General features: G+C 38.5%; 109 protein-coding genes, 3 pseudogenes, 3 riboswitches and 2 other annotated features (1 of these 117 running past the window's edge). Of the genes and pseudogenes, 82 read left to right on the top strand and 30 right to left on the bottom strand.

Features of this window, described 5'->3' with window-relative positions; all coding sequences use genetic code 11:
• The first annotated feature begins 387 nt into the window (after nucleotides 1–387).
• From guaC to J7E81_RS09270, 5 genes are all read left to right on the top strand, one after another.
• Nucleotides 388–1,371, top strand: coding sequence for a GMP reductase (guaC, locus tag J7E81_RS09250; RefSeq protein WP_215041871.1), 984 nt, complete (start codon nucleotides 388–390; stop codon nucleotides 1,369–1,371).
• Nucleotides 1,372–1,598: 227 nt separating this feature from the next.
• Nucleotides 1,599–1,838, top strand: a complete 240-nt coding sequence (locus J7E81_RS09255; protein ID WP_215041872.1) for a hypothetical protein — start codon at nucleotides 1,599–1,601, stop codon at nucleotides 1,836–1,838.
• 57 nt (nucleotides 1,839–1,895) lie between these two features.
• Nucleotides 1,896–4,064 carry a transglycosylase domain-containing protein gene (locus J7E81_RS09260; RefSeq protein WP_215041873.1) on the top strand — a complete coding sequence of 723 codons (2,169 nt, stop codon included), beginning with the start codon at nucleotides 1,896–1,898 and terminating at the stop codon, nucleotides 4,062–4,064.
• 121 nt (nucleotides 4,065–4,185) lie between these two features.
• Nucleotides 4,186–4,459: a binding site (T-box leader), on the top strand.
• A gap of 61 nt (nucleotides 4,460–4,520) precedes the next feature.
• Nucleotides 4,521–6,155, top strand: a complete 1,635-nt coding sequence (gene metG / locus J7E81_RS09265; protein WP_215041874.1) for a methionine--tRNA ligase — start codon at nucleotides 4,521–4,523, stop codon at nucleotides 6,153–6,155.
• Between the two features lie 236 nt (nucleotides 6,156–6,391).
• Nucleotides 6,392–6,619: a hypothetical protein gene (locus J7E81_RS09270; protein WP_215041875.1), complete on the top strand. Its 228-nt coding sequence runs from the start codon at nucleotides 6,392–6,394 to the stop codon at nucleotides 6,617–6,619.
• Between the two features lie 205 nt (nucleotides 6,620–6,824).
• On the opposite strand, the gene J7E81_RS09275 is transcribed toward J7E81_RS09270, so the two are convergent.
• Together J7E81_RS09275 and J7E81_RS09280 are read right to left on the bottom strand one after the other, a co-directional pair.
• Complete coding sequence (locus J7E81_RS09275) at nucleotides 6,825–7,085, bottom strand: HPr family phosphocarrier protein (RefSeq protein WP_215041876.1); 261 nt, start codon at nucleotides 7,083–7,085, stop codon at nucleotides 6,825–6,827.
• 147 nt (nucleotides 7,086–7,232) lie between these two features.
• Nucleotides 7,233–7,913 (bottom strand): TerC family protein, encoded by a 681-nt coding sequence (locus tag J7E81_RS09280; RefSeq protein WP_215041877.1) that lies wholly within the window; start codon nucleotides 7,911–7,913, stop codon nucleotides 7,233–7,235.
• A 369-nt stretch (nucleotides 7,914–8,282) separates the two neighbouring features.
• Between J7E81_RS09280 and J7E81_RS09285 the strand changes: the two genes are divergently transcribed.
• Both J7E81_RS09285 and J7E81_RS09290 read left to right on the top strand, forming a co-directional pair.
• Entirely contained in the window at nucleotides 8,283–8,606 is a 324-nt protein-coding gene (locus J7E81_RS09285) for a BC1872 family protein (RefSeq protein WP_215041878.1), read from the top strand.
• A 182-nt stretch (nucleotides 8,607–8,788) separates the two neighbouring features.
• Nucleotides 8,789–9,571: an arylamine N-acetyltransferase family protein gene (locus J7E81_RS09290; RefSeq protein WP_215041879.1), complete on the top strand. Its 783-nt coding sequence runs from the start codon at nucleotides 8,789–8,791 to the stop codon at nucleotides 9,569–9,571.
• Between the two features lie 27 nt (nucleotides 9,572–9,598).
• Here J7E81_RS09290 and J7E81_RS09295 read toward each other — a convergent pair whose 3' ends face one another.
• The 3 genes from J7E81_RS09295 to J7E81_RS09305 form a co-directional block, all read right to left on the bottom strand.
• Nucleotides 9,599–9,802 (bottom strand): YwbE family protein, encoded by a 204-nt coding sequence (locus tag J7E81_RS09295; protein ID WP_215041880.1) that lies wholly within the window; start codon nucleotides 9,800–9,802, stop codon nucleotides 9,599–9,601.
• Nucleotides 9,802–9,993, bottom strand: coding sequence for a hypothetical protein (locus tag J7E81_RS09300; RefSeq protein ID WP_215041881.1), 192 nt, complete (start codon nucleotides 9,991–9,993; stop codon nucleotides 9,802–9,804). The genes J7E81_RS09295 and J7E81_RS09300 overlap by 1 nt, the downstream gene beginning before the upstream one ends.
• A gap of 111 nt (nucleotides 9,994–10,104) precedes the next feature.
• Nucleotides 10,105–11,529, bottom strand: a complete 1,425-nt coding sequence (locus J7E81_RS09305; RefSeq protein ID WP_215041882.1) for a Na+/H+ antiporter NhaC family protein — start codon at nucleotides 11,527–11,529, stop codon at nucleotides 10,105–10,107.
• A gap of 323 nt (nucleotides 11,530–11,852) precedes the next feature.
• Between J7E81_RS09305 and J7E81_RS09310 the strand changes: the two genes are divergently transcribed.
• From J7E81_RS09310 to glnA, 5 genes are all read left to right on the top strand, one after another.
• On the top strand, nucleotides 11,853–12,383 hold the full coding sequence (locus J7E81_RS09310; protein ID WP_308162196.1) for a YfiT family bacillithiol transferase: 531 nt from the start codon (nucleotides 11,853–11,855) through the stop codon (nucleotides 12,381–12,383).
• Between the two features lie 33 nt (nucleotides 12,384–12,416).
• Entirely contained in the window at nucleotides 12,417–12,902 is a 486-nt protein-coding gene (locus J7E81_RS09315) for a DinB family protein (RefSeq protein WP_215041884.1), read from the top strand.
• A gap of 80 nt (nucleotides 12,903–12,982) precedes the next feature.
• Entirely contained in the window at nucleotides 12,983–13,171 is a 189-nt protein-coding gene (locus J7E81_RS09320) for a hypothetical protein (protein WP_215041885.1), read from the top strand.
• A gap of 126 nt (nucleotides 13,172–13,297) precedes the next feature.
• Nucleotides 13,298–14,467: a hypothetical protein gene (locus J7E81_RS09325; protein ID WP_215041886.1), complete on the top strand. Its 1,170-nt coding sequence runs from the start codon at nucleotides 13,298–13,300 to the stop codon at nucleotides 14,465–14,467.
• 362 nt (nucleotides 14,468–14,829) lie between these two features.
• Nucleotides 14,830–16,191, top strand: a complete 1,362-nt coding sequence (glnA, locus tag J7E81_RS09330) for a type I glutamate--ammonia ligase (RefSeq protein WP_215041887.1) — start codon at nucleotides 14,830–14,832, stop codon at nucleotides 16,189–16,191.
• A gap of 127 nt (nucleotides 16,192–16,318) precedes the next feature.
• Here glnA and J7E81_RS09335 read toward each other — a convergent pair whose 3' ends face one another.
• Nucleotides 16,319–16,543, bottom strand: coding sequence for an ABC transporter (locus J7E81_RS09335; RefSeq protein WP_215041888.1), 225 nt, complete (start codon nucleotides 16,541–16,543; stop codon nucleotides 16,319–16,321).
• A gap of 311 nt (nucleotides 16,544–16,854) precedes the next feature.
• On the opposite strand from J7E81_RS09335, the gene J7E81_RS09340 reads away from it, so the two are divergent.
• Nucleotides 16,855–17,256, top strand: coding sequence for a hypothetical protein (locus J7E81_RS09340; RefSeq protein WP_215041889.1), 402 nt, complete (start codon nucleotides 16,855–16,857; stop codon nucleotides 17,254–17,256).
• Nucleotides 17,151–17,969, top strand: a pseudogene (locus J7E81_RS09345) (alkaline phosphatase PhoX); the annotation flags it as partial. The gene J7E81_RS09340 and the pseudogene J7E81_RS09345, both read left to right, overlap by 106 nt.
• 78 nt (nucleotides 17,970–18,047) lie before the next feature.
• On the opposite strand, the gene J7E81_RS09350 reads toward J7E81_RS09345, so the two are convergent.
• On the bottom strand, nucleotides 18,048–18,464 hold the full coding sequence (locus J7E81_RS09350; RefSeq protein WP_215041891.1) for a YsnF/AvaK domain-containing protein: 417 nt from the start codon (nucleotides 18,462–18,464) through the stop codon (nucleotides 18,048–18,050).
• Between the two features lie 68 nt (nucleotides 18,465–18,532).
• Nucleotides 18,533–19,099, bottom strand: a complete 567-nt coding sequence (locus J7E81_RS09355; RefSeq protein ID WP_215041892.1) for a YsnF/AvaK domain-containing protein — start codon at nucleotides 19,097–19,099, stop codon at nucleotides 18,533–18,535.
• Nucleotides 19,100–19,454: 355 nt separating this feature from the next.
• Here J7E81_RS09355 and J7E81_RS09360 point away from each other — a divergent pair, with 355 nt between their 5' ends.
• A complete protein-coding gene (locus J7E81_RS09360; RefSeq protein WP_215041893.1) occupies nucleotides 19,455–20,036 on the top strand; it encodes a cysteine hydrolase family protein in 582 nt (193 codons plus the stop codon).
• 119 nt (nucleotides 20,037–20,155) lie between these two features.
• Here J7E81_RS09360 and J7E81_RS09365 read toward each other — a convergent pair whose 3' ends face one another.
• From J7E81_RS09365 to J7E81_RS09390, 6 genes are all read right to left on the bottom strand, one after another.
• A complete protein-coding gene (locus J7E81_RS09365; protein ID WP_215041894.1) occupies nucleotides 20,156–21,301 on the bottom strand; it encodes an ABC transporter permease in 1,146 nt (381 codons plus the stop codon).
• Between the two features lies 1 nt (nucleotide 21,302).
• Nucleotides 21,303–22,421: an ABC transporter permease gene (locus J7E81_RS09370; RefSeq protein ID WP_215041895.1), complete on the bottom strand. Its 1,119-nt coding sequence runs from the start codon at nucleotides 22,419–22,421 to the stop codon at nucleotides 21,303–21,305.
• A 12-nt stretch (nucleotides 22,422–22,433) separates the two neighbouring features.
• Nucleotides 22,434–23,369 carry an ABC transporter ATP-binding protein gene (locus tag J7E81_RS09375; protein ID WP_215041896.1) on the bottom strand — a complete coding sequence of 312 codons (936 nt, stop codon included), beginning with the start codon at nucleotides 23,367–23,369 and terminating at the stop codon, nucleotides 22,434–22,436.
• 143 nt (nucleotides 23,370–23,512) lie between these two features.
• The gene (locus J7E81_RS09380; RefSeq protein WP_215041897.1) at nucleotides 23,513–24,619 is read right to left on the bottom strand and encodes a sensor histidine kinase; all 1,107 of its coding nucleotides are present in this window, start codon (nucleotides 24,617–24,619) and stop codon (nucleotides 23,513–23,515) included.
• Nucleotides 24,620–24,631: 12 nt separating this feature from the next.
• Entirely contained in the window at nucleotides 24,632–25,270 is a 639-nt protein-coding gene (locus tag J7E81_RS09385; protein ID WP_215041898.1) for a response regulator, read from the bottom strand.
• Between the two features lie 351 nt (nucleotides 25,271–25,621).
• A complete protein-coding gene (locus tag J7E81_RS09390) occupies nucleotides 25,622–25,765 on the bottom strand; it encodes a hypothetical protein (RefSeq protein WP_215041899.1) in 144 nt (47 codons plus the stop codon).
• A gap of 255 nt (nucleotides 25,766–26,020) precedes the next feature.
• On the opposite strand from J7E81_RS09390, the gene J7E81_RS09395 reads away from it, so the two are divergent.
• Nucleotides 26,021–26,164: a hypothetical protein gene (locus J7E81_RS09395; protein ID WP_215041900.1), complete on the top strand. Its 144-nt coding sequence runs from the start codon at nucleotides 26,021–26,023 to the stop codon at nucleotides 26,162–26,164.
• A gap of 148 nt (nucleotides 26,165–26,312) precedes the next feature.
• On the opposite strand, the gene J7E81_RS09400 is transcribed toward J7E81_RS09395, so the two are convergent.
• A complete protein-coding gene (locus J7E81_RS09400) occupies nucleotides 26,313–26,609 on the bottom strand; it encodes an RNA polymerase alpha subunit C-terminal domain-containing protein (protein ID WP_215041901.1) in 297 nt (98 codons plus the stop codon).
• Between the two features lie 200 nt (nucleotides 26,610–26,809).
• Between J7E81_RS09400 and J7E81_RS09405 the strand changes: the two genes are divergently transcribed.
• The 7 genes from J7E81_RS09405 (at nucleotide 26,810) to J7E81_RS09435 (ending at nucleotide 32,979) form a co-directional block, all read left to right on the top strand.
• On the top strand, nucleotides 26,810–27,190 hold the full coding sequence (locus tag J7E81_RS09405; protein WP_215041902.1) for a VOC family protein: 381 nt from the start codon (nucleotides 26,810–26,812) through the stop codon (nucleotides 27,188–27,190).
• A 171-nt stretch (nucleotides 27,191–27,361) separates the two neighbouring features.
• Entirely contained in the window at nucleotides 27,362–27,811 is a 450-nt protein-coding gene (locus J7E81_RS09410) for a helix-turn-helix domain-containing protein (RefSeq protein WP_251028561.1), read from the top strand.
• Between the two features lie 299 nt (nucleotides 27,812–28,110).
• Nucleotides 28,111–28,284, top strand: a complete 174-nt coding sequence (locus J7E81_RS09415) for an SPW repeat protein (RefSeq protein WP_251028562.1) — start codon at nucleotides 28,111–28,113, stop codon at nucleotides 28,282–28,284.
• 177 nt (nucleotides 28,285–28,461) lie between these two features.
• A complete protein-coding gene (locus J7E81_RS09420; RefSeq protein ID WP_215041904.1) occupies nucleotides 28,462–28,647 on the top strand; it encodes a hypothetical protein in 186 nt (61 codons plus the stop codon).
• A 249-nt stretch (nucleotides 28,648–28,896) separates the two neighbouring features.
• Nucleotides 28,897–29,931 carry a DUF3231 family protein gene (locus J7E81_RS09425; protein WP_215041905.1) on the top strand — a complete coding sequence of 345 codons (1,035 nt, stop codon included), beginning with the start codon at nucleotides 28,897–28,899 and terminating at the stop codon, nucleotides 29,929–29,931.
• A gap of 132 nt (nucleotides 29,932–30,063) precedes the next feature.
• Nucleotides 30,064–30,282, top strand: a binding site (T-box leader).
• A gap of 63 nt (nucleotides 30,283–30,345) precedes the next feature.
• Nucleotides 30,346–32,049, top strand: coding sequence for a 2-isopropylmalate synthase (locus J7E81_RS09430; RefSeq protein ID WP_215041906.1), 1,704 nt, complete (start codon nucleotides 30,346–30,348; stop codon nucleotides 32,047–32,049).
• Nucleotides 32,050–32,403: 354 nt separating this feature from the next.
• Nucleotides 32,404–32,979 carry a TatD family hydrolase gene (locus J7E81_RS09435; protein ID WP_308162197.1) on the top strand — a complete coding sequence of 192 codons (576 nt, stop codon included), beginning with the start codon at nucleotides 32,404–32,406 and terminating at the stop codon, nucleotides 32,977–32,979.
• A gap of 22 nt (nucleotides 32,980–33,001) precedes the next feature.
• Here J7E81_RS09435 and J7E81_RS09440 read toward each other — a convergent pair whose 3' ends face one another.
• Together J7E81_RS09440 and J7E81_RS09445 are read right to left on the bottom strand one after the other, a co-directional pair.
• Nucleotides 33,002–33,994 (bottom strand): LLM class flavin-dependent oxidoreductase, encoded by a 993-nt coding sequence (locus tag J7E81_RS09440; RefSeq protein WP_215041907.1) that lies wholly within the window; start codon nucleotides 33,992–33,994, stop codon nucleotides 33,002–33,004.
• Nucleotides 33,995–34,146: 152 nt separating this feature from the next.
• Nucleotides 34,147–34,482 carry a hypothetical protein gene (locus J7E81_RS09445; protein ID WP_215041908.1) on the bottom strand — a complete coding sequence of 112 codons (336 nt, stop codon included), beginning with the start codon at nucleotides 34,480–34,482 and terminating at the stop codon, nucleotides 34,147–34,149.
• 207 nt (nucleotides 34,483–34,689) lie between these two features.
• On the opposite strand from J7E81_RS09445, the gene J7E81_RS09450 reads away from it, so the two are divergent.
• Entirely contained in the window at nucleotides 34,690–35,937 is a 1,248-nt protein-coding gene (locus J7E81_RS09450; protein WP_308162188.1) for an MFS transporter, read from the top strand.
• A 154-nt stretch (nucleotides 35,938–36,091) separates the two neighbouring features.
• On the opposite strand, the gene J7E81_RS09455 is transcribed toward J7E81_RS09450, so the two are convergent.
• Nucleotides 36,092–37,189 carry a site-2 protease family protein gene (locus J7E81_RS09455; protein WP_374104023.1) on the bottom strand — a complete coding sequence of 366 codons (1,098 nt, stop codon included), beginning with the start codon at nucleotides 37,187–37,189 and terminating at the stop codon, nucleotides 36,092–36,094.
• 319 nt (nucleotides 37,190–37,508) lie between these two features.
• On the opposite strand from J7E81_RS09455, the gene J7E81_RS09460 reads away from it, so the two are divergent.
• From J7E81_RS09460 to J7E81_RS09470, 3 genes are all read left to right on the top strand, one after another.
• Nucleotides 37,509–37,931, top strand: a complete 423-nt coding sequence (locus J7E81_RS09460) for a MarR family winged helix-turn-helix transcriptional regulator (RefSeq protein ID WP_215041910.1) — start codon at nucleotides 37,509–37,511, stop codon at nucleotides 37,929–37,931.
• 54 nt (nucleotides 37,932–37,985) lie between these two features.
• Entirely contained in the window at nucleotides 37,986–38,384 is a 399-nt protein-coding gene (locus tag J7E81_RS09465) for a DoxX family protein (protein WP_215041911.1), read from the top strand.
• Nucleotides 38,385–38,486: 102 nt separating this feature from the next.
• Nucleotides 38,487–39,428, top strand: coding sequence for a ring-cleaving dioxygenase (locus J7E81_RS09470; RefSeq protein ID WP_215041912.1), 942 nt, complete (start codon nucleotides 38,487–38,489; stop codon nucleotides 39,426–39,428).
• A 372-nt stretch (nucleotides 39,429–39,800) separates the two neighbouring features.
• On the opposite strand, the gene J7E81_RS09475 is transcribed toward J7E81_RS09470, so the two are convergent.
• A complete protein-coding gene (locus J7E81_RS09475; RefSeq protein ID WP_215041913.1) occupies nucleotides 39,801–40,697 on the bottom strand; it encodes a DMT family transporter in 897 nt (298 codons plus the stop codon).
• A gap of 160 nt (nucleotides 40,698–40,857) precedes the next feature.
• On the opposite strand from J7E81_RS09475, the gene J7E81_RS09480 reads away from it, so the two are divergent.
• The 3 genes from J7E81_RS09480 (at nucleotide 40,858) to J7E81_RS09490 (ending at nucleotide 44,313) form a co-directional block, all read left to right on the top strand.
• Nucleotides 40,858–41,070, top strand: a complete 213-nt coding sequence (locus J7E81_RS09480; RefSeq protein ID WP_215041914.1) for a DUF1540 domain-containing protein — start codon at nucleotides 40,858–40,860, stop codon at nucleotides 41,068–41,070.
• 308 nt (nucleotides 41,071–41,378) lie between these two features.
• The gene (locus J7E81_RS09485; protein WP_215041915.1) at nucleotides 41,379–42,584 is read left to right on the top strand and encodes a quaternary amine ABC transporter ATP-binding protein; all 1,206 of its coding nucleotides are present in this window, start codon (nucleotides 41,379–41,381) and stop codon (nucleotides 42,582–42,584) included.
• A gap of 1 nt (nucleotide 42,585) precedes the next feature.
• On the top strand, nucleotides 42,586–44,313 hold the full coding sequence (locus tag J7E81_RS09490; RefSeq protein ID WP_215041916.1) for a glycine betaine ABC transporter substrate-binding protein: 1,728 nt from the start codon (nucleotides 42,586–42,588) through the stop codon (nucleotides 44,311–44,313).
• Between the two features lie 239 nt (nucleotides 44,314–44,552).
• Here J7E81_RS09490 and J7E81_RS09495 read toward each other — a convergent pair whose 3' ends face one another.
• Entirely contained in the window at nucleotides 44,553–45,764 is a 1,212-nt protein-coding gene (locus J7E81_RS09495) for a 4-hydroxybenzoate 3-monooxygenase (protein WP_215041917.1), read from the bottom strand.
• 117 nt (nucleotides 45,765–45,881) lie between these two features.
• On the opposite strand from J7E81_RS09495, the gene J7E81_RS09500 reads away from it, so the two are divergent.
• The 9 genes from J7E81_RS09500 to J7E81_RS09540 all read left to right on the top strand — a co-directional run bounded on the left by J7E81_RS09500 (nucleotide 45,882) and on the right by J7E81_RS09540 (nucleotide 59,663).
• Nucleotides 45,882–46,682, top strand: coding sequence for an IclR family transcriptional regulator (locus J7E81_RS09500; protein WP_308162189.1), 801 nt, complete (start codon nucleotides 45,882–45,884; stop codon nucleotides 46,680–46,682).
• The gene (locus J7E81_RS09505) at nucleotides 46,679–47,449 is read left to right on the top strand and encodes an IclR family transcriptional regulator (protein WP_215041918.1); all 771 of its coding nucleotides are present in this window, start codon (nucleotides 46,679–46,681) and stop codon (nucleotides 47,447–47,449) included. The genes J7E81_RS09500 and J7E81_RS09505 overlap by 4 nt, the downstream gene beginning before the upstream one ends.
• Before the next feature lie 123 nt (nucleotides 47,450–47,572).
• Entirely contained in the window at nucleotides 47,573–48,610 is a 1,038-nt protein-coding gene (locus J7E81_RS09510) for a LacI family DNA-binding transcriptional regulator (RefSeq protein WP_215041919.1), read from the top strand.
• A 207-nt stretch (nucleotides 48,611–48,817) separates the two neighbouring features.
• On the top strand, nucleotides 48,818–51,958 hold the full coding sequence (lacZ, locus tag J7E81_RS09515) for a beta-galactosidase, LacZ type (protein WP_215041920.1): 3,141 nt from the start codon (nucleotides 48,818–48,820) through the stop codon (nucleotides 51,956–51,958).
• 679 nt (nucleotides 51,959–52,637) lie between these two features.
• Nucleotides 52,638–53,579, top strand: coding sequence for an ABC transporter permease (locus tag J7E81_RS09520; RefSeq protein WP_215042274.1), 942 nt, complete (start codon nucleotides 52,638–52,640; stop codon nucleotides 53,577–53,579).
• Nucleotides 53,580–53,592: 13 nt separating this feature from the next.
• Nucleotides 53,593–54,495, top strand: a complete 903-nt coding sequence (locus J7E81_RS09525) for a carbohydrate ABC transporter permease (RefSeq protein WP_215041921.1) — start codon at nucleotides 53,593–53,595, stop codon at nucleotides 54,493–54,495.
• A 72-nt stretch (nucleotides 54,496–54,567) separates the two neighbouring features.
• The gene (locus J7E81_RS09530) at nucleotides 54,568–56,142 is read left to right on the top strand and encodes an ABC transporter substrate-binding protein (protein WP_215041922.1); all 1,575 of its coding nucleotides are present in this window, start codon (nucleotides 54,568–54,570) and stop codon (nucleotides 56,140–56,142) included.
• Nucleotides 56,143–56,253: 111 nt separating this feature from the next.
• Nucleotides 56,254–58,623 (top strand): glycoside hydrolase family 2 TIM barrel-domain containing protein, encoded by a 2,370-nt coding sequence (locus J7E81_RS09535; protein WP_251028563.1) that lies wholly within the window; start codon nucleotides 56,254–56,256, stop codon nucleotides 58,621–58,623.
• A 47-nt stretch (nucleotides 58,624–58,670) separates the two neighbouring features.
• Nucleotides 58,671–59,663 carry a glycoside hydrolase family 43 protein gene (locus J7E81_RS09540; RefSeq protein WP_215041923.1) on the top strand — a complete coding sequence of 331 codons (993 nt, stop codon included), beginning with the start codon at nucleotides 58,671–58,673 and terminating at the stop codon, nucleotides 59,661–59,663.
• Nucleotides 59,664–59,779: 116 nt separating this feature from the next.
• Here J7E81_RS09540 and J7E81_RS09545 read toward each other — a convergent pair whose 3' ends face one another.
• The 3 genes from J7E81_RS09545 to J7E81_RS09555 all read right to left on the bottom strand — a co-directional run bounded on the left by J7E81_RS09545 (nucleotide 59,780) and on the right by J7E81_RS09555 (nucleotide 62,812).
• A complete protein-coding gene (locus tag J7E81_RS09545; RefSeq protein ID WP_215041924.1) occupies nucleotides 59,780–60,490 on the bottom strand; it encodes a YesL family protein in 711 nt (236 codons plus the stop codon).
• Nucleotides 60,491–60,675: 185 nt separating this feature from the next.
• A complete protein-coding gene (locus J7E81_RS09550) occupies nucleotides 60,676–61,503 on the bottom strand; it encodes a GNAT family N-acetyltransferase (RefSeq protein ID WP_215041925.1) in 828 nt (275 codons plus the stop codon).
• A 70-nt stretch (nucleotides 61,504–61,573) separates the two neighbouring features.
• Complete coding sequence (locus J7E81_RS09555) at nucleotides 61,574–62,812, bottom strand: helix-turn-helix domain-containing protein (RefSeq protein WP_215041926.1); 1,239 nt, start codon at nucleotides 62,810–62,812, stop codon at nucleotides 61,574–61,576.
• 320 nt (nucleotides 62,813–63,132) lie between these two features.
• On the opposite strand from J7E81_RS09555, the gene J7E81_RS09560 reads away from it, so the two are divergent.
• The 3 genes from J7E81_RS09560 (at nucleotide 63,133) to J7E81_RS09570 (ending at nucleotide 67,357) form a co-directional block, all read left to right on the top strand.
• Entirely contained in the window at nucleotides 63,133–64,506 is a 1,374-nt protein-coding gene (locus J7E81_RS09560) for an MFS transporter (protein WP_215041927.1), read from the top strand.
• 126 nt (nucleotides 64,507–64,632) lie between these two features.
• Entirely contained in the window at nucleotides 64,633–66,426 is a 1,794-nt protein-coding gene (uidA, locus tag J7E81_RS09565; protein ID WP_215041928.1) for a beta-glucuronidase, read from the top strand.
• A 25-nt stretch (nucleotides 66,427–66,451) separates the two neighbouring features.
• Nucleotides 66,452–67,357, top strand: a complete 906-nt coding sequence (locus J7E81_RS09570) for an ROK family protein (protein ID WP_215041929.1) — start codon at nucleotides 66,452–66,454, stop codon at nucleotides 67,355–67,357.
• 171 nt (nucleotides 67,358–67,528) lie between these two features.
• On the opposite strand, the gene J7E81_RS09575 is transcribed toward J7E81_RS09570, so the two are convergent.
• From J7E81_RS09575 to J7E81_RS09590, 4 genes are all read right to left on the bottom strand, one after another.
• The gene (locus J7E81_RS09575; RefSeq protein WP_215041930.1) at nucleotides 67,529–68,605 is read right to left on the bottom strand and encodes a GIY-YIG nuclease family protein; all 1,077 of its coding nucleotides are present in this window, start codon (nucleotides 68,603–68,605) and stop codon (nucleotides 67,529–67,531) included.
• A 225-nt stretch (nucleotides 68,606–68,830) separates the two neighbouring features.
• Nucleotides 68,831–69,028: a DoxX family membrane protein gene (locus J7E81_RS30505; RefSeq protein WP_251028564.1), complete on the bottom strand. Its 198-nt coding sequence runs from the start codon at nucleotides 69,026–69,028 to the stop codon at nucleotides 68,831–68,833.
• A 110-nt stretch (nucleotides 69,029–69,138) separates the two neighbouring features.
• Nucleotides 69,139–69,303 carry a hypothetical protein gene (locus J7E81_RS09585; protein ID WP_215041931.1) on the bottom strand — a complete coding sequence of 55 codons (165 nt, stop codon included), beginning with the start codon at nucleotides 69,301–69,303 and terminating at the stop codon, nucleotides 69,139–69,141.
• 377 nt (nucleotides 69,304–69,680) lie between these two features.
• Entirely contained in the window at nucleotides 69,681–70,343 is a 663-nt protein-coding gene (locus tag J7E81_RS09590; protein ID WP_215041932.1) for a TetR/AcrR family transcriptional regulator, read from the bottom strand.
• Nucleotides 70,344–70,571: 228 nt separating this feature from the next.
• Here J7E81_RS09590 and J7E81_RS09595 point away from each other — a divergent pair, with 228 nt between their 5' ends.
• The 15 genes and pseudogenes from J7E81_RS09595 (at nucleotide 70,572) to J7E81_RS09665 (ending at nucleotide 84,957) form a co-directional block, all read left to right on the top strand.
• Complete coding sequence (locus J7E81_RS09595; protein WP_215042276.1) at nucleotides 70,572–71,210, top strand: nitroreductase family protein; 639 nt, start codon at nucleotides 70,572–70,574, stop codon at nucleotides 71,208–71,210.
• A gap of 31 nt (nucleotides 71,211–71,241) precedes the next feature.
• On the top strand, nucleotides 71,242–71,538 hold the full coding sequence (locus tag J7E81_RS09600; RefSeq protein ID WP_215041933.1) for a putative quinol monooxygenase: 297 nt from the start codon (nucleotides 71,242–71,244) through the stop codon (nucleotides 71,536–71,538).
• 463 nt (nucleotides 71,539–72,001) lie between these two features.
• A pseudogene (locus J7E81_RS09605) lies at nucleotides 72,002–72,177 on the top strand (pyridoxal 5'-phosphate synthase lyase subunit PdxS); the annotation flags it as partial.
• Between the two features lie 144 nt (nucleotides 72,178–72,321).
• Nucleotides 72,322–72,651, top strand: coding sequence for a DUF3870 domain-containing protein (locus J7E81_RS09610; protein WP_098528250.1), 330 nt, complete (start codon nucleotides 72,322–72,324; stop codon nucleotides 72,649–72,651).
• Nucleotides 72,652–72,838: 187 nt separating this feature from the next.
• Nucleotides 72,839–73,495: a CoA transferase subunit A gene (locus tag J7E81_RS09615; RefSeq protein WP_215041935.1), complete on the top strand. Its 657-nt coding sequence runs from the start codon at nucleotides 72,839–72,841 to the stop codon at nucleotides 73,493–73,495.
• A 1-nt stretch (nucleotide 73,496) separates the two neighbouring features.
• Complete coding sequence (locus J7E81_RS09620) at nucleotides 73,497–74,159, top strand: 3-oxoacid CoA-transferase subunit B (RefSeq protein WP_215041936.1); 663 nt, start codon at nucleotides 73,497–73,499, stop codon at nucleotides 74,157–74,159.
• The gene (locus J7E81_RS09625; protein ID WP_215041938.1) at nucleotides 74,159–75,349 is read left to right on the top strand and encodes a thiolase family protein; all 1,191 of its coding nucleotides are present in this window, start codon (nucleotides 74,159–74,161) and stop codon (nucleotides 75,347–75,349) included. The genes J7E81_RS09620 and J7E81_RS09625 overlap by 1 nt, the downstream gene beginning before the upstream one ends.
• Entirely contained in the window at nucleotides 75,337–76,722 is a 1,386-nt protein-coding gene (locus tag J7E81_RS09630) for an aspartate aminotransferase family protein (protein ID WP_215041940.1), read from the top strand. The genes J7E81_RS09625 and J7E81_RS09630 overlap by 13 nt, the downstream gene beginning before the upstream one ends.
• Nucleotides 76,706–78,001, top strand: a complete 1,296-nt coding sequence (locus J7E81_RS09635) for an aspartate aminotransferase family protein (protein ID WP_215041941.1) — start codon at nucleotides 76,706–76,708, stop codon at nucleotides 77,999–78,001. The genes J7E81_RS09630 and J7E81_RS09635 overlap by 17 nt, the downstream gene beginning before the upstream one ends.
• A gap of 39 nt (nucleotides 78,002–78,040) precedes the next feature.
• Nucleotides 78,041–79,501 (top strand): aldehyde dehydrogenase family protein, encoded by a 1,461-nt coding sequence (locus J7E81_RS09640; RefSeq protein ID WP_215041943.1) that lies wholly within the window; start codon nucleotides 78,041–78,043, stop codon nucleotides 79,499–79,501.
• Between the two features lie 66 nt (nucleotides 79,502–79,567).
• On the top strand, nucleotides 79,568–81,088 hold the full coding sequence (locus J7E81_RS09645) for a M81 family metallopeptidase (protein WP_215041944.1): 1,521 nt from the start codon (nucleotides 79,568–79,570) through the stop codon (nucleotides 81,086–81,088).
• On the top strand, nucleotides 81,076–81,555 hold the full coding sequence (locus tag J7E81_RS09650) for a GNAT family N-acetyltransferase (protein ID WP_215041946.1): 480 nt from the start codon (nucleotides 81,076–81,078) through the stop codon (nucleotides 81,553–81,555). The genes J7E81_RS09645 and J7E81_RS09650 overlap by 13 nt, the downstream gene beginning before the upstream one ends.
• A 58-nt stretch (nucleotides 81,556–81,613) precedes the next feature.
• Nucleotides 81,614–83,023, top strand: coding sequence for a lysine 2,3-aminomutase (gene kamA / locus J7E81_RS09655; protein ID WP_215041948.1), 1,410 nt, complete (start codon nucleotides 81,614–81,616; stop codon nucleotides 83,021–83,023).
• 2 nt (nucleotides 83,024–83,025) lie between these two features.
• Complete coding sequence (locus J7E81_RS09660; protein ID WP_215041949.1) at nucleotides 83,026–83,304, top strand: YokU family protein; 279 nt, start codon at nucleotides 83,026–83,028, stop codon at nucleotides 83,302–83,304.
• Between the two features lie 165 nt (nucleotides 83,305–83,469).
• Nucleotides 83,470–84,957, top strand: a complete 1,488-nt coding sequence (locus J7E81_RS09665) for an amino acid permease (protein ID WP_215041950.1) — start codon at nucleotides 83,470–83,472, stop codon at nucleotides 84,955–84,957.
• Nucleotides 84,958–85,765: 808 nt separating this feature from the next.
• Here the strand turns inward: J7E81_RS09665 and J7E81_RS09670 are convergent.
• Both J7E81_RS09670 and J7E81_RS09675 read right to left on the bottom strand, forming a co-directional pair.
• Complete coding sequence (locus tag J7E81_RS09670) at nucleotides 85,766–86,731, bottom strand: 3-hydroxyacyl-CoA dehydrogenase family protein (RefSeq protein WP_215041951.1); 966 nt, start codon at nucleotides 86,729–86,731, stop codon at nucleotides 85,766–85,768.
• A 103-nt stretch (nucleotides 86,732–86,834) separates the two neighbouring features.
• Nucleotides 86,835–87,017: pseudogene (locus J7E81_RS09675) on the bottom strand (GntT/GntP/DsdX family permease); the annotation flags it as partial.
• A gap of 722 nt (nucleotides 87,018–87,739) precedes the next feature.
• Between J7E81_RS09675 and J7E81_RS09680 the strand changes: the two are divergent.
• The 12 genes from J7E81_RS09680 (at nucleotide 87,740) to J7E81_RS31345 (ending at nucleotide 98,335) form a co-directional block, all read left to right on the top strand.
• Nucleotides 87,740–87,922, top strand: coding sequence for a hypothetical protein (locus J7E81_RS09680; RefSeq protein WP_215041952.1), 183 nt, complete (start codon nucleotides 87,740–87,742; stop codon nucleotides 87,920–87,922).
• 1,031 nt (nucleotides 87,923–88,953) lie between these two features.
• Nucleotides 88,954–90,432 (top strand): aldehyde dehydrogenase, encoded by a 1,479-nt coding sequence (locus tag J7E81_RS09685; RefSeq protein ID WP_215042277.1) that lies wholly within the window; start codon nucleotides 88,954–88,956, stop codon nucleotides 90,430–90,432.
• Between the two features lie 126 nt (nucleotides 90,433–90,558).
• Entirely contained in the window at nucleotides 90,559–91,338 is a 780-nt protein-coding gene (locus J7E81_RS09690) for a 2-keto-4-pentenoate hydratase (protein ID WP_215041953.1), read from the top strand.
• A gap of 44 nt (nucleotides 91,339–91,382) precedes the next feature.
• Nucleotides 91,383–92,171 carry a 2-keto-4-pentenoate hydratase gene (locus J7E81_RS09695; protein ID WP_215041954.1) on the top strand — a complete coding sequence of 263 codons (789 nt, stop codon included), beginning with the start codon at nucleotides 91,383–91,385 and terminating at the stop codon, nucleotides 92,169–92,171.
• Nucleotides 92,172–92,209: 38 nt separating this feature from the next.
• On the top strand, nucleotides 92,210–92,419 hold the full coding sequence (locus J7E81_RS09700; protein WP_308162198.1) for a 4-oxalocrotonate tautomerase: 210 nt from the start codon (nucleotides 92,210–92,212) through the stop codon (nucleotides 92,417–92,419).
• A 443-nt stretch (nucleotides 92,420–92,862) separates the two neighbouring features.
• Nucleotides 92,863–93,036: a hypothetical protein gene (locus tag J7E81_RS09705; protein WP_215041964.1), complete on the top strand. Its 174-nt coding sequence runs from the start codon at nucleotides 92,863–92,865 to the stop codon at nucleotides 93,034–93,036.
• A gap of 573 nt (nucleotides 93,037–93,609) precedes the next feature.
• Nucleotides 93,610–93,909 (top strand): SDR family NAD(P)-dependent oxidoreductase, encoded by a 300-nt coding sequence (locus J7E81_RS09710; protein WP_215041969.1) that lies wholly within the window; start codon nucleotides 93,610–93,612, stop codon nucleotides 93,907–93,909.
• A gap of 249 nt (nucleotides 93,910–94,158) precedes the next feature.
• The gene (locus tag J7E81_RS09715) at nucleotides 94,159–95,442 is read left to right on the top strand and encodes an aromatic ring-hydroxylating oxygenase subunit alpha (protein ID WP_215041970.1); all 1,284 of its coding nucleotides are present in this window, start codon (nucleotides 94,159–94,161) and stop codon (nucleotides 95,440–95,442) included.
• Nucleotides 95,439–95,918 carry an aromatic-ring-hydroxylating dioxygenase subunit beta gene (locus J7E81_RS09720; RefSeq protein WP_215041971.1) on the top strand — a complete coding sequence of 160 codons (480 nt, stop codon included), beginning with the start codon at nucleotides 95,439–95,441 and terminating at the stop codon, nucleotides 95,916–95,918. Before J7E81_RS09715 ends, J7E81_RS09720 begins: the two co-directional genes overlap by 4 nt.
• 99 nt (nucleotides 95,919–96,017) lie before the next feature.
• Entirely contained in the window at nucleotides 96,018–96,932 is a 915-nt protein-coding gene (locus tag J7E81_RS09725; protein WP_215041972.1) for a VOC family protein, read from the top strand.
• A gap of 34 nt (nucleotides 96,933–96,966) precedes the next feature.
• Nucleotides 96,967–98,001: an amidohydrolase family protein gene (locus J7E81_RS09730; RefSeq protein WP_215041974.1), complete on the top strand. Its 1,035-nt coding sequence runs from the start codon at nucleotides 96,967–96,969 to the stop codon at nucleotides 97,999–98,001.
• A gap of 256 nt (nucleotides 98,002–98,257) precedes the next feature.
• Nucleotides 98,258–98,335 (top strand): DUF2798 domain-containing protein, encoded by a 78-nt coding sequence (locus J7E81_RS31345; RefSeq protein WP_374104024.1) that lies wholly within the window; start codon nucleotides 98,258–98,260, stop codon nucleotides 98,333–98,335.
• Between the two features lie 828 nt (nucleotides 98,336–99,163).
• Here the strand turns inward: J7E81_RS31345 and J7E81_RS09740 are convergent.
• Nucleotides 99,164–100,057 (bottom strand): LysR family transcriptional regulator, encoded by an 894-nt coding sequence (locus J7E81_RS09740; RefSeq protein WP_215041977.1) that lies wholly within the window; start codon nucleotides 100,055–100,057, stop codon nucleotides 99,164–99,166.
• 565 nt (nucleotides 100,058–100,622) lie between these two features.
• Between J7E81_RS09740 and J7E81_RS09745 the strand changes: the two genes are divergently transcribed.
• From J7E81_RS09745 to purU, 13 genes are all read left to right on the top strand, one after another.
• Complete coding sequence (locus J7E81_RS09745) at nucleotides 100,623–102,068, top strand: DEAD/DEAH box helicase (protein ID WP_215041979.1); 1,446 nt, start codon at nucleotides 100,623–100,625, stop codon at nucleotides 102,066–102,068.
• 228 nt (nucleotides 102,069–102,296) lie between these two features.
• Nucleotides 102,297–102,398: riboswitch (glycine riboswitch) on the top strand.
• A gap of 3 nt (nucleotides 102,399–102,401) precedes the next feature.
• Nucleotides 102,402–102,458, top strand: a riboswitch (glycine riboswitch).
• Between the two features lie 307 nt (nucleotides 102,459–102,765).
• Nucleotides 102,766–104,160 carry an amino acid permease gene (locus J7E81_RS09750; protein ID WP_215041981.1) on the top strand — a complete coding sequence of 465 codons (1,395 nt, stop codon included), beginning with the start codon at nucleotides 102,766–102,768 and terminating at the stop codon, nucleotides 104,158–104,160.
• A gap of 86 nt (nucleotides 104,161–104,246) precedes the next feature.
• Nucleotides 104,247–104,350, top strand: a riboswitch (glycine riboswitch).
• A 226-nt stretch (nucleotides 104,351–104,576) separates the two neighbouring features.
• Complete coding sequence (gene glyA / locus J7E81_RS09755) at nucleotides 104,577–105,827, top strand: serine hydroxymethyltransferase (protein WP_215041982.1); 1,251 nt, start codon at nucleotides 104,577–104,579, stop codon at nucleotides 105,825–105,827.
• 15 nt (nucleotides 105,828–105,842) lie between these two features.
• Nucleotides 105,843–106,355, top strand: coding sequence for a serine dehydratase beta chain (locus tag J7E81_RS09760; RefSeq protein ID WP_215041983.1), 513 nt, complete (start codon nucleotides 105,843–105,845; stop codon nucleotides 106,353–106,355).
• Nucleotides 106,355–107,236 carry an L-serine ammonia-lyase, iron-sulfur-dependent, subunit alpha gene (gene sdaAA, locus J7E81_RS09765; RefSeq protein ID WP_215041984.1) on the top strand — a complete coding sequence of 294 codons (882 nt, stop codon included), beginning with the start codon at nucleotides 106,355–106,357 and terminating at the stop codon, nucleotides 107,234–107,236. The genes J7E81_RS09760 and sdaAA overlap by 1 nt, the downstream gene beginning before the upstream one ends.
• A gap of 11 nt (nucleotides 107,237–107,247) precedes the next feature.
• Nucleotides 107,248–108,360 carry a glycine cleavage system aminomethyltransferase GcvT gene (gene gcvT, locus J7E81_RS09770; protein ID WP_215041985.1) on the top strand — a complete coding sequence of 371 codons (1,113 nt, stop codon included), beginning with the start codon at nucleotides 107,248–107,250 and terminating at the stop codon, nucleotides 108,358–108,360.
• Between the two features lie 85 nt (nucleotides 108,361–108,445).
• Nucleotides 108,446–108,841 carry a glycine cleavage system protein GcvH gene (gcvH, locus tag J7E81_RS09775; protein ID WP_215041986.1) on the top strand — a complete coding sequence of 132 codons (396 nt, stop codon included), beginning with the start codon at nucleotides 108,446–108,448 and terminating at the stop codon, nucleotides 108,839–108,841.
• Between the two features lies 1 nt (nucleotide 108,842).
• A complete protein-coding gene (gene gcvPA, locus J7E81_RS09780; RefSeq protein ID WP_215041987.1) occupies nucleotides 108,843–110,195 on the top strand; it encodes an aminomethyl-transferring glycine dehydrogenase subunit GcvPA in 1,353 nt (450 codons plus the stop codon).
• Complete coding sequence (gene gcvPB / locus J7E81_RS09785) at nucleotides 110,188–111,678, top strand: aminomethyl-transferring glycine dehydrogenase subunit GcvPB (RefSeq protein WP_215041990.1); 1,491 nt, start codon at nucleotides 110,188–110,190, stop codon at nucleotides 111,676–111,678. The genes gcvPA and gcvPB overlap by 8 nt, the downstream gene beginning before the upstream one ends.
• Before the next feature lie 93 nt (nucleotides 111,679–111,771).
• On the top strand, nucleotides 111,772–112,650 hold the full coding sequence (gene lipA / locus J7E81_RS09790; protein ID WP_215041991.1) for a lipoyl synthase: 879 nt from the start codon (nucleotides 111,772–111,774) through the stop codon (nucleotides 112,648–112,650).
• Nucleotides 112,651–112,685: 35 nt separating this feature from the next.
• Nucleotides 112,686–112,991: an iron-sulfur cluster biosynthesis family protein gene (locus tag J7E81_RS09795; RefSeq protein ID WP_215041993.1), complete on the top strand. Its 306-nt coding sequence runs from the start codon at nucleotides 112,686–112,688 to the stop codon at nucleotides 112,989–112,991.
• 79 nt (nucleotides 112,992–113,070) lie between these two features.
• Nucleotides 113,071–114,471, top strand: a complete 1,401-nt coding sequence (gene lpdA / locus J7E81_RS09800) for a dihydrolipoyl dehydrogenase (protein ID WP_215041995.1) — start codon at nucleotides 113,071–113,073, stop codon at nucleotides 114,469–114,471.
• 131 nt (nucleotides 114,472–114,602) lie between these two features.
• Nucleotides 114,603–115,343: the 5' portion of a formyltetrahydrofolate deformylase gene (gene purU, locus J7E81_RS09805; RefSeq protein WP_215041997.1), read on the top strand. The gene runs 129 nt beyond the window's last position; 741 of the gene's 870 nt are visible here — the first part of the coding sequence; its start codon is at nucleotides 114,603–114,605; its stop codon lies beyond the right edge, outside the window.

Here is a 115,343-nt window from a genome sequence, read left to right on the forward strand (position 1 = left end):
CTACTTGACGGGTGGCACTTCAACTTTTAGGGTACCTTCTTTTTTATGTTGTTATGTTAGGCTCCTCAATCCATTATGACTATTATATAACCTTACTATTGAAGAAATATTAGAATTATCAGCATAAATGTTGATTATCAAGAAATAGTTTTATTTTTAGCATGAAAGGTTTCTTTTTACTTAAAAGACGAACATTATTAATAATTGACAAACCAATATTCGTGTTATACAATCAATTTTGGGTTTGAGATAAAAAGTAGCCAAACTCAATTATGATTAAGAGGATGAAACGGTTCACTTTCGGCAAACTATTTTTATTAACTAAGTTATTTTTAATTAAAACATGAATTCAAAGTACAAAACTTAAAATATGGAGTGAAAACACACATGGATAATGTATTTGACTATGAAGATATTCAGCTTGTACCAGCAAAATCAATCGTAAACAGCCGTACTGAATGTGATACAACGGTTACATTTGGCGGCCGTACATTTAAACTGCCTGTTGTGCCTGCAAATATGCAGACAATTATAGATGAGAGGATTGCCGTTTACTTAGCAGAAAATAATTACTTCTATATTATGCATCGATTTCAGCCAGAGAAGCGCTTGGATTTTGTTAAAGACATGCAAGCTAGAGGATTGTATGCATCGATTAGTGTGGGCGTAAAAGAAGATGAGTATCGTTTTATTAAAGAATTAGCAGAAGAAAATCTTACACCTGAATACATTACCATTGATATTGCACACGGACATTCCAATGCTGTTATTAATATGATTCAGCATATCAAGAAACATCTTCCTGGAAGTTTTGTCATTGCTGGAAATGTTGGAACACCTGAAGCTGTAAGAGAACTGGAGCATGCAGGTGCAGATGCTACAAAAGTCGGAATTGGACCAGGTAAGGTTTGTATTACTAAAATAAAAACTGGATTTGGGACTGGCGGATGGCAATTAGCTGCACTTAGATGGTGTGCAAAGGCAGCAAGCAAACCTATAATTGCTGATGGAGGCATCCGTACGCATGGTGATATTGCCAAATCAATTCGATTTGGGGCTTCTATGGTGATGATTGGTTCGTTGTTTGCTGGGCATGAAGAATCTCCAGGAGAAACAGTTGAAAAAGACGGAGAGCTTTATAAGGAATATTTTGGTTCAGCTTCCGAGTTCCAAAAAGGTGAGAAAAAAAATGTTGAAGGCAAAAAGATGTATGTTAAATTTAAGGGGTCTTTACAGGATACCCTAGTGGAAATGGAGCAGGATCTGCAATCTTCAATTTCCTATGCTGGCGGTAACAAGCTCTCAGCCATTCGAAATGTAGATTATGTTATTGTGAAAAATTCCATTTTCAATGGAGATAAGATTTATTAAGATTGATGAAAAATCGGCCAATTGGTCGATTTTTTTTTTATCCGATTACCTGTATTATTAACAGAATGAAATTTTAAGTAAGATTCCCTCATAAAAAGTGAATTTCTTTCGAACTTCTATATATAGCTTAATAAAGGGAGAGTATTCCCTTTTTTGAAAAAAGTCAACTTTCTACATTAATATATTGCATCATCAACTGAGCAAACAAGGGAATAGGGGAGAGTTTTTTGAAGGAATTTGTGGTTTGTTATACCTTAGAAAATGATATTAAACGAGAAAGAATACTGAAAGAGACCGATACTAAAAGGGAAGAGGTTGTTCAAGAGATACTAGAAAAAATTGAACAGCGGAAATACTTTCTTGCCAGAGACAGCCAAGGAGATTACTGGATTAATAGTTCTTTAATCCGTTACATTCGTGTAAATGAACAAAATCGGCTAAAATATAACCTCATCCATATGTTGTAACTAGAAAATACCTCTTAAATCAACTTTGAGTAACTATGTATAGGGGAGAGTAGTAGAATGTCAGAAGAAACCTATCAATCTCGTGAAGAACGAAAAGCAGCGGAAAAAGCGAGACAAAATCAACAAAAGAGCAATCGATTACCAAAAAAAGGTTCAATTTTTAAAAAAATAATTATCGTCTGTTTAGTGCTCGGACTCGTGTCAACAAGTGCAGGAGCGATTACTTTTGCTTCTATGATAAAAAATGTGCCTAAGTTGGATTCTTCTAAACTGGTCGATCCACTTTCGACAAAATTTTATGATAAAGACGGAAATTTTTTATATGAATATGGAAAAGAAAAGCGTACTAAAATTTCGTATGACCAAGTACCAAAAGTGCTTGAGGAGGCATTTATTGCTACGGAAGATTCTCATTTCTATGAACATCACGGCATAGACATAAAAAGGACTGCCAAGGCTATTTTAGTGAATTTAACGGGAGACTTCGGATCACAGGGCGGAAGTACGATTACACAGCAGGTAATTAAGAACTCGTTTTTGACTCCCGAGAAAACATTAAAGCGAAAAGTCCAGGAATGGGACTTGGCGTATCAGTTAGAACAAAAATATTCCAAGCATGATATTTTAATGATGTATTTAAATAAGATTTACCTTGGTAACCGCTCCTATGGAGTTGCAGCAGCGGCGAAGAACTACTATGGCATTGAAGCAAACGATTTGAAAAAATTATCGCTCGCACAAGCAGCTATGTTAGCTGGACTGCCGCAGAGTCCGAATAATTACGATCCGACAAAACCGGAAAACAGAGATGATGCAACGAAACGCAGAAATATTGTTTTAAGTTCAATGCTTAGAGATGGGTATATAACAGCAGAACAAATGAAGGAAGCATCAAAAGTTCCCATAACAGAGGGGCTAGTAGGAAAAACAGCTCAACAAAGTATGCCTTACGAGGCATTTTTAGATGCAGTGGTGAAAGAGGTAAAAGGAAAACTGAAGGATGTTGACATAAGCAAGGATGGGTTATCTATTTATACGACACTGGATCCAAAGGCACAGGATTATGCAGACAAAATGATGAATACCAATGAAATTATTGCTTATCCAGATTCTAATTTTCAGGGAGCTTTTGTCTTTCTAGATACCAAAACAGGAGAAGTTAGGGCGATTGGAAGTGGACGAAACGGCTATAAAGCACAATTCCTTGGCAACAATTTTGCAGTCGATTTAAATCGTCAACCAGGCTCTTCATTTAAACCGATTTTTGATTATGGTCCTGCGATTGAAAAGTTAAAATGGTCAACTGCTCATAAGATTAATGACCAAGAGACCTTCTATACAACCGGTCAGCCGATTTCAAACTGGGATCATCAATATCACGGATTACTGACGATTAGGACAGCACTTGAAAAATCTTATAATATTCCTGCGCTTCTCACCCTTAGAGAAGTGGGACTTGATAGGTCCAAGAACTTTGCAGAACAACTCGGCATTAAATTTAAAAATGACCAAGTTTATGAATCTTATTCAATTGGAAGTAATACTGTCAGTCCTGTAGAAATGGCAGGAGCGTACAGTGCTTTTGGAAATGATGGTGTCTACAATAAACCGCATTTTGTCCAAAAAGTGGTTTTTCCAAATGGTAAGGCTGTTAATTTTGCCGAAAAGTCACAGCGTGTCATGCAAGACTACACTGCCTATATGGTAACCGACATGTTGCGTTCAGTCGTAAATACAGGGACAGGAACGACAGCAAATGTTCCGGGGCTAGACGTTGCCGGAAAAACAGGAACAACCAATTTTGATACAAAGACTCGAGAGAAATACGGTTATCCAAAATCAGCGACAAATGATAGCTGGTTTGCAGGATACACACCACAGTACACCATGGCAGTCTGGACAGGATATGCACAAAACGGATCTGGCAATTACATGGAAGGAAATACGACAAAAATTGCCCAATATATGTTCAAAGCAATGATGCAATCCTTTGGAACAGATCCATCTAGTTTCCAGCAGCCAAACAGTGTTTATCGAGTAAATAATGAATTTTATATAAAAGGGAACAGTTCTGCGGAAGTCCCAGTAAAACCTAAAAACACGGAAGAAAAAGCCACAACAAAAAACAGTGGAAACAACGGTAGTGAAATCAAAAAGAATCATTCAGAAGGATGGAAAAAACAAAAAGAAAAAGGAAAAGGGAAAGGCAAAGAGAAAAATAAATAAGAAGCATGGGGACGGTTCTTTTGCTTCTCAACCTCCAGGCATGTCCTTATCTTTAATAAACTAGTAAAGATTTTTATTGACTTCATGTATAAAATTCAATAAACTAATTGTTAATTAACAAATAAAGGCAATGATGAGAAAAAGTAGAATGAATTTGTTTTTCCACAGAGAGCTTCGGAAGCTGAAAAGAAGCAAAAGCAATCATTTGAACAATGGTCTCTGAGCTTCGTACTGAAAATACGATTTGTATTAGTAGGATACGGCGAGTTTTGGCACTCGTTATCAATGCCACGGTATATGAGCACGTTACATAGCTCCGTACTTGCTGAGTCAAATGGTGTGAGCTATTTGTGAAATAAGGTGGTATCACGTGGTATATAAACCTCGTCCTTAACTAGTAACAGTTAAGGCGGGGTTTTTTTGTTTTTATTAAGTAAATAGTGGGAGGGATTCATTATGAATATTTTTATCGGCGGTGCGTGGGCGTATGCGAATGGCTCGTTACATCTTGGTCACATTTCAAGTTTGCTACCTGGTGATATTCTAGCGAGATATTACCGTTTAAAAGGAGAAGAGGTTTTATATGTATCAGGCAGCGATTGTAATGGAACACCGATAACCATTAGAGCAAAACAAGAGGGGGTATCTCCGCAAGTAATTGCGAATCGTTACCACCAAGAATTTGCAGACTGTTTTTCAAGATTAGGATTTTCTTACGACGTGTATACAAGAACCGATACAGCACATCATCATCAAATTGTTCAAGAAATATTTTTAGCCTTACTTGAAAAGAATCTTATCTACAAAAAAGAAATCGAGCAAACCTATTGTGAATACGATCAGCAATTTTTACCCGATCGCTATGTGGAAGGGATTTGTCCAATTTGTGGGGCACAGGCTCGTGGGGATCAATGTGATTCTTGTTCAAGTGTGTTAGAACCGCTTGAATTACTAAATAGAAAATGCAAAATTTGCGGACATACGCCCACGACAAGAAAAACAGAGCATTTTTACTTTTCGTTAAGTTCCTTTCAAACTACTTTGGAGAACCTTACTCAGCAAGCTGAAAAAAATCATCTATGGCGTGAAAATGCACTATCGTTGACCAAAAGATATTTAAAAGAAGGCTTGCACGATCGAGCCGTTTCAAGGGATCTGCCTATTGGGGTAAGTGTGCCGGTATCAGGTTATCAGGATAAGAAAATCTACGTTTGGATTGAGGCCGTTTCGGGGTATTATACCGCCAGTAAACTATGGGCAAAAGAAACGAATCAAAATGACTCAGGGTTTTGGGAATCTTCTTCAACATCTTATTATGTACACGGAAAAGATAATATCCCGTTTCATTCCATTATATGGCCAGGAATTCTGGCAGGGCTTGAAAAAGAGCCATTACCGACACATATCGTTTCAAACGAATATCTTACGCTGGAAAAGAAAAAATTATCTACGAGTAAGAATTGGGCCGTTTGGGTTCCAGATATTTTAGAAAGATATGAACCTGATTCCATTCGTTACTTTTTAACAATTAATGCACCGGAAAGCCGTGATGCTGATTTTTCTTGGAAGGAATTCATCTATAGTCATAACAGTGAATTATTGGGCGCTTACGGGAACTTCGTAAATCGCACCTTGAAGTTTATAGAAAAGTCATTTGATGGTGTTATACCTAAAAAGGACGTTACACTTTCCATTCAAGATAAAGTGAATCATTTATACGAAGAAGTTGGAAATTCTATTGAAAGGACATCCTTCAAACAAGGATTGGAAAAGATTTTTGAATTAGTAAGATTCGCAAATAAATATTTTGACGAACAGCAGCCATGGAAGCAGGTAAACAAAGATCCTGAGTCATGCAAACAAACATTAACAAATTGCGTCTATCTAATAGGGAACCTAGCGCATGTCTTGACTCCATTTCTTCCTTTTTCGAGTGAAAAGGTAAATAAAATGTTAAACATACTAGAATCAAATTGGAAATCCTTCGGAGTTAAAACGGAATGTTTATCAAACGTTGAACCATTATTCGAACGGATTGATACAGCAAGAATTGAAAAAGAGCTGGAAAGGTTAAACCATCAAACTGTTTAACCATAAAACCATTGGATAACGATGACGCTGCTATAAAAAAGCGGCGTTTTTCCCATGTTCTGTTAAAGAACAGTCACCAATCCCTAAATGTCGGAATTTGTCGATAAAAAAATTAAACTGTATCCGTTTTCAGTTGTTAAGATAAGATGGTCCATAAATATTTTCAATTTTTGCTCTCTTACGACTATTTCAATCGTAGTGTGTATTGATGAGAACTTATACCAGGAGGATAAATAATGCAGCAGATACACAAATGTAAATCGAAAATTAATAGAAATGAGGAAAAGACGCAAACTGTCCGTCTAAGTATCGAAATTCCAGAAAACATAAGAGATAATTTTCGGGATGCTGTCGAAAATAACGGAAAGTCAATGAAAGATGTACTTAGAGTATATATGCAAAAATACATATGGAAACAAAGCGAATTACAAAGAAATAGACAAAAACGACGACAAAATATTTGATGGAAAGAACGAAAACCAAAGTGCCTTCCCTCACTATGGTTTTCATTCAAGGAATAATGTCACATATCTATTATAGTTTCAAAACAAGGTATCACCCAAGTTTCTAGTTAGATTTACTTACACACTTTTTTCTGCTTAAAGAAACTAACCATGAAACTTGGATATAGAAAACAGCTAGGTTCTGATACCTAGCTGTTTTTTTGTCTTATTGTTCAAACTTCTTCAAGGTTTGAATGACTGTATTGATTGCCTCGTTTTCGTCATCCCCGGAAACCTCTAAAGTAATTTCTGCCTGCTTTGGTATGGCTAATGATAAAACGCCGAGAACCGACTTTACATTAACTGTTCTTCCTTTGTGGGTAAGAAAAATATCCGAATTAAATTGCGAAGCTGCTTGAACCAATTGATTGACTGGTTGGGCGTATAATCCTGCTTTGTTATTAATTTTCACTGTTTGCTGAATCATTCTAGTCCTCCTTGGGAGATATTGTAGAGTTGGTTGTATCACCATTCTCTTATGTATGAAGCAAAGCTCTAAAAAATGCTGTTCATTTATCAAATTAGGCAAAATGGTAGGGTATTCCAAGTTGCAAAGGGGAGATATGAATCATTTCTATTTATGGATAGTGATTCTTTGATGCTTTATATACGAATAGACCCCGATAATAATAAAAATAATGATTGCCCCATTTGCAGTTATATTGATTACATTCGTATGCGGAAAAAGTCTATTGATTGTACTTAGCCAACCTGCTAACACGGGATCCTTCAAAATGCCAATGACAGCATTTTGTGCAATAAATGCTCCCGCAATTATATTAATCCAAAAAAAGCTAGTAGCGAGCTTTACAACGAATGGGAGGAATAGAAGCGATACTAAAAGACTTGAAAAGATTCCAAGTGTTACTGCTTCAACATGCTGAGATATCCCAGCAATAATGACTACACTGTCAAGACAAATTAAAAAGTCTGTTGCGGCTAAGATAGCTAACACTTTCATTTTTAAAAAAATAGAGTGATTGAATGGCCTTGTTAAGGGTTCTCCGTCGATTGATTTTCGAACAAGTTTAAAAGCAATCAAAAGTAAAATGAGACCCATCGATAGCTGCAGCATGGGGACACCTAAAATACTCTTGATGATAAAAACATAGATAGCCCGCGAGAAAGTTAGCACAATAATAGCTGGCAAGGTGATTCGTAAATGTGTATATCTACGTAAAATAGTCCCTAAAATTAACATATTATCAATGTCACTTACTAAGGTTATGAAAAAAACTTTAGCTAATTCAGTCAATTCCTTTGCCCCTTTTAATTCATCCTCTTACTAAATTTATGTACTCATACATTTTTTTATTAACTATTATTCTGAAAAATACAGTTAACATTGCGGCCAAACTAATGCTTGGAAGGAACAAACATGGAGTCCATTGTGGCATGTTCTTTTTTTATTGTTTATCCTCTTGTTTTTCAAATTGAAAGAGCCTATCTTTTTTCGGATTGTTTCTTTTTCGATGCATGTCCAACAAAAAAAATTTGTAGAAAATTTCTCAACAGATACTGGAAAATGGTTTATATCTGTTATATAATTAAAAATAATTAAAGATACTGTTATATAACAAAAAGTGGACAAAAAAAGATTTTTTATTAAAGAAGGGGATGAATGATGATGAAAATTGATGCAATTGCAAGGAGAATACTTGGTTGGAAGTTAAATAGGTGGGATCGTTGGTATGATTATGAACATGGGAAATTCATTCACGAGTCTGAGTTTCAGCCAGAACAGAATATAGACCATGCTATGCTTATCGTTGATCGGTTAGAAGGGCTAGGCTTTACCTATGAAATAAAAGGATTGTCAAAAGTTTGTTTTAATGATTTTTGTGCAACAGGAGAATCATTGGCACAAGCAATTACGAATGCTGCCTATGAAATTGTGGAACAGAATTCCATTATGGATAGCACAAGATTGTGGCAGAAGTTGTGCTAAATTTAAGTGACCAAAAATAAGGCAAATCGATGATAAGATTTACAGAGTGAGCTGATTACGCTCGCTTTTTTTGTCCCCAAAAAAGACCTTTGATTAAAATTTATGTGTTTTATAATTTTTCTAATGGATAGTTTTGATCCGTTATTTGGTAGAATAAGGTCAAAAGATAAGGGAGGAAGGCAATGACTAAACTAAATAAATTATTTTATGAAAGAATTGGATTATCTCAAGGACATCCAATAACATTTGATACATTAGCTACTGTTTTGGAAAAAACTGCCCAAACAATCCCGTTTGAAAATTTGTGTATCATTGAGAAAAATACCAATAAAATTACCAAGAGTAACTTAGTAAATAAAATTTTGGTTAGGAAGGAAGGGGGAATTTGCTATGAATTAAATTCACTTCTCTATTTCTATTTAATTGAAAATGGATTTGACGCCTTCTTAACACGCGGTGTGGTGTTTAATCAAGCTAAACAAGAATTTCAGGATCTCGGGAGGACCCATGTAACCATTCTAGTCAATTATGAAGGGGTAATCTATGTAGTCGATACTGGCTTTGGTGGGAATTTACCGTTAAGACCCGTTCCCTTAACAGGTGAGTCGGTTACCTCTCATAATGGGGAATTTAGAGTTCGCAAACTCGATACGAAATATGGGGACTACGTGCTGGAAATGAAGCTAAGACATAAAGATACAGAATGGAAGATAGGCTATGCCTTTGATAGCAGGAATCGTATTGACGATGTGACGGAATTTAATGAAATTCAATCCATTATCGCAGAACACCCTGAATCTCCTTTTAATAAAGGGCCATTACTTACACGGCTAACTAGTAAAGGGAATATAACTTTAACGAATTCAACCCGGACAGAGTGGAAGGATGGTATGGTTTCAAAAGAATTAATTGAGGATGAAAGATTTAAGCAATTGGCAAAACAACACTTTGGAATAGAAAAATGAAAGCAACGCCAAGGAGCGTTGCTTTCATTATTTTTCTTGAGTGTGGATAACTTGTACCCGTCCAACCTGCCCATCTGAGAGTCGGACTTTGATGCCATGAGGATGGGTAGAGGAGTTGGTAAGTATATCTTTTACAATCCCTCTGGTTAACTTCCCCGTTCGTTGATCTGCTTTTAAAACAATATCAACCGTCAATCCTGGCTGCAAGTCTTTCCGATTTCGTCCGTTCATTAGACACCCATTTTTCTGCGGGTATTACTTGGCTTTTTGGTTTGCTGGCTTTTCATCTTCTGGGTTGCTTGGCTGCTATTTGCCTGCCCTTTGCCTGAAGCAGATTGATTCTTTTTGTTTGCTAACTGCTGCTTCATTAGGTCTTGAAGACTAACCTTCTTTTTTTCTTCGGTTTGATTATTTTCAGTCATAGGAAATTCTCCTTTTTAAAATAGGTATTGTTATTATAGTATAATCTATTTTAAATGATTGTTAAAGAAGGCAAGACAATATAAAAATGACTGAAATGTCCTTAGTATCGACTAAATAAAAAACAACGCACTAACTAAATATAAACAAATCGCGATTGCCGCACCAATGACAGAAATCTTCAATTTAAAGCGAGCATACTCGACTAGTGGCATATCCAAGATTGACGCGGTCGTAATAGTCGTATCACCCAAGGGCGAAGTTAACGCACCAAACGCACCGCTCGCAAACACGGCTCCGACTGTTAACGGAATCGATGCACCGGTAGAAACAGCCAGCGACATACCTAAAGGCATAAACAACCCCCAAGTTCCCCAGGAAGACCCAATAAAATAGCCAATTAAAGAACCGAGCACGAAAATAGTGACAGGGGTCAAAAAAGCTGGCAGAAATGAACCCAATGTCGAACTGATAAACTTTGAAAAACCTAGATCCTCCGCCGATAATGTCAAAGACCAGATGAGGACTAGCAGACTAATGGCCTCCATCATTTGATTTCCGCCATCATAAAAATGGTATAAGATTTCATGCAAGGCTTGTCTCCTAATGATGTAAAACACAAACGATAAGACAAGTGTGACGAAAACGGCTAGCAGCATCACGAAGGTCGCATCTGCCCTCGAAAAAGCTTCGAATACCGTTTTAGCCCCTTTATCTTTACCATCTTTCCACAACAGGAATAATGATAATCCGAGTAGTAAAAAGACGGGGAAGATTAAATTCCAAGGCTGGGCTTTGACCAAGGACAATTCTTTTTGTATTCCCATTCGATGAAACTCATTTCCTTCTGCGTCTAATAACTCATGGTCATGTTGTCTAGCATGACCTCTCTTATCGGGATTCCAGAAGGTAAATAGAATTCCAATCACCAGCATCACAATCGCAAAAAAATCAAACAAGATACTTTGCAGGAATACATGATAAGCCGACATGTTTAATTGCAGTTTTCGGAAGCTTCCTTCTACTAATGAAACCATGAATCCCACAAACGCTGTCGCAACGGGCAAAAGGACAATGACTGATTCAGTGGAAATATCCATCATTAAGCCAACCCGTTGTTTAGGGACATTCATCTTTTTAATAAGCGATTTAACAACGGGACCAATCATCATAATCCGGAACATCGGCATCATAAACGTGAAGGGGAGGGTGAGCCAAATGAGTCCTAAGAGTCCTCGTTCTGTCTTAATCCGAGCCCCAATCCATTCTGAGAATCCTTTAATGCCACCGGAAATATTCATCATCCCAACCAACCCGCCAAATAAATAAAGAAACCCGATAATTTTTATATTGTTTCCATTGGATAGGGTTGTAACAATATAAGAAACGGTTTGATAGGCACCAGCTAATAAATCAGTTTGAACAATATAAGCTCCGGCCAGTAAGCCAACGACAAGGCCAGGCAAGATGTTTTTCAGCCATATGGACATGGAGATGACAATAATAAAAGGTAACAGAGAAAGCCAAGTGTGCTCCAAAGTCTCTTCCTCCGGTCATTTATCTTTAAACTATTTATTTATTATTGCCAAGGAGGTGGACATTATGTCGGTGGAAAAGAAAAACCGCCTTACTTCTAGGCGGTAGTGAGGTGTTAGAGGATTTTAATTGTCCGATAGTGTAACAAAACCATTCCTGAATGTTAAATACTTAATTTAGTAAGTGACGTTTATAGTTTACAAGTGCTTAATTTAATCTTTTCGCTTTTTTTGCAGCCTTTTTTAAAATAACCTCTATTTAGGCGTTCACACTTATTTAAAATGAAGGGATAATTTGCTAAAATTAGATAGAAAAGGGGGAGATGATCGTGGACGAAAGGTATCCAATTGGGAAATTTGAATTTACAGGTGAAATAACCAAAGATGTTGTTAAAACTTGGATAGAAGAGATTGAAGAATTACCTGAACTTTTAAGATCAGCTGTAAAAAACATGAATATGGAACAGCTCGCGACCCCATATCGACTTGGGGGATGGACAGTTCGTCAGGTTATCCATCATCTGGCCGATAGTCATATGAATGCATATATCCGTATTAAATTGGCCCTCACCGAAGAAAATCCGACGATTAAGCCTTACCAAGAAGAAAAATGGGCGGAACTTCCTGATAGTAAGTCACCTATTAATGTTTCATTAGAGCTCCTAACAGCCCTCCATAAACGATTGGTCCAACTCCTTCGTAGTTTAAGTCCGAATGATTTGAAGAAGACATTTTTACATCCAGAATCAGGCGAAGTATCTGTGGGCAGGAATATCGGCATGTATGCATGGCATGGCCGTCACCATCTAGCACATATTACATCCTTAACTTCTCGCAAGGGCTGGTTAGACTTATAATTCAATTTGAAAATAAAAAAAGGGAGTATGGATATGGAGGAAAATAACCAGATTCGAGAGGAAGTACTGCAGTCTGTTAGTGGTTTATCAGATGAACAGTTAAATACACAGGTGCAGGACGGATGCTGGACAATTATGCAGGTGCTCCAACACCTGTATTTACTAGAGCGTGCGATTACCTTTACTATATCAGATCAGCTGGCAAATGGACAAACTAAAAGTATAGGCGATAAACCAATACATTTAGCCATTAATCGGTCAACTAAGATTAAAGCACCTTCTATTGTAGAACCGGAAAATAAATTTCTCACTTTAGTTGAAATGAAAAAAAAACTCTCTGAATCTCGGGAAGCATTAACGAAAGTGGTGGATATTGCTGATCCATTATTATTAGCACAAAGAGCATATCCGCATCCTGTATTTGGTGAATTAAGCTTAAAACAGTGGATTCCGCTTATTGGATTGCATGAAAAAAGACATATTGAACAAATTGAAGAATTGAAGAAAGAATTAATTTAATTATTTATCTTGTCCATTTGGTCCATACTAAGGAGGAGACTTTAGCCAAGAAATTTGGGAAATGAAAAGGGGGAAAAAGTTTGGTACAAGAAAACTCTAACTCCAAAAGAACAAAAAATGCATCCAAGGCAGATGGAGTCATCCAGCCATTAATGTCAACAGGTACAACCGAACCAAGTTTTGATTGGGTTCCAAATGAAACCCACTCCACAACCGAACCAAAAATCGGGAACACTTCGGTTGGTGAAAAAGAAGACAAGAACAGGTGAATCTTTTAGGGAGGGCACTAATTATTAGTGCCCTTTTTATTGAAAATAGCATCGGATAGGAGGTTTCGATGGAATTTTGTTGAACTTGTATATAACGACAAAATTTCATTTCAGGGTGGTGGGAAGATGGAGGAAATCCAATATGCTTTTATAGATGAATTGGGTAATGATCGGTTTGATTTTGAAAAGGGGATAGGATCAACCCATTTTATTATTGCGTCTATTCTCCTAAAGGAATCAAATAAAGTGTCTTTAGAAAGAGAACTTGAACAGATCAGCCAAAAGTACTTTCAAACTGGAACAATGGATCCAAACATCATTGACCAGGATCCAACCCAAACCATGCAGCTACTAAATGACCTAAAGGACTTACCATTTAGTATTTATGCCTATGTCATTGATAAAAGAAAAATAAGAGAAGACCATGGAATTTTATATAGAGTACCTTTCCTTAAGTATTTAAACAGACAAATCTATGATGACTTAAATCGAACCTTCGAACAACTTGACTTTGCGGCAGATGAACAAGAATCTAAACTCTTTATTAGATCATTTAACGATTATATTAAAACAAGAAGCATACCGGATTTATTTAATTATTCTACCTTCGGATTCAACCAAACGCGTTCAGACAACATTCCTCAGCTAGCGAACTTATTCACCAGGATTCTTGCAACAGGATATGAAAGGACAATCTATACGGATCAATACCGTTCTTTTTCTAAAATCTTTAAAAGCAAGATAGCTGCTGTAAACCTTTTGCCCCAAGACTATAAGAACTTTCTTTTTGACTATCAGCCAGAGCATCATCACTCAAAATCTGATGAAATTATTATAGAGCAAGCCGTTAATCTAACGTATAAATATATTGAAAGGCATCGAAAAAGTGACGATGAGGATGAGCGGCTTCGCTTAGATTTCCTAAAGTTTCTGTTATTTAATTTGAAGGAAAATCCGGACGAGTATGTATATACGGAAGAAATCTTAGATAATCTGAACGCAATCCGCGATGTTAAATTAAATCCGCATAACTTCCGCTCTTCCATCGTTTCTAAACTTCGGGACAGCGGGTTATTGATTGCAAGCAGTAATAGAGGCTATAAATTACCTGCATGTCTAAACGACTTATACGATTTTGTGAATTTATCGAGTCTCACCATTCATCCCATGATTCAAAGAATAGCAAAATGCAGGGATCAGATTCTTCTTGCCACCAACAACGAGATCGACATCTTACAGCAAAAAGAATATGATTATCTGAAAAAAATAATTGATACGGGAAAAATGAAAATTTAATTTTTAGCTCAGTCGTTAGCTCAGCTAAAAAAGTTTTAAAATTTGACCTATCCACTTTTGAAGCTGGTATTAAACTGATTTTGATTAAAAAGGGCTGCCCCACATCTGGAGCAGCCCTTGAAACGTTTTGCTAAGGAATTAGATGAATATTGCATGTTTTTGCATATTTATTTATCAACACCCGACTGTTGGTGGAGGTATACCTTTATTTACTAGGGTGTAATGAAAACGCTTCCCAAAAAATTAGAATAAATATTCAAAAAAATATACAAAAAAGGATTGTCAAACTTGTATTTATAAAATATAATCTAGTTATTAAATGATGTGACAAAATATAACATGAAAATGAGAGGTAATGTGACGTGGCTGGAACACTAATATCAAACGCATCTACAGAAGCAACTTTAGAGCAAATCAAAGAAATAATCAAAGCGAAAAGTGTTGAACTATTACATTTGCAATTTGTCGATATTGAAGGGATTTTAAAACACGTCACGGTTACAAGTGCGCAATTAGAAGACGTAGTAGAAGGTAAAATGATGTTTGATGGTTCTTCTATCAAAGGTTTTTCACCTATTAATAAATCAGACCTTTATCTTCAACCAGATTTAACAACATTTGCGGTTCTGCCTTGGACAGAAGAAGCTGGATATTCAGAAGCTCGGTTCCTATGCTCAGCAGCCAATCCAGACGGCACTCCTTTCGAAGGAGATACAAGAAATGTATTGAAAAAAACAGTAGACCGTGCAGCTGATAAAGGATATACCATTTCAGTAGGTCCTGAGTTAGAGTTTTTCTTATTTAAAAACGATGACAATGGATACGCAACTACAGAGTTAACAGATAAAGCAGGCTATTTTGAGCCATCTCCACATGATCTTGGTGAGCGCGTTCGATTAGAAATCTACCGTGCATTAAAAGCAATGGGCTTTACGATTGAAGCTTCTCATCACGAAGTAGCAGAAGGCCAACATGAAATTAATTTTAAATATGCCGATGTATTAACGGCAGCTGACCTTGCAACTACCTATAAATGGGTTGTAAAAACAGTGGCGAAGAAATTTGGTATGCATGCTACCTTTATGCCAAAGCCAGTATTCGGAATCAACGGTTCTGGTATGCACGTAAATATGTCATTCTTTGAAGGAAGCGAAAATGCGTTTTTTGATCCAACTGATGAGATGCAATTATCAGAAAAAGCGTACCAATTTATTGCGGGAGTACTAGAAAACGTAAAGGGCATTGCAGCGGTAACCAACCCGTTAGTAAACTCTTATAAGCGTTTAGTACCTGGTTACGAAGCGCCTTGTTATATTGCGTGGTCTGCTTCAAACCGTTCAGCGCTAATTCGTATTCCTGCAAAAAGAGGACTCGCAACACGCGTAGAATTACGTTGTCCAGATCCATCTTCTAACCCTTACTTAACATTTGCGGTGATTGCATCTGCAGGTTTAGACGGAATTGAAAAAGGTTTAGAGGCACCAGCACCAATTAATGAAGATATCTTCCACATGAATGATGAAGAAAGAGCATTCAGGGGAATCGATAACTTGCCAGGCAGCTTAGCTGATGCGGTTAAAGAATTAGAAGCAGGAGAAATTGCTGCTAAAACACTCGGGGAACATGTTTACAATGAATATGTATCGATGAAAAAAGCAGAATGGGATAGCTACCGTACGGCCGTTCATACATGGGAAATCGAAAACTATCATTCTAAATTTTAAGTTTAAAATAAAAAGCGGGATAAGGCCGATTACGGCTTTGTTGCCCGCTTTTTTTATTAGTTTTGATTAAGAGTGCTAAATAATAGAATGTTACAGGAATGAATGTCTATTATTCACCTTGGCTTATTCACTTACAGTGATGCCAGGCTTTTTTGAAAACACATAATCCGAAGATAAGGAAAGCTAGAATGCCTATTAAAGCAATTAGGAAGTTTATAACAGTAACAAGTAAACCACCTAGGCCGATAATTCCAAGTAAAGTGGTAATCCAGCCCAAAACGACAGCAAGTACCCAGAATACCCCTGTTAAAAATCCAAGAAATGCTCCCCAGCAAAAATGATTAGAACTCATTTATTTTCACCCCCTGTCATCGGTTGTTCACCAACAGTGTATGCGGTTACCAGAGAATTTGTTTTCTTGAAATAGAAAAAGAGGCAAAAGACCTAACCTAACACGGAGTTGAACAACTAAGAAGCAGCTCGATTTAATCGATCGCTTGATTAAGTATAACGGAAATCCCTATGCCTTTGTCGCGGGTCATTAAGACGGAAAACCTAAGCACTAAAATTAAACAGACCAGATTCCCTTGTTCTGAATCTGGTCACTTTTTTAGTTAATGAGATAATTCTAAAAATTTACACAACTCCTACATAACTATTTTTATGAAAAACTATTATAATGACCCAACTATAACGGGCAATCCCTACTACTACGGCCACGTACCAGAAGTAACAGTGGATGCTAAAGGTGGAACAAAGGTGGTCAAACATTTCAGTATGGGCAGAATGGCCTTCGAACGTGTGAAAGTTATGCCTGATAATCGAACCGTTATTTATGGAATCGACAGCAATCCTGGCGGGCTGTTTATGTTTGTGGCTGACAAAGAAAAGGATTATCAGCTGGTACACTTTATGCGGCTAAATGGGTCCAAACCGGCACGGAGAATGGCGGTTCGGCTAACCTTGAATGGATTAAGCTTGGACATGCTAGCGATAAGAAAATTGAGAAGCTTGCTGATACTACCAAATTCAGTGGTATTTTTGAGGCAACAGATGATGCTGTAAAGGGAAAAGCTGAGGGCTACAAAGCGATCAAAACAGCAGCAAATGGCGGGAAAGTGGAATGGGTGAAAGTGAAACCAGGAATGGAAACGGCTGCTGCATTCTTAGAAACGCATCGATATGCGGCTTACCTAGGTGCAACTGTTGAATTTAATAAAATGGAAGGACTTGATTTTAATGAAAAAGACAATAAGGCTTACGTGGCTATTTCCTATCAGGAAAAGTCTATGTTAGCTGATCCTGCATCACCTGCAGATGATATCCAACTTCCAAAGATTAGTGCTGATAGAGTGTATGAACTTTCTTTTCAACCTAACAGAAAAACAATGGACGGCAAGAAAATAAGTAGTCATTATGTACCTGTCAGCATGACAGGAACTTTAATGGGGGAAGATTTATCAACACCGGATGCGGATGGAAATACCGCCAACGTTGATAAAATTGCGAATCCTGATAACGTCGTATTTTCACAGGATATGAGAACTTTATTTATCGCTGAAGATTCCGATAAACATGAAAACAACTATACATGGGCTTACAATGTCGATACCAAAAAACTTTCTAGAATCTTATCAGTACCGGGCGGCGGGGAATCAATCGGCTTACAGATGGTCGATAACCTTGACGGACATACGTATTTAATGAATAGTTCACAAAATCCAGGGTATGTTGGTTATATTTCAGGTCTTCCGTTTATGGGGAAAGATAAAAAATAACTGGATAAGCAGTCTGAAATGCAGTCTTGTTTTTAAGCAAGGCTGCTTTTTAATATCATTAATCAAGTCGACAATAACCTAGGGTAAAGGTTCTTCATCATCTAGTTTTACATTTCCAACAGTTTCTATGTGGACTTTCTCTTCTTTTAAGATTTCATGAACCTGGATAAGTTCTTGATATTGATTCTTATTTATTTCTACATCATTCAGTATTGCTGGGGTTAATTTGACCTCAATCTTCTCTTCAGACAAAGGAATGCAGATTGTTTCCAATTTTGTATCCGCTGGATCTTTTGGATTTGCTAGCTTTTTCTCAATAATTAGGTCCTCTCGGGTGATAGGAACCAGTAATTGTTTTGCCTCCGTATACTTTTTCTTATAAATGGTAACTTCGGCGGTATCAACCCATTTTTTATTTAGTTCCATTTCTTCTTTATGTAATTGGAGCGTTATTTCATTTTGTGGGTCTAATGGTGAATTGTGCTGTTTCGTCAACTAAATTCCCTCCATAGGAAAGTGATGTAACACCTATTCATTGCTCAGCAATGAATAGGTATTTTTGTTTAGCTGTTATTGATATCGCTAAAGCTTGACGCATCGGAAACGACATTCACATTTCCAGTCGTATCAACATGAGCTTCTTCGCGCTTGAGAGTCTCCTGGACTTGCTGCGTTTCCTCAACTTGGCGTTTTGAAGCGGAAATCTCCTCAGTCGTTACTGCATACTTGTTTACCTCCACTTGTTCCTGAGACACCGGAATAGTGATGGTCTCCTGGGAGATCGAAGATGAATCGCTTCGTTCATTATTCATAGGGGTTCTCGTGATGACAACTTCCTCGTGCATGACAGGAACATCAACCGTTTTTTGTTCTTCGACAACATCTTTAGAAATCACGACATCACCAGCATCGACACTATTTTTCGTAATGTCTAGCTCTTCTTTATGAAGTTGAAGTGTGCCATCATTTTGACCATTTTGGCTATTTTGTTGGCCATCTTGGCTATTTTGCTGGCTATTTTGGCTAGTTGAACTGGTTGCATTGCCTTGATTACTTGAGTTGGATTGGTTGTTTTGATTTTCCATATTTTGTGAATTGTCATCACTGAATAAACCTAAGAAGTCGCTCATAAAAATCCCCCTTATAAGTTGAATGGTCAAGCCTTTAATATAATGTGCGCTGGAGAAATCTTTATTCTGAAAATGATATTGAAAAAACTACTAAATTACTGGCTGAATTTTTCTTTTATTTTGGATACTTTTATGACATAAAAGCCAAAGTGGCTCAGACTTCTTTGTATTTTATAACATGATAGGTTGATTCATATTCAAATAAGACAATAAAGATTCAATTTCTAAAAAAATTACTGAATCTTTATGGCTTTCTTTTGATTTATGTTAATATAATCGGTAAAATTTTAAAAGAACCGAATGTTAATGAAACATGAATAATTAATTATTAGTAATCCTCAAAGGAGTTATACACATGAAGAAGTCTTTCGAAAATACAGCTCTGCTAGTGATGGATCTGCAAAATGGTATTGTGTCTCGCTATTCAGAAAGTCAGGAAATTCTTTCTCCATTTCAAAAGGCAGTGGAAGCTGCACGCCGATCTAATATTCCAGTCATATTTGTCCGTGTGGCTTTTAGCGAAGGTTATCCTGAAAGCAATTCGCGGAATAAAATGTTCTCAGCTTTGTCTAAATCTGGGGGAATGACGGTCGTAGACCCAGGAACGCAAATTCACGAATCCCTGCAACCCAAACCGAATGAACCAGTCGTAACAAAGTATCGAGTTAGTGCCTTCGCCGGAAGTAACCTCGAAGTCATTCTGCGATCGAAGGGGATAGACACGTTAATATTGAGTGGGATTGCGACAAGTGGTGTAGTTCTATCAACAGTAAGGGAAGCAGCGGATAAAGATTATGCAATTACGGTACTATCGGATGCTTGTCTCGACGGTGACCCTGAGGTTCACCGTGTTCTTACCGAGAAGGTGTTCCCGCGACAAGCTGATGTGATGACAGTGGAAGATTGGGTTAATTCCTTAAATTGCTATAACTCTTAACAGACTTATACTAATATTAAAACAGAAACGAATTCTTGATAAATAAGCGGGAATAAAGTCAATAGCCCAAAATTTGAAAACCTCGCCGAAGTTTGGTGAGGTTTTTTAATGATACTCGCTTAAATAAAACTCCTAACATTGTTATTCCGGTTAAACTTATAAATGGCTATCATAAAGAACACTAGGGCGAAGGCGAATAGGGTTGCTAAATTTAATGCCAAACTGCTGAGTGTATGTCCTTTTTGCAGTTCAGTGATTGAGTCGAGCAGCCATCTTTGCGGGAGGAAGTCCGCAATTTTTTGGGCCGCTTTTGGCATGATTTCTACTGGCCAGAAGCAGCCGGATAACAGGCAGGTTGGTGTCATAATAAGAGTTTGCAAGGCACTTGCCGAATTGGAGTTGGTGGCAAAGGCAGTAATGACCAATGATAAACCTACAGAAACAAGCGAGAAAAACATCATCACACCGATCATTTCCCAGTAGGGGACCCCAGCTGAAATACCAAAGACTTTCGTCATAACCGTCATGGTGACAACCACTTGAATGGTCATTATGATCATATTGACAATTACATTAGCAAGAACATACTTTTTACCGTCAATCGGTGTCGACATAATCCGGAAATAGGTTCGATTTTCTTTCTCTTTTAAAATCAATTCAGACAGGCCGCCTGCAGAATTGAGCATAATCATTAGCAGAAAGCCAATCGTCTGAATCGTCATATCGTTGTTATTAGATGTATCTTTTAAAGAATGCGTAGAAACCTTAAACCCTGAATTTTGATAATTGTGATAGAGAGTAGTAAACACCGTTTCATCCCCATTGGCAGCAGTGCGTAGGGACGCAAGATTACTAATATAGTTGTTAAGGTAAGCCGTAATATAAGTCGTGACCTGTGCCCCTTTAATCGATACAATCTGCACCTCTGGCTTCTCGCCATTCATAATCGCTTGTGAAAAACCTGGTTCAAGGATAATGGCGCAATCCATGTCGCCAGAAGCGATTTTGTTCTTAACCTCAGATTCTGCTAGTTTACTTGTCTTTACATTTTTTAAACTGCCAATAAAACTGGCGGTATTTTTCGAAATCGTCGTTTGGTCTTGGTCCACAATCCCGGCATTGAGATAGGAGGGCCCCGTATTGCCATACACCAAAAAGGCAATAAAGATGCCTAGTAACGGCACGAGTACATAGGCGAAAATTTTTCGTTTGTTTAAAAAGATGGCACGTAACGAATTAGCCACCAGCCACATGATTTCTTTCATTCTAAAGACCCTCCCGTTTTCTGAATGCAACAATCGCAACCATTAGGAAAACAAGTGCAATGCCAATATTTAATGAGATCGCAGGCAGTGCAGCGGCTAGATCATTGTTATAAATAATTTTTGTTAACGCATCTCTTGCCCATGTCAAAGGGGACAAATTCACCACGATTCCCAGAATTCCGTCGGCTTTGTCAATTCTGAAATAGGCTCCGCCAAAAAAGGCAGCAAGCTGTAGGATAATCATGACGATGGTTTGCATGCCTGAATCCGTTTTGATCATATAGCTGAGGCCGAGCCCAAAGCTGACAGCAAGAAATACCAGCGTGAACAGAATGAGCACTACCATTCCGAGATGGCTGCCCCAGTCGGCGCCAAAGACAAAACGGCTAAAGGCCATTACCAGCAAGATGCAAACAAAGTTAATTCCTATACCCCCAAGAATTTTACCTAGAAAAATTTCCATTTTGTTAATAGGAGCGATGGCGAGCCGAATGGCGGTGTTCCGCCTTCTTTCCCCGCGTATTAAAGAACTGGCGGAAATGGCACTGTATAACGCAATCATAGTGGTCATCGCAATGGCGTAATAATCCATCGAGCCTGGAGCTTTATCTGCATTTAACGAGGTTTCTTTTACATAGCTTGTCGTGGTACTGGCTAATACTGCTTGTAACTGCTCAGGTTTTTCCTTTGCTATTTCGGTAATCAAATTGTATTTATCGGTAAAAGCAGTCAGCATTCCTTCAACCATACTTGCCTGGATGCTGTTCCGCTCACTGCCGTAAAATTGAATTCCTTTATCGGTAATCATTACATAAGCATCATATTTGTTTTGTTGAACAGCCAGCTGTCCATTTGTACCATTCTTTGCCTCTGAAAAATGAATGTCTTGCTTTTTAGCCTCCATTATAAAATTATGGAACGGTTCTGAAAAGTTACGATCATTATTTTCGGTAAATAGTACATTGATTTTTCCAATTTTAATGTTTGTGTCAAAGGTATTAGACAAAGCAGTTCCGAGAATCAGCATTAACACGATGGGGAAGGCCAGCATAAACACCAGCGTCCTGAAATCTCGGATGCTGCGTTTACATTCATTTAGAGCTATATTGATGATATTCACTTTTGCTTCCTCCTAATCTCTTAAGTTTCTACCGGTTAGAGTAAGAAATACGGTTTCAAGGTTTGGAGCCAGCTCTTGGAGTGAACGGATTTCTTTACCATTGTTAATGAAGAACTGAATAATCTGGTTTAAATTGTTTATTTCTGATTTGGAGTTAATTTTCACCAGGTTTTCCTCGACGGAAACGGAATTGACACCTTTGATTTCCTTTAATGAAGCTTCATCAAGGTTATCTGAGTTTTTCACTTCAAACAATATATCCTTTGTATCCGTAATAATTGCTTTTAATTGCTCCTTAGTTCCTTCCGCAATCACCTTTCCATGATCGACAATCGCAATCCGCGAACAGATTTCTTCCACCTCTTCCATGTAGTGGCTCGTGTAAATAACGGTACAGCCCATCTCGTTTAATTTGCGGACAGAGGTTAAAATGTAGTTTCGTGACTGTGGATCAATACCAACAGTTGGTTCATCCATAATAATCAGCTTTGGCCGGTGGGAAATCGCACAAGCGATATTTAATCTGCGTTTCATCCCGCCGGAAAAGGTCTTTGGATAGCTCTTTTGTTTATCTAACAGCCCGACAAACTCCAGTGCTTCTTCGACACGTTCTTTTAATTCTGCTCCCCGCAGCCCGTATAGTCCTGCAAAAAATCTCACATTCTCGCAGGCTGTCATATCTTCATAGATCGCCAAGTCCTGTGGTACGATCCCGATATTCATCTTGGCAAACTTACTGTGTGACGCAATGTTCTTGCCAAGGATATGGATTTCCCCGCTGTTATTTCGTAAAAGACCTGAGATCATATTAATCGTTGTACTCTTGCCGGCTCCATTGGACCCCAGGAAACCGAAAATTTCCCCTTCCTGAATCGCTAAAGACATATTATCAACAGCAATAAAATCGCCAAATTTCTTCGTTAAATTCTTAATCTCCAACACGTTCATAAACTCACCTCATATAGGATGGTGCCTGACACCATTTCCTTTATTTGTAATTTGATTATAAGAAAAAAGGGTGAACTAACATAAGTGCATTAGTTCACCCTTTATACATGAGAAATTTCATGTTTTTCATATGAAGGCTTTCATTAGACTATGGGGAGGAGGGTGGTAACGGAGAATCCATTGGTTCCATCGACAATCACTGTGCCTTTTATAGAGGCAGACCGTTCTTCCATACCTACGATGCCAAGCCCTTTTACCACTTTACCGGATACGATCCCTTTACCGTTATCACGGACCTCGACCCGAACTAGCTTGTTCAATACCTGAATGTCAATCGATATTTCCGACGCACCTGAGTACTTTAAAGAATTCGTGAGGGCTTCGCTGATATTTTCAGCAATAATCTTCCATTGAATCGGTGTAATCAAATCTATGTTTCCTTTGTGTACCAACGGCATTCGTAACTGGTGCTGGATGGAAAACTCCTCAATGAACAGTTTTAGACGCTGTAAGCCGATTTGTTCGGTTGGGGGCTTCATATTTTTTAAGGTAATTCTAATATCTTCGATGCCTTCTTTAGAAATGTTTATCGCATTCTGAAGCAGTTCCACAGCTTTAGTCTGATCAATGGCGATAAGAGTCTTCGCCGCTTCCATTTGAATCAGAGCGCCGGTCATGGAGTGGCCAATGCTGTCATGAATCTGCTGGGAAATCCGGTTGCGCTCCTCTAAGCGAGAGGTATATTCAGATTGCCTAATGTACTCTTTATTTTCATTAAGGCTTTTGGAGAGCCGCTGCATATCCATCCGCATCTTATCAAGCGTATTCTCATATTTAATCAGCCTATGCGAGTAATGGCTAGTCATGAAATAAACCACAAAGCAAAAGAGTGCAACCAGACCGTATGACGCCTGTAAGTGAGGGACAAAAAATACAGGCAGTAATCCCATTACCAACAACACCCACTTTTTTTTAAAAAAAGGCCAGGAAAGCTCATAGAAGTGATTCGGCAGGAGAAGGATGAATAACGTATTCACTTCCCGAAAGGTAATAAAAATAAGGACAATCGATACCAGGTGGATGCAAATCTTTACTCTTCCCGATCGAATAAGGTAAAGGGTAATATTTATACTGAAATATACTAAAATTGCAAGGACAATCACAGCCAGACTGCTTGTTTTGGACTGAACGTAGGAAAAGCTGAGCAATAGGATAATAATTAGCTTGCTGAAAATGATCCATAATTCCATCTCATGGTCCTCTTAATCTACTGAGCCAGTAAGAAAATAAATGGCAATTTGTGTTCGATGCTCCAAGCCCGTTTTACCTAGAATCGAAGTAATATAGTTAGCAACAGTACCTTCCGAAATAAACAGCTCCTTTGAAATCGCCTTGTTGGAGTAGCCCTTGGCAATAAGAGTCATGATGTCCATTTCCCGCTCGGTGAAGAGGCTGGCATCCACCTTGGACTCGGGTTTTGAATGGCCAGTCATTTTGGATTTAACCTTATCGAGGACAACATCCTGCAAAACAGTGTTACCATAGTAGACACTCTTAATGGCATCGCGGATCCGTTCCGGGTCGGTATTTTTCAATAAGTAGCCTTTTGCTCCATTCTTAATCGCATCGATAATGTACTCATCGTCATCAAACGTTGTCAGAATCATCGGCTTGGTCTTCGTTGTTTCTGTCAGAAGTTTTGTTGCTTCAACGCCATTCATATTGGGCATTCTTACGTCCAGAAGAGCTATGTCAACATAATGATGTTGACAATATTCAACTGCTTCTTTACCATCCTCTACGGTTGCAAGTACCTCAAACTCTCCGTAGGTACTCAAAATGATCTTCATGCCTTCGCGAATAAATGAATTATCATCCGCAATCAATAGTTTAATATTCATCTCACAGCAGAACTGACCTGCCCATCACATCCTTAATTTGGAATCAGTTACCTTAAACATAACAGAAAGGAGGGTATTTGAGGAGTACTCCTTAATAATAAAAATGCCTATCAATGCGAGGGACCGATTGTAGTTGGGTTCAGCTAATATTAGAGGTGTTATTCTAAATAATTATATTTAGAGATCCCCAGCTTTTTTTGCATAACCAGGAACGTGTGTTCTATAATAAAAGTGTAAATATAAAGAGGTGATATGCATGGAATTTCATCTGGAAGTCCAACTTTCCATTTGTTTTTTACTAACCTATCAAAAAGAGAAATAAAAAAAACGCCAAATGATGGCGTTCAAATGTCAGTAATTATCTAAATCAGTATCGATCTGTCCTCCATACTTGCCGCGCGGTTCAGGAACTTGGTCTAACACAATGGGCTTTTTAGAAGCATCTGTAGAGGTTTCATTATTGCTTTTATTATTCAATTTTTCATTTTTATCCAAAGGAATCACCTCCATTGATTTAGGTATACCAACATATAGTTTGGAATTTGTTAAAAATATATTCACCATATTTCTTTATTCTTTTAGGATTAATTAAGTGCAAAGCGGAAGGATTGAAGAATAGTGGAACTTTTTTGGGTAACGACTTAGTTATAAAAATGTAAATAATTTTTTATTATTTTGACATTAAAAAGGACAAGCTCTTCTTCATATATTCTAATGCGGTAATTATTTATTTGAAGGGAGCGATTCATAATGGTTTTTCTCTGGCTGTTACTTGCGATCCTATTGGTTGGAATTGTTATTTTTCTAGGTGTGAGAAAATCAAAAGTAAGGCAGGAAGAACTAACAAATAACGATACAGTAGAAGCCTTACCAAAATTTAAGTTTGACGAATAAATAAAAGGATTTTTTAATTCTATCCAAAAAATTCTGGCTGTCATTATGGCAGCCTTTTTGTTTTCGATAGAACCGGGGGGTAACGGAAAAAGTAGTATTACATTTTTAACTATAGGAAATAAGAGGGTTGAAAAAATTATTCACTTAGCTATTTGGCTTTGAAAGATAAACCCTCGCCTTTCAAAGCCGTTCTGAGTTTCGGTAAAGAAGCTGGTCCCATACCATGAAATTCCAAGATCTCCTTTTCTCTATAGGTAGACAGCTGTTGTAAAGAGGTGATCCCATTGTTTTCTAATGCACGTCTGGCCGGGGCAGAAAGGATGGAAAGAAATCCAGCCGCAGGTTTAAGTTCTTTTTCACAAATTGGGCAGGTGGGACAGTCGCTGCTTTTATAGTATTTGTGGCCTTTGGCGCAGGTTCGTAAACTTTTATTTGAAGATGTCATTTTTCATGCTCCCCTTTTTTATGCTTTAGTCGATCTATTAAAAGTGGTTAATCAACTTTACTCCTATTTTAACATCATTTTCCATAAAAAATGTATCTTTAATTGGTTTGGTTGGGTAAAATGGAATAGTAGTATTTTTAAATCCTATCAATAAATTAATAGAGGTAATAAACTCAAATATGAAATAGAGGGTGAACTGAATGATTAATACGTTAGGGCAAGTAATGTTATATGTAAGTAATCAAGATGAGGCTGTGAAATTTTGGACTGAAAAAGTGGGGTTTAAGGTAATTTCAGACGAAGATAACGGTCACGGCTTGAGATGGATTGAAATTGCTCCAACTAATGAATCCGGGACAAGTATTGTCCTTCACAATAAGGAACTAATTTCTAAAATGCAGCCTGAATTAAATCTTGGTACACCCTCGTTAATGTTTTTTTCAAAAGACCTAGATCAATTATATACTGACTTATCAAACAAAAACGTTACTGTTGGTGAAATAGTCGCTATGCCTTCTGGCAGAGTATTCAACTTTGCAGATAGTGAAAATAATTACTTTGCAGTATTGGAGAAAAAGTGAAGAGAAGTAAATGTTGAATAATAAGGGGATGCCGTGCAGCATCTCCTTTTATTTGGAGAAAAAAGGTACAAAGAGTGGTAAATAAATGGATTTACCTGGAAGTTATCCATGTGTTTTAATAGATTTATATCTTTTATCCAAATTAACTCTGTACAAAGTAGGTGTTTCAGCTTGACGAATAATGAGATTTACGATGTATTGACCATTGACGCGGTTTCACGGCAACTTGGGATTACCCCAAGAACGCTCCGGTATTATGAGGAGGTAGGTCTTATTTCCCCTGCCTTGCGCACGAATGGCGGGCATCGTCTTTATGATCAAAGCACAATGGACCGAATTAAGCAAATCCTTCGCCTGAAGGAATATTTGGGTATCTCACTGCAAGAGATTCAGGAAGTTATGGACGCAGAGGAGTCGCTTAATGAAATACGCCGTACATTTCAAGAGAATATTGAAAGTGCCGATGTACAAAGAGTGTTGGTAAGGCAGTACATCGATGTTCTTCACAACTTGATTGAAAAAATGACTACGAAAATAGAAAACGTAGAAACCATGCGCAATCTGTACCAAGAGCAAGTGGAACGCTCTTTACACTTTATGGACGAATTGGAAAAAAAGTAAATCGGGTCTAGCTACAAATAATAAAGAATTTTTTCAAATTAAGCGTATTAAACTAAGTATCTACATAAACCTGGCAGCAACCTCAGAAGACAGCACACTCCACAGTTTTACCTTTGGCAATACCCTACAAAATTTTAAAACAACATACACACCTCACTCCATATGTAACGATCTATTTTCGATTGATCAAAAAAATAAAGATAACTTCTCGCATGAATTGGAATATATTCTCATAAATTTCATATGTTTTATTGACGTTGACATTAACGTTAACGTCAATTAATAAATAGGAGGTTTTTATGATGTGGCAACTTTGGCTTACTGGACTGATCGGTGTCTGGCTCATCATTTCTCCATGGGTGTATAGCTTCACCAGCAATGCTGGCGCTATGTGGAATAGTGTCATTTTTGGAATTATTGTCTTAATTCTTGCTATTTGGTCAGGTGCGGCGCAAAAAAACAATAATTCTTAGAACCAAATTTTAACTGGGCAACAGCAGAGGTCTCATAATTTCTGCCTCTGCTGTTGGCTGAATAGATAAGGGCAAGGAAGAAACAAAGTAACAAGAAGCAGGGGTGATAGAAATTTTGGGGGCAGCTGATTCAATCTGTAGCAATAGATTTCAATCATACAAGGGAGCGGATGCGATATGGAATATACGGTTCGTAAGATAAGAACAAAAATATTTACGGGTCCACCAAGTGAAATCGAGGAACAGGTCAATGTTTTTTTAAATACACTTGACCAAATGAATTTCGTCGATCTTAGGGTAGCAAATTTGGATGGGGGAAAGATTTCTGTAGTTGTGGTGTATAAGGTCGTGCAAAAACTATAGCAGTCTATAATCATAAAAAGTTGATGTAATAATACTGTGATAAGGATCTAACCTTGGTTTTGACAAAAGGCGGCTCTTTTTTATTTTTATAGCAAAATACTTTATATGCTGAAGGATAAATAAAAGAGCTAAATGCTCTTTTTTTATTTATCTTTCTTTGATTTTTAACCAGTATTCTCTGATTTGGTATCAGTATATGATTTCATATGGAGGTAATACTAACCAAAAATAAGGGTGAAGGGAGTTCCTATGAAAACAATTAAACCTATCAAAATAAGTTCAAATAAAACGAATATAACAGAAAAATTAACATCTGCAGAAATGGGAAAACTCTGGGCAACTTATACGGGAAACAGTATGGCAAAATGCGTTTTAAGCTATTATCTTCAACACGTTGAGGATGATGATATTAAAACCTTATTAGAGAATGCTTTAAAATTATGCGAAGAGTTTATACAAATATCCAAAGAAATTTTTGAAAAGGAAAACTTTCCGATTCCAATAGGATTCAGCAAAGAAGATGTAAACCTTGGAGCTCCTCGGTTATTTGAAGATCAATTCTATGTTCATTACCTAAAATATGCAGCTAAAGCCGGTATGAGTATTTATAACGTAGGCTTACCACTTGTTTATCGGAAGGATGTAACAGAGTTTATTACCTATTGTATGCATTCCACCATGGATTTAATGGAACAAATAAAAGATATTCTAATGAACAAAGGTTTTATCATTAAACCACCTATCATCCCTGTTCCGGAAAAAGCAGAATTTGTTCATGAGGATTTTTTAAATGGCTTTTTCGGACATGTTCGGCCGTTGCATGCTTTAGAAATTGCTCATTTTTACGATAATATTGAAAATAATGTAACGAGTAAAGCTCTTATTATGTCATTTGCTCAAGTGGCAAAAGATGAAAAGATTAGGAAGTTATTTGAAAAAGGCAGGGAACAAACAACTAAAAATGTTGAAGCGTATATGCAAATACTTTCTGATGAAAATTTGCCGTCGCCGCCCTTTCTTGACCATTTAGTAACAGCGTCTACATTCTCGCCTTTTTCAGATAAGTTAATGTTATTTCATAAAATGGATATGTTTTCAATGAAAATAAGAGCGTTTGGAAATTCAATTGCCGTAAATGGAAGGCATGATGTAGGGATGACCTATTCAAAATCGTTAATGAGAATCTCCCTCTTTGTGGAAGAAGCAGCAAAACTGATGGTCGAAAAGGGATGGATGGAACAACCACCAAAAGCAGTGGATAGAAAAAATTTAGCAGCAAATTAGAAGTTTAACAACTTCCTTCATTAAAGGGAATTCCTCTTTGTAAGCTAGAAAACGAAAAAGATGAATTAAAATTAGGTTTTAAGGGTTGACTGATTGTAAAAAAAATAATAAAATAGGGAAAATTCGAAAAAGTCAAACGCAATGATTGGGAGTATTAAGGGATAGGTATTGTTTAGAGAGCTGTCGGTTGGTGAGAGACAGTCAATAACACCCCCAACTCACCCAGGAGTGGTAAGGCTGAAATGTAGGCCTTAACGGTTGATTACCGTAATAAATCATGAAGTGGATTCGTTTGCTATTTAACGAATCAAAAAGAGTGGTACCACGTAGGCAAAGCCTGTCGTCTCTTATGAGATGATGGGCTTTTTTGTGTTAATAATGAATCATTAAATCAATAAAAAGGTGGGCAACAAAATGAAAAATATTGAAAAGTATTCAAGAGGTTACTTTATGCCTCCAGTAAAAAGCTTGAAATGGACCGAAAAGGAGTATATAGAGGAAGCTCCAACATGGTGTAGTGTGGACCTAAGAGATGGAAACCAAGCCTTGGTGGTGCCAATGAGTCTCGAGGAGAAGCTGGAATATTTTCAATTACTGTTGGAAGTAGGTTTCAAGGAAATAGAAGTGGGCTTTCCTGCCGCTTCTGAAACAGAATATACTTTTTTACGTACCTTGATTGAACAGGAATTAATTCCAGATGATGTAACCATTCAAGTATTAACTCAATCAAGAGAACATATTATCAAAAAAACGTTTGAATCGCTTCAGGGAGTGAATAAGGCAGTCGTCCACCTTTACAATTCAACATCCGTACCTCAGCGCGAGCAGGTGTTCCAAAAAACGGAAGAAGAAATTATCGACATTGCGGTAACCGGAGCAAAAATGGTTAAGAAATATGCCGCAGAAACGGAGGGGAATTTTAAGTTTCAATATTCACCAGAAAGCTTCACGGGCACAGAAATGGAGTTTGCGCTTGAAATTTGCAACCGAGTACTTGATGTGTGGCAGCCTGATTCCGAAAATAAGGTAATTATCAATCTCCCAGCTACAGTTTCCATGTCAATGCCACACGTTTATGCCAGTCAGATTGAATTCATGAGTGATCATCTAAATTACCGGGACAATGTCATTCTTTCACTACATCCTCACAATGACAGAGGAACAGGGGTTGCAGATGCAGAGCTGGGAATGCTTGCAGGAGCCCAGAGGGTGGAAGGAACACTGTTCGGAAATGGAGAAAGAACAGGAAACGTGGACATTGTCACACTTGCACTTAACATGTATTCGCACGGAGTAAATCCGAAGCTTCACTTTGAAAATATCTATCATATCCTTGCCAAGTATGAAAAATTAACAAGAATGAAGGTTCATGAAAGACACCCGTATGGGGGAGAACTTGTTTTTACGGCGTTCTCAGGATCCCATCAGGATGCCATCGCAAAAGGAATGAAGTGGCGTGAGGAAAGAGAAAATGAGTATTGGACAGTCCCTTATCTATTGATTGATCCAAAGGATATTGGGAGACAGTATGAAGGCGATATTATCCGTATTAATAGTCAATCAGGTAAGGGCGGTATTGGCTATGTGCTGATGCAGAATTTTGGACTTGATCTGCCGGCGGAGATGCGTGAAAGCTTTGGATATAGTGTTAAAAATGTATCGGACCGCATGCACAAGGAGCTTATGCCAAATGAAATCTATGATATTTTCATAAACGAATATGTCAATATTCATACCCCTGTTGAGTTTATCAATTACCGATTTACTCAGAATGAAAAATATGAAACGACTGTATCAGTCAAGATAAACGGTGAGGCTCATGAACTGACTGGTATAGGAAATGGGAAGCTTGACGCCATCAGTAATGGTCTTCGCACCACACTGGGTCTCGATTTTAAGGATTTAGTTTACAAGGAACATGCCCTAGAAAGAGGATCGAAATCAAATGCAGTATCATATGTTGGATTCACTGCTTTAGATGGGACTGTTTATTGGGGCTGTGGGATTGATGCCGATATTATGGCTTCGTCCATAAAAGCATTATTTAGTGCTGTTAATAACATGGTATCTAGTGTGGAACCTTCAATGGATAAAGGATTTTCTCTTTCAAATAGATAAGTTTTGAGAGCTAAGATGTGGGCTGCTGTGTCAACTGTTCCAAACAGTGAACCCGACAGCCCATTATTCTAGATATGATATGAATCTGTATTTCTAACAAGTTAAACTACACTGATTGTTATATAATCAAAGATCAAAGAAAGTGTGAAACCAAATGAAAATGATTGATGCCCATATTCATTTAGATCAATATACAGAAAAAGAAATAGACTGGATATTGGAAAGGACAGATTCGATTGAAGCTTTGCTTTCGGTTTCTTTTGATCTTGAATCTTGTAAGCGAAACCTTCAATTATCAAGAAGATATCAAAAAATAAAACCTCTATTTGGGTTGGGTTTCATCCAGAGCAGAGTCTGCCAACTGAAGATCAATTTACCAGACTGATTGAATGGATGGGTTCACATCAAGTAGAAATGATTGCTATTGGAGAGGTAGGTTTGCCTTACTATTTAAGGGAGGACCATAAGGTATCTAGCTCGCAGTATGGAAAATATATTGACCATCTCGAAACATTTGTGGAAATGGCAAAGAAGTGGGACAAGCCAATTGTTCTGCATGCCGTCTATGATGATGCCCCGGTTGTTTGTGATCTTTTGGAAAAGCATTCAGTGACAAACGCCCATTTCCATTGGTTTAAAGGGGATGAAAAAACAATCTCGAGAATGATCGAAGCAGGTTATTTTATCTCTGTTACTCCTGAAATTGTTTATAAGGAAAAAATTCAGAAATTAGTTCAAACCTATCCATTAGGGAAAATGATGATTGAAACAGACGGTCCATGGCCGTTTGATGGTCCTTTTTTAGGAAAAATGACTCACCCTGACATGATGAAGCATTCGATTTACATGATTGCTAAAATAAAAAACCTTTCAGAAGAAGAGGTTTCCGAAAGATTATTAGAAAACACGAAGGAATTCTATGGTATTTAATCATTTATTTGATCGGATTAGGTTAAAGAAATGCTTCAGTTAACAAAGTATAGCTTTCAATTTTGTCCTGAAAGTCATGGATATTGCTTATAATCATAAATTCCTCCGTTTGGTAATTTTCACTCAACCGAAGAAGTTCGCTTTTAACTTTTTGAGGTGTACCAATAATCATGCGCTTTCGATTTTCCTTAATCTTAATTCGATCGTCGTAGGTTAACGGTATGTTCTTTGCTTCTATGATGGAAGGGATCCTGGTATCGATTCCTTTTTCAACTGTTAACAGCCACATATCTTGGCTTAAAGCCAATTCTTCCGCTCTTTCCTGAGTAGCGGCACACACCACAAATACACAAACATTTGCCTTAGGCTCTTCTAGAAAAGGCGAGGGCTGAAAATGATTATAATAATAGTTCATAGCCTGCTGTCCGTTTACCGGAGTGATAAAATGGCCATAAGTAAAAGCGGTCCCATTTTCTGCAGCTAATCTTGCACCTCTATGAGTAATTCCCAAAAGCCATACTTCTGGTAAATTTGTTGTCATTGGGAATGCTTTTACACCATGAAAAGGATGATCTTCGGGTAATTGATTCTGTAAAAAACCCTGCAGGTCCTTTACCTGCCTAGGGAATTCATTTAGGCTTTTTCTTAATCCATCTGTCAAAGCTAGCCGCGTGGTCGCGGAACCACCAGGGGAACGTCCGATTCCTAAATCAATTCGATTCGGAAACAGGGTCTCTAATACTTTGAAGTTCTCGGCAAGCTTATAGGGGCTATACTGAGGGAGTAATACACCGCCCGAACCGACACGTATTTTCCGAGTCATTGATGCTATATGTGAAATAAGTATTTCTGGAGAGGAACCAGCCATTCCATTGGTATTATGATGTTCCGCAACCCAAAAGCGAGTGTAACCTAAATCCTCCGATAGCTGAGCTAATTTTACAGTTTTTTGTAAAGTGGTACTCGCCGAATCCCCTTTACTTATAACTGATTGATCGAGAACGCTTAATTTCAATGATTTACCCTCCAAAGAACGTGCAGATCGTATGATTTGAATTTTGATTTATAGTTTATGTTGTCTTATCTACCTTTTGTTTACCACAAATTTGGTAAACAAAAAATAAAGAAGATATATTACACAAGTATACCTTCTTCCATGAATTTATTTTATTGTTTATAAAGAATAAAGCTCGAGTACCGTTTCGGTATATGCTTCACCCAGTATTGGTGAAATTCATCCAATACTTGTTTCGCAAACTGGTCACCCTTTCCTTCATCCCTTATTACGCCATAATCTAGTCTGCTTTGATCGGTTGACTCACTAAGATGTACACTATTTTCTAAATCCAACTCAATATAGAATTGCACCTCGACTCCTTCCATATTTGTGATGGCAGCAAGATAATTTCCGAATTCTTCAATAAGAACTTCGACCATCCATCCATTTTGTTCACATTCTTTTAAAAATTCTTGATATAATCTGATAAAGGTATTTAAATCCATTTAATTCCCACATCCTTTACTGAATGAATGTTGTATATTTTTCGAACCCGGAAAATAAATCACATACAGCATTATCTTATCTGAAGTATAAAGGCGAGATGACCACTATGGTTTTGGTGCTTCACTTATCAAACTATATGCAAGCAAATAAATGATAAGAAGACCTGCATGATAGATTACATAATTTTTAAAAAGAAAGGAACTTTCATGGAAACACAACAACATTCCTTAAGTACTGAAAAAAATAGCCATGCCCTAAAGGTAAATCCAAAATACAATTATTTTCTCTTACTTAGTATCGTTTTTGGTGGCTTTCTTATTTTTGGTTTATCAGAAAACATTAAAGGTCCAGCCATTCCAATCATCCAAAATGAACTACATTTAAGTCAGTCACAAATTGGCATTCTACTAGCCTTGAATTCTTTAGGCTATTTGCTTGCCTGTTCATTTACATCAGCACTTAGCAATAGAATAGGAATTAAATGGACGGGAGTCATCGCCTTTTTATCTATGGCCCTAGCCGGGTTTGTTATTTATCTATCAGCCAATTATGCCACTCTCTCTGCTTCGTTCTTTTTACTGTACATTGGAAACGGCGTACTGGAAATTGGTCTGGGAATAATGGCGGCACGAATATTCACTAAAAATACGGGTGCGATGATGAACCTATCCCACTTTTTTTATGGGCTTAGTTCAACCTTTGCTCCGACTATTGCCGCATCGATAATGGGCTGGAATGTACATGGTCAAGAATTGGGGTGGCGCGGGATGTATCTCTTGGTGTTATTATTGTCACTGTTGCCAATTGTTCCCTCGCTGTTAGGGAAAATCCCAAAAGAAACGCATGAAGTGGAAGAAACTATCTCCTATCAATCTCTAATCCGAGATCCAGTCGCATGGCTAATCGTTGCGGTTCTTTCTTTCGGCGTGGTCTCAGAGATTGCGATTGGAAGTTGGCTTGTACAGTTTTTGGTAAAAGCCTATAAGTGGAACATTAACGATGCATCTAGGATGTTATCGATGTTTTTCCTATTTTTTATGCTCGCCAGACTTTTTTTAGGATCTGTCACTGATAAAATTGGTTTTACCTTATCGATCATTATTGCATCGGCCTTTTCAGGTATATCTGGCTTTGCTGCGATTTTGACCGGAGAAAAAGGGGCGATTTTATTTGCCATATCAGGGGTTGGGATTGCATTAATATATCCGACTGTCATGGCACTTTTAGCTAAACGCTACCCAAAAGGTACAGGTACAGCGATTACATTTACTGTTACACTCATGGGGATTGCCAGTGTAATAGGGAATCTGATGATAGGTTTTATTATCGATTTTGTTAGTAAAATGTTCAATGGTGATAGTGGAGCGGTGAACGAGGTAGTGGGATTACAGGCAGGATACGGGTTTATTGCTTCTCTTGCTCTTATATGTTCGGTATGCAGTATCATCTTATGATCTTAAAAAAGAAAAATGAATTAATTTAATATGTACTGCGGTCTTTTGCTATATACGATTCAATCAAGTCTCTTATCATAAAAAAGGTACACCACGGATTAAATTGTGATGTACCTTTTTGGGTTGTTTACATTACATTTTTGGGATTACGTTTTTACTTATTCAACTCATTTTGTATTTCTGGATGATTCATGAGGATTTCATTACCATAATAATAACTAATCGTTAGGGCAAGGACTAAACCGATATAAATCAAAAATAATTGCAGTTTCGTTTTTTTATCCGTTTTATAATAACTTTTTGTTATCATTATATCTTTTTTATAGGCTGATAATTTTTCTTCTAATTGGTTAAGAATATCTAAAATAACGGGTTGATTGTAATGAATAGCTTCATCACTCAAATGATAAGTACCAGACAATTGTTGCAAATAAAGATCCTTTTTCATTTTTTCAATTTCCAAAGTCAGTGTATTTAATAGTTGAGAAATCTCTAAATTTGCGATTTTCCATTTTGATTTTCTAATCATGTCATAAGTCGAATCTAGAGAATGAGATTCTAGAGAAATATTCTCAATTAGAATTTCTAGTTCTTGCACCTCTAATTGATCATCCTTTAACCGTTTTTGTTTTTTATATAATTTGTACCATTCTCGAGAGCCCAGAAGGACGATGATAAAACCTATGAAGCTTAATTTATAAATGGAGTAAGCTAATAACAAAATGATTCCTAATCCCCATAGCTTAGTACTAATTCCAGCGGCAATTCTTCCGCCATCTAATGGAGTAATAGGAATTAGATTAAATAAATTGATCATTCCTCCTAAAATAATTAGAAGCGCCCAGAACGGTTCATGTGTATAAACATACAAAGGAATCGCCGGCAAAAAGGATATCAATCCGAATAATGGCCCCATATAGGCTACAAAGCCCTCATCTTTTGCACTTTTTGGCATTTCCTTCATCCCAATAACCGCCCCCATAAAAGGAATAAATATAGCTGGGCTTACTGGCAGTTTAATCCTTTTCGCAGCGTAGGCATGACCCATTTCGTGAATGAATAATAAATAGACGATCGCAACGGCAAACTCCCAGCCAAAAATGAGGGCGTAGGATCCGAGAGTAATAAACATGCTCAAAAGTGTTTGAAGTTTAAGGAGTTTTAACACAACGAGAACATATTTTAATTTACCCAATAATATAGCACCAATTGTCCCTAATACGCCAAATGAGGTTTTCTTGCTGCTTTTGATTTTCCTTTTTATCAAACAAACACCTCCTTTAAAAACCATATCAATTGGATAAGTCGAAAAAGAAATTACTTCTATATCTATTATACAAGAAGTAATGGGAAAATAAGTTAATAATAGATAAAACAAGTAGATAAATCAGCCGAGTATGAATTTGCTCCAACTCATGTGCGGGGCATCTTTGAATAGTAGAATCATCTTATAAAATTTTCAATAAACTAAGGACAACAATCAAAATGGTTGTTGACAAATAAAGTTATTTGCATTAATATTATCTCATATTCAAGATATATTAATTCAAGATTTATGGGAGGTGAGGTAAATGGGGAAGAAATGCACGAATTTACCCTTTCTACAATTAATGCAAACATCAAAAGCAGTCCATGATCGAATGAAGGAAGAAATGTCAAAAAACAAGTTAAATATTACGGAATTCTCGGTTTTGGAAGTCCTTTACCAAAAAGGGAAACAAACCATCCAGCAGATTGGGAATTGCATCTTAATCTCAAGTGGTTCCATGACCTATGTGATAGATAAGTTAGAACAAAAAGGTTTATTAAATCGAAGTGACTGCCCTAATGATCGAAGAGCAATCCATGTTTCATTAACTGATAAAGGAAATGAATTTATGGATAAAATAATGCCTAACTATCATCAGCTAGTGGATGATATGTTTGATTCGTTAAATTCCGAAGAAGCAGAGACAATGGTTCACTTGTTGAAAAAGGTAAGGAATAAAGTTTAATTTTTTTAAATAAATATCTCGGATTCGAGATAAAAAACTTAGGAGGATTTTAAGATGATAAATATTGGTTTATTAATTATTCGTTTAGTAATCGGTTTACTTTTTGTAGGTCACGGTGCACAGAAATTGTTTGGCTGGTTCGGCGGGTACGGTTTAAAAGGAACAGGTGGATGGTTTGAGTCGATTGGAATGAAGCCAGGTGTAACCATGGCGTTTTTCGCAGGATTAGCTGAACTTGTTGGCGGAATATTGTTTGCTGTTGGTCTTCTAACGCCCCTAGCTGGTATCATCATTGCGGGAACTATGGTAATGGCAATTGTGAAGGTGCATGGTGCTAATGGGTTATGGGCAACGTCCAATGGCTATGAATATAACTTAACCTTATTTGCGGTGACGATTGGTGTAGCGCTAATAGGTCCTGGTAAATATGCTTTAGACACATTTTTATTTTAAATATCTTGAAGTAGAGATTTTTAAATTTTAATAAAAATCTTAGGTTTTAATGTCTGAACTAGGAACAAAATAAACTATCCTATTAAAAAGGAGTGTTCGACTATGACTAAAAAAATAATGGGGATTCACCATATAACTGCGATTGTCGGTCATCCTCAAGAGAATGTTGATTTTTACGCTGGAGTTTTAGGGTTACGTTTAGTCAAACAAACAGTTAATTTTGATGATCCAGAGACCTATCACCTGTACTTCGGGAATGAAGGTGGAAAACCAGGAACTATTATTACTTTCTTTCCATGGGCTGGTGCTCGCCAAGGAATCATTGGTGACGGTCAGGTAGGCGTTACTTCCTATGTCGTTCCAAAGGGTACATTTAAATTTTGGGAACAACGACTTGAAACGTTCCAAATTTCTTTTACGAAAATGGAACGTTTTGGGGAGCAATATCTGGAATTCGATGATCCCCATGGTCTTCACTTAGAATTAGTGGAAAGAGAAGAAGGGGAAATCAATCCATGGAGCTTTGGTGAAGTAACATCAGAGGTCGCTATCAAAGGGTTTGGCGGAGCGACTTTATTATCAACCCAGCCTAACAAAACGGCTGAATTGTTAGAAAAGGTATTAGGTCTTGAAGTAATCGGGAATGAGGGGGATTTCACTCGGTTTCGCTCTACCGCCGATATTGGTAATGTGATCGACCTTAAATTAACGCCGATTGGACGCGGACAAATGGGTGTGGGAACTGTACACCACATTGCCTGGCGGGCAGTGGACAACCAAGACCAATTGGATTGGAAACAGCATGTTGCAGCGAATGGATATGGAGTCACTCCTGTTAAAGACAGAAATTATTTTAATGCGGTTTATTTTAGGGAACATGGCGAAATACTATTTGAAATTGCAACGGATCCTCCAGGTTTCGCACTTGATGAATCATACGAAACGATGGGTGAAAAATTAATGCTGCCCGAACAGTATGAACCATATAGAGGTCAAATTGAGAGAGGCTTGCTGCCTTTTGAAGTAAGAAATTTAGATGCTTGACGACCCTATCTTGAAAAATAATAAAAAGAGGGTAGTCAATGGCCTTGATTGACTACCCAAGTTTGAAAAATAATTCAATGAAGGTAGACAATAACCTTGATTAACGACCTAAGTTTGAAAAATAATTCAATGAAGGTAGACAATAGCCCTGATTGACGACCCAAGCACGAAAAATAATTCAATGACAGTTATCAATAACCCCTTGGCTACCCAAATTACATTATTTATTACTTACGAGAATTTAATCCACAAAAAATGGGACCTCTTTAAAAGATGTCCCGTTTTTATTTTTTAAAATTGGTTAATTGTTTTAAAACAAAGATACGATCATTCTTTTATTCAAACCAGTCACCATTTAGGCGTGTAACTAAGTTAATAGTCAATTGTCATCCCTACTGTTTTCTTTTTACCTAAAAAATTTACCAATAACACACCCGAAACTGTAACAATTCCTCCAACAATTGAGAGAGTACTTGGAAGCTCTTGAAGCCATACCCAAGCCACTATAATCGCGAATACAGGTTCAATGTAAAGAAGAGTTGAAACCGAGCTTGCATTTCCCATAGATAGAGCAATGGCCCAAGTTACATAAGCTATACCTGCTGGGAAAATTCCTACATAAATCGCTGACAAATTGGCTTCTAACGTCGCATGTTGAATTCCCTCAATCAGACCTGGTGAGAAAAATAAAAATGGCAGCGTTCCAGCCCAGGTAACATAAGCGGTTAATTCAATCGGTTTGTAGCGAGTAAAAAGTGGTTTTTGTAAAACAAAGAAAACAGAAGTTGCTAACGCAGCAACTAATACAAAGATAATTCCTGGTGAAAAAGTCAATGTGTCATTTGAACCGATGGTAATAATAGCAATACCTGCAAAACCAATAAAAAGTCCAATCCAACCCATTCGTTCAAGCCGCTCTTTTAGGACAAATATCGCTATAATGGTCGTAAAAATGGGCGAAGATGCTATAAGCATAGCAGCTGTTCCGGCAGAAATAGTTTGCGAACCAAAGGTTACCCCAATATGATAGGTACTAATACCAATCCATCCCAAAAGTAAAAGCCGTATCCAGTCTTGCTTGGCTGGTAAGCGAAATTTCACTCCGGGAATGAGTGCATATAGGACAAATGAGAAAGAGGCAATTAAATAGCGAAATAAAACCAAATGGCAAGAAGAATAACCACCTTGCAAACTGGCACGGATGGCAGCGAATGCAGATCCCCAGATAATTACCGTTATCATTGCCATAAGAAAAGCTTTTTTATTCATAAAAATCCCCTTTATCATAGAAACTCTTTCTATTTATGCGCTTTTTATTATACCATTTTTCAGTAAATTAAAATTATTTATAAAAGTAACAATATGGAATGAAAAATGGCTTTTTGCAGAAGATAATATAGCAACAGGAAAACAAAAGGGAGGTACTAAAATGCCCAAAGTAGAAGTTTCTTGTGCGATTTCGAACTGTACTTTTTATGGAGATGGAAATGTTTGTACTGCTGATAAGATTATGGTTGAACTAGATAGGCATGCACGATATGATACCGAAATGTCTGCTGAGTTAGGTGAAAAGAATCATCAAGATATAGCTGGTCATTCAGCGGAGACTTGTTGTAAAACGTTTAAACCAAAGCATAACTGATTTGAAAGCATTCATCGTAATTGGTGAATGCTTTTCAGATTAATGAAATTAACAATAAATGTTAATCCATTTAATTAATTTCGACGACCTTTTACAAACTCCCAAAAAGGTAAAACTGCATTGCTCCTAATAAATGCAACAATACGACCCTTCTCCGACTATCCGGAGGATTGCAAATTTTTTGGGTATGCCCACTGGGTATATCCTTTTTTATTTCTTATGTTGTTTTTCTAGATATACGAACATAGAACAACAAATTGTGGAAAAAATGTATATGATAAGCTCGATTATATAAATGAGGTGACAGCATGAATCCCTACATAGAGGTTAGAAGCGTCTCTAAGATTTTTGGTAATAATCCAAAAGCAGCCATTGATTTATTAAAACAAGGGAGGACCAAAAAAGAAATATTGAAAGCAACAGGACAGACGGTAGGGGTAAAGAATGTTTCCTTTGAAATTTATCCTGGTGAGATTTTTGTTATTATGGGTTTATCTGGAAGTGGAAAATCCACCTTAATACGCATGTTTAATCGGCTGATTGATCCGACAATCGGTGAGATCTTGATTGAAAATGAAGATATCGTAAAGATGAACGACGCAAGGCTGAGGGAAGTAAGACAGAAAAAAATCAGCATGGTGTTTCAGAACTTTGCGTTGTTTCCTCATAAAACTATCTTAGAAAATACGGAGTATGGACTAGAAATTCAGAAGGTTCCCCCAGAACAACGAAAGGAAAAAGGACTACGAGCACTGGAAGTTGTCGGGTTAAAAGGGTATGAAAATCAGCTGCCTAAACAATTGAGCGGCGGCATGCAGCAAAGGGTGGGGTTAGCAAGGGCTCTAGCAAGTGACACCGCTGTGATATTGATGGACGAAGCCTTCAGTGCGCTTGATCCCTTAATCCGGAAAGATATGCAGGATGAATTACTGGAGATCCAAGAAAAATACAAAAAAACAATTATTTTTATCACCCATGATTTAGATGAGGCATTGAGAATTGGAGACCGGATTGCCTTAATGAAGGATGGCAGTGTCATACAGCTGGGAACACCTGAACAAATTTTAATGAATCCGGCTAATGAATTTGTCGAGAAGTTTGTGGAGGATGTAAACTTATCCAAAATTTTAACTGCCTCCCATGTCATGAAGCGGGCAGAAAAAATAGGGGTCGACCGCGGTCCGCGGGTGGCATTGGAAATCATGCGGAAACAGGGGTATTCCAGTATATTTGTCGTGGATCGTAATCGGAAATTATTGGGAGCAATTACTGCAGAACAAGCGCGTCAGGCAATTGAGCATAATCAAACGATTGCGGAAGTGATGACAACGGATATTCCAACGGTTTCTGGTGATACATTTTTGACTGATCTGATGGATGTAATGGCAACAGCGAGTCTGCCCATTTCTGTCATTGACGAAAACAACCGTCTAGTAGGAATTGTTATTCGCGGAGCCGTCATTGGAGCTTTAGCAGGAAATAAAGATTCCTTGAACGATTTGGAGGGTGAATAAGATGAACATTCCGAAAATCCCTTTAGGAGACTGGGTAGACGCTCTCGTCAAGTGGGTCACCGTTGCATTTGCAGGATTATTTACCGTGTTAACAACCGCTATCGAGGGTCTTTTGAATATCTTAGTCGATGTCTTGAGTGCGGGGCCTCCCATTCTTTTAATAATCGTCTTAACCTTGCTGGTAACCTACACAAGCAGATGGCCTTTAGGAGTTTTTACGCTTCTGAGCTTGCTTTTAATTGATAATCTCGGTTATTGGGATTCCGGTATTCAAACGATCGCGATTGTTTTATTATCAGGTTTAATTACGATCATTATTGGAATTCCTGTTGGAATTTGGTGTGCTCAAAGGAAAACGGTACATAGAATTGTGACACCGATACTCGATTTTATGCAGACGATGCCGGCATTCGTTTATTTAATACCCTCTATTTTATTTTTTGGCATTGGTGTAGTACCTGGAATTATCGCTTCCTTTATTTTTGCGATTGCACCAACGATTCGCATGACAAATTTGGGAATCCAAGAAGTTCCGAAAGACTTAATCGAGGCAGCGGATGCCTTTGGTTCGAATAACAGCCAAAAATTATTTAAGGTTCAATTACCAATCGCCACACCAACGATTATGGCTGGTGTGAATCAAAGTATTATGCTTGCCCTCTCTATGGTGGTAACCGCTTCTTTAGTAGGAGCACCAGGACTAGGCGCGGATGTTTACCGGGCAGTCAGTCAAATTGACGTAGGACGAGGATTTGAAGCAGGATTATCAATCGTCTTTATTGCTGTCATTCTTGACCGTATTACCCAAAACTTACGCAAGCCAGCTTATGAGCATATCATCAAGAAAAAAATCGTGTTTTCAATCGTTGCCGCGCTGGTTATTCTCACTGCTATTGTGACAGGCATTACCAACCAAACAGCTGAGGATAAGAAAGGGAACGGCATTGGGGCTGAAACAGATTATCAAATTATCGGAATTGAGCCTGGAGCCGGCATCATGACTCAGGCTGGTAACGCACTAAAAGAATATCAACTGAAGGATTGGCAGGTAGTGGAAGGATCTTCAGCCGCGATGGCCGCTGAATTGGATAAGTCTTATGGTCAGAAGAAACCGATTATTGTCACCGGCTGGGCACCGCATTGGATGTTTTCTACTTATGATTTGAAATTTCTAAAAGACCCGAACAAATCATTTGGCGCAGTAGAAGATATTCATACCATCGTAAGAAAAGGTCTTGAACAAGATGTGCCGGGTGCTTACACTATCCTTGATCAATTTTCGTGGGAGCCAGCTGATATGGAAAAAGTGATGGTGGACATCAAGAAAGGGATGGAACCCACTCAAGCAGCCGAAAAATGGATAAAGGCTAACGGAAGTCAAGTGAGAAAATGGACCAATGGGGCTAAAAAAGGGAATGGGGAAACCGTCAATCTTGTCTATGTCGCATGGGACACTGAAATTGCTAGTACCAACGTGATCGGGAAGGTGCTAGAAGACAATGGCTTTAAGGTCCAATTAAGTCAAGTTGAGGTGGGACCAATGTTTGCTGGAGTGGCTAATGGAAGCGCCGACGCTATGGTTGCTGGTTGGCTGCCAAGTACTCATAAGAAATATTACGAGCAATATAAAAACGATTTTCTAGATTTGGGAGCGAACCTCCATGGAACAAGGAATGGATTGGTGGTTCCAAAGTATATGGACATCAATTCTATCGAAGATTTGAAGTAAAAAACGAGGACTCAGGGAGATCATCCCTTGTAACGACACTAAAAAAGGAATTTTGACCATCAGTCAAATTCCTTTTTTAGTGCGAAATAGTTGATTGGCTGAAATTCTATGGATTTTGGCTCATTTTTAGGCTGGTTTTGCTCAATATTGGACAGCATTGGCCGGTTTACACCTATCATTGGCTCATTTTTAAACAACATTGGCATTTTTACCAGCATTAACCAAAAGGAACCATCATTTTATTTGATAAGTGTCTTAAAATCTCCAGCCTTTTCCCACTGAATCGGCAAGCCAACGTAATTTTCAGCGATCGTACTTAATCCAGCTTCAGACGAAGTATAATAATCTAGTTCTGCCAGCTGAACACCCTGTTCAAAGGAATCAAATTTAGGATTGGTGTGAAGAAGTCGTGTCATGAAATAAGAGAAACGTTCTGCCTTCCAAACACGACGAAGACAAATTTTCGAATAACGATCCAGTATATCCGTACTGCCATTCTGATAAAATTCGGTAATTCCGCGGGACATTACTTTTACATCCGTAGCGGCAAGGTTTAATCCTTTGGCACCAGCTGGCGGAACCGTATGAGCAGCATCCCCGGCAATAAAGAGACGGCCATATTGCATCGTCTCACAAACGAAACTTCGCATTTGGAAAATTCCTTTTGAATTAATCGGTCCATCTGGCACCTGCCAGCCATCATTTGTTTTGGTTCGTGCCGTTAATTCGGTCCAAATCCGATCATCTGACCAATTGGCAATATCATCGAACGGATCTACTTGTAGATAGTGTCGTTGGAGAATAGGTGTACGCGTGCTCAGTAAAGCAAATCCTTGATCATGATAGGCATAAATTAATTCATCTGCTGCGGGTGCGGAATCGGATAGGATTCCTAACCAGCCATATTGATAAAAATGAACATGTTCTTTTCTTATTGTTTCAGGAATCGCAAGACGGCTTGGTCCATGATAGCCGTCACAGCCTGCGATAAAATCACAAACAAGTTCTTCGTCCAACCCATTTTTACGGTACCTTATTTTCGGTTGGTTTGTATAGATATCATGTAGAGTGACCTCTTCCACGTCAAAGATAATGTCTTTGCCATTTTCATAACGGGCATTGACCAGGTCGATAATCACTTCATGCTGTGGATAAACAACGACGTTCTTGCCGCCAGAATATTTTTTTAAATCAATATGGCGTCTTTGCCCATTAAATTGAAAGTAGTTGCCATTATGAAAATGACCTTCACGATCCATTCGGTCGCCGACACCGATTTCTCTTAAAAGATCAATCGTTGTTTGTTCTAAAATACCGGCCTTAACGGTTCCCTCGATATTGTTTCTGGATTTACGCTCCAGGATAACAGAATCAATACCTTGAAGATGTAGTAGTTGTGCAAGAATAAGACCAGCTGGCCCGGCCCCGATAATCCCAACTTGTGTTTTCAATTTTTCCAGCTCCTTTGATTGAAAGCGTTTTATAATTGGATAAGGATATAATATAATTAAAATATTCTGATTAGTAGTGTTAACTTCTTATATACGGAACAAATTAAATCTTTTGAGGTGATTGGTATCATTCCGACTAATAAAAAGACGTCCGTTTTACAATCGGTCCAGAATGGACTGCAAATACTACAACTCTTTACGTTGAAAAAACCAGTTTGGGGAGTGACAGAAATTGCCCACGCTCTTCAAATCAGTAAAAGTACCGTTAGTAGGTTAATTATCGATTTGTTAGAGGAGGAATTTTTACAAAAAGATGGTAAAAAATACAGCCTTGGATTTTCGTTACTTTCGATTAGCGGCGTCATCACATCTCATTTAGAAATCCACCGAGAATCGAAAGACATATTAAAAAAATTAGTATCTGATCTAGCGGAATCGGCTCATGTTGCTATTTTAGAAGGAATAGAAATTACCTACGTCCATAAAGTCGAATGCTCGAATCCAGTACCTCTTTTATCATCGATTGGAAAAAAGAATCCGGTATCTTGTACAAGTGCTGGTAAAGTTTTATTGGCATTTGGGAGAAAGAATATAGTTAACAGCATCATCAGGGAAGGTCTTCCACGAATGGGACCAAACAGCCAGACAGAACCTGAGCAACTAATCTATCAATTACGTCAAATTAAAGAACAGGGATTTTCCATTTGTATCGATGAAATGCACGAAAATGTTGTAAGTATTGCGGCACCAGTTAGGGACTACACGGGTGAAGTGGTAGCGGCCGTCAGTGTTGTCGGAACAAGGGACCGTATTCAAAATCATGAAATTAATAGGTTTACTGGAAGGGTCATGAAGGCAGCAAATGAAGTATCGCTGAGATTAGGAAATATTCCTGAAAAGGAGTGGTCAGAACATTGAGGTATCCTTCTGTGAATAGTTATCATTACTCGTCTTTGAGAAATGCTCTTCGTCTTCTCCATCTATTTTCCTTGGAAGAACCTGAATTACATTTAGAGGATATTGCAAGCCGTTTGGAAATAGGGCAAAGTACGGCGTTTCGCTTAGTTCATACTTTGATGGTAGAAGGCTTTATTGTCAGGGATTCATCCACTAAATCCTACCGTCTAGCAGCATCCTTATTAGCTTTGGGACAGACGCTCATTAATAAGGAAAATATATATCATTTGTCACTCGGTCATATAGAGAAACTAGCGGAGAGGACGGGTGAAACAGCCCATATTGGTATTATTAAAGAATTTCAGCTGATGTATCTCCTGAAAATCGATAGTACAAATCCCGTCCATTTATTGTCGCATGCTGGGAGGAGAAGTCCGCTTCATTGTACGAGCACTGGACAAGTTTTGTTAGCGTATCAAGAAGTATCCACTATTGATCAGGTATTGGAGAGGGGACTAATATCCTATACATCCAAAACAATCACAGATGCAATGGTGTTAAAAAAGTTATTACATACAATCCGATCCAAAGGATATGCGGTGAGTAAAGAAGAACTTCATGAAGGGGTTGTGTCAATCGCAGTTCCTGTTAGGAATAGCAAAAGCAAACCAATAGCCTCTGTGAGTATCGCAGGACCAATTACTAGAATAAATGAGCGAACTATTCCCCAATTAATAAAACAAGTACAGCAAGCGGCCGATGAGGTGGCAAAAAGCTTACAAAATTAATTTGCTCATAGAATGGTTAAACAATCGATTGACTTGCGGCTATTATAGGATTACAATTTAGTTGAAATCGGTTTCATTCTTCCTTCTTGAATGCAATGAAATCATTAGCGATGGAGGAAAGTTATGAAAAAGGAAAATATAACTATATATGACATTGCCAAAGAAGCTAATGTATCTCCAGCTACTGTTTCGAGAGTCTTAACCGGAAATGCAAAAGTGCGGCCTCAAACAATGCGGAAAATAGTAGATGTAATTGAAAAATATAATTTTAGACCTAATAGTCTAGCAAGAAGCTTATTACATAAGCAATCGAAAACGATTGGTTTTATCCTGCCAGACATCAATCATCCATTTTTTTCAACACTGGTTCAAAAATGTGAAGCACATGCATTGGAATTAGGGTATACAACTTTTTTGTGCAATACGATGAACAACTCAGCAAATGAATCAAAATACTTACAAAGTTTAGTAGAAAAACAAGTGGATGGGATTATCTATTTGGGCGGAAGAATTAATGATTCGGACACCGATCAAGAATACGCGGAAGAAATGAAGAAAGTGATGGAAAGAATTCCGGTTGTTTTTGTGAACGGTCAAATGGCTGGGGTGGATGCCCATATGGTTAGAACAGATGAAGAGTCAGGGATTGAAAAGCTTGTTGAACTATTAGTAAATTTAAAACATAAAAAGATAGGTTTTCTAGGTGGATTGGAAGGAATTAGTTCAACGGACGTGAAAAAGAATACGTTTGTTAAAGCCATGAAATCTAAAGGGTTAGTCGTCAACAAAGATTGGATTTTTGGTACTGGGTTTAATATTGAATCAGGTGAAGAAGTGGCTGCACAATTGCTTTATTTGAGAGATAGACCTACAGCGGTTATCTGTGCCAATGATTTAGTAGCAATTGGGGTCATAAAGGTTCTTACTAAATTTGGGCTAAAAGTTCCAGATGATGTTTCCATTGTTGGCTTCGATGATATTTATTTGGCGGAGCATTTTCCTCCGGGAATTACGACAGTCAGCCAGAATTATGATCAGTTGGGTCAGACGGCTATCAATGTTCTAGTAGATTTAATTAATGAGAACGAAGCAGAGAAAGAAACGGTCGTTCCGACATCACTCGTATTGAGGGATTCTTGTAAATTATTTTCAGAATTATAAAATAAATCATTGCACACATCCATAATTTAGGGTACGATAAAAATGAAATGGGTTTCGTAAGGTGTGGAATATTAATTGATAGTATTTAAATTTACTATAAAAGATGATTAATATTCCTTTTTTATTTAAATTTTTTGAAATGGGTTTCATGAATTGGAAGTTGTGTGGGGAATTACGAATTTAAATGGATGGAAGAGAGGTATTTTTATGCTTAAACAGCTGAATAAATATAAGTATAGTCCACCTGAAAATGGATATCCCGAGTGGAATAACAACCCCGAGATTTTTCAATTAAATCGATTGGATGCTCATGCAACATTAATGCCATATAGAACAGTTGAGGAAGCATTAAAAGGGGACCGAACTTCGTCTGAATTTTATCGTTCGTTAAATGGAAGCTGGAAATTCGCATTTAATGAGAATCCTGAAAATAGAAATCAAGCATTTTTTAAATTGGATTATGATGCTAGTGAGTGGGATGAAATCAAGGTGCCGGCACACTGGCAGCTACAAGGTTATGATTATCCTCAATATACAAATCTTCGATATCCTTGGGAAGGAAATGAAGATATAAAGCCACCTTTTGCTCCAACAAAATATAATCCTGTTGGGCAGTACATCCGGAATTTTACGATTCCAGAGGATTGGAAGGACCAGCCGGTTTATATCAGCTTTCAAGGAGTGGAGTCAGCCTTTTATGTATGGGTAAATGGAGAACTTGTTGGATACAGTGAGGATACCTTTACACCTGCAGAGTTTGATTTAACACCTTACTTAATTGACGGCGAAAATAAGTTAGCAGTAGAGGTTTATCGTTGGTGTGATGCCAGCTGGTTAGAGGACCAGGATTTTTGGAGGATGAGTGGGATCTTCCGTGATGTCTATCTGTATTCAACTCCAGAAGTTCATATCAATGATTTCTTTGTGACCACGGAGTTGGATTGTGACTATAAGGATGCCGAATTAAAGATCGAAGCAAAAATCAAAAATGTGTTTGAGCAGGTAGTGAATGGTTATAAGGTCGAAGCAATGCTATATGACCAAGAAAACAATCCTGTTTTTGAGGACTCTTTTCAAATAAACGTGGACATGAATAATCAATCCTTGCTTTCGATTAACGCTTCAACTAATGTAAAGAATCCTTTTAAATGGAGTGCGGAAAGTCCGTACCTTTATACACTTGTTTTGATTTTAAAAGATGAAAGCGGAATTATTCGAGAAGCGGAAAGCTGTAAGGTGGGATTCCGGACATTTGAGATAAAAGACGGTCTTATGAAGATCAACGGCAGACGAATTGTTTTTAAAGGTGTAAACCGCCACGAGTTCGCATCCGATAAAGGGCGGGCCATTGGTTATGAAGATATGGTAAATGATATAAAACTTATGAAGCAGTATAATATTAATGCTGTCCGTACATCCCATTATCCAAATAATCCGTTGTGGTATGAATTATGTGATCAATATGGATTGTATGTCATTGATGAAACAAACCTTGAAACTCACGGGACCTGGAAGTATGGCCAACAAGAGGAAGGCGATACGGTGCCAGGAAGTAAGCCAGAATGGCGGGAAAACGTCCTTGACCGATGTAATTCCATGTTTCAACGAGATAAAAACCATCCTTCAATTATTATTTGGTCGCTTGGTAATGAATCCTTCGGAGGGGATAATTTTATTAAAATGCATGATTTTTTTAAGAAAAATGATCCTGCAAGAATTGTACATTATGAAGGAATTTTCCATTACCGTAAATCAGAAGCAGCTTCAGATATTGAAAGCACGATGTATGTGAGTCCTGAAGGTGTTCAGAAATATGCTGAATATGCGAAGAACGCTGAAAATCCGAAACCGTACATTCTATGTGAGTATAGCCATGCAATGGGAAATTCTTGTGGAAACCTTTACAAATATACTGATTTGTTTGAAAAATATCCTATTATTCAGGGTGGATTTATTTGGGACTGGAAGGATCAAGCTTTATTAACAAAGACCAAGGATGGTGTACCATACTTAGCCTATGGTGGTGACTTTGGAGAAACACCTCATGATAGTAATTTTTCAGGGAATGGTTTGATTTTTGCCGACGGTACGATTTCACCAAAGATTATCGAGGTTAAAAAGTGCTATCAGAATGTTCGTTTTACAGCCACTAATCTGGAAGAGGGTCTTGTTGATGTGGTAAATAACTATCTGTTTACTGACCTTCGAGAGTACGAACTAGTTTGGCAGCTAGCAGAAAATGGCGTGTTTATTCAAAAAGGGACTGCAGAAATAGAGGTTGAACCATGCTCCTCTCAAACGATTCAACTAGCTTACACTCTTCCAGATGTCTGTAAACCGTCAGATGAATACATTTTAACGGTTAGCCTGCATTTAAAAAATAGCACCCTTTGGGCTCAGAAAGGCCATGAAGTTGCTTTTGAACAATTTGTGATTCCTACAGTGAAAACAGCAGCAAGTATATCTATCAACCTACCTAAAACAGAAGTACGACAAGAAAAAGATTATGTTACGATAAATGGTGCTAGCTTTACTGCTGTTTTTAATAAAAACAATGGGGCTTTAGAGTCGTATATATTCAATTGTATCCCTCTACTTGAGAATGAATTAAGTCTGAATTTTTGGCGTGCAATGACCGATAATGACCGTGGGAGTAAATTGAATGAACGCAGCTCTGTTTGGAGAGATGCGGGGATGAATAACGTTCTGACATCGTTTTTAGTGGATGTGAAAAGTCATTCTACTACGGTAGTAACAACTGAATACAGTTTGCCAACAACATTATCTATATGCAAGATTGTTTACACCATTACGGGTGATGGAGAAATAACAGTAGACTATCAATTACAACCAGGGAACGATCTTCCTGAGTTGCCTGAGGTTGGAATGATGACAACATTAGATGGCAAGTTCGACACCATCACTTGGTATGGAAAAGGCCCATATGAAAATTATTGGGATAAAGAAAAAGGCGCAAAAATTGGATTATATACGGGGAAAGTTAAAGATCAATATGTACCATACTTAAAACCTCAGGAATGCGGCAATAAAACAGGCGTAAGATGGGCTTTACTATCCAATCAACAGGGGGCAGGGCTAAAAATAACTGGAAGCCCTACAGTTGAGGTGAATGCCTTACCATTTACTCCTTTTGAGCTTGAAGAACATGATCACGGATATAAGTTACCACCAAGCGTAAAGACGGTGGTACGGATTAATTATAAACAAATGGGCGTAGGCGGAGATGATAGCTGGGGGCAAAAAACACATCCTGAATTCACGCTATTTGCCAATCGATGCTACTCTTATACATTCAAACTTAAGGGAATTAATGTAAAGGATTTATAGCCCGTGTCTTGTGATTTTGAACAATCAGGACGTTCCAATCACTAGGTACGACCTACCGTGTCAGAGTTAGTGTGTTCCCTTGGGTCTATTTATCCTTACCAAGGGAACATCGTCTAAGCGGTCATTAATATCATCCTGAAACCCATTTCTATTTGATGTAATTTCAAGCGGATTACCTAAAAAAGTCTGTGTAACTTAATTATGATTACAATAATATAAATTTTAGGAATAGTCCAAATTGTCAAAATAACAGTATTTACATTTAACAGGAGCAGGAATATAATAAAGAAAAGGTAACCGCTTACAATTGAAAATTCTACTGACCTCTATGTTATTCCTCATAAGAAATTGCTTTTATCTCGATTTAATGAAACCCATTTCAACATCTACTGAGATCCATACATAATATGCAAAAACAGAATAACCGAATGTGAATTTTTTATAGGGGCACTTTTGAAACCCATTTCAAATCTCCTAGTTAAATGATGTTGGTATATATCATATATCCTATCTAAATCCTTTTGTTCCTTAAAAGGAGGTTTTTTTCAGGTACTAGATTAGTAATCTGCTAGCTCACCTTGTCGCTTGTTTTGTCTGCTAGTTTGCCGCTTATTTGGTCAAAATATGTTGTTTAGGGGGGATTTATTTGAAAACTGTTACAGTGGAATCAACGTCACCTATGGTTGAAAAACAAACAAAAACAAAAGAGTCTGCATTTAAAAGAATATGGAAGAACCGAACACTACTTCTTATGTGTTTGCCTGCGATTATTTTCTTTGCTATCTTTGCTTACCTGCCCATGCCGGGACTTTATCTTGCATTTGTAAACTATGATTATTCACTTGGAATTTTTAAAAGCGCCTTCGTTGGATTTGATAATTTTAAATTTTTGGTCATGACTGGTGACTTATGGAAATTAACCTTTAATACAATTGCTTATAATATAGCTTTCATCGTACTAGGTAATTTCCTGCAAATAGGTGTAGCCATCATGCTGAACGAACTGACAAATAAATGGTTCAAAAAAGTATCACAGACAATTATGTTCCTGCCACACTTTATTTCCGCTGTTCTAGTTGGACTTTTAGCCTATAACATTCTAAGTTACGATTATGGTTTATTAAATTCATTTTTAAAAATGCTTGGCATGAATCCGGTACAGACTTATTCTAATCCTCATATTTGGCCCTATATTATTGTCATTACCTTCTTATGGCAATCCACTGGATATGGATCGATCGTTTATTTTGCTGCCATTATGGGTCTGGATAAATCGATTTTAGAAGCAGCGGAAATCGATGGTGCAAATGCTTTCCAACGTATTCGATATATCATTATTCCTTGGCTTAAGCCGACGTTCATCATTTTGCTATTGTTCTCTTTAGGTGGAGTATTAAAAGGAAATTTCGGTTTGTTTTATAACTTGGTTGGGGCAAATAATACCATGCTCTATCCTACCACAGATATTATTGAAACCTATGTTTTCCGAACATTGATGACTAATTTTAACTTCTCATTAGGAAGTGCGGTAAGTTTATATCAATCTTTCTTTGGCCTTGTTATTGTCCTTGTGGCTAACTGGATTATTAAAAAGGTTTCACCGGATAACTCATTATTTTAAAGGAGGGAGATTTATGGAAAATACAGCCAGACGAAATATAGATGTGTCTACTATCATGGTTCGTATTATTGGATATGGTTTTATCAGTGTTTTTGCTCTATCATGTCTTTTGCCCTTTATCTTAATCATATCGTCTTCTCTCTCAACAGAAAAATCCATTATGGACCATGGATTTTCTTTATGGCCAAAAGAGTTTTCTACTTTCGCCTATGAGATCGTTTTCCAGAATCCAAGACTTGTAATTGGATCGTATATGGTAACGCTAGGGATTACGATTGTTGGAACTGCGGTAGGATTGTTTATTGTTGCAATGACGGGATATGCCTTACAGCGCCAAGATTTCTTGTATCGTAATAAAATTTCATTTTATATCTACTTTACAACCCTATTTTCAGGTGGGCTAGTCCGGTTTTATCTATTAATTACACAGGTGCTTCATTTAAAAGATAATTACCTTGCTGTACTGTTGCCAGGATTGCTGAGTCCTTTTCTCATTATTATGATGAAATCCTTTACAAAGTCGATTCCACATGAGATTACGGAATCTGCGAAGATTGATGGTGCCGGTGATTTCACCATTTTTTTAAGAATTATCCTGCCGATGTCTACGCCAGCCTTGGCGACAATCGGACTATTCATTGCCCTTGGGTATTGGAATGAATGGTATAATTCCATGCTTTTCCTTTCACCTAATATGGAATATAGGCCGCTGCAGCTGTTTCTTTATAACGTAATTACGAGTGCTGACTTTATCAGGAATTCAGCCGCATCCTCCAATGTGCCTCCGCAAGACGTACCATTGGAATCTATGAAAATGGCAACAGCCGTTGTAGCTACTGGTCCGGTTATTCTATTTTATCCGTTTGTCCAAAAGTACTTTATTACAGGTATTACAGTTGGTGCAGTAAAAGGGTAATGGAATATGACTTGAGGATCTTTCCTCGTTTCATAGAGAGTAATCATTTTAAATTTTTAAGGGGGAAATAGAATGTCTAAGATGAAAAAAATCTTGGCACTGGTCTTGATTATGGTGTTGACCTTCAGCCTTGCAGCCTGTAGCGGCTCAAGCAAAACCAGTTCAGGAAACGCTGGAACAAAGGTAGACAAAAATGGAAAAATTGATACTTCTAAGCCTGTAAACGTTACCATGATGGTGTTGGGGGATAAACCAACCAATGGCCAAGTAGAAAAAGTATTGGAAAAAGTGAATGCTAAATTAAAAGAAAAAGTAAACGCTACGATTCAATTAAAATGGATTGAATGGGCTGATTATACGACAAAATATAATCTAACTCTAGCTTCCGGGGAACCTGTTGATTTAGTCATCACAGCAACTGACTGGTTAGATGCCTGGGGTAATGCACAAAAAGGTGCATTCATGGATATTTCGAAACTTCTGCCAACATATGCACCTAAGACATGGGCAGAGGTTCCTAAAGCTGATTGGGAGGAATCAAAGTATAAAGGTAAAATTGTCATGATTCCTGAGGACCAATATACTCAATGGGTGAACCACGGATTCTTCTACCGCACAGATTGGGCAAAAGAATTTGGAATCAATGAACATATTAGCGATTTTGAAACAATGGGAAAATACTTCCAAGGTGTGAAAGATAAAAAACCAGGTGTCATTCCTTGGGATGCACAAGGAACAAACGTTACTACAGCATGGGGATATGTAACTTCTTATTCAGATGCTATTGAACTGCCAATTACAACAGGAGTATTCCCCATTTACTGGGCCAAATCCTATGATGAGAAATATAATGTTATGAGTCCTATCTTCACAGATACTTTTGTCGACTATGCAAAAATGATGAAACAGTGGGGAGATGCTGGCTATTGGCGTAAGGACGTTTTGAACTATAAAGGTGATACTAGAGCCGAATTCCAAGCAGGAAAAACTGGTGCTGACCAGCATCATACCCAAACATTCTCTGGTCTACGCCCACAAATGGATGTGAAACAGCCAGGTTCAGCTATTGATATGTTTGCTTGGTCTGATACACGGAACAACTTAATTTCAACATCTATTACACATGGTGCGATGGCGGTTGGAGCTCATAGTAAAAATCCTGAACGTGCCCTCATGGTATACGATTTAATTCGAAACGATCAGGAACTTTATCGATTATGGAGCTATGGTATTGAAGGTGTACAATACGAAATTAAAGACGGAAAACGTGTACAACCACAAGGTTATGATGACACAAAGGATTCATTCTCTACTAACTTCTGGGGCGGCCGTATGGACAAGTACGAAATCCCAAGTGCTGACTCATATGATGGAATTTCTGAGATTTATGCGAAGTACGATAAAATTAAGAAGCCTTACCCATATGGCCGATTTGTGTTTGATAGTACACCAGTACAGGCTGAAATTTCTGCTTTATCACAAGTGACTGCCCAAATGGTACCAGCCATTGCATTTGGTAAAGCAGGCGATCCAGAAAAGGCTGTAAAAGATTTCCGCAAGAGATTAAAAGACGCCGGTTATGATAAGGTGTTAAAAGAAATCCAGAAACAAATGGATGCATTTAAAAAACAGGTAGAAGGTAATTAATGAGAGATTGTATGTAAAGGAAAAGGGCTATCATTCATGTTTGATAGTCCTTTATCTATCAGTCTGCCATTTTTTAATAATTATTATTTAGGTTAGGGGTGTAAGCTTGTTATGGTAAATGTAATATCTCAGGAGTGGAATTTGTCTGTTAAAAGTAGAATGTTTAATTTTGATTGGAAATTCTTAAAGGGTGATCATCCTGATGCATGGGAAATTCAATTTGATGATTCTGATTGGCGTACATTAGACTTGCCGCATGATTGGAGTATTGAAGGTCCGTTTAAGAAGGAATATGCGAGTTCAACAGGGTATCTGCCAGGAGGAATGGGCTGGTATCGAAAGAAATTTATTGTACCTGACAGCCTAAAGGGAAAGAGAATCGTTATTCAATTCGATGGAATTTATAAAAATAGTGAAGTATGGATAAATGGACAATTTCTCGGTAAAAGGCCTTATGGTTACAGCTCATTCCATTATGATTTAACCCCTTATGTTTACTTCGGAACAAAAGAAAATGTGATTGCGGTGAAAGTAGACCACACAGATTTTGCTGATTCTCGCTGGTATCCAGGTTCTGGTATTTACCGGAATATATTTATCATTTTGACTGATCAGCTGTATATTAAGCCGTATGGTATTTTTGTCACCACTCCGAATATCTCATCATCAGAAGCAGAAATACAAATTCAAACAAGTGTGAAAAATGAAGATCAAAACGAGGCTAAATTCCAAATTGAGCATCAAATTAAAGATGCTGCAGGCAAAGAAATCATCGCTTGTTCATCGATGGAAACGATCGGTTCAAATGGTGAACAAGAATTTTCTCATTCTATTTTACTGGAACAGCCCATTCTCTGGTCAACGGAAAATCCGTATTTATACCGTGTGGAAACAAAAGTGATAAAAGATGGAGAAGTGATTGATGTTGAAACAACTCCACTTGGTGTGCGATATTTTCATTTCGATGTGAACTCAGGTTTTTATCTTAATGGACAAAATTTGAAAATGAAGGGCGTTTGTCTTCATCATGACGCAGGCTGTCTGGGAGCGGCTGTTCCTGAAAAGGTCTGGCATCGGCGTTTGCAGCTATTAAAAGACGCTGGTGTAAATGCGATTAGAATGAGCCATAATCCGCCTGCACCGGAGGTTTTAGATATGTGTGATTCCTACGGGTTTTTAGTACAAGATGAAGCATTTGATGAATGGGAATATCCTAAAAACAAGTGGGTAGAAGGCTGGAATAAAGGCGAGCCATCCCTTGACGGTTATGCTTCCGACTTTACGGGATGGGCAGAGATTGATTTGAGGGATATGATTTTAAGAGACCGAAACCATCCGTCGATTGTTTTCTGGAGTATTGGGAATGAAATTGATTATCCAAATGATCCTTATTCACATCCAGTCCTCGAAGAACGTTATAACGCGGACAAACCGGAAGCAAAGGGAATGGGGGAGATTGCGAAAAGGCTGGCAAAGGTTGTAAAACAATATGATCCGACGCGGCCTGTTACAGCGGCTCTTGCAAGTGTGATAATGTCAAATGAAACGGAATTTCCAGAAACACTTGACGTGGTTGGATATAACTATCAAGAGTTTCTATATTCTGAAGACCATGAAAAATACCCTAATCGTGTGATTTATGGAAGTGAAAACGGAAGGCATCACAAGGCATGGCTGGCTGTAGAACAGAATGACTTTATATCAGGACAATTTATCTGGACAGGGATTGACTATTTAGGAGAAGCCCATGGCTGGCCGCTTCGTCACGCTACACCAGGATTGCTCGATCTTGCTGGTTTCAAAAAGCCTTTATACTTTTTTAAACAAAGTGAATGGTCCGAAAAGGATATGGTCCATATAGGATTGACTTCAATTAAGGAAGACAATCCAGGTCAAATTTATTGGGATCATGAAGTTGTCTGCCAGTGGAAAGGGATTGAGGGAGAAACAGTGCGGGTGGCTTGTTGTTCCAATTGTCCTGAAGTGGAGTTATTAGTAAATGGTGTCTCCGTTGGCTTAAAAAAACGTGAGGACTTCCAAGATGGAACGATCTATTGGGACATTCCATACGAAAAGGGTACGTTAAAAGCGGTAGGTAAAAGAAATGGAGACATTTGTTGTTCACACGAATTAAAGACAGCTGGTAAGGCAACAAAGTTACAGGTACATGTGGACACACTTGTTCTTAAAGCTGACAAACAGGATGTGGCACATGTAGAAGTTAATATCCTCGATCAAGACGAAATCCTTGTTTATGATGCAGAAAATCAAATAGATTGCAAGATTGAAGGACCTGGTCAGATTATCGGAATGGAATGCAGTAACCCTGCCAGCCATCAGGACTATAAAACAAATTATAGAAATGCCTATCATGGGAAATTATTAATTTATGTGAAGTCGACTGATCAGGCGGGGACGATTACATTAAAAACTTCTTCTGTTGGTTTGGAAAATTCAACTGCGGTTATAAAAGTTGAATAAAGCCACAACAAGTGTGTTGAATTTAAAATAAGTAGGGAGATGCTAGCATGCCTTATAATAACGCCTCTGACACTTTGAATCCAAGGAAGGGGCACCGACTTATTGATATCCCGGCACATGACCCATTTGTCTTGGCACATAGAGAAACAAATACTTACTATTTATTTACAACAGGAATTCCTGAATTAACCGATTTATCGAGAAATGGTGTCTTGGCTTATAAAAGTAAGAATTTACTAGATTGGGATGGACCTTATGTTGTTTTCGAGGTCCCTGATGGAACGTGGGCTCATCCACAGCATGGCACATGGGCACCAGAGGTTCACCTATATCAAGGAAAATATTATTTATTTGTGACTCTTCATAATAGAAATACAAAGCTAGCTGAACCGCCGGAGGTTTGGAACACCAATCATCTTCGTGGCACAACCATTGCTGTATCTGATTCGCCAGAGGGCCCGTTTGAATTACTAAAAACGGATGGACCAATGCCGCCTAAAAACTTCATGACTTTAGACGGGACCTTGTATGTGGATGAGGATAAAAAGCCATGGATGGTTTATTGTCATGAATGGATTCAGGTCATCGATGGTACGTTTGAGGCCATTCCACTAAAGGATGATTTATCTGCGGCATCTGGCGAACCTCAGCATCTTTTTAAGGCTTCAGATGCCCCGTGGATAAATACTGAACGCAAGCCTGATGTGAGGCCGACTGTTTACGTATCGGATGGTTGTCAATTATATCGGACCAAAGGTGGTCACCTTGTGATGCTGTGGTCCAGCTATAACAAGGAGGGATATGTCCAAACGATTGCTAGATCTAGGTCAGGTAAGCTAGCAGGACCTTGGGAGCAGCTGGATCCGTTAGTGGTTGGTGATAGTGGACATGGAATGTTGTTCAAAACATTTGAAGGAGATTGGATGCTTATTCTTCATCATCCATTCAGTACACCTGAATCGCGGGCTAAGATTTATGATGTGGAAGAAACGGAGGATAGCTTTAGGGTTATTAAAGCTAGAGTGGATCTTCATAATTAAATAGGACACACCAAATAAAAATTCCTCTCAGTGTGAGAGGAATTTTTATTTGGTTACTGGCTCTCCGCAAATTGATGCAGCTCTCCGCAAATTAGAACTTGCCAACCACAGGTAACTTAGCTTTCTATCATATTTTTTTCTACTGAAGCATTTTGTTCTATTTGAACAATCCTTGTGAATACCTTATAGTAGGCAAAGAATCCGAGAAATGAGATAACCGCGCCGCTGAAAAATGGCAATAGAAAGGTTAATTTCATCAAACTAATATACAAAATGACAATACTGAAAATGGCAATTCCAAATGAAAGGATGGGATTAGCAATCGATAAAATGAACACATTCTTTAATGCTTGTCCAAGTTTTGTTTCGGTATGAACGGTATGAGAAAAAAAGAAAAGAGTAATAATGAACAGCCAAACCATTAGGAATAAAAATAGGTAACTGCCTAGGAAAATACGGGAATGAAAATAATAATAGTCAATGCCAACAATGGCCCAAAGAACAGTTAGAATCAATCCCCCGACGAGGCTCCTCTTATAATTTTCCTTATAGTATTTCCAAAAGAATCGTATAATTGGCACTTCTTCTTTCATAACCCATTTCCTGACAATGCCGAACATAGCCGTGGTTGCAGGAAATAAAATAAATGGTGCCAATACGGCAATGGTTATAATTAACATGGAGATTTGCGACATCTCTTTAACAGTAAATAAAGATAATACTAGGTAAGCGATCGGGAAGTTAAACAAAACCCATAACAGATTGATGCCGGCAAGCTTTGTAATCCACTCAAAAACGGGGTTTAAACGTTCTAAAATATTGTTCATTTTTATCAACTCCAGACCATTCTTGTTGAGAGATAAGTAGTTAATTAACACCTATGTAAACTCTTTCATTATAACATAAATTAAAGTCGAAAAGTGTACCTTGATGAAACAAACGAGGAGGTATTTTTTACAAGAATTACAAAGTTAAAGAGCCTTTTATGGAGATCATAAAAAGGCTCTTTATATTAATTTTGATATAGATAGTAATCCTGAGAATGGTAGCTTCTAAATCCACATGATTCATATAGTTTTAGGGCATGCGCATTCTTTGCTTCTACCTCAAGGAAAACGGATAAGCCTTTTTGATCCTCCTGATTGACAATCCTGGAAAGAGCTCTTCTGCCAATTCCTTTCCCTTGGAGTTCAGGAAACACGGCAAACCCATAAATCCAAGCTTCACCATCCGATTCAGCCACGCGCATTTTACCGGCAGGTTTCCCATCAGCTTCAATAATAAAATTTTCATCAAAGTGGTTTTCTCTGAGCTTCAGATTAAACTCCCGAGATTCTTTCTCTTCAAATCCAAAGGCCAAGACTTCAAGCTGTACTTCTGTTTCAAAATACTCCGCTGTAGTAGAAAGTCTTAAGGTAACAGCAGGGTCTTCAATTAATCCTGTTTTTTGCCATTTCATTTGATATTCGGCAACCGAAAAGGCACATGGGATATTTTTTAGAAATTCCTTTGCCGATTGGGAGTCTGTTGGAGCATTTAATAGAATCGTTTGGAACATCCGTCTTTTTGAATCCTCCAGTCCCAAAGCTAGCAATTTAGTAAAAATACCTCTACGGCGGTAATCTGGGTGGACCATCCCACAAAGCTCCACTTTGTTTCCAAAGCCATAGCTGCCGAGAAAACCGACAAGCTTCTCGTCTTCATAATGAAAGAAGTCTTCTTTCTCATTTCCTTCTCTATTTTCAAGCATGTCAAAGTTAAGTTTCAGTTGGTAACCGCCAGTTTGCTCGCAAATAGTTTGAAGTTCTTTAATGGAAGCTAATTCTTCTTTTGTTAACATGTTATCACCTCTGTTCGTTCTCCTTTATTCATTTCTTTTCTTTACTACTTTATTCCTTCAAAATGATTAATTATCCTTCCATATTTCCATTTATAAATTGTTTTGGTGTTACACCAGCAAATTTTTTAAAAATCTTTGCAAAATGACTTTGATCATGAAAGTTAAGAAGAGTGGAAATTTCCGCTAAAGTATAGCTGGAATAAGACAATAAGGTTTTTGCTTCCTCTATCCTAGTCTGTTGGATAAATTGAAGAAATGAAATTCCCACTTCCTTCTTAAAAAGATTGGATAGATAATTGGGATTCAAGGAAGTTAATTCAGCTAGTTGGGAAAGTGTTATATTCTCGTAAAGATGGTTAAAAATATAATTCTGGCATATATTTATGGGTTTGGAATATTTATGTTTTTTACTATTTTCCACTCGTTCTGCGAATTCTAAAAGGGCAGTTTCTACTATTTGATCGACTGCTTTACTTTCAGTTAGTTCTTCCAGCTTCTGTATATACAAATCACTAAGGTTGTAGGCTATTTCTTGAAAAAGTCCACCTTCCACTGCTGCCCTTGTTGCGAGTGTAATGATTGAAATAGCTAGATTTTTTTGACTCCGCACATAACTTGTCTTTGATAGTACTCCTTTTTTTCCTTGTTTTTGAACCGCGTGGAAACTTTCTAATAATTTATCTTTTTTTCCCAGCTTTATATAATTTAAGAATTTCTTTTCAATGGATATATCAGTATGAACCATTTTCGTTTGACGTCCTTCGGTTATTCGAGAATCCGGAGTCTCTACCTCAATCCGTGCCTTTTCTACTCCCTCATTATTTTGCAAGATATCTGCTAACGACAATGGTTGTTGATAAACCATGTAATAAATAACCATGCTCATATTAATAAAATTAAAATTACTTATGACAGGAAGTTCAGTATAATAACGAATCATTTCCTCTTTACTTACTTTGATTTTCAGGTCTCTTAAGGTCCCATTGATGGTTTCCTCAGTCATTCTAAAATTAAGGACAGGGCCAACAATTATATTTCCGTACAATTGATGGTTAGAATGGACACTAATTGAAAAAAATTTCTCCAGGTATTTTGTTTCCTTTAATATTGGAAAATTATCAAGTCCCGTTCCCGAAAAAAGCTCAGCGATGATTGCTGAATTAGAGGGATACAAGGGATTATACAGAGAATTAGGGGCGGCATCATAGACTAACTCACCACGATGATTGTAAAAGTAAACAGGTATTTTATACATGTTAAAAGCTAATGTACAAATATAATTAATCTCCTCTTGTTTAAAAATCCCCACTACTAATCCTCCAATCTCGTATAAAAGAAGAATAAAAACTTATCTGTAATTCATCCTTTTTATCTGTAAAACATACCATAATTTATTAAAAATAAAAACTATAATCTGTTTAAGAAATCGATTTCAAAAACCTAAATAGGGAGGATAGGGACAGATATTTAGATAGGTAACTAGTAGGATTGCTTGAATTAAGCACCTTTGTCAGGGATTGCACAATACTTAATTTTAACTAAATTGTAATCTTATACATGTTTTGGCCGTCAAAGCTGTCATTTATGTTTAGCAATTATCTAATATAAAAAATTTTCGAGGTGACTAATATGCGTCCTTTTGGTTTCAAAGATAAGGTTGGGTACCTATTTGGTGATTTTGGTAATGATTTCTTTTTTGGACTTGTCGGATCCTTTTTGATGGTCTATTATACTGACGTTTTTCATCTCAATCCTGCTGGTGTAGGAGGGTTATTCCTGTTAGCCCGTTTGTGGGATGCAGTTGCAGACATTTCATGGGGACGCTTTATTGATACAAGAAAAGCAGGCAAAAACGGGAAATTCAAACCTTGGATTTATAGAATGTCATTCCCGCTTGTAATTTCAGGGGTATTAATGTTTATCCATATTCCTGGGATGTCAAATGGATTTTATACAGCGTATGCATATGTAACCTACATTCTATGGGGAACCTTGTATAGTACGGTTAATATCCCATACGGCTCAATGGCTTCTGTGATTACAGGGGATCCAGTAGAACGAACCACCTTATCAACTTGGAGATCTCTTGGAGCCACTTTGGCCCAATTAATTGTCGGAGTTGTCGGACCGTTGCTCATGTTTGTAAATAATAAAGCGGATGCTAATCACTTTCTAATGGCCGCAATCATTTTCGGAATTCTATCAATCTCAAGTTATATGGCTTGCTATAAATTAAGTGTTGAACGAGTAGTCATAAATGAAAGCGCAAAACCAAATGTTAATTTGGCCAAAACGCTAAAAGGTATTTCCAAGAATAAGCCATTAATCGTTTATCTTATTGGTTCTCTTATATTCTTAATTAGTTTAATGTTAATAGGAACTGTCAATACTTATTTGTTTAAGGATTACTTCGGAAATGCAAAAATATTAAGTATGCTTAGCCTTGTTCAAATTGCAACGATTTTTATTGGGATGCCGCTTGTTAAACCATTGGTATCAAAGTTTGGGAAAAAAGAAGTTGCTTCGGCAGGGTTTTTGCTTGCAACAATGGTCTACTTCATTTTATACCTATTGCCAAATTTGTCTGCCATACAATACATTGCGATTTTATCAATTGGCATGTTTGGTTATGCCCTATTTAATTTAGTTAGTTGGGCGTTTATTACGGACTTAGTTGATTACCATGAATATGTAACTGGCTTACGAGAGGATGGAACCATTTATTCCCTCTACTCTTTTGCCCGTAAAGTAGGACAGGCTGTTGCCGGAGGTATAGGTGGTGTAGCGGTTGCAGCGGTTGGCTATAATCCAGCCCTACAGGCACAATCTCAAAGTACACTTCATGGAATCCATACACTGGCTACTTTAATACCTGCGATTGGTCTATTGTTGGTGTTTATATTTCTTGCATTCTTATACCCTTTAAACAAAAAACGTACGGCTCAACTTGTAAATGATATAGAAGTAAAAAGAAATGAAATGAATTCTGGTAAAACCGCCTGAAAGAAAGGAGATAGTTAGTATATCTTTCACTATCTCCCTTTCATTAAACGAATAAAAACAGAAAACATGCTTTCTTTGCCAACACATCAAGCTACAGAATCTAGTAGATGAAGAGGAGATTTTAAAATGTTATATCCAATTGTTTCCGAAACACGTAGTATTATAGATTTGAATGGAATTTGGAATTTTAAACTTGATCCAGGAATTGGATTTCAAGAAAAATGGCATAATGCCAAATTGTCCGATACTAGAAGCATGGCTGTTCCTTCATCGTTTAATGATATTGGGGTGCATGCAAATATTCGCGATCATGTTGGCTGGGTTTGGTATGAGCGAGAAATCACCATTCCGCATATTCTTACCGCTGAACGGGTGGTTTTGCGATTTGGTTCAGCCACCCATTTGGCAAAAGTATATGTAAATGGGGAATTTGTAGTCGAACATAAAGGTGGTTTCTTACCTTTTGAGGCGGAAATCAATGATTTTTTACAAAAAGGGAAAAATCGATTAACGGTTGCTGTCAATAATATTGTTGATGAGACTACCTTACCGGTTGGCTTTGTAACGGAAAAGGAGATTCCTGGCATGGGCAAAGTTATCCGCAACCAGCCAAACTTTGACTTTTTTAACTATGCTGGTTTACACAGACCCGTTAAAATTTATACAACACCGACAACGTATGTGAAGGATGTAACCATCGTAACGGAAATAGATGGACTGGTTCACTATTGTGTGGATATGATTGGTTCCACACATGTAAAAGTGAAGGTGATAAATGAATCTGGTGATGTCGTAGGTGAGGCAACAGGAACTCAAGGGGAAATCAGCATTCCAAATGTTAGGCTGTGGGAGCCATTAAATGCCTACTTGTACACACTCCGTGTCGAGTTGGAAATGGGCCGGAAAACCGTTGATGTGTATGAACAGCCATTTGGTGTCAGAACAGTAGAGATAAAGGAAGGGAAGTTCCTGATTAATAATAAACCATTTTATTTTAAAGGCTTTGGTAAACATGAGGATACACCCATCCATGGAAGAGGCTTTGATGAAGCCGCAAACCTTTTGGACTTCAACCTAATGAAATGGATCGGGGCTAACTCGTTCCGTACGGCCCATTATCCGTATTCCGAAGAAATCATGCGTCTTGCTGACCGTGAAGGCTTTGTCGTCATTGATGAAGTACCAGCCGTCGGTTTGCACTTGAATATGATGGTTATGTATAACGGAGGAAATCTTCGAAATACTTGGAAGGAGCTCAAAACCTTCGAGCATCATCAACAGGTGATCCAGGAATTAATTGAACGTGATAAAAACCATCCGTCCGTCGTTATGTGGAATATTGCAAATGAACCTGCTTCAGAGGAAGAGGGAGCATATGAATACTTTAAGCCGCTAGTAGAGCTGGCAAAAGAACTTGACCCGCAAAAACGACCAGTTACTCTTGTCACTCAAATTGAATCATCACCAGAAAAAGACCAAGTTGCGGAACTTCTAGATATCCTTACCTTTAACCGATATTACGGCTGGTATGTTGATGGCGGCGATTTCGCTTCAGCAAAAGAAAAACTTCGTGCAGAATTTAATGGCTGGCTTAAACGATGCCCGAACAAACCGTTTATGATGACTGAATATGGTGCCGATACGGTTGCTGGATTGCACGATGTAGAGCCGGTTATGTTTACGGAAGAATATCAAGTAGAGTTCTATCGGGCCAATCATGAAGTATTTGATGAATATAACCAGTTTGTCGGCGAGCAAGTGTGGAACTTTGCAGATTTCGCAACCAGCCAAGGAATTATCCGTGTTCAGGGAAATAAAAAAGGGATCTTTACTCGTGAACGTAAACCAAAGTATGTCGCGCATGAACTTCGCAGACGCTGGACAGCGATTCCCGATTTCAACTATAAGGGGTCATTCTAAAGTTTTCGGTAAAGAGGTGACTAGTATGTATTTAGTCCTTGATATAGGGGGCACTTTTGTTAAGTATGCCTTAATGGACTCATCTGTGAATATTGTAAGTAAAGGTAAGCGGCCCATTCCAAGAACAAACTTAATTGATTTTGAATGTGTGGTCTTTTCGATTATTGATGAGTATTTATTAAATGATATAAAGGGGATTGCAATCAGTTGTCCAGGTACCGTTGATGTAGATACAGGGATGATTTATAATGGCGGGTCATTCCCATTTTTACATGAAGTCAATCTAAAAAATAAAATTGAAAAGAAATATAATATTGATGTGTTTATCGAAAATGATGCAAAGTGTGCGGCTTTAGCGGAATTGTGGCTTGGAAGTGTAAAGGATGCTAAGAATTCAGTGGTGCTCGTACTGGGAAGTGGTGTAGGAGGAGGAATCATTATTGATGGAAAACTTCATCGTGGAGTCCATCTTTCTGCTGGAGAGGTAAGTTATATCAATAATGGAATGAATCCACAAACAAAAGAAGCCGAATATTTTGGTTTGGTTTGTTCTGCTGTTGAAATGGTACGAAAGATTGCCGAAAAGAAGAAAATGGAAGATACAACAGATGGAATACAGGTTTTTAAGTATATAAAGGACAACGATGTTGAAGCCACTACCATTTTTAATGAATATTGCCTTTACTTAGCAGCGCAAATTTTAAACCTTAGTTATATTTTAGATCCGGAAGTTTTCGCGATTGGTGGAGGAATTAGTATTCAGCCCATTTTAATTGAAAGAATTCAATGGGCAATAGATGAAATTAAAAAGGCTAACCCGCTGCATACGGCAAATCCAAAAGTTGTTGCTTGTAAGTTTCATAATGATGCCAACCTTTATGGGGCACTCTATCATTTTTTTGTCAGTAAAGAATACGCATTTTCCTCATAATGATTCGCAGAAGATTACCAAAAAGACTTTTTTCAAGAAAAACATTCTTAAACACTAGAAAAGCTAAGTCATGTGACGTAGGGACCGGCTAAACCATTAAATTGGTTGATAAGGAGCTCGTCCCTAGTCCCTAACGTAGTAAAATAATTCCCCACAAGCTTTTAATTTTTTCTAATCAATATTCCAAACTTCGTTTAGTAATTCTTCAAGTACATTTTCAATAAGCAAAACATTCCCTTCCTCAAGCCACTCATTAGGTATAATACGGTAACAGCAATTGCCGCTTTTTAAATAATTATAGATAATTTGCGCCTCATCAAGTTCCTCTTTACTGACTACTATGCGAGTGCTGAGTGAATTTTGTGTCAAATAAGTTAATAGGTTCATCTTGATGGTTCCGAATATTTGTTCGTTATTTAGTGTCTCTCGATATAAAAGTTTGCTCCCCTTAATTAGAAAAAGTATAAACGTAGACTCAGTTATGGCTTCAACGACGATAATATTTTGATTTGCCTCTGTGAACTCGATTACCCGCTCCTTATAAAGGAGGGCATTGATTGTTTCAAGAATGTTCCGATATTTTGCCGCTGCTTCAAATTGAAATTGTTCGGATGCAGTTACCATCTTTTGCTCGATTTCCTCCAGTATTTTGGTGTCCGTTCTATTTAAAAATGCAATGACTTTGTCCAATATTTGATTATATTGTTCAAGAGCGGAACCTCCAAGACACGTACCGATACACAATCCTAAAGAATAATTTAAACATGGTCCATGTTTCATCGACGGGTTGCTGCAGTTTATTTTAAAAGCGTCCCTTAATCCGGTGATGGCTCTTTCAACAGTGTACTTGTTTAAAAAAGGACCAAAATATAGATTACCGTCATTTTCCACAAGGGAGTTGGACATTTTAAGAATCCGCTTGCCTTCCTCCATATTTATCACGAGATAGGTGTAAGAGTGGGGATTTTTCATTTTTTTGTTAAAATGTGGCTTTAATTCCTTGATTAGTTTACATTCAAGCCAAAAGGCTTCGAATTCTGTATCAGTCAGCACATAGTCAAAATCAATAATGTTAGACACCATCTTTTTAATTTTTTGAGTATGAGCTTTGGAATGTTGAAAATAAGATTGGACTCTCTTCTTTAGGCTTTTAGCTTTTCCAACATAAATGATATGACCATGGGAGTCCTTCATCAAATACACCCCTGGAGTTAACGGCAGCGACTTTACCTTTTCTTTTAGTTTCATAGTGTGTTCACTCACCAAATTATAAATAGATAGTAGTATTTTAACACATGAAAGGATTACCTAGGATATTGCTTGTATAGATAGACTAGTAAAAGTAACATCACAATGTCTAAACGGGCTTGAAAGGCAAATGGAAGGAAACCAGTGTGTAATAAGGGAACCTTTGTAACTAAGAGAGGGACAATCATGATTCCAATTAGAGGTACGACTGCATTTTTTACAGATTTATTGACTAATAGTAAAATTCCGCAAACCCATCTCGAGGAAAATGGTAAGCTTCAACATAAGGTGAGGATAGGGCAGCCCTAATCCAAGAAAATGATTGGCGACATCGGTACTCATTAATTTCATAAGGGAAGAGGTAATAAAAACATAGGCCACCGCATATCTGATTAAGTTATTGGCTGATAAATACATTTTCATGAAACAATCCCCCTTTGTACATCTTTATGCAGGATGAGGGACAGACCATTACAAAGAATACCAAATAATGCGTGCAAGCAGGAAAATAAAAAACCACTTGGCGTGGTTTTTTAATCGCGTAATGATCCTGCCTCTCGGGAAGTAATTGCCCCTTGTCCTTGGCTTACATCTTCTTTTATTTCTTGTTTTACTTTTTGTGCATCAGTTCCAGCAAATTCTGGATTCATAATCGAACCAGAGCCCAAATTCTCTTTAGCTTGTTGATCCTGTGGCATTCCTACAAGACCTCCTCCATTATTTTTTTCAATCTTATTATTAGGACCAATCGGGAGAATAATTATAACTCATTTTTTCGTTGAGTTGATTCTTCCTAATTCTAGGTAGGTTCTCCTGTTTCACAACATCAATTCATAGAATCGAATTTTTTTCTAATGTAGTTATATTTAATGGCTAGTTAGTATGGACATGGTAAGTTAGTATGTAATGTGTTAAAATGAGATTCCTTGGCAGGGGCAACAAAAATAGTATGGAGTAAGCAGGGAGCCGAATTCCCTGCTTACTTGTAATATCTTTATATAAAAAATTACATCAAATACTTAAATTCATATAGCACTGAAAAAAGCTGTCTTACAAATGACAGCTTTTTTTGTAGTTAAATGGCGGCTAGTTTTTTCAGGATGGACTCTACCATGGCATGGACATCCTCATCTCCCGTGTTTTGCAGGTATGCAGGCGTAAGGACCTGGGTTTTCTTCGCCACATAGTAATCGAATAGAGCCTGTTTCAAGGACAAATCCTCTTCTATTAAGAAGGAGGTATTAACTAATTTCCCTAGTACCGTTTCATCCTGAATTATGAGGATTGAGGCATTTAATTCGTTAAACACCTCTGATTTCATGCCATTTTGATAAAAAGTATGAATAATGGACAATTGTTCTTTTCTTGATTGCCTCTTTTGTTCATAAAGAGGTGGGCAGCTTTTTTTTAAGTCATGTAAATAAATATCTGAAGCATATACAGCTGAAAAAACAGCCTGTTCAAACACTTTTTGAAGACGAAGTGGATACGATAAATCTTCGTTCGTAATAGTTTGACCCGCTTCATTTATATAATCAATACAGAGATTCGTCATCTCCATGATGATATCTTCCTTTGAAGAAAAATAGTTATATAAGGAAGCCCGGCTCAAATTAATCGTGTCGGCGATATCTTGAATGGTAAGGGAAAGAAATCCGTGCGTACGAATGAGGGGGATCAATTTTTTTACATGGATTTTTCTCATCATCTGTCTTTCATCAGGTGCGATTTTTCTCAAAGCTACCACTTCCTTTATCCAGAAATTATATCATAATCCAATTAAGTTAATGAAGATTTTGATAATCCAATTCTTCCTAGTTTACAACTAACTGAAAGTGGAGTATGTTTATACGTAGACATCATTTTAGACACTTTATATCATTTTTGTCTAAAATGGATAATATTTTTTTATTAACATTAGAATAAATACTCAATGGGAAAAGAGGAGAATATAAGAATGACCACCATGACAACAACACAAGTAAAGAATGATTTTAATAAAATTGTAACAGAACGCCGTTCTATTAAAAATTACGATCCCTCCGTAAAAATTAGCCGCGAAGAGATGGCAGAAATTCTTACCTTCGCAACACGTGCTCCTTCTTCCGTAAATATGCAGCCATGGCGTTTTCTTGTGATCGAAAGCTCTGAGGCAAAAGCAAAACTTGCCCCTCTAGCTCGGTTCAATCAGACCCAGGTTGAAACATCATCAGCTGTTATTGCGGTATTTGGTGATTTGAATAATTTTGAGAAGTTCGAAGATATCTACGGCGCAGCTGTAGATAAGGGATTTATGCCTTTAGAGGTAAAAGAGCGAATTCAGGCATCCTTTTCTAGCTACTTTGAAACCATTTCACGCGAAGAGATGAAAGAGGTTGTTTTGGTAGATGGCGGTCTTGTATCAATGCAGTTAATGCTTGCTGCCCGTGCTTATGGATATGATACAAATCCAATTGGAGGATATGAAAAAGACCAAATTGCTGAGTCTTTTGGATTGGATAAGGACCGTTATATTCCGGTTATGTTGATCTCTATTGGTAAAGCTGCTGATAACGGGCACCCATCTGTACGGCTCCCAATTGACCAAGTCGCACAATGGAAGTAATGAAATATAAACAAGAGGGGATTGAGGTTTAATGATTATCATTCATGCTACATTCCAAATAAACCCAGCGAAGGAGAACCTGTTTCTAGAGGAAATTCATCCGCTTATTTCCGCTTCAAGAGAAGAGAACGGGAATATTTCTTATCGCCTTCAAAAAGATGTAGAAAATGAACATGTATATATGATGGTGGAGGTTTGGCAGGATATGCAAGCTGTTGCCAGTCACAATTCAAGCGATCACTTCACCAAGTTCGTAGCTAAAGCAAAAGATTTCTTGGCTGCACCATTAGAGGTTAAAGCATTTGAGGGGCAGCCATTAAAATTATAGATGCTAACAAATATAATCAGAAATAGAGAGGGTGTCCAAAAAGTATAACTTTTAGGGCATCCTCTTTTTTCTGTACCTTGCATTGACAAACTAGAAGAATTATTATTTCCATTTATTTTAAGGTATAAAGAGTGGTATGAGAGGGACGAAGCCACAAAGTTCTGGCTGCGAATCTCATTTTTTTTACTTACTTCTATTTTTTTAGTAATAAAATTTTTGCGGTTTTTGCGCAAAAATAAGAAACGTAGTGCCAATAAATTTTGCATATTGTTTTTAATATTGTTTATAAATAGGTGTTTTTAATATTGGCACAGTAATTGCATATTTTTAGTGAAAAAAATATTTTGGATAAGTGTCCAAGATTATCCATATATGAGAGGGGTGACAGGCGAAATTCAATGCTATTATAAAAAAACAAAACAAATGAATTAAAAAAATTCACAATCATCAAAGTGGGATTACTATGAAAACTGAAACGGATCGTGTAAAAAGCGGCATAGCTGAAATGCAAAAGGGCTGCGTCATAATGGATGTGTGAATGCTGAACAAGCAAAAATAGCAGAACCAGCAGGAGCGGTAGCTGTAATGGCATTGGGGCGCGTACCTTCTGATATCCGTGCGGTTGGTGGAGTAGCAAGAAAAAATAGTCTTAAGCCGTTTTTTTATTGAAAGCGCTCTTATCTATTTGAAAATTTAGAATATTATTATTGACATAGTTTTTTCTGACACGTATACTCGTGTTAGACATATGATCAGTTGGTTTTTGAAAGGAGGATTAGGGGCATGCAAACACTGGAAACAGTGATTGTTACAGGATATGCAAAGGCTCCACAGGGAACTTCCATGTATGAAATGTATAAGCATGCGGGAATTGTACTCGAAGTGGAACTGAAAGAGCATAAAATTATTGGCGCCGAATTTACATTCGTAACAGAACTAACGAAAAACTATTTTCAAAAACTACTGATTGGTTACTGTCTTCGAGACGGTGTTGAGCCGCTGATAGAACGAATTCAAAGCTTTTATTTTGCTCCATCCCAGCAAGCGATCATTGTGGCCCTTCAGGCGGCAGTTCAACGTTACTGGGATAACATAAAGCAAAAGAATACATAACGTTTGGTTATAATAAAGTGGGAAGATGACCTCTTCCCATGGTCTTATTAAAACCGGGCAAACATGAACACTTTGTAAAGAAAGTTCTTTAGAACACATTCTTTATGGAGGATTTATGTTTTGTCCGGTTTTTTATTTTTCCAAACCGTTAAAACACACAAAAAGCCAAGAGGAGGTAGGGAAAAGGATGAGCAAGCTAATTACATGCGCTGAAGCTGTAAAAATGGTTAAAAGCGGCTCACGGATTATGGTAGGAGGATTTGGACTTGTCGGATGTCCGATCAGTTTAATCGAAGCTTTGGCTCAAAGAAACGTGAAAGACTTAGAGATTATTAGTAATAACCTTGGAGAGCCGGGGAGAGGTCTGGGAGTTTTAGTACGGCAAAAACAAGTGAAAAAGGCGATCGGTTCCTACTTTACCTCTAATCCTGAAGTTGTGAAAGCCTATCAGGATCAAGAATTAGAGGTAGAGCTTATCCCGCAGGGAACGATGTCTGAGGCTATCCGGGCGGGCGGTGCCGGTATCGGGGGGTTTTATACACCAGTCAGTGTTGGAACAAAAATCGCTGAAACCAAAGAAGTGAGGGCCCTTAACGGTAAAAAATATGTGTTCCAGGAACCAATTAAAGCCGATTTTGCCTTCATTAAAGCGAAAAAAGCTGATCAATTAGGAAATCTCATTTACAACCAATCAGCAAGAAACTTTAATCCAATGATGGCAACAGCTGCAAATGTTGTGATTGCAGAGGTTGACGAGATAGTGGAGGAAGGGGAAATTTCTCCTGAAGAAATTGTAACTCCTCATTTATACGTGGATTATATCGTCGTAAAGGAAGGGAACTAGCATGAATGCAAAACAATACATTGCTGCAAGGGCTGCGAAGGAATTAAAGCCTGGCGATATCGTCAATTTGGGGATTGGGATTCCAACGATGGTAGCTGATTATATTCCATCAGATGTCAAAGTGTTTTTACATTCGGAAAACGGAATTCTTGGAGTAGGTCCTTCTCCAGATCTGGAGCATACGGACCCAAATCTGGTCAATGCCGGGAAACTACCCGTTTCGGTATTAGAAGGAGCATCGTTTTTTGATAGCGCTTCCTCTTTTGCAATGATTCGCGGAGGGCATGTAAGTGTCTCCATTCTTGGGGCACTGCAAATCGATGCCAATGGTCGGATCGCTAATTGGGCCGTACCAGGAAAAAGTGTTCTTGGTGTTGGCGGGGCAATGGATTTATTGGAGGGCTCCAAGACTGTGATTGTCACAACAAAACATTCAAATACCGAGGGGGGACCAAAAATCGTCAAGGAATTAACCTATCCAATAACATCCGAACGAATAGTAGATTTAATTATTACTGATTTGGCGGTATTTACTGTAACGGCAGATGGTCTTCATTTGATCGAGCTGTCCCCTGGGGTTTCCCTTAGGGAAGTGGAGCAGAAAACGGATGCACCTTTCCACATTCCTGAGTCATTTAAAAACTGCAAAGAGGTGACCGTGTAGTGGTTGTCATTGTAAATGCCTTTCGTACTGCCATCGGAAGCTTTGGCGGGTCACTGGTAAATACTCGTCCAGAAGAGCTGGTTTCACTGATTATGAAAAATAACCTTTCTGCTTCCGGTTACGGTGCAAATATTGTCGATGAAGTCATCGTTGGGCAAACAAAGCAGAGTGCCCATGCTCCGAATATCGCAAGGGTCGCTGCACTATTGGCCCATTTTCCAGAATCGCTTCCTGCTTATACGGTCCATCGGCAATGCGGCTCGGGAATGCAGGCAGTTTTAAACGGAGCTATGTCGATTTTGGCAGGACAGGCGAGCGTTGTGCTAGCAGGGGGAGTTGAAAGCATGTCACAATCTCCTCATTATTTGGTTGGCAGTCGATTTGGACCAAAGATGGGAGATATCACATTATACGATTCCAATACGGAAAGTCAGCCAAAATCCCAGCCGGAGGAGATATACGGCCGTTTAACGATGGGGCAAACAGCAGAATGGCTGGCTGAAAAATATAACATTAGCCGCCAGGAACAAGACGAATTTGCTTATATAAGCCAGCAGAAAGCGAAACGCGCCATTGAAATGGGTCGTTTTGAAGAAGAAATTATTCCTGTTCCGGTAAAGGAAGGAAAAACAGGGATCAGAAATTTTGCGACAGATGAGCACCCTAGATTAACGGAAATTGAAACACTTGGAACATTAAGGCCTGTGTTTCAAATGGATGGAACGGTAACAGCCGGTAACTCATCCGGAAGAAATGATGGTAGCTCAATGCTGCTGTTGATGTCGGAAGAAAAGGCGAAACAACTAGGAGTTGTCCCGATGGCAAGGATTCGTTCTTTTGCTGCAGCGGGTGTATCGCCGAAAGAAATGGGACTCGGTCCTGTGCCGGCATCCCAAATGGCATTGAAAAAGGCGGGGCTCCGTTTGGAAGATATCGATTTAATTGAATTAAATGAGGCATTCGCTGCGCAAAGTCTTGCCTGTTTACGAGAATGGGGCATAAAAGGAGACAACGTCAATGTTAATGGTGGGGCGATTGCCTTAGGGCATCCACTTGGATGTTCCGGTGCAAGGATCGTCACTACATTGTGTCATGAGCTTGAAAAACAAAAGCGGCAATTTGGCCTTGCAACGATTTGTGTCGCAGGAGGATTAGGAATGGCTATGGTGGTGGAAAGATGGATGGAATAAAAAAAGACTACGTGTTTCATCGTGATTTAAAAAAGGATTATCCAATCATTACCCATGGTGCAGGCTCCTATCTTTTCGATGAAAGCGGGAAAAAATATTTGGATGCCTGCTCGGGAGCAGTAGCAGCCAACCTGGGCCATGGAATATCATCCATCGGAGACGCCATGGCGGAACAAGCAAAAAAAGCAGCTTTCGTCCATACCATCCGTTTCGAGACAAAAGCGCTCCATCAGCTGGCCGAAACAATCGGCCAAATGGCACCGGACGATTTAAATAAAGTATATTTTACAACCGGTGGTTCCGAAGCAAATGAAAGTGCTCTGAAGCTGGCAAGGCAATATCATCGGGATGCCGGCAGACATCAAAAACATATTGTCATAGGGAGATGGCAGTCGTACCACGGTAACACGATTGGTTCTTTATCAGCAGGAGGGGATGTCAAACGCAGACACGCCTATACACCTAATCTTTTAAACTATGCCCATGTCTATTCTCCCTACTGCCATCGTTGTCCCTATGATCGTCAAAAAGAAGATTGTCTTTCGAAACAAAACTGGACGTGTGTAAAGGATATTGAAAGGACGATTTTAGAGCTTGGGCCAGAGAACGTTTCGGCGTTTATAGCCGAACCAATTGTTGGAAGCCAGCAAGGAGCTGTACCGCCGCCGCTCGGGTATTTTAAAAAAGTTCGGGAGCTGTGTGACCGTTATCAAATTCTTTTAATTATCGATGAAGTGATGACTGGATTTGGTCGTACCGGCACCAACTTTGCGACAGAACAGATAGGGATCGTTCCGGATATGATTACTTTTGGAAAAGGGGTATCAGCGGGATATGCCCCCCTTGCCGGAATGATTGTTCATGATCGGGTAATCGAAGGGCTCATTGAAAACAGCGACGGGAAATTCATTCACGGTTACACATATAGCGGGCATCCCGTAGCGGTTGCAGCCGGCCTAGCTGCATTGGACGTATATAAGCAGGATATGGTGCTAGAAAACGTCAAAAAACAAGGTGCTTACCTTTTCAACCGGCTTTTGGAGTTGAAGCAAAAACACGCTTTTGTCTCTGATGTGCGCGGTAGAGGGCTTTTAATGGGGATCGAGCTTGTGAAGGATCGTGAACAGGATCTATTGTTCGATCCAGCAGAAAAAGCGGCTGAAAGATTGAATGGAATTGCCATGGATCTCGGTGCGGTTTTTTACCCCGGTTCCGGTTCGATTGACGGCACAAAGGGGGAACACCTTATCATCAGCCCTCCTTTAAATGTTACCAAAACAGAAATGGATGAGATTGTAAGAATTCTAGATGAATCATTCACCATATTCAAGCTTCAATTAAGAAAGGATGAACTCTATGAAATTACAAAATAAAACAGCAGAAATCCAAGAAAAAGCAAAAAAACATTTATCACCGGTTATGACAAGGGTGACCGAGCTTGTCATAGAAAAAGCGCATGGCGCCAAATTTTGGACGATGGACGGAAAGGAATATATTGATTTCGTTTCAGGAGTCGCCGTCAACGCTGTCGGGCATACGAACAAAAAAATGGTTGAGGCGATTCAGAAGCAGGCAGAAGCCTTGATACATCTGGGATTGAACTATGGTTATTATGAAACGGCGGCAAATTTGGCAGAAAAGCTTGCTCATATCACTCCTGGAAATTTAGACACCGTCTTTTTCTCCAATTCTGGAGCGGAAGCAATTGACGGGGCTCTTAAACTGGCAAAAGCCGCAACAGAAAGACCCGCGATTATTGCTTTTGAAGGATCGTTTCATGGCCGCACATTAGGAGCAACAGCCATTACGGCCTCAAGCTCTAAATACCGCCGTTATTATGAACCGATTTTAGGCGAAGTGTACCATGTACCATATCCGTATCCCAGCCAGTTGAAAAACATTAGAGAAGAAGAAGTGGAAGAATATTGCTTGAATCAGCTTCAGAAATTGTTTGATTTACGTGTCGACCCTTCACGAGTAGCTGCAATCATCATTGAACCGGTAATGGGGGAAGGCGGCTATTATCCAGCACCGCCAAGTTTCTTGCAGGCGTTAAGAAAGATGACCGAGGAACATGGCATTTTGCTTATCTTTGATGAAGTACAAACAGGATTTGGCCGGACCGGTAAAATGTTCGCGGCAGAGCATGCGAATGTCACTCCGGATATCTTGGTACTTGCAAAAGCCCTTTCTGGCGGAATGCCTCTTGGTGCCATTGTGGCAAGCCGCGAGCTGCATGAAAAATGGCCGACGGCAGGTCACGGTTCGACATTTGGTGGGAATCCGGTTTCTTGTGCAGCGGCATTGGCAAACATCGAGGTTATTGAGGAAGAAAAGTTAGTCGAACGCAGTGCAAAACTAGGTGCGAAAATTGTACGCAGGCTTCAAAGCTCGATCGGTCATTTACCAGGTATTGTTGAAGTCCGTGGAGTCGGTATGATGATCGGCATTGAATTCGATTTGCAATCTGCTCCTTACTATGTACCTAAAATTAAATCAAAAGCACTGGAAAATGGTTTGCTTATTATGAACTGCGGTGTAAGCGGACAAACCATCCGACTAATGCTGCCACTTAATATTGAAGAAGATGTGCTGAACATAGGATTAACGATTTTAGAAGATGTGATCACTGAAAGCATTTCAGGAGACTAATTTCATTTCTGCGGAATAACACTAAAGGAGGTCAAGCTTATGTCTAGCCAAATCAAAACAGATCTTCTTCAGGGAGATCTTTATATAAATGGAGAGTGGGTAACTGCGCCCGATCAATCGTATTTTAATAGTTTAAATCCTGCAACAGGTGAACTTGTTGGCATATGTGCGGCTGCTACACCAGAACAAGTGGATGATGCTGTCGAAATAGCAAATAAAATCTACTTAAATTGGAAGGACACCCCCATTCCAGAACGAGCGGCATATTTAATGAAAGCAGCTCAATTGTTTGAAAAGAGAAAGGACGAACTTGCTCGTGTCATGACAATGGAGATGGGCAAAGTCCTGTCGGAATCTTTAGGCGAAGCAGGAGTCGTCATCGCAACTGCTCAATACATGGCCGGTGAGGGACGACGCCTCTTTGGAGAAATAGTCCCGGCAGGTTTCCCAGACCGCAACGTAACAATGGTTCGTGAACCTCTTGGAATTGTAGCGTGCATTACGCCTTGGAATTTCCCGGTTGCGCTTGCTTCCTACAAAATCTTTTCAGCCCTGATTGCTGGGAATACCGTCGTATGGAAGCCTGCTTCAGAGGTTGCCTTATCGGCAAAGATTTTTGTGGAAGTCTTGGATGAAGCTGGATTTCCTGCCGGGGTTGTTAACTTAATTACAGGTTCAGGAAGAATTGTGGGACAAAGACTTGCAGAGCATCCGGATGTGAAAGTCATTTCGTTTACGGGTTCAACTGAAGTTGGACAACAGCTGAGTGAAATGAGCAGTAAAACGTTAAAACGTATTTCATTGGAGCTTGGGGGAAAAAACGCCGTGATTGTCTTGAAGGATGCCGACTTGGAAAAAGCGGCAGACGGAATCGTAAAATCGGCGTTTACGACAACTGGCCAGCGCTGTACAGCGGCAAGCAGAGTAATCGTGGAGCGTCCGGTAAAGGAATTGCTTTTACAAAAAGTAGTAGATTTAACAAAGTCTATGAAAATAGGAAATGGTCTTGAAGAAGGGATACAAGTGGGCCCACTCGTAAATGAAGACCAGCTTCATACAGTTGAACAATATGTGAAAAAAGCGATTGAAGAAGGCGGGAAAATTGTATTGGGCGGCCAGCGTGTCAATGAATTGGGAGGCTTTTATTATAAACCCACCATCATTGAAAATGTAAAACCGGAGGATACCATTGCACAGGAAGAAATCTTTGGCCCTGTTCTTGCCATCATTGAAGTTGATTCATATGAGGAAGCCATAAAGGTAAATAACGGGACCATTTATGGGTTGTCGACTTCTATTTATACACAAAGTCTCCACTTTGCAAACCGTGCTGCAAAGGAAGTGGTCAGCGGACTTGTCTATATTAATAACGGTACATCCAATGCTGAAATGGGCGTGGCATTTGGAGGAATGAAAATGTCAGGAAACGGTCACCGTGAAGTATCCCATCATGTATTTGATGTCATGACAGAGTGGAAGTCGATTTATACAAATTATTAATTTTTAAAACGGACCGGGAAGGTCAGGGGCACTATATTAAACTTCATATATCCAAGGGGGGAGAATATGAAAGAACATCGTATCGGTATCGCATTCTTTTACCATGAATCCCACAGTTTCTGCCCAATAAAGACTGAAATCGAACAGTTTCGCCATGAAGGCTACTTTATTGGCGATGAAATTTATGATGCATATACGGGCACGAAAACGGAAGTGGGCGGATTTTTGAATGTTTTGGAACAAGAAGAGGATGTAGAAATTGTACCGCTAGTGTGTGCGGCTGCGATTCCTTCCGGGGTCGTATCAAACGAAGCGTACTCGATCATCGAAAAACAAATGCTCGAGTCCATCCAACAGGCGGGAAGGCTTGACGGTTTATTGCTGGCATTGCATGGAGCAATGGTTGTGGAAGATCTCTTTGATCCTGAAGAGCATTTACTGGGTAAAATTCGGGAGATTCTTGGACCGCGGGTTCCGATTGCTACAACACTAGATATGCATGCCAATTTAAGTGGAAAAATGATTCATTACACACCACTACATTTTGGCTTTAAAACCTATCCCCATGTTGATATGTATGACCAAGGCATTCATGCAGCAAAGGCTTTAATGAAGCAATTAAAGGAAGGGGTAAATTATTATGCTACTTTTGAAAAATTGCCAATGATGCCCCCTTCTATCAATATGAGAACTTCAGAAGGGCCGATGCACAAAATGATCGAGTGGGCAAAACTTGCCGAACAGGAAGCAGGAATTGAGAATGTTTCCATATTTGGCGGCTTTCCTTATTCGGACATCCCCATGGTCGGTGCAAGTGTACTAGTTATTTCGCTTGATCCGAAAAAAGGAGAAGAGACAGCCAAAAGGATGGCTTCCTTGTTCTGGAGTGTCAAAGAGGAATTTATAATCGATTTACCCAGTGTAAAGGAAGGGCTGGAATTGGCACTATCCATGGAAGACGATCGTCCGGTCGTTCTTGCAGACATATCAGATAATCCTTTAAGCTGCGGGAGCGGCGATACAACAGAGCTGCTTCGGGAAATGTTGATGCTCGATATTCCGGACACATTGTTCGGAGGGCTCTACGATCCCAAATCGATCGAGCTTTGTCGTAAAGCGGGAGTAGAAAAAAAGGTATGGTTGTCCCTTGGTGGGAAAGTGTCTCCTGAATTTGGGGAACCCGTTCAAGTGGAAGCAACGGTAATGGCTCTATCAGACGGAATATTTCAAAATACAGGCCCCTTCAACCAGCATTTAAAAGTTGATTTAAAGGGAGCGGCACACATCCGTGTTGGTCAGATGGATATCCTTCTGATTGGCAGGCCGATGTCAGCGAATGATCCGGCGATGTTTCGTCATATCGGGCTTGAGCCATCGACCAAGAAAATTCTCGCGCTCAAGGCTAAAAATCATTTTCGTGCAGCATTTGAACCAATTGTCGGCCGGATCATTTATGTGGATGCGCCCGGTGTTGCTTCCAATTGTTTATTAACATTTACGTATCAAAACATTCCCAAGCCAATTTGGCCGCTGGATGTTGTCGAATATGAAGTAGAACGGAGGGGGGAAGAACGATGGAAACCATGAAAAAAACCTATTATATCGAAGTTCCAGCTGCATTAAAGCCGGATCAGCTGACAATGATGATGGAGCTAGAGAAAGATGCATTTCCGGGATTTGGAGCAGTAGATGAACAAACACTTGTCCCGCTAACACGTTATGGGAAACTCATTCAGTACCGGCAGGAAAGTGATCCAAGACCGATTGCGATTTGCGAAGTGATGAGAGCTTACCACGATATTCATAAAGCCTATATTTTTGGATTCTATGTTCGCTCTGATCAGCAAGGAAAAGGCATAGGGAAATTATTTTTACAGGAGACTTATCCGATTTTGAAGCAAGATGGATTTCAAAAAGTATGCTTAACGGTCAACGTTGAAAATAAGTCAGCTGTTAAGCTTTATGAAAAAATGGGATTTGCTATAAAAGAGACGAGATTCGATGAATTTGGAGAAGGCGAAAATCGCTACTATATGGAATACTCCATTTCTTAATAAACAAAAAGTTCATTACGGGGTCATAAAAAATCAACCATTTTAGGGGGAGTTACTAATGAGAAACACTTTATTCAAACCGAAAAGGCATTGGAAAGAAATCGAGCTTTGGAAGGATGTAACTGATGAGCAATGGAACGATTGGGTTTGGCAGCTGACCAATACAATCAAAAATTTAGAAGATTTAAAGAAAGTTGTTAACTTAACACCAGAGGAAGAAGAAGGCGTTAAAATCTCAACGAAAACAATTCCGTTAAATATTACGCCATATTATGCATCACTTATGGATCAGGATGATCCAAGATGTCCGGTTAGGATGCAGTCTGTGCCGATTTCTCAGGAAATGCATAAAACAAAATATGATTTAGAAGATCCCCTTCACGAAGATGAGGATTCACCAGTACCAGGGTTAACCCATCGTTATCCTGACCGTGTGCTATTCTTGGTAACAAATCAATGTTCCATGTACTGCCGTTACTGTACCAGAAGACGTTTTTCCGGACAAATTGGAATGGGCGTGCCAAAGAAACAGTTAGACACGGCGATAAATTATATTGCCTCCAATCCGCAAATCAGAGATGTGTTAATTTCCGGAGGAGACGGTCTCCTTATTAATGACAATATTTTAGAATATATTTTAAAAAATTTACGTGAGGTTCCGCATGTTGAAATTATTCGCATCGGTACAAGGGCACCTGTCGTGTTCCCGCAGCGAATTACCGAAAATCTTTGTAATATCTTGAAAAAATATCATCCAGTTTGGCTAAATACACATTTCAATACATCCATAGAAATTACAGAAGAATCGAAGCGCGCTTGTGAAATGCTTGCAAACGCTGGTGTTCCGGTCGGTAACCAGGCGGTTATTTTAGCAGGGATCAATGACAGTGTTCCAATCATGAAACAGCTTATGCATGATCTTGTTAAAATTCGTGTTCGCCCATATTACATTTACCAATGCGATTTATCGGAGGGGATTGGCCATTTCCGTGCTCCAATTAGTAAAGGATTGGAAATCATGGAAGGACTCCGCGGCCATACATCGGGTTATGCCGTTCCGACATTTATCGTAGATGCCCCTGGCGGAGGCGGTAAAATTCCATTGCAGCCGAACTACATTATTTCTCAAAGCTCCAATAAAGTCGTATTACGTAACTTTGAAGGTGTCATTACCTCTTACCCTGAACCAGTAAACTATGTGGCAGGCAGTGCAGAAGATTATTATAAAAAGGTTTATCCTGAAGTATTTGAAAAGTTTGAAAGCAATGGTGTTCTGTCTCTTATTGATGATACCAAATTTAACTTGACCCCAGAAGGTTTAAAACGTTTAGACCGCCGTAAAACGTACCGGGAAAATCCTGAGCATAGCTCTTTAAAGGATAAAAGGGATAAACGGGACGAGTTAAAAGAGAAAAAGTTCCAGGCGCAAATGAGCAAGTACGAGACGGTGGGAGCAAAGGAGGAATAATGTTGATTTGTCAATGGTGCGAATCCGAAACATTACATGAATCGAGCAACACAGTATATTGGGAACTTCCCGATGGAACAAAAGTAATTGAAATTCTGTGTACACCGTCCATTCTCTGCCTGGAATGTGGAATGAACTATCAAACAGATACTACGGTAAAAGAAATCGAGGATCAGCTATATTTGATTGATTCTTCCCTACTAGAAAAAAGTATGAAGTATGAAACCTTAATGGCTGCTCCGCGCTTATTGAAGCGAAACTACTTTGATTTTTCCAAATAAATAGCGAGCCGTCTCCCGTTTTTCGATAACACCAGTACTGAACTTTCTTATGGATAATTTATCCCTGCTATCTCCAAGGAGGGATAAATTGTCCAAACAATCTGCAATAATAGACTCTTATAGTTAGATAGATTCTTAGTGTTCAAAATGGAAGGGAGACAAGACATGGAAGCAATCAAAAGTTATACAGATAAAAATCAGAAAGATCGAAATAATATTGAGGGCGAGAAGCAAATAAAACGCAATTTAAAGGCACGTCACCTGACGATGATTGCTATTGGAGGGTCAATCGGGACAGGGTTATTTTTAGCAACAGGGGCGTCCATTCAAACGGCTGGACCAGGTGGCGCGCTAATTGCGTATGGTGCTATTGGCATCATGGTTTACTTTTTGATGACTAGTCTCGGAGAAATGGCTACGTTAATACCGGTTTCGGGATCTTTTTCAACATATGCCAGCCGTTTTGTTGATCCGGCATTTGGTTTTGCGCTTGGATGGAACTATTGGTTTAACTGGACCGTTACACTTGCGGTTGAAATAGTGGCATCCGCTATTATAATGAAGTTTTGGTTTCCAGATGTACCGAGCATCCTATGGAGTGCACTTTTTTTAGGATTAATCTTTTTATTGAATGCGTTGTCGGTTAAAAGTTACGGGGAATCCGAGTATTGGTTCTCCTTGATAAAAGTAGTAACAATCATTGTTTTCATTGGAGTAGGTTTGCTTACCATTTTCGGTATTCTAGGCGGGCAGTTTATCGGGTTCAAAAACTTTACTTTAGGCGATGCTCCGGTTCATGGCGGTCTTTTATCCATTTTAAGTATTTTTTTCATCGCAGGTTTTTCTTTTCAGGGAACGGAACTTGTCGGGATTGCTGCAGGAGAAAGTGAAGAGCCGGAGAAAAATGTACCAAAGGCGATTCGACAAGTATTTTGGCGTATTCTTCTGTTCTATATTATCGCCATTGCTGTCATTGGCCTTATAATTCCTTATACAAGTCCTAATCTGTTGGGCAGAGATGTCGACAATATCGCTGTCAGCCCTTTTACCCTTGTATTTGAGAAAGTGGGCATTGCCTTTGCGGCATCCGTAATGAATACAGTTATTTTGACATCGGTCTTATCGGCAGGGACTTCTGGTTTATATGCATCGACTCGAATGCTTTGGTCGATGGCAAAGGACGGACAGGCCCCTAAATTTTTACAAAGAGTAAATAATCGCGGGATTCCGATGAATGCCCTTGTCACAACCACCATTATCGGAGGCTTGGCCTTTTTAAGTTCCATTTTTGGAGATCAAGTGTATACATGGTTATTAAATGCGTCCGGTTTAACTGGATTTATTGCATGGATTGGAATTGCTGTCAGCCACTATCGTTTTAGAAAAGCATATATCGCCCAGGGCAAGGACATAAATGATTTGAAATTTAGAGCCAAATGGTTCCCATTCGGTCCGATTCTCGCTTTTGGCATTTGTGTCTTTGTTGTTTTAGGCCAAAATTATCAAGCTTTTATAACTAGTGAGATTGATTGGTATGGAGTAGCCGTGTCTTATATTGGTTTACCGATCTTTATAGCTGTATGGCTCGGGTATAAATTAATTCATAAAACGAAGATCGTTCCACTAAAGGAATGTTCTTTTGAAGAGAAGTAGTCCTAATAGAGAAGCGCTATTCGTTTCACTCCGCACCTAATTATAGGCCTGGATTTATTTTAGGCGGTATTTAAAATAGAAACTTCTATTCAGGAAGGGGAGAGTAAAGGTTGAGGGAAAACGATCTAAAAAACAATCAAGAGACTGCCGATATCCCTTGATGTTACACAAAATTATGAAGCTGAAGTGACCACTGGTGTCCTCGACAGTCTTCCAAACTGAGTGTGTCTATAAAAATATTACCATTCATAATAGATCAAAAAAGTCTCGAAAAGAATTCACGAGACTTTTTCTTTGCGAAGAGATAATATTCCTTGTAATAGATTGACTGGAATATTAATCTTCTCAAAGAATTTATTATATATATATTTCGACGTATATGTTATTAATTTCATATATTATATGATTGTTGTTATTTCTGATTACATTGTAAAATTGCATTATTACTTTTATATATACATTATATTCTAAGTGAGCATACAACATGGAGAAAAAAATAGCCCTTAAGAACAATTCTTGAGGGCCTCAAACAATATATAAAAGGGGGTCAGAGAAAAGCGCTAAACAATAAATAGCTTTTGAACTAAGAAGGGAATTCGCCTTTGAAGGAAATATTTCTTCAGTAGCCTTTTTCTTCTTCAAGTAACAGGAGAGTTGAACTTAAAATAAGTGTTTCTTGGGTCCGAACGTAAATCTAAGTTAATCAACAAAAGCCTTTTCTATCCAGAATCGGAGACGGGGTACGGAGCAAAAATAAGAAGCCGGCTAAACCAACTTCTTTCTCACTATTTTTAAACTGTCACATTGCTTATTTAACTGCAGATGCTGTTTTTTCCTTCTTTGCTTCTTTGTCTTGAATTAATTTGAGAAGATCTAGGAAATTATCATCACGTGTATAAATTGCTTTTGTCCCATTATCATCGTATTCATAGAAACCTTTATTTGAACGAATACCATGTTCACCTTTTTCGACCATTTCTTTTAAGAATTTAGGAACTTCTCTTGTATTTGATAAATCCTGCTCGATGTTGTATACCATAGCTTGTGTTGTTTGCAGACCTGCTAAATCCTGACTTTCCATTGGTCCGCAAAAAGCCCATTTAAAGCCCATGCTTCCTCTTACAGCGATATCAATATCTTCTGCCGTACATACTCCCAATTCAATTAAGTTGAAGCATTCCCGTAGAAAGGCTACTTGTATGCGGTTAACGATAAAGCCGGTAATCTCTTTTTTCAGTACTACTGGAGTTTTACCGATTTCTTTCATTAGGTCATAAGTTACTTTTACGATATTTTCATCTGTCTTCTCAAATTTAGCAATTTCTACAATTGGTACAAGTTGTGGAGGGTTAAAGTAGTGTGTAATGATAAATCTCCCCGGATGTTTTGCTCTTTGTGTTAATTCTTTTAAAGGGAAAGTAGATGTATTAGATGCAATAATCGTTTTTTCAGAGACAATACTTTCAATAATCTGGTAAGTATCTAATTTTGTCTCAAGCACTTCTGGAATAGATTCTAGGATAAAATCGGTATCCTGGATCGCTTCAAGTAAATCTGTTGTGTATTTAATATTATCCAAAGTCTGATCCATTTTTTCTTGTGACAGCATTCCTTTATCTACCATGATTTTCAAGCTGTTCGTAATCATTTTTTTTGCTGTTTCCAATGATGTCTCGCGTCTAGCTTGAATACGTACAATATATCCTGCTTGTGCAAGTAATTGAGCAATGCCATGACCCATAATACCTGCTCCAAGTACTGTAATGATCTTCATTTAAAAACCCCATTTCGTATTATATTTCTTCATTTTTCATAATTAGAATAGAAAGTCTATTAAAAATAGGTAGCATCTTGCTATTTATTTTTATAGTGTAGCTTCATTGTGATACTGATGAAAGAATCGTATATGTTGCAAAAGTTTCTTTCATTGATAAGCCAAAAAATTCTTTTACCATCTAGAAGCCAGGATCATTTACGTGTGAAGCAAAAGCTGTTCCCGCTCCAGTAGCAAGAGCAACAAGTGCTAAGTTTGCCTCAGGATATGACATTGGAAGGACCAAAATAATTAATAGAATAATCCCAAGTGCCACCATTAATAATGGCATTTTCATTTTGCCCCCTTTTTATATAACCCCTAAATCTTCCATTAACTTATAGGATCCCCTTGTCTTAAACATTTAGAAAATAAATATTTTATATATATTGAAATTTTCTGAATGTTTATAGTGTAATAAAAAGCGATTGAAATATCTAATAGAAAATAATTTGTAAAAAGGCGGTTTTTTTAAAATATTTTTTATAGTTGTAAGTCAATGAGGGGATCTAGAAGGAGAAAATATTATTGTATTGTTTAATAATTCTTATTTAGAAAATCAGAGCCATATTAGGAGGAGAAAACAAGAAGGTACAAACAGCAACAAAATTTCTCTTGTGAATTTGCCCTTACTAAAGTATTCATTGTGTTTATATATTAATAAAATCTTGAATTTTAGCTCTAGAAGAAAGATTATTTCGATTAGAATTACAAGGGGTAAAGATTTAAAATTAAAATAATAAATATAATATTCTGATATATTTTAATTGCAATTTTAGACCATAGCACACTGTGTTAAGTTTCGGATACGATTACATTTGGCTGAGGTATTCGGGATCAATGCTAGTTTTTGTGCATTTAATAGTTGTAAGACAAAAAGGATACAGACCTTTTTCATTATAAACCAAAAAAGAGATTACAAGGAAAAGAGGAGATTATAGCATGTCGAGTTAATTACAAGCCTATTTTTTGGAAGGAAGAGTATCCGTTGTAACAGGTTCTTCACAAGGAATTGGGAAGGCGGTTGTCATCTATTTTCAACAAGCTGGTGCGACTGTATTGGTTACAGGAACCAAATCCGGAACGTACGAAGAAAGTCACCGAGGAAGTGGCCCGATAAACTGGGCGATAAACAGACTACTTTATTGGTGATCTATCCAAAGATGAAAACGTTATCTAGATGGTGCTCGGTAGCCGATAGGTAACTGGTGGCTAAGGTTGAATCCCTGTGTCAAAGTAACTCTTTAAGAGTGCTAGCAAATTAACAGACAGGTTGTAATCTAAAGTGAATCCTGTCGCCTCGCCGGATGAAATACGGGTTTTGCCTACCCTATACCAAGTCAAATTAAAGAATTTCCCAGGTAGGATTAAAACACTGTTTCATCAGGCGGGGGGAGTACCAACCTATTTACTTATTTTGCTCGAGTAGAGTCTAATTAGAAAGGAGCATTCATTATGGTAATGGTTTGTAAAGAACATCTCACAAAAGGATTGGAATTACTCCCTGTTCCACATGTAAAAAAAATGTCTGCCCAAACAAAAAATAAATGTTCCTTTTGTGGCAAACAGGCGGAACTAAAATTATTTCTTCTTCTTAGCGTTAGAGAAAAAATATCATTTAATCTGATTCATTCATAGAAATTTAAGATTTAAGCTATAGCCTTGTATATAAACTTTCTCACCCAATTTGGTTTGATCGTGTTTGTCGCTTTCCGAACCACCTGCAAAACGGATTGATACAAAATTTAAATTGAATGGTATGTTTAATCCCATTTTTTCGAAATGTAACTCTAAGAAACAATTGTTTACTATATTATTAACAGCATATTCATTGTGTTTATATATAAATAAAATCTTGAATTCGGGCGCTATAAGAAAGATAATTTCGATTAGAAGTACATGGTCAAAAGATTTAAAATTAAATTAATAAAGGTAATATTCAATATATTTAAATATTTACGTTTTAAAATATTGTTATTGTCTGAAAAATACATTAGACGCTGATTACCGTAGCACGTTGGGTTAACTTTTGGATGCATTTACATTTGGTTGAGGTGCCCGGGTTCGATGCTAGTTTTCGTACATTTGATAGTCTCGACAAGAAGGAATCAGACCAGCTATTTAAAGCTATATTTAGAAAATATTTAAATCAAAACCAAGGAGAGGAATTATGTATGGTGCAAATCGAAACTAAAACAGTAGTTGAACCTATCGTAAAACCATTTGATTGTTTACATTATATCGACGGTAAATTTGTTGAATCTGTAGAGGAAAAAACGTTTTATAACGTGAACCCTGTAACTGAGGAAGTTTATGGTACTGTTGCAGAAGGAAGCTCGGCAGATATTGATTTAGCTGTTAAAGCTGCTAAACGTGCTTTTGAAGAAGGCCCATGGGGAAAAATGACTGTAAATGAACGTTCAAGAATTATCCGCAAAGTTGGTGACATTCTTGAAGCAAGACAAGAAGAAATTGCACAATTAGAATCATTAGATACTGGTAAGCACCTTAAATTCTCACGTCATGTTGATGCTCCTCGTGCAGCAGCAAACTTCCATTTTTTTGCTGATTACATGATTTCTATAGGAACAGAGGCATACCAAGATGAAACTCACAATGCGCTTAACTACGGATATCGCCGCCCGATTGGAGTAGTAGGATTAATCCAGCCATGGAATCTTCCCTTATTCTTATTAACATGGAAATTAGCTCCAGCTTTGGCTGCAGGATGTACAGTAGTGATTAAGCCATCTGAACTAACCCCAATGACTGCAACAAGATTAATGGAAATTCTTAAAGAAGCTGGTGTTCCGGATGGAGTTGTAAACTTGGTTCACGGTTTTGGACCTGGTGCTGGAAGTGCAATCAACAAACACCCTGACATTGCAGGTATTGGTTTTATCGGGCAAGTATCTACAGGTGCTAAAATCATGGAAGAAGCTGCACCTTCACTAAAAAAGCTTTCTTTCGAATTAGGCGGTAAAAACCCTAACATTATATTTGCAGATGTGGATATTGATGAAGTAGTGGCAACAACCATTAGATCAAGTTTTACAAATCAAGGGGAAGTTTGTGTCTGCGGTTCAAGAATCTATGTTGAACGCCAAATTTTTGATGAATTCGTAGAAAAATTTGCATCTAAAACAAGAGAATTAAAAGTTGGCGATCCATTTGATATGAGCAATGATCAAGGCGCATTAGTCGCCAAAGTACACTATGATAAAGTAATGAGCTACCTGAAAATTGCTGAAGAAGAAGGCGGTACTTTCGTTACAGGCGGTAAGCGCCCTGATGGTTTGGATAAAGGATATTTCATTGAACCAACCATCATTACTGGTCTAGATGACAGATCTCGTTGTGTTCGTGAAGAAATCTTTGGACCGGTTGTTACAGTTATTCCATTTGACTCAGAAGAAGAAGTGATTTCGGCAGCAAACGATACTCGGATGGGCTTAAGTAACACAATCTGGACTAACGATATTCGTCGTGCACACCGTGTAGCCCAAAAAATTGTATCAGGTTTATCTTACATCAACTGCTGGTTTGTACGTGATCTTAGAACTCCATTCGGAGGTACGAAAGACAGTGGACTAGGTCGTGTTGGCGGTAGTCACAGTTGGGAATTCTACACTGAAATAACTAATATTTGTGTTAAACTTTAATTTTTATTTTTTAACATAGATATGTTGCACGGTTTAAATAAGATATACCGTGCAACTTTTTTGAATGTTTCTCAGCTTATACTAAACAGTCTCAAAATACATTTATAATAGAAAGGATATATTCAATTGACTAGTAAAATTGAAAAGATTGCTGCTAAATTATTAGAAGCTGAAAAAAAACACGTCGGAATTAATCCGTTAACTGCGGTAGATCCAGAAATTACTGTCGATGAGGCATATTATATTCAATTGGAAAATATTAAAAATAAGGTAGCTGAAGGACAGAAAATTGTTGGCAAAAAAATTGGATTAACCTCTGTTGCCGTACAAAAAATGTTGGGTGTTGATGAGCCTGACTATGGACATCTATTAGACAGCATGGTCGTTGAAAATGGCGGTACTATTTTTTGTGAAACCATGCTTCAGCCAAAAGTAGAAGGTGAAATTGCATTTATTTTAAAGAAAGATTTAAAAGGACCGAATGTGACTGTTCTTGATGTGCTTCAAGCAACAGATTATGTTGTTCCTGCTTTAGAAATTGTTGATAGTCGGATACAAGATTGGAAAATTAAGCTACCAGACACGGTCGCTGATAATGCTTCATCCGGATTATTTGTATTGGGTGGCAAACCTACAAAAATTAAAGATATTAATCTGGAATTAATGGGCATGGTACTTTTGCAAAATGGTGAAGTGGCCAATACAGGTGTTGGAGCCGCTGCACTTGGAAATCCGGCAACTTGTGTTGCATGGCTGGCGAATCGTTTAGCAGATTATGATATTACTCTTAAAGCAGGTGAAGTAATCCTTTCGGGTGCACTTTCCGGCATGGTTGTCGTTAATGCGGGCGACAATGTTACAGCAAGATTTGCTTATCTTGGTCAAGTAAGCGTTAACTTTAAATAATTGGCTTAAATAGATACTGAATCTGGATCAAAGGAGGAAAAGGAATGGCAAGTGATATTATTAAACAAATTGCTGATTACTTAGTTGCTGCGGAAGTAGAAAAACGTGAAGTTGTTAAGGTAACTAAGACGTTTAAATCTGATTTAACAGTTGAGGAAGCTTATCAGGCACAGGAACTGCTTGTTCAAAAAAAATTAGACGAGGGCCGAAGAATCATTGGCCCTAAGATGGGATTAACAAGCAAGGCGAAGTGGGAACAAATGGGCGTTACTGAGCCAATTTACGGATATGTGTTTGATTATATGCTGATTGATAACGGTGGTGTTCTACCATTTTCTGATCTGATCCATCCAAAAGTGGAAGCAGAAATTGCGTTTTTGATTGGCGAAGATATTGAAGGACCAGGAATTACCGGCTCACAAGTGTTAGCTAAAACAGAGTATGTTTTACCTGCACTTGAAATTATTGATAGCCGTTATGAAAATTTTAACTTTACCCACACAGATGTAATTGCTGATAATGCATCTACTTCAAGGGTCGTATTCGGTAATACACTTCGAAAACCAAATGACTTTGAACTTGAATTAGTAGGGGCAACTTTATCGATTAATGGCCAAATTAAAGAATTGGGCGCTGGAGCTGCCGTTTTAGGACATCCTGCCAATGCCATTGCAGTATTGGCAAACATGCTCGCCAGAAAAGGAGATAAAATTAAAAAAGGCGAAATCATATTATCGGGAGCCTTAACAAGTGCAATATTGTTAAAAGTTGGCGACATTGTTTCAGGTAAATTTGATGGCCTCGGCGAAGTAAATTTCTCTGTTGGTAAATAAATCAGCAATTTTAAAACATATTACAATAGGAAAATATAATTTATAAAAGGGGGATTACCATGCCACTTATTCAAGTAAATATTATGGAAGGCAGACAACCAGAAAAAATAAAAGCATTAATTGAAAATATTACTGATACAGTTGTTGAAACATTAGTTGTACCAAAAACTAGCGTTCGAGTATTGGTAAATGAAATGCCAAAAACTCATTGGGGAGTTGCCGGTGTGCCGGTTTCTGATAGAAAATAAACGAATAAGCTTGAATCTAGTAACTGTATTCTAGAAAATCGACAAACTATTAGTTGTTTTTGTAAAGGTGATTTTTCACAACCTTAGAAATAAAAAATTAAAACTCCCTATATTTTTTGAAAGGGAGTTCAGACTGTCGACAAATTCGAAAATAATCGGGTTTGTCGATCAACCTGAGGTACTGACATCCCCTTAAGGGAGGTTCACTACACCTCTTTTTGTTATTCACTCATATTGTTATGATTAGCCATAGTAGAAATAGATTTAAAGGCATACCCATTCATCTTGTTGAATTGGTATTTTTTATATCTGTCTGATTTAATCGTTTCATTAACGAATTTTTTTATCATGTTCATCTATTGTTTTCAGGTCTATCTTCCAGGTGCAAACTCATTATAAAAAAATTGCAGACATCGGTAAATAAATAGGGAGGAAAATATAAAATGACAGTATCTGAACTTATTGAAAAACTAGAGAAAATGGATATTCAAGATGCACAGATAGTGCTTAAAGATTCATCAGATGAATATTTAGATATAGGAGAGATTGAAAGTATTTTAGGATTCTATTATGTAATTCATCCAGTTTCAACAAATAGGAGCCAGGAGGAAAAGTAACCGGGTTCTCTTTTCGGAGGGAAGGTAACTTTATTAGCAATAAATATAACTGTAATTAACAATATTTTAGCATTAGAAAAAGGCAACTTAATGAAGTTACCCCCTTAAGTTGGACTAATAATCCAACTTAAGGGGTTTTTTAATAGTTTTCAAGTATTTTAGAATGTCATTCCATTTAAATGTCTTTAGAATTTACTCAGGACAAACGAAATCTTTTAATTATTCCTCTTAAATCATCTCTTTGCACGAGAATTGACAGCGTATTAATAATGTTTATATAAATAATATCTTGAATTTAGGCACTAAAAGTAAGAATATTTCGATTAGATTTTCACAAAAAAAAGATTTAAAATTAAATCAATTAAGATAATATTCTGATATTTTTAATGTCAACATGTTCAGATAGTATCTGGAAAATGCATTAAACGCTGTTTACCTAAGTACACTGAGTTAAGTTTTGGATGCGATTACATTTGCTGAGGTATCCGGATCGATGCTAGTTTTTGTGCAATTGAAAGTTGCACGACAAAAAGGAAACAGACCATTTTTACAAGGAAAGGAGGAGATTTTAGCTTGTCGAGTCAATCACAAGCCTATCTTTTGGAAGGGAGAGTAGCCGTTGTAACAGGTTCTTTTCAAGGAATTAGGAAAGCGGTTGCAATTGGTTTATCACAAGCAGGTGCGACTGTATTGGTTACCGGAACCAATTTCGAACGTTCGCAGGAAGTCTCCGAGGATGTGGACCAATTAACAGGGCGGGAAACAGACTACTTTATTGGTGATCTATCAAAAGATGAAAACGTTATCCAGATGGTTGAAGAACCCATACATAAATGGGAAAAAATCGAAAGTCTTGTCAATAATGCCGGCTGAGGCGTAATTCTCCCGTTCCTTGAACAAACACCGTATCCTTAAAAACAACAATCGACCGTAACCACTGGACCATGCTGTGGTCATGATACAGAGTGTTGCCGAATATGGTGAAACAAAATTACGGAGGGATTATTAAATGGCGGAAGCACGATGCAATAAAAATGATTTTAAGGTTTTCTAAAACCTCTTTCAGAACTGACACAGATGATGAGCAGGTATACTAAAAAAACTTATTTAGGGGGAGAGTCAATGAGCAATTATCTTAAGGATGATCAACAGAAGTGTTTATTCAAAGTAAATCGTGAAGTTTTTATTGATCCGGAAATTTTAGAAATCGAACGCAATGAAATTTTTGATAAATGCTGGTTATATATCGGGCATGAATCAGAAGTACCGAATAAAGGCGATTTTCATAGAAGAAAAGTTGGTGGACGAAACCTTTTATTCACCCGCGGCAATGATGGGGTAATAAGGGCATTATATAACTCCTGTCCTCACCGGGGTGCGCTCGTCTGCCGTGAAGAAAAAGGAAACTCAAAAGTATTCCGCTGCTTCTATCATGCATGGAGCTTTAATACGCAAGGGGAATTAGTCGGATTACCTGATAAATTTGGTTTCTTGGAAGACCATAACTGCGATGGCTCCAAAAATATGCTGGCTGTCAAACGACTTGAAAGTTACCGCGGTTTCGTATTTGTTAACTTTGATGACAACGCCATATCATTAGAGGAATACCTGGCAGGTGCCAAAGAGTATCTCGACTTGGTGGCAGATCAAACAGAAGTTGGAATGGAAGTTTTGCAGGATCCCCAAGAATATAGCGTACGAGCGAACTGGAAATTACTTTGTGAAAATAGTTTTGATTTATACCACGGGGTACCAACCCATAAAACCTATTTTGATATTGTTGCGACCCGCGGCGGAATAATGGAAAAAGACAGTCTGGCAGGGGAAGCACGCGCTCTGGGGAATGGACATGCCGTAATGGAATATTATGCCCCGTGGCCAAGACCAATCGGAAAATGGATTGAAGGTTACGGTGAAGAGGCGAAAGAAATTATTGACAAAATCAATGCCCGCTTAGTAGAAAAATTTGGCGAAGAAAGAGCCCACCGCATTTCGAAAAAGAACCGTAATATTTTAATTTTCCCTAACCTGGTCATCAATGACATCATGGCGATTGCAATCAGAACCTTTTATCCGATTGAACCGGGTTATATGCAAGTAACCGCATATGGTTTATCTCCTATAAATGAAACAGACGGTTTCAGAGAGGTTCGGAATGACAGCTACTTAGAGTTTTTAGGGCCAGGCGGTTTTGCGACTCCGGATGATAATGAAGCACTTGAACTATGCCAGGAAGGCTTTTTAAATACTAAAGAAGTCGGATGGAATGATATTTCCAAAGGAATGAACAGGGAAATTCCCCAAGCGACAGATGAAGAACAAATGCGTGCCTTTTGGCGTGAATGGGATAAACGGATGACAGCAGCGGAAAGCAAAAAAGAAGAAGATGGGAAGGTGGAAGTATGAACATAACACGTCAGGAAATTGAAGATTTTTTATTCCATGAGTCTGAGCTTCTTGATGAGTTTAAGTTAAAGGAGTGGGCTGCATTATTCGCAAGCAATGGAACGTATGTGATTCCGCCCATCGGAAATCCTGATGCGGATTTTAAAAAATCGCTTTTCTTTGTTCATGATGATCGTGCCCGTTTAGAACAGCGGGCGTTACGATTACTGAAAAGAGAAGCCCATGTAGAATACCCGCACTCCACTACTCTTCACAATGTGATGAATGTAAGAATCGTTAATAATGAAGAGGATGCCGTAAAAGTTAGATGCAATTTCTCTACCTACCGTACGAAACGTGAAGTAATGGACAATTATGTCGGGGTCAACGAATACATCTTGGTAAAAGAAAATGGAGAATTAAAGATTCAATCCAAGAAAGTCATTCTCAAATTGGACAGTCTTCGCCCGCACGGAAAAGTAAGTATCATTTTATAATATGAAGTCAGATTTTGAATATGGTTTATACGAATTAACACATTAACGCGGTTAAGCTATGAGGGTTAGACACTCTACTATAATATAGGAGGTTTTTGAATGATTCGTTATAAAAAGTTGGGATATGTTGTGTTAAGCGTGACTGACCTTAATAAATCGGTAGATTTTTATGAAAATATTGTTGGTATGGAATTTGTTGAACGGGTTCTTGATGCCGCATACCTTCGATGCAGCTGGGACCATCACAATTTAATCCTTGAACAAGGAGAAGAACCTGGGTTAAAAAGAGTAGCATTTGAGCTTGAAAAGGCAGACCAATTTCAAGCAGTATTTGACCATTTAACGAAACAAGGTGTAAATCCTGTCGAATTAAGCACAGAGGAGTGCCAAAATTTGGCCCAAGGTAGAACATTGCGTTTTAAAGATCCATATTTAGGGGTAACGTATGAATTCTATGTGCAAATTATGCAAATGGGTACACCATTTGTTCCTAAGAAAGCCAGAATTACGAGACTTCTTCATGTCGTTTACGAAACTAATAAATTTGACGAATTATTTGATTTCTTTACGACTGTTTTGAACTTCAACATTTCAGATATCCAAGGAAGGGAAACGGGGTGGGCCTGGTTAAGGGCAGCTGGAACTCCATTTCACCATAATTTTGCCCTGACAAAAGGAAAAGAAAATAAATTGAATCACCTTGCTTATCAAGCTCAACGTGTAGATGATGTAGGGATTCAAGTTAATAGATTAAAGGATAACAATGTTCCGATTCTTTTTGGGCCAGGAAAACATCACCCATCGGGCAGCATTTTCCTATATTTTGCTGATCCTGACGGTTTAACGATTGAGTATAGTCAAGGAATGGAAGAATTTCCGGAGGAAAATCCAAGAGAGCCTCGCCGTCTAGAACCAACCATGCATACCCTTGATGAATGGGGAGGAAGACCTAAACCAGGATGGGGAAAAGTTGGTAAATTGATAAAGGAAGACTTGGAAAAAGTTAATCAATAATCAATCAACAATTATCCTTTAAGGAGGCAGCATCGTGTCAAAAGGTGAGAATTTCCGTGTTGACTTTCACACCCATATTATTCCCGAGAATTTTCCAGATTTTGCGGAAAAATATGCGGATGATCGTTTTCCAATTTTAAAGCATACGTGCAGCTGTGGAGCTGAAATTTACAAGGATGGAAAGTCATTCCGAAGAATCGACGAGAATGCCTGGAATCCTGAAAAGCGCATCGCTGAAATGGATGCAGAAGGTGTCAATGTCCAAGTTTTATCTCCGATTCCCGTTACGTTTACATATTGGGCAGATGTAGAAAAGTGTTTAGAGCTGTCGAAAGCACAAAATGATTTCATAGCTTCGGTAGTAGCCCAATATCCTGATCGTTTTGTCGGCCTTGGAACGGTACCACTGCAGAATTCGGATTTGGCGATTGCAGAAATGGAAAGAGCAGTTAAAGAGCTGGGGCTGATCGGGATTGAAATCGGCAGCAACGCAAATGGAAAAACCCTCGATGATCCAGAGATTCAAAGATTTCTAGAAGCAGCGGCAAAAATGGATGTACCCATTTTAGTTCATCCATGGGCCACGGTCGGAGTAGAGAGAATGCCAAACCACAACTTTATGTATTCGATCGGAATGCCGTCCGAAACAGCTCTTGCGGCAGGAAGCCTAATCTTCAGCGGTATTCTTGATAAATTTCCAAAATTAAAAATCTGCTTCGCCCATGGCGGGGGGTCCCTGCCGTATTTATTACCGCGAATCGACCAAGCCTGGGAAGTTTGGCCGCATATCCGCACAACGGAACAGCCGCCAAGCTATTATGCAAAGAAACTCTATTACGATACGCTCGTTTACGATCCGTGCAATCTCCAATTTATGCTTGGAAAATTTGGTGCTGATCATATTATCATGGGTACAGATTATCCATTCATGTTGCGGGAAGCACCGCCGGGGAAAATAGTTGAAATGTTGGAAAATGTTTCGGATGTGGAAAAGAAACAAATGCTTGGAGAAAATGCGATTAAGTTTCTGGGATTAAATAAAGAGAGTTTTATTAAAGAATCGGAATAGGCCAAATAAAAGAACATTCCATTTTGATAGGAATGTTCTTTTCTATCTTGACCTATAGTTCTATAGATCAGGAAAATTTTAATTTTTTTAAAGAGGTTTTAAACGACTATAGAAATAGTAGAAGCCTTTCTAACTTTGATATGTAGGTATTCGTAAGATAAAAATGTAGTTAAATTAAATGATGAGGAGATGAGTAATAATAAATATTAATATTAAATATAAAAATATCATTTTTGCATTTTTAATGGCTTTTAGTATGTCCTTTTTTATTTCATTAATATTAATCTTAATAAATAGGGGTTATGATGGAACATTTTTACATGCATGGTTATAAACTTGGTCACAGGCTTTTATTTGTGCTTTTTTTTGTATTACTTTTTTCCGAAAGTAATACAAAAAATAATGAAAAAGATTAATTTTGTAGAAAAACCATTAATAATTGAGAATAATATTATAGTGAGAGAACAAAACGATAAATAATAAAATTAAAAGCAAAGTACAGAGTCCCAAGTCATTATAGAAAAAGAAAAAACAAAGAAGATTGAAAACGAACTTACTCAAACAAATAATTTAAATGTTAAGACCGTCGAGAAATATCTGCCGGTTTTTTGATTTTTTATAAGTTCCTAAACATAATTTTATGTACTCAATAGGGATCTTTCGAGACAGCGCTTGCTGTAGGAAGTTTAATCTTCATCGGAATTTTTGATATATCCAAATATATAATTCTGTTTTGCCATATATGGCGGAGGAACCCGCCCTATTTATTACCAGGGATCGATCAAGCTTGGGGAAGTATAGCCGCATATCCGTACAACGGACCTGCCGCCAAGAAAATTATGCGAAGAAAATTTATTACGATACACTAGTCTATGACCAGCACAACCTTCAATTTATGATTGAAAAATAGGGGGCTGATCACATCATCATGGGTACTGAGTAGCCATTTTTGCTGCGAGAAGCACCACCAGGTATTGTAGCCGAAATGTTAGAAAACGTGTTGGATGAGGAAAAGAAAAAATGCTTGGAGAAAATGCTATCGAGTTTCTGGGGTTAAATAAAGGCACAGTGTTATTAAAGAAACGGTATAGATTTATAACAAAGGACATTTCTGTTTAAATGGAATGCCCTTTGTTATTGCTGATCCATAGCATATACCTATTTAAATAGATTTTAAATTTTTTAAAATAGTTTCAAAAGTATGAAGGAACAGAAGAAGCCTTTCTAATTTTGGAGAATCCTTTTTATATATTCCAGCAATATTATAAGTGAGATCTTTAAATTCAGCAAAAGGGACGGTACATAAATCTTTATTGTGTTTATTTGTGTGATTAGCTAGAATTAGTTCTGGTACGACACTAAAACCCCAGTTATTTTTAATCATCGATATTACCATTTCGAATCCGCCAACTTCAATTCGTTTTAGATTTCTTATTCCGATTAATCTTTCATCAATTTTTCGCCATAAGGCTGTTTCCCTACGATAGCAAATCATCGTTTGGTCAATAAGATCGTCTTTGGAAATTTCAGCTTTTCCAACTAATGGATGGTCTTTTCCAACAATAAAAACCAGCTTTTCGTGAAAAATATAATCAGATTCCAGATTTGTAAATGGGATTACATCTCTTACCAGGCCTATATCGATTGACCCATCTTCAATCATTTTAGAAACTTCTACAGAGTCCGCTGCTTCCACTATTTCAAACGAAAACTCACTTGTTTTGCGCAGCAGTGATAAAACCTCTAAGACAATCGAAACAGAGATGGCAGGTGATAATCCAATGGTAATCGTTGGAGTTTTAATACCTTCAATCACCTGTCTGGCTTCTTTTACATAGTTTAATATTTTACGTGCATATGGAAGCAGGGCAGTTCCTTCCTGAGTCAATAGGATTTTTTTTCCGTCGCGGTAAAATAATTTACAGTCTAGTTCATTTTCTAATTTTTGAATTCTTGCCGTTACCGCGGGCTGTGTTAAATTCAAGTGGTCTGCTGTACGCGAATAATTATTTAACTCAAATACAGTAATGAAGGTTAAAAGTTGTTCATCATCCATAACATCACTTCCTTATTTAAAAATATTTTATATTATGATATCAATAAAAACATTCCGGACGCTTGTATTAATGCGCTTTCATTTTTATGTAAAGAATTACAACTAACCAATAATTTAATCTAATTATAGATTTTAATAATGTTAAATACTAATAAAAAAAATCTTCTTTTTACGGATAAAATTCAAAATATTTTTTATAATACTAGGGGATTCAATAAATTGTGTATGATCATTCTTTATTAAAAATAATGTTTTTGAGTTTAGATGATATACATAGTTTCTAAGATGCGGACAACTTCTTCAGTCCCTAGGGTTAACTGTACTTTCAACACTTTTATCATGGAAGCCATGTAAAAAAAGAAGGGTAGAAAACAGTATCAACCAGGATATTCGTTGAAGAAGAGGAAGTTCACAAAAGAGGGCAAATCGTTATAAGACCAGTTTGAAACGTTTATATTCGCGAAAGTTTCAAGTATAATGAACCATATTCAGATTATGCATATGATATTTCTTTGAGAGAAATCCTATCGATAAGCCGGAAAATACAAAAAAACGAGGTTAATACATGAGTGAAACAAAATTTGAAGATTTTCATTTAAGCGATGAAATAAGAAGATCTTTACAGGTATTAAAATATGAAGCTCCGACAGAGGTTCAGCATAAAGTCATTCCATTAGCATTGGAAAATCAAGATCTTGTCGTAAAATCACAAACAGGCAGCGGTAAGACAGCGAGTTTTGGAATTCCTATTTGCGAATTGATGGAATGGGAAGAAAGATTGCCACAGGCCTTAATCCTGACACCAACCAGGGAGCTGGCTGTTCAAGTTCGCGAAGATATGACGAATATTGGAAGGTTTAAACGGATCAAAGCAATGGCCGTTTACGGAAAAGAACCGTTTACGAAACAAAAAGAAGAATTGAAACAAAAAACTCATATAGTTGTTGGTACCCCAGGACGTGTTATCGATCATATTGAAAGAGAAACTCTGGTTTTAGATAAAATAAAGTTTCTAATAATTGATGAAGCGGATGAAATGCTTAATATGGGGTTTATTGATGAAGTAGAAGCCATTATTAATCAACTCCCTTTAAGCAGAATTACAATGGTATTTTCGGCAACATTACCGAAAGATGTGGAAAATCTCTGCCATAAGTATATGAAAAATCCTATTAATGTCGAGATTGAGGCTAATGGGATCACAACGGATACGATAGAACATTGTCTAATCGAAGTGAAGGAAGATGAAAAAATTCCACTCTTGAAAGACGTTACCGTCGTTGAAAATCCAGACAGCTGCCTTATTTTTTGCCGCACGAAAGAACACGTCGATACGGTCTACGCCGAATTGGAAGAAGCCAATTATTCCTGTGAAAGACTCCATGGCGGATTAGAACAACAAGATCGGTTTGCTGTAATGGATGGTTTCAAAATGGGGAATTTCCGTTATTTAGTTGCTACCGACGTAGCTGCACGAGGAATTGATATTGATAATGTGACACTTGTGATCAATTATGATGTTCCAATGGAAAAAGAGAGTTATGTCCATCGGACAGGCCGAACCGGCCGCGCAGGTAATGAAGGAAAAGCCATTACATTTGCGACACCTTATGAAGGAAAATTCGTTAAAGCCATTGAACGCTATATTGGCTTTGAAATACCAATAGTGGATGCACCAAAGCCACATGAAGTTGCTGGTAACCAGGCTGCTTTCGACGAAAAAATAAGCGGACGGCGAGTCGTAAGAAATAATAAAACGGCAAGAATTAACCAAGATATCATGAAACTATATTTTAACGGTGGAAAAAAGAAGAAGCTTCGAGCGGTAGATTTTGTTGGAACTATAGCGAAAATTCCTGGAGTTTCTACAGAGGATATTGGAATTATTACGATCCAAGATCAAATGTCCTATGTTGATATACTAAATGGGAAAGGCTCGCTCGTTTTACAAGCGATGGAGAATACAACTATAAAAGGAAAGAAGTTAAAAGTTAGTAAAGCCCTTAAATAATGAAAACCACCAAGGACGAGAGGGCTGTACAAATGAAAATAGGTTATTTCTGAAAAACGATAGCATGATTATAAATATATAACTAAAGCACCGAAAAGCTTAAAATAGGAGTAAATGACATACATCCCTATAGTGATATATTTTTTCAAAATAATTATTAAATTCAGAATATTTGATTGACATCATCTCTTCTGTAGAGTAGTATGTAAATGAAATCTATACTAGCGGATGAATATTATGGGAGAGACCAAACATATTGTTTGGCACCGAAGGAGCAAGTCCCCAAAAACGGGGTAACAATCTCTCAGGTAAAAGGACCATGATAGGACGCGTCTCTGGAGAGAGCCATGTGCCACCAAAGGAGTTAAACTCTCAGGTAAAAGGACAGAGGAAAGATAGAAGAATATCTATCTTTCCCCCTGTCTTTTTTTGTTGGGGAAAGATAGCACAAACTAAAAAAGGAGGATTGTGCTATAAAATTTAGGAAGGAATGAGTCTCTGGGGGACTGCAATGGAACCACAGGAAGGTTAAGTTTGATTCATCTAAATTGTAAGCGCTTTTTTAATGTGGTTAAGGGGTAGTATTCTATTAAACTTTGATTGGGATATGAATTTGCAATGAATAGGATTTAAATTTAAAAGATTTAACTGATTAGTAAATTGTAAATATCCCGGGAAAAGTAAAGGGGGAAATCGAATGAAAGAACAAAAATTGGAAAGAGGCCTAAAAAACAGGCATGTACAACTAATCGCTATTGGTGGAGCCATCGGAACGGGATTATTTCTTGGTGCAGGAAAATCTATTCATTTAGCAGGACCATCGATTTTATTTGCTTATATAATTACGGGGGCCATTTGTTTTTTAATCATGCGCGCCCTTGGCGAACTTCTCTTATCCAATTTGGACTATCATTCTTTTGTTGACTTTGTAAGAGACTATTTAGGTAATATGGCAGCCTTTATCACTGGCTGGACCTACTGGTTCTGCTGGATTTCTATTGCTATGGCAGACTTAACAGCAGTTGGTCTCTATACCCAATATTGGTTTCCCAATGTTCCGCAGTGGATGCCAGGATTAATTGCTCTTGTGATTTTATTAATTATGAACCTTACAACCGTTAAACTTTTTGGTGAAATGGAATTCTGGTTTGCCTTAATTAAAGTCATCGCAATTATCGCCCTGATTGTGGTTGGTATTTTCATGATTTTTAAAGGCTTCTCAACGAATTCAGGACCTTCTGCTTTCACGAATTTGTGGAAACATGGCGGCATGTTCCCGAATGGAATCAATGGATTTGTACTCTCCTTCCAGATGGTCGTTTTTGCCTTTGTAGGCATTGAACTTGTGGGACTTACTGCAGGTGAAACCGAAAATCCGGAAAAAGTGATTCCAAAGGCAATCAATAATATCCCCATTCGAGTATTTCTTTTCTATCTTGGTGCGCTAGTGGTCATCATGAGCATTTATCCTTGGAACGCGATAAATCCAGCGAAGAGCCCATTTGTCCAAGTTTTCGTAGCAGTTGGCATCGCTGCTGCTGCTGGTATTGTCAATTTTGTCGTCCTAACATCCGCGGCTTCAGCCTGTAACAGCGCGGTCTTCAGTACTAGCCGGATGATATACTCACTTGCAAAAGATAAAAATGCTCCTGACTCATTTGCAAAACTTACTTCACGAAAAGTACCTTCAAATGCATTGTTCTTTTCTACTGTAGTGATTCTAATTGCTGTGATATTGAACTATGTTATGCCAGAGGGAGTATTTACCCTAATCACCAGTATCTCTACTGTATGTTTCATCTTTATTTGGGGAATTACGGTCATCAGCCATTTAAAATACCGTAAAACTAGACCGGATTTGGCAAAAGTCAACCAGTTTAAATTGCCGCTATATCCATTTTCTAATTACTTAATACTTGCTTTCCTAGCTTTTGTTCTTGTTGTGCTTGCTCTTGCAGAAGATACTCGTATTGCTTTATTTGTTACTCCAGTCTGGTTTATTATGCTAATTGGCATTTATAAGATACGGAGTATGAAAGCAAACCAGGATGATCAAGTAAATCAGGAAACGATAGTAGATATTAAACCGTAACGTAAATTTTTGTTATCGTTTTCAAAAAAACACTTGACTTGGATTACGTTAACAACTATTCTGAAAATAACAAAAAAATAGAGCGGATGACAGTTGTGGGAGAGTGCAAGATTTACACGCCACCGAAGGAGCAAGTTCCAAAAAAACCCTTGGAATAAATCTCTCAGGTAGATGGAACCACAGCTGGACGCAACTCTGGAGAGCGCATAATAAGAGATGCCACCAAAGGGGATGTTCTTCACAGAACTAAACTCTCAGGTAAAAGGACAGAGAAGGGACAAAGAGCTTTTAAGCTACCCTTCTTCTGTCCTTTTTTGCGTGCAAAAAAATCGTGTATGGATAATGAAAATAAGAGTTCCATTTTCCATTTTGACACATGAAAGGGTAGTTTGAGCGATATTCAAGGAGGAGTAGGAATGGGATTACAACAAAATGATTCAACTATTTTTGAAGCAATAAGGAATGAGCAGCAGCGCCAGCTTCAAACATTGGAGTTGATTGCATCTGAAAACTTCGTGAGCCCTGATGTGTTAGAAGCAATGGGAAGTGTGATGACCAATAAATATGCGGAAGGCTACCCAGGGAAGCGCTACTATGGCGGCTGCGAAGTGGTCGATGTCGCAGAACAAACAGCAATAGACCGCGTAAAGGAACTTTTTGGCGCCAAATATGCAAATGTCCAACCACACTCTGGTGCACAGGCCAATTTTGCTGTATTCTTCGCACTGCTTCAGCCTGGTGATAAAGTGATGGGAATGAATCTCTCACAAGGGGGGCACCTAACTCATGGAAGCCCTGTAAGTGTTTCAGGAAAATGGTTTGACATTGTCTCCTATGGCGTTAGAGAGGATACTCAATTGATTGACTATGATGAACTAGAAGCAATTGCAAATAAAGAAAAACCAAAATTGATTATTGCCGGGGCTAGTGCTTACCCAAGAGAGATTGATTTCGCGCGCTTTAGAGAAATTGCTGATCAAGTTGGCGCAAAGCTAATGGTCGATATGGCCCATATTGCCGGGCTTGTTGCAGCCGGACAACATCCGTCGCCGGTTCCATATGCGGATGTTGTAACGAGCACTACTCATAAAACTTTAAGGGGCCCGCGGAGCGGAATTATTTTAACAAATGACGAAGAAATCATTAAAGCGATTAACAAATCAGTGTTCCCAGGGATCCAAGGCGGTCCGCACATGCACATTATTGCAGCCAAGGCGGTTGCTTTTAAAGAAGCATTGCAGCCAAGCTTTAAGGAATATGCAAAACAAGTTATTGATAATGCAGCCACACTTGGCGAGACATTAAAAAATGAAGGGGCAGCCCTTGTCTCAGGTGGAACAGATAACCATATTGTTCTTGTAGATTTACGTCCATGGAACTTAACAGGAAAAGCAGCCGAAAAATTATTAGAAGAAGCTGGCATCACCGTTAATAAAAATACGATTCCTTATGACCCAGAAAAGCCGTTTGTGACAAGCGGTATCCGGATGGGAACAGCGGCTTTAACGACACGGGGTATGAAGCAGGACGAAATGGTGAGAATCGGAAAAGTCATTGCATCTGTTCTAAAGAGTAAAGGGGACCAAGTCGTGCTTGAGAAAGCAAAGGAAACAACGAAAACCATTTGTGACGCTTTCCCGTTATTTGAACAAGCCATCACCGTATAAGAAAGGGGCATTTGAATGGAATTTCAAAGTTGTTTTGACATAATCGGTCCGATTATGGTGGGGCCGTCAAGTTCTCATACAGCCGGTGTCGTATCAATCGGAAAATTTATATACGAATTATTGGAAGACTGTCCGCAGGAAGCAAATATTGTCTTTTATGATTCTTTTGCTGAAACCTATCAAGGTCATGGAACTGATAAAGCACTTCTTGGCGGATTACTTGGGATGGATACGGATGATTCACGAATAAAAAATTCATTAGATTGGGCTAAAAAGGATGGGATGGAGTACAGGTTCGAATTTGCAGAGGACTGTGAGTATTATGACCATCCAAATATAGCAATTGTAACAGCAAAATGGGAGGAACATGTTGTAAAAGTGGGCGGCGTATCACTAGGTGGCGGTTTATCGAAAATCTTTATGATTAACGACGAAATGGTCGATATCCGTTTGAGTGCCGGCGATGATTTTGCCACTCTTGCTCGTCATTATCAACCGAAAAGGAAACAACTGATGGGGGCAAAATAATGGAAATTCAATCGATGAGAGAGCTGATCGATGCTTGTGAAAGGGAACATAGATCCATTGGTGACATGATGTTGATGATGGAAGTAAAAAGATCAGGCAAAGACCGAGAAACCATTATTGGCATGATGGAAGAACGGCTGCTCAAAATGAAAGAAGCGGTTGAGTGCGGTATAAAGGACTCTTCAGCCGCCCCTAGCGGAATTTCCGGCGGTGATGCCGTAAAGATGAATGATTATATGAATCAAGGTAAATCCTTGTCAGGAAATTATATTAGCAATGCAATGACTTTTTCGTTGGCTACCTCAGAAAACAATGCGCGAATGGGTGTCATTGTAGCAACGCCAACTGCAGGGGCAGCCGGCATTTTGCCAGGGGTATTGTTTTCACTTCATAAAAATGATGGGACGCCGTTTAAAGAGTTAGTCATGGGGTTGTTTACGGCAAGCATGCTCGGTTATGTCATCGCGAACCGTTCCTTCATATCCGGAGCAGCCGGGGGGTGCCAGGCGGAGGTCGGTTCGGCAACGGCCATGGCCGCCGGAACCATTGTTGAGCTAAAAGGGGGCACACCACAGCAAGCTGTAAATGCAACGGCGATAGCGATGAAGTCACTTTTGGGTTTGGTTTGTGACCCAGTAGCAGGACTTGTGGAAGTTCCTTGCATTAAGCGGAATGTGATCGGAACCTCCATCGCTTTTTCAGCAGCTGACATGTCCCTTGCTGGGATTGAGAGTCGTATTCCTTGTGATGAAGTTATAGAAGCCATGTATAGGGTTGGAAAAGAAATGCCTCGGACACTGCGTGAAACCGCACTCGGCGGACTGGCAACGACTGAAACTGGTAAACAAGTAAAAGAACGACTATTCTGCAGGAAATCATAGGGGGAAACAGGATGAGTACGGAAACAGGATTAAGGCAAACACCACTTTTCGAAACGTATGGAAAATATGGAGCGAAGGTGATCGATTTTGGCGGCTGGGCACTTCCAGTCCAGTTTTCAAGCATTTTAGATGAGCATGAGGCGGTCCGAACCAAAGCAGGACTCTTTGATGTCTCTCATATGGGTGAAGTGCTTGTTGAGGGGAAAGATGCAGAGAGTTACATCAACTACCTTGTCACCAACGATGTGACAAAGCTTGCCATCAATCAAGCACAGTATACAGCCATGTGCTATCCAGACGGCGGAACAGTCGATGATCTACTAGTCTACAAACTAGATAATGAAAAATATTTACTCGTCATTAATGCCGCCAACATTGAGAAAGATTTCAACTGGATGCAGAAACAGGCAAAAGGAGAGATGACGCTTCAAAATATTTCGAATGAAACCGCCCAGCTTGCCATTCAAGGTCCAAAAGCGGAAGGGATCTTGCAAAAGCTAACTGGTACAGATCTATCCAAAATAGGCTCCTTTTATTTTGCCCAACATGTGGCTGTTGCCGGTGTAGCGGATGTCCTCTTATCCCGGACGGGTTACACAGGAGAAGATGGTTTTGAGCTATATTTAGCCGCTGATCAAGCGGAAACTCTTTGGGGAAAACTTTTAGAAGCAGGCAGTGAGGACGGCTTAAAGCCATGTGGACTTGGTGCACGTGACACACTTCGCTTAGAAGCTCGTCTAGCACTCTATGGTCAAGAACTATTAGGTGATATTAGTCCGCTTGAAGCAGGAATCGGCTTCGCCGTGAAACTGAAAAAAGAAAGTGATTTTATCGGAAAAGCCGCCCTTTTAGCCCAGAAAGAAGCAGGATTAACACGCAAATTAGTTGGGCTTGAAGTTACTGGACGAGGCATACCGCGTCATGGTTATAAGGTATTTTCAGAGGGTGGGGAAGAGATAGGTGTTGTGACATCTGGAACTCAATCACCTACTTTAAAGCAAAGCGTTGGTCTGGCACTTATTTCTGCAGAACATAGTCCAGTAGGAACACCGTTAAAAGTGGAAATCCGAAATAAGCTGATTGATGCGATTGTGGTGAAAACACCATTTTATAAAAGAGGTTAATAGACTATCAGAATGTGTTTTTCTACTCGATTGATTTGATTGGGAATTAACAAACGAATTTAAAAAATGAGAGGAAGTATAATCAATGACAAACGCGACTGCAAGCTTACTATATAGCAAGGAACATGAGTGGGTTTTACAATTAGATGGAAATCGAGTGCGAATTGGAATTTCTGATTATGCCCAAAAACAGTTAGGAGATATCGTATTTGTGGAAAGTCCACAAGTTGAGGATGACGTAACTGCGGATGAATCCATGGGAACGATTGAATCGGTTAAAGCGGTTTCTGAAATTTACGCACCAGTTTCAGGAACAGTGGTTCGGATTAATGATGAGTTAGAAGACGCCCCAGAAACCATTAATGCCTATCCATTCAGCAAAGGCTGGTTAGTAGAAGTGGAAATGTCCAGTCCAGAAGAATTGGAATCCCTTTTATCTGAAACTGAGTATCTAGCATTTATCAATGGAGGAGAGGAATAGAATGACATCCACTTACAGATATCTCCCTGATACGAAACAAGATCAAGAGGAAATGCTCGCATTTTTAAATATGTCATCTATCGCTGAATTGTTTGAGGACATTCCAGCTGAAATTCAACTCCAAGGGGAGTTACATATACCAAAAGCTGACCCTGAACCACTTCTTTTGAAAAAAATGAATCGGCTCGCTTCCAAAAACAAGAATGCAAACCAATATCCAACCTTTTTGGGTGCTGGAACTTATGATCACTACATTCCTAGTGTTGTGAACCACATGATTTCACGATCCGAATTTTATACTGCCTATACACCCTATCAGCCGGAAATCAGCCAAGGAGAATTACAAGCGATTTTTGAATTTCAAACCATGGTTTGTGAGTTGACAGGAATGGATGTCGCCAATTCTTCGATGTACGATGGGTTTACCTCACTTGCAGAAGCGGCATCACTCGCTGTTTCATCTACAAGACGCTCGAAGGTACTTGTTTCAAAGGCCGTTCATCCTGAATCACGGGCTATCTTAAATACGGTGGCAAGCGGACAAGGGTATACAGTAGAAGAATTGAATCTTGCTAATGATGTGACTGACTTAAAAAATTTGGCTGAACAAATCGATAAGGGGACAGCTGCTATTATTGTTCAATATCCAAACTTCTTTGGTTCGATTGAAGATTTGGCTGAATTGAAGAAAATCGCCGCAGCAAATGGTGCATTGTTCATCGTAAGTTCCAATCCACTGGCACTCGCACTCCTTGAAGCTCCTGGTAAGCTTGGAGCAGATATCGTGATCGGGGATATGCAGCCATTAGGAATCCCAATGTCATTTGGCGGTCCGCATTGTGGTTATTTTGCTGTAAGTAAGAAATTGATGCGAAAAATCCCTGGAAGAATTGTTGGACAAACGACAGATGAGAAAGGGCAGCGCGGCTTTGTCCTAACCCTTCAAGCACGCGAACAGCATATCCGCCGTGATAAGGCTTCATCCAATATTTGTTCCAATCAGGCCTTAAATGCACTTGCCTCTGCTGTTTGTATGAGTGCACTTGGAAAGCAGGGAATTCGTGAAATGGCCCAGCTAAACTTTGAAAAAGCCGATTATATGGCTAAATGCTTGCAAAATAAAGGCTTTGTGATTACTAATCATGCGCCATTCTTTAATGAATTTGTAGTCGAACTTCCTCTTCCGGTGAAAGAGGTTAACGCAAAATTGCTTGAGGCGGGATTTATCGGCGGCTTCGATTTAGCGAGTGATTATAGCTTTGAAAATCATATGCTGATCGCTGTAACCGAGCAGAGGACAAAAGAAGAGATTGACCAATTGATCGAGGTACTGGAGGCTGTTGTAAATGGTTGAATATAATGATCTTATTTTTGAAATTAGTCGTCAAGGACGCGTTGGTTCAAGCCTTCCGGAATGTGATGTAGAAAAGATCGAGCTTCAGCAAAAACTTCCGAAACACTTAATTCGAGAAACGCCGGCAGAACTTCCGGAGGTATCAGAACTGCAGCTTGTCCGCCATTATACAGCCCTTTCGAATAAAAACCATGGGATCGATAACGGTTTCTATCCGCTTGGTTCTTGTACAATGAAGTACAACCCAAAAATTAATGAAGATGTAGCCCGTTTGGAAGGGTTTAGCCGTATTCATCCATACCAGCCAACTGAAACGGTACAGGGCGCATTAGAAGTTTTATATGAATTACAGGAAGAACTAGCTGTTATCACAGGAATGGATGCAGTGACATTACAGCCTTCAGCAGGAGCACAAGGGGAATGGACAGGATTAATGATGGTCAAAGCCTATCATAAGCAAAAAGGGGAAGTACGAACAAAAGTCCTTGTTCCGGACTCCGCTCATGGAACCAATCCTGCAAGCGCATCGGTTGCTGGTTATGAAACGATAACGATTCCATCCAATGAGCAAGGGTTAGTCGACCTGGAAGAATTAAAGAAACATCTGGATGATAATACAGCTGCCCTGATGCTGACAAATCCGAATACGCTCGGTCTGTTTGAGAAGGAAATCGTGGAAATTGCTCATGTTGTTCATGAAGCAGGCGGCTTATTATATTATGACGGTGCAAATGCGAATGCGATTTTAGGAAAAACAACGCCTGGTACAATGGGCTTTGACATCGTCCATTTAAATCTTCATAAAACATTTACGACACCACACGGCGGCGGTGGCCCGGGTGCTGGTCCTGTCGGGGTAAAAGAAAAACTGATTCCGTTTCTACCTGTTCCACGAGTAGTCAAAGCAGAGGATCAATATGCGTTAGATTATAACCAGCCTCAATCGATTGGTCGTGTGAAAGGCTATTATGGGAACTTCGGAATTCTCTTACGCGCGTACACCTATATTCGCACCATGGGACCTGAAGGGTTACGTCAAGTATCGGAAGGCGCCGTTCTTCATGCGAACTATCTTCGCAAGAAGCTTGAGCCGTATTTTGAAGCACCGTATTTACAAATCTGCAAGCATGAATTTGTGTTATCCGGATCAAGACAGAAAAAGTTAGGGGTAAGAACACTGGATATGGCCAAACGTCTGCTCGATTTTGGCTACCATCCGCCTACCATTTACTTCCCACTGAATGTGGAGGAGTGTTTGATGATCGAACCGACGGAAACAGAGTCAAAGGAAACGATGGATGCCTTTGCTGATGTAATGATTCAAATTGCCAAAGAAGTAGAGGAAAACCCAGGCATTGTATTAGAGGCACCACATACAACGGTGATTGGCCGATTGGATGAAGTACAGGCAGCCAGACAACCGATTTTACGTTATACAAAAGAGGCATCTGCCGTGAAAGAAAAAGAAACGGTAAACGCATAAACTGAAACTCCATCTGTGCAAGCGATACGCTGCACAGATGATTTTCTATTAAATCAAGATTGAGAATAAGTTCCGTTCATAGGAGTGAATTAGATGGCCACCGAGTATGTACGTAAACCAGATTGGCTCAAGATTAAATTAAATACGAATGAACAATATACAGGCTTAAAAACGATGATGCGTGAAAAAAAGCTCCACACAGTCTGTGAAGAAGCCAAATGTCCGAACATTCATGAATGCTGGGCATCACGAAAAACAGCAACCTTTATGATTTTAGGCAGTATATGTACACGGGCTTGCCGATTCTGTGCAGTTCAAACGGGGCTGCCGACAGAGTTGGATTGGGAAGAGCCAGAGCGCGTCGCTGAATCTGTGGAGCAGATGGGGTTAAAGCATGTGGTAATTACAGCTGTGGCCCGCGATGATTTAAAAGACGGAGGAGCGGGAGTGTTTGCGGAAACCGTCAGAGCCGTCAGACGTCGTAATCCATTTTGCAGTATTGAAGTTCTACCATCCGATATGAATGGGGAATACGACAACTTAAAAGCCTTAATGGATGCGAAGCCCGACATTTTAAATCACAATATTGAAACAGTAAAACGGTTATCACCAAAAATTAGAGCAAGGGCTACTTACGAACGGTCCCTTGAGTTTTTGCGCCGCGCAAAGGAGCTCAATGCCGCGATTCCAACCAAATCAAGCATTATGATTGGTCTTGGCGAAACAAAAGAGGAAATAATCGAAACGATGGATGATCTTCGCCAGAACCAGGTCGATATTATGACAATCGGCCAATATTTACAGCCTACTAAACATCATTTAAAGGTCCAAAAATATTGGAGTCCACAAGAGTTTGCTGAACTAAAATCAATTGCGATGTCAAAAGGATTTAGTCACTGCGAAGCCGGTCCACTTGTTCGCTCCTCCTATCACGCAGATGAACAGGTGCATGCAGCAAAGGCCAACGCGTAAGGAAGGTCACAAAGCGATAGGAGAAGTGAGGTCCTATGATAATAAAAATGACGGAAGCAGCCATAGACAAATTAAAAGAATTGGCTGAGATTAACGAGGGAATCCCTCGGATTGATGCCGAAGTAGCAGGCGGATGCGGGATAACCGTTAAGTTTTCGATTCTGTTTGATGAACCGCGTCGAAACGATTTATGTATGGAAATCGAAGGGATCCAACTTCGAATGGATCGCTTCACAAAACGATATTTAGATGAAGAAACCGAAATTGATTATCAAGACGAACAGGGTTTCCTAGTCGGAGACAGCTTTACCTCGAGTTCTTGTGCCATCGAGCTCGATTAATTGGAGGCTGGGAGATTCACCTTTTTTACCTATAGCTTTCCTTTAGATTTCATCGACAATAGAAAAAGGGGAAATGAACATGACAAAAGAATACGACATTGTGATCATCGGCGGGGGACCCGGCGGATATGTCGCAGCGATTCGTGCCTCCCAATTGGGCTTTAAAGTGGCGGTAGTTGAAAAAGGGAAAGTCGGCGGAACATGTCTTCATGCCGGATGTATCCCATCAAAGGCCTTATTGCGAAGTGCAGAACTATACGCGCAAACAAAAAATGCCCGCGCATTTGGTATCATCGCTCCAGAAGTTGCACTTGATTTTTCATTGGTACAAGACAGGAAAGAAGACATTAAGGACCGCCTGTTTAAAGGGATCCAGCATTTAATGAAAAAAGGAAAAATCGATGTATATGAAGGAAAAGGAAGTATCCTAGAATCAAAGGATGTTTTAATACAATTAAATAATGAGGAAGGGGATGTCATTGTAAGTCCGCGGAATATTTTAATTGCCACAGGTTCGCGGCCAAGAACATTTCAAGGCTTGGAGGCGGATGGGAAATATGTCATGACGTCAGATGAAGCTTTAGAAATGGAAACGTTGCCAAAATCAATCATCATTGTTGGCGGCGGAGTAATTGGAATCGAGTGGGCATCGATGCTCGTAGATTTCGATGTACAGGTGACAGTACTTGAATATGCCGATCGTATTTTACCGACAGAGGATAAAGACGTTTCAAAGGAAATCCAACGGTTACTAAAGAAAAAAGGAGTAAAAATTGTCACAGGAGCAAGGGTTCTTTCAGAAACGCTTGAAAAAGGCGAGGGTGTTTCAATTAAGGCGGAGCATAAAGGGAAAGAAGTGTCCTATTCTGCAGACAAACTTTTAGTATCAGTAGGCAGGCTGCCAAATGTAGAAGGAATTGGGCTTGAAAAAACTGCGGTTGAAATGAAAGGCATGTTTATCAAAACAAATGAATTCTATCAAACGGAAGAAGCCAATATCTACGCCATTGGCGATTGCATCGGAGGATTACAGCTTGCTCATGTCGCTTCACATGAAGGCATTATTGCAGTTGAACATATGGCAGGGGAAAACCCGAACATGCTTGATCCCACTCTAGTTCCAAAATGTGTCTACTGCAGTCCAGAAGTAGCGAGTGTTGGCCTCACAGAAGAGGAAGCGAAGGAGAGCGGATTTCAAGTTAAAACCGGAAAATTCTCATTCCGAGCAATCGGAAAGGCCCTCGTATTAGGCGAATCAGACGGATTCATCAAACTGGTTGTTGAAGAAGGTACGGATAAACTGTTAGGAGCCCATATGGTCGGTCCCCATGTAACGGATATGATCACAGAGGTTGGTTTAGCCCGTGTATTGAATGCAACTGCTATGGACATTGCTCATACGATCCATCCACATCCGACCTTATCCGAAGCGATTGGTGAAGCAGTGTTATCTATAGATGGAAAGGCCATTCATGGTTAATCCGAAAATATTAAGAATAATCGTCTCACAAAAATAGTTTAGCAGTCTGAGAGGATTCCTGATAGGTTGGAAGGATTGCCCTTCTAATCAATTGATTTTACATGAACCATTGGCGAAGGGATGGTGGAAGAATGAGTACAAAAGAAAACCTTAACCGTGCGAAATTATTAATTTCTTGTCCAGAAAAGCCTGGTATTATTTCAAAAGTTACCAATTTTTTATTAGAACATAAAGCAAATATTGTCCATTTTGACCAACATACGACAGATCCACACTCAGGTGTATTTTTTATGCGAATTGAGTTTGAAATGGAAGTCATGGATGCCTCAATTGAGAAGCTAGAACAGGATTTACATGTAATGGGACGGGACTATAAGTTAGAATGGCAGTTGAGCAGTACCAACAAAAGAAAGCAAATGGCCATCTTTGTTTCCAAAGCAGACCATTGTCTTAATGAGCTTCTCTTGCGCTGGAAGTCTAAGGAAATCCAAGTAGATATCCCGATGGTCATCAGTAATCATCCCGACTTAAAAGCGGTTGTTGAGGGGTATGGCATCCCTTTTTATCATATCCCCATGTCACATGAAACAAAAGAAGAGGCCGAACAGAAAGCATTAGAGCTGTTGGAAGGGAAAGTAGACTTTATTGTCCTGGCCAGGTATATGCAGATTCTTTCCCCAAAATTTATTTCTCATTTTCCGAATAAAATCATTAATATCCATCACTCGTTCTTACCGGCATTTGTGGGAGCGAATCCTTATGTGAGAGCGTTTAACCGCGGTGTAAAGTTAATCGGAGCAACGGCTCATTACGTTACCAATGATCTTGATGAAGGACCAATCATCGAACAAGATGTCCAACGGATTAATCAT

This window comes from Bacillus sp. ISL-18 (genome assembly GCF_018613415.1).
Lineage (GTDB): Bacteria > Bacillota > Bacilli > Bacillales > Cytobacillaceae > Neobacillus.

What these genes read in the sequence shown, in the direction of transcription:
- J7E81_RS09510 (WP_215041919.1), top strand. Translation starts at nt 47,573, where the DNA reads ATGAAAAAGGAAAATATAACTATATATGACATTGCCAAAGAAGCTAAT.
- J7E81_RS09575 (WP_215041930.1), bottom strand. Translation starts at nt 68,605, where the DNA reads ATGAAACTAAAAGAAAAGGTAAAGTCGCTGCCGTTAACTCCAGGGGTG.
- J7E81_RS09460 (WP_215041910.1), top strand. Translation starts at nt 37,509, where the DNA reads ATGGGGAAGAAATGCACGAATTTACCCTTTCTACAATTAATGCAAACA.
- J7E81_RS09530 (WP_215041922.1), top strand. Translation starts at nt 54,568, where the DNA reads ATGTCTAAGATGAAAAAAATCTTGGCACTGGTCTTGATTATGGTGTTG.
- J7E81_RS09610 (WP_098528250.1), top strand. Translation starts at nt 72,322, where the DNA reads ATGCAAACACTGGAAACAGTGATTGTTACAGGATATGCAAAGGCTCCA.
- J7E81_RS09615 (WP_215041935.1), top strand. Translation starts at nt 72,839, where the DNA reads ATGAGCAAGCTAATTACATGCGCTGAAGCTGTAAAAATGGTTAAAAGC.
- J7E81_RS09395 (WP_215041900.1), top strand. Translation starts at nt 26,021, where the DNA reads ATGGTTTTTCTCTGGCTGTTACTTGCGATCCTATTGGTTGGAATTGTT.
- J7E81_RS09365 (WP_215041894.1), bottom strand. Translation starts at nt 21,301, where the DNA reads ATGAAAGAAATCATGTGGCTGGTGGCTAATTCGTTACGTGCCATCTTT.
- gcvT (WP_215041985.1), top strand. Translation starts at nt 107,248, where the DNA reads ATGAGTACGGAAACAGGATTAAGGCAAACACCACTTTTCGAAACGTAT.
- J7E81_RS09315 (WP_215041884.1), top strand. Translation starts at nt 12,417, where the DNA reads ATGGAGGAAAATAACCAGATTCGAGAGGAAGTACTGCAGTCTGTTAGT.
- J7E81_RS30505 (WP_251028564.1), bottom strand. Translation starts at nt 69,028, where the DNA reads ATGAAAATGTATTTATCAGCCAATAACTTAATCAGATATGCGGTGGCC.
- J7E81_RS09595 (WP_215042276.1), top strand. Translation starts at nt 70,572, where the DNA reads ATGACAACAACACAAGTAAAGAATGATTTTAATAAAATTGTAACAGAA.
- J7E81_RS09795 (WP_215041993.1), top strand. Translation starts at nt 112,686, where the DNA reads ATGATAATAAAAATGACGGAAGCAGCCATAGACAAATTAAAAGAATTG.
- J7E81_RS09545 (WP_215041924.1), bottom strand. Translation starts at nt 60,490, where the DNA reads ATGAACAATATTTTAGAACGTTTAAACCCCGTTTTTGAGTGGATTACA.
- J7E81_RS09725 (WP_215041972.1), top strand. Translation starts at nt 96,018, where the DNA reads ATGATTCGTTATAAAAAGTTGGGATATGTTGTGTTAAGCGTGACTGAC.
- glyA (WP_215041982.1), top strand. Translation starts at nt 104,577, where the DNA reads ATGGGATTACAACAAAATGATTCAACTATTTTTGAAGCAATAAGGAAT.
- J7E81_RS09295 (WP_215041880.1), bottom strand. Translation starts at nt 9,802, where the DNA reads ATGAACGGACGAAATCGGAAAGACTTGCAGCCAGGATTGACGGTTGAT.
- J7E81_RS09260 (WP_215041873.1), top strand. Translation starts at nt 1,896, where the DNA reads ATGTCAGAAGAAACCTATCAATCTCGTGAAGAACGAAAAGCAGCGGAA.
- J7E81_RS09485 (WP_215041915.1), top strand. Translation starts at nt 41,379, where the DNA reads ATGAATCCCTACATAGAGGTTAGAAGCGTCTCTAAGATTTTTGGTAAT.
- J7E81_RS09285 (WP_215041878.1), top strand. Translation starts at nt 8,283, where the DNA reads ATGATGAAAATTGATGCAATTGCAAGGAGAATACTTGGTTGGAAGTTA.
- kamA (WP_215041948.1), top strand. Translation starts at nt 81,614, where the DNA reads ATGAGAAACACTTTATTCAAACCGAAAAGGCATTGGAAAGAAATCGAG.
- J7E81_RS09270 (WP_215041875.1), top strand. Translation starts at nt 6,392, where the DNA reads ATGCAGCAGATACACAAATGTAAATCGAAAATTAATAGAAATGAGGAA.
- J7E81_RS31345 (WP_374104024.1), top strand. Translation starts at nt 98,258, where the DNA reads ATGTCCTTTTTTATTTCATTAATATTAATCTTAATAAATAGGGGTTAT.
- J7E81_RS09415 (WP_251028562.1), top strand. Translation starts at nt 28,111, where the DNA reads ATGATGTGGCAACTTTGGCTTACTGGACTGATCGGTGTCTGGCTCATC.
- J7E81_RS09355 (WP_215041892.1), bottom strand. Translation starts at nt 19,099, where the DNA reads ATGAGCGACTTCTTAGGTTTATTCAGTGATGACAATTCACAAAATATG.
- J7E81_RS09490 (WP_215041916.1), top strand. Translation starts at nt 42,586, where the DNA reads ATGAACATTCCGAAAATCCCTTTAGGAGACTGGGTAGACGCTCTCGTC.
- J7E81_RS09375 (WP_215041896.1), bottom strand. Translation starts at nt 23,369, where the DNA reads ATGAACGTGTTGGAGATTAAGAATTTAACGAAGAAATTTGGCGATTTT.
- J7E81_RS09470 (WP_215041912.1), top strand. Translation starts at nt 38,487, where the DNA reads ATGACTAAAAAAATAATGGGGATTCACCATATAACTGCGATTGTCGGT.
- lacZ (WP_215041920.1), top strand. Translation starts at nt 48,818, where the DNA reads ATGCTTAAACAGCTGAATAAATATAAGTATAGTCCACCTGAAAATGGA.
- J7E81_RS09665 (WP_215041950.1), top strand. Translation starts at nt 83,470, where the DNA reads ATGGAAGCAATCAAAAGTTATACAGATAAAAATCAGAAAGATCGAAAT.
- uidA (WP_215041928.1), top strand. Translation starts at nt 64,633, where the DNA reads ATGTTATATCCAATTGTTTCCGAAACACGTAGTATTATAGATTTGAAT.
- lipA (WP_215041991.1), top strand. Translation starts at nt 111,772, where the DNA reads ATGGCCACCGAGTATGTACGTAAACCAGATTGGCTCAAGATTAAATTA.
- J7E81_RS09570 (WP_215041929.1), top strand. Translation starts at nt 66,452, where the DNA reads ATGTATTTAGTCCTTGATATAGGGGGCACTTTTGTTAAGTATGCCTTA.
- J7E81_RS09745 (WP_215041979.1), top strand. Translation starts at nt 100,623, where the DNA reads ATGAGTGAAACAAAATTTGAAGATTTTCATTTAAGCGATGAAATAAGA.
- J7E81_RS09640 (WP_215041943.1), top strand. Translation starts at nt 78,041, where the DNA reads ATGTCTAGCCAAATCAAAACAGATCTTCTTCAGGGAGATCTTTATATA.
- lpdA (WP_215041995.1), top strand. Translation starts at nt 113,071, where the DNA reads ATGACAAAAGAATACGACATTGTGATCATCGGCGGGGGACCCGGCGGA.
- guaC (WP_215041871.1), top strand. Translation starts at nt 388, where the DNA reads ATGGATAATGTATTTGACTATGAAGATATTCAGCTTGTACCAGCAAAA.
- J7E81_RS09380 (WP_215041897.1), bottom strand. Translation starts at nt 24,619, where the DNA reads ATGGAATTATGGATCATTTTCAGCAAGCTAATTATTATCCTATTGCTC.
- J7E81_RS09645 (WP_215041944.1), top strand. Translation starts at nt 79,568, where the DNA reads ATGAAAGAACATCGTATCGGTATCGCATTCTTTTACCATGAATCCCAC.
- J7E81_RS09585 (WP_215041931.1), bottom strand. Translation starts at nt 69,303, where the DNA reads ATGCCACAGGATCAACAAGCTAAAGAGAATTTGGGCTCTGGTTCGATT.
- J7E81_RS09525 (WP_215041921.1), top strand. Translation starts at nt 53,593, where the DNA reads ATGGAAAATACAGCCAGACGAAATATAGATGTGTCTACTATCATGGTT.
- J7E81_RS09520 (WP_215042274.1), top strand. Translation starts at nt 52,638, where the DNA reads ATGGTTGAAAAACAAACAAAAACAAAAGAGTCTGCATTTAAAAGAATA.
- J7E81_RS09325 (WP_215041886.1), top strand. Translation starts at nt 13,298, where the DNA reads ATGGAGGAAATCCAATATGCTTTTATAGATGAATTGGGTAATGATCGG.
- J7E81_RS09465 (WP_215041911.1), top strand. Translation starts at nt 37,986, where the DNA reads ATGATAAATATTGGTTTATTAATTATTCGTTTAGTAATCGGTTTACTT.
- J7E81_RS09400 (WP_215041901.1), bottom strand. Translation starts at nt 26,609, where the DNA reads ATGACATCTTCAAATAAAAGTTTACGAACCTGCGCCAAAGGCCACAAA.
- J7E81_RS09550 (WP_215041925.1), bottom strand. Translation starts at nt 61,503, where the DNA reads ATGTTAACAAAAGAAGAATTAGCTTCCATTAAAGAACTTCAAACTATT.
- J7E81_RS09425 (WP_215041905.1), top strand. Translation starts at nt 28,897, where the DNA reads ATGAAAACAATTAAACCTATCAAAATAAGTTCAAATAAAACGAATATA.
- J7E81_RS09750 (WP_215041981.1), top strand. Translation starts at nt 102,766, where the DNA reads ATGAAAGAACAAAAATTGGAAAGAGGCCTAAAAAACAGGCATGTACAA.
- gcvPB (WP_215041990.1), top strand. Translation starts at nt 110,188, where the DNA reads ATGGTTGAATATAATGATCTTATTTTTGAAATTAGTCGTCAAGGACGC.
- sdaAA (WP_215041984.1), top strand. Translation starts at nt 106,355, where the DNA reads ATGGAAATTCAATCGATGAGAGAGCTGATCGATGCTTGTGAAAGGGAA.
- J7E81_RS09635 (WP_215041941.1), top strand. Translation starts at nt 76,706, where the DNA reads ATGAAATTACAAAATAAAACAGCAGAAATCCAAGAAAAAGCAAAAAAA.
- J7E81_RS09540 (WP_215041923.1), top strand. Translation starts at nt 58,671, where the DNA reads ATGCCTTATAATAACGCCTCTGACACTTTGAATCCAAGGAAGGGGCAC.
- gcvH (WP_215041986.1), top strand. Translation starts at nt 108,446, where the DNA reads ATGACAAACGCGACTGCAAGCTTACTATATAGCAAGGAACATGAGTGG.
- J7E81_RS09705 (WP_215041964.1), top strand. Translation starts at nt 92,863, where the DNA reads ATGACAGTATCTGAACTTATTGAAAAACTAGAGAAAATGGATATTCAA.
- J7E81_RS09405 (WP_215041902.1), top strand. Translation starts at nt 26,810, where the DNA reads ATGATTAATACGTTAGGGCAAGTAATGTTATATGTAAGTAATCAAGAT.
- J7E81_RS09535 (WP_251028563.1), top strand. Translation starts at nt 56,254, where the DNA reads ATGGTAAATGTAATATCTCAGGAGTGGAATTTGTCTGTTAAAAGTAGA.
- J7E81_RS09300 (WP_215041881.1), bottom strand. Translation starts at nt 9,993, where the DNA reads ATGACTGAAAATAATCAAACCGAAGAAAAAAAGAAGGTTAGTCTTCAA.
- metG (WP_215041874.1), top strand. Translation starts at nt 4,521, where the DNA reads ATGAATATTTTTATCGGCGGTGCGTGGGCGTATGCGAATGGCTCGTTA.
- J7E81_RS09720 (WP_215041971.1), top strand. Translation starts at nt 95,439, where the DNA reads ATGAACATAACACGTCAGGAAATTGAAGATTTTTTATTCCATGAGTCT.
- J7E81_RS09715 (WP_215041970.1), top strand. Translation starts at nt 94,159, where the DNA reads ATGAGCAATTATCTTAAGGATGATCAACAGAAGTGTTTATTCAAAGTA.
- J7E81_RS09445 (WP_215041908.1), bottom strand. Translation starts at nt 34,482, where the DNA reads ATGGATTTAAATACCTTTATCAGATTATATCAAGAATTTTTAAAAGAA.
- J7E81_RS09760 (WP_215041983.1), top strand. Translation starts at nt 105,843, where the DNA reads ATGGAATTTCAAAGTTGTTTTGACATAATCGGTCCGATTATGGTGGGG.
- J7E81_RS09740 (WP_215041977.1), bottom strand. Translation starts at nt 100,057, where the DNA reads ATGGATGATGAACAACTTTTAACCTTCATTACTGTATTTGAGTTAAAT.
- J7E81_RS09430 (WP_215041906.1), top strand. Translation starts at nt 30,346, where the DNA reads ATGAAAAATATTGAAAAGTATTCAAGAGGTTACTTTATGCCTCCAGTA.
- J7E81_RS09335 (WP_215041888.1), bottom strand. Translation starts at nt 16,543, where the DNA reads ATGAGTTCTAATCATTTTTGCTGGGGAGCATTTCTTGGATTTTTAACA.
- J7E81_RS09360 (WP_215041893.1), top strand. Translation starts at nt 19,455, where the DNA reads ATGAAGAAGTCTTTCGAAAATACAGCTCTGCTAGTGATGGATCTGCAA.
- J7E81_RS09600 (WP_215041933.1), top strand. Translation starts at nt 71,242, where the DNA reads ATGATTATCATTCATGCTACATTCCAAATAAACCCAGCGAAGGAGAAC.
- J7E81_RS09480 (WP_215041914.1), top strand. Translation starts at nt 40,858, where the DNA reads ATGCCCAAAGTAGAAGTTTCTTGTGCGATTTCGAACTGTACTTTTTAT.
- gcvPA (WP_215041987.1), top strand. Translation starts at nt 108,843, where the DNA reads ATGACATCCACTTACAGATATCTCCCTGATACGAAACAAGATCAAGAG.
- J7E81_RS09475 (WP_215041913.1), bottom strand. Translation starts at nt 40,697, where the DNA reads ATGAATAAAAAAGCTTTTCTTATGGCAATGATAACGGTAATTATCTGG.
- J7E81_RS09695 (WP_215041954.1), top strand. Translation starts at nt 91,383, where the DNA reads ATGGCAAGTGATATTATTAAACAAATTGCTGATTACTTAGTTGCTGCG.
- J7E81_RS09560 (WP_215041927.1), top strand. Translation starts at nt 63,133, where the DNA reads ATGCGTCCTTTTGGTTTCAAAGATAAGGTTGGGTACCTATTTGGTGAT.
- J7E81_RS09620 (WP_215041936.1), top strand. Translation starts at nt 73,497, where the DNA reads ATGAATGCAAAACAATACATTGCTGCAAGGGCTGCGAAGGAATTAAAG.
- J7E81_RS09630 (WP_215041940.1), top strand. Translation starts at nt 75,337, where the DNA reads ATGGATGGAATAAAAAAAGACTACGTGTTTCATCGTGATTTAAAAAAG.
- J7E81_RS09450 (WP_308162188.1), top strand. Translation starts at nt 34,690, where the DNA reads ATGGAAACACAACAACATTCCTTAAGTACTGAAAAAAATAGCCATGCC.
- J7E81_RS09275 (WP_215041876.1), bottom strand. Translation starts at nt 7,085, where the DNA reads ATGATTCAGCAAACAGTGAAAATTAATAACAAAGCAGGATTATACGCC.
- J7E81_RS09650 (WP_215041946.1), top strand. Translation starts at nt 81,076, where the DNA reads ATGGAAACCATGAAAAAAACCTATTATATCGAAGTTCCAGCTGCATTA.
- J7E81_RS09385 (WP_215041898.1), bottom strand. Translation starts at nt 25,270, where the DNA reads ATGAATATTAAACTATTGATTGCGGATGATAATTCATTTATTCGCGAA.
- J7E81_RS09670 (WP_215041951.1), bottom strand. Translation starts at nt 86,731, where the DNA reads ATGAAGATCATTACAGTACTTGGAGCAGGTATTATGGGTCATGGCATT.
- J7E81_RS09290 (WP_215041879.1), top strand. Translation starts at nt 8,789, where the DNA reads ATGACTAAACTAAATAAATTATTTTATGAAAGAATTGGATTATCTCAA.
- J7E81_RS09420 (WP_215041904.1), top strand. Translation starts at nt 28,462, where the DNA reads ATGGAATATACGGTTCGTAAGATAAGAACAAAAATATTTACGGGTCCA.
- J7E81_RS09340 (WP_215041889.1), top strand. Translation starts at nt 16,855, where the DNA reads ATGAAAAACTATTATAATGACCCAACTATAACGGGCAATCCCTACTAC.